102 protein-coding genes, 1 tRNA gene and 1 pseudogene (2 of these 104 cut by a window edge) are annotated in these 115,343 nt (G+C 64.1%); 82 read left to right on the forward strand and 22 right to left on the reverse strand.

The features are described from left to right. The 11 genes from QME84_04920 to QME84_04970 all read left to right on the forward strand — a co-directional run. Positions 1-25: the 3' end of a cofactor-independent phosphoglycerate mutase gene (locus tag QME84_04920; protein ID MDI6873607.1), read on the forward strand. Its footprint begins 1,169 nt before the window's first position; only the last 25 of its 1,194 coding nucleotides appear in the window; its start codon lies off the left edge, out of view; its stop codon occupies positions 23-25. Between the two features lie 83 nt (positions 26-108). Beyond that, positions 109-930 carry a metallophosphoesterase gene (locus QME84_04925; GenBank protein ID MDI6873608.1) on the forward strand — a complete coding sequence of 274 codons (822 nt, stop codon included), beginning with the start codon at positions 109-111 and terminating at the stop codon, positions 928-930. 388 nt (positions 931-1,318) lie between these two features. Continuing rightward, positions 1,319-2,656: a cyclic 2,3-diphosphoglycerate synthetase gene (locus QME84_04930; protein MDI6873609.1), complete on the forward strand. Its 1,338-nt coding sequence runs from the start codon at positions 1,319-1,321 to the stop codon at positions 2,654-2,656. Then, entirely contained in the window at positions 2,653-3,612 is a 960-nt protein-coding gene (locus tag QME84_04935; protein MDI6873610.1) for a zeta toxin family protein, read from the forward strand. The genes QME84_04930 and QME84_04935 overlap by 4 nt, the downstream gene beginning before the upstream one ends. A 146-nt stretch (positions 3,613-3,758) precedes the next feature. Next, on the forward strand, positions 3,759-4,406 hold the full coding sequence (gene fsa / locus QME84_04940; GenBank protein ID MDI6873611.1) for a fructose-6-phosphate aldolase: 648 nt from the start codon (positions 3,759-3,761) through the stop codon (positions 4,404-4,406). 61 nt (positions 4,407-4,467) lie between these two features. After that, entirely contained in the window at positions 4,468-5,721 is a 1,254-nt protein-coding gene (gene rho, locus QME84_04945; GenBank protein MDI6873612.1) for a transcription termination factor Rho, read from the forward strand. Positions 5,722-5,991: 270 nt separating this feature from the next. Next, on the forward strand, positions 5,992-6,234 hold the full coding sequence (gene rpmE / locus QME84_04950; GenBank protein ID MDI6873613.1) for a 50S ribosomal protein L31: 243 nt from the start codon (positions 5,992-5,994) through the stop codon (positions 6,232-6,234). 129 nt (positions 6,235-6,363) lie between these two features. Then, entirely contained in the window at positions 6,364-7,230 is an 867-nt protein-coding gene (locus QME84_04955) for a DUF1385 domain-containing protein (GenBank protein MDI6873614.1), read from the forward strand. Further along, positions 7,208-8,290 (forward strand): peptide chain release factor 1, encoded by a 1,083-nt coding sequence (prfA, locus tag QME84_04960; protein MDI6873615.1) that lies wholly within the window; start codon positions 7,208-7,210, stop codon positions 8,288-8,290. Before QME84_04955 ends, prfA begins: the two co-directional genes overlap by 23 nt. After that, positions 8,283-9,203 carry a peptide chain release factor N(5)-glutamine methyltransferase gene (prmC, locus tag QME84_04965; protein ID MDI6873616.1) on the forward strand — a complete coding sequence of 307 codons (921 nt, stop codon included), beginning with the start codon at positions 8,283-8,285 and terminating at the stop codon, positions 9,201-9,203. Before prfA ends, prmC begins: the two co-directional genes overlap by 8 nt. 63 nt (positions 9,204-9,266) lie before the next feature. Beyond that, on the forward strand, positions 9,267-10,328 hold the full coding sequence (locus tag QME84_04970; GenBank protein MDI6873617.1) for a peptidoglycan DD-metalloendopeptidase family protein: 1,062 nt from the start codon (positions 9,267-9,269) through the stop codon (positions 10,326-10,328). Positions 10,329-10,466: 138 nt separating this feature from the next. Here the strand turns inward: QME84_04970 and QME84_04975 are convergent, their stop codons facing one another. Both QME84_04975 and QME84_04980 read right to left on the reverse strand, forming a co-directional pair. Next, on the reverse strand, positions 10,467-11,549 hold the full coding sequence (locus QME84_04975; GenBank protein ID MDI6873618.1) for a phosphotransacetylase family protein: 1,083 nt from the start codon (positions 11,547-11,549) through the stop codon (positions 10,467-10,469). Positions 11,550-11,554: 5 nt separating this feature from the next. Then, a complete protein-coding gene (locus tag QME84_04980) occupies positions 11,555-13,645 on the reverse strand; it encodes an acetate--CoA ligase family protein (GenBank protein ID MDI6873619.1) in 2,091 nt (696 codons plus the stop codon). Positions 13,646-13,961: 316 nt separating this feature from the next. Here QME84_04980 and greA point away from each other — a divergent pair, with 316 nt between their 5' ends. The 3 genes from greA (at position 13,962) to QME84_04995 (ending at position 18,784) form a co-directional block, all read left to right on the forward strand. After that, positions 13,962-14,483, forward strand: coding sequence for a transcription elongation factor GreA (gene greA / locus QME84_04985; GenBank protein MDI6873620.1), 522 nt, complete (start codon positions 13,962-13,964; stop codon positions 14,481-14,483). 14 nt (positions 14,484-14,497) lie between these two features. Then, positions 14,498-16,006, forward strand: a complete 1,509-nt coding sequence (gene lysS, locus QME84_04990; GenBank protein ID MDI6873621.1) for a lysine--tRNA ligase — start codon at positions 14,498-14,500, stop codon at positions 16,004-16,006. Positions 16,007-16,309: 303 nt separating this feature from the next. After that, positions 16,310-18,784, forward strand: a complete 2,475-nt coding sequence (locus tag QME84_04995; GenBank protein MDI6873622.1) for an ATP-dependent Clp protease ATP-binding subunit — start codon at positions 16,310-16,312, stop codon at positions 18,782-18,784. A gap of 169 nt (positions 18,785-18,953) precedes the next feature. Here the strand turns inward: QME84_04995 and QME84_05000 are convergent, their stop codons facing one another. Then, positions 18,954-19,319 (reverse strand): hypothetical protein, encoded by a 366-nt coding sequence (locus tag QME84_05000; GenBank protein ID MDI6873623.1) that lies wholly within the window; start codon positions 19,317-19,319, stop codon positions 18,954-18,956. 128 nt (positions 19,320-19,447) lie between these two features. On the opposite strand from QME84_05000, the gene radA reads away from it, so the two are divergent. From radA to ispF, 7 genes are all read left to right on the forward strand, one after another. After that, complete coding sequence (radA, locus tag QME84_05005; protein MDI6873624.1) at positions 19,448-20,809, forward strand: DNA repair protein RadA; 1,362 nt, start codon at positions 19,448-19,450, stop codon at positions 20,807-20,809. Positions 20,810-20,931: 122 nt separating this feature from the next. Further along, complete coding sequence (disA, locus tag QME84_05010) at positions 20,932-22,005, forward strand: DNA integrity scanning diadenylate cyclase DisA (GenBank protein ID MDI6873625.1); 1,074 nt, start codon at positions 20,932-20,934, stop codon at positions 22,003-22,005. Between the two features lie 131 nt (positions 22,006-22,136). Next, entirely contained in the window at positions 22,137-22,532 is a 396-nt protein-coding gene (locus QME84_05015) for a DUF1573 domain-containing protein (GenBank protein MDI6873626.1), read from the forward strand. Positions 22,533-22,709: 177 nt separating this feature from the next. Beyond that, positions 22,710-23,195 carry a CarD family transcriptional regulator gene (locus QME84_05020; protein ID MDI6873627.1) on the forward strand — a complete coding sequence of 162 codons (486 nt, stop codon included), beginning with the start codon at positions 22,710-22,712 and terminating at the stop codon, positions 23,193-23,195. A 143-nt stretch (positions 23,196-23,338) separates the two neighbouring features. Further along, complete coding sequence (locus tag QME84_05025) at positions 23,339-24,406, forward strand: TRAM domain-containing protein (GenBank protein ID MDI6873628.1); 1,068 nt, start codon at positions 23,339-23,341, stop codon at positions 24,404-24,406. A 130-nt stretch (positions 24,407-24,536) separates the two neighbouring features. Then, complete coding sequence (gene ispD, locus QME84_05030) at positions 24,537-25,262, forward strand: 2-C-methyl-D-erythritol 4-phosphate cytidylyltransferase (GenBank protein MDI6873629.1); 726 nt, start codon at positions 24,537-24,539, stop codon at positions 25,260-25,262. Continuing rightward, entirely contained in the window at positions 25,246-25,722 is a 477-nt protein-coding gene (gene ispF, locus QME84_05035) for a 2-C-methyl-D-erythritol 2,4-cyclodiphosphate synthase (protein ID MDI6873630.1), read from the forward strand. Before ispD ends, ispF begins: the two co-directional genes overlap by 17 nt. A gap of 250 nt (positions 25,723-25,972) precedes the next feature. On the opposite strand, the gene QME84_05040 is transcribed toward ispF, so the two are convergent. Continuing rightward, positions 25,973-26,530, reverse strand: a complete 558-nt coding sequence (locus tag QME84_05040; protein ID MDI6873631.1) for an HDIG domain-containing protein — start codon at positions 26,528-26,530, stop codon at positions 25,973-25,975. Positions 26,531-27,377: 847 nt separating this feature from the next. Between QME84_05040 and QME84_05045 the strand changes: the two genes are divergently transcribed. From QME84_05045 to QME84_05095, 11 genes are all read left to right on the forward strand, one after another. Beyond that, positions 27,378-28,010, forward strand: a complete 633-nt coding sequence (locus QME84_05045; protein MDI6873632.1) for a TetR/AcrR family transcriptional regulator — start codon at positions 27,378-27,380, stop codon at positions 28,008-28,010. Positions 28,011-28,058: 48 nt separating this feature from the next. After that, a complete protein-coding gene (locus QME84_05050; protein MDI6873633.1) occupies positions 28,059-29,780 on the forward strand; it encodes an AMP-binding protein in 1,722 nt (573 codons plus the stop codon). Positions 29,781-30,024: 244 nt separating this feature from the next. Beyond that, positions 30,025-31,272: a thiolase family protein gene (locus QME84_05055; protein MDI6873634.1), complete on the forward strand. Its 1,248-nt coding sequence runs from the start codon at positions 30,025-30,027 to the stop codon at positions 31,270-31,272. 337 nt (positions 31,273-31,609) lie between these two features. Next, positions 31,610-32,755, forward strand: coding sequence for an acyl-CoA dehydrogenase family protein (locus QME84_05060; GenBank protein ID MDI6873635.1), 1,146 nt, complete (start codon positions 31,610-31,612; stop codon positions 32,753-32,755). Positions 32,756-32,768: 13 nt separating this feature from the next. Beyond that, a complete protein-coding gene (locus tag QME84_05065) occupies positions 32,769-34,301 on the forward strand; it encodes an acyl-CoA dehydrogenase family protein (GenBank protein MDI6873636.1) in 1,533 nt (510 codons plus the stop codon). Positions 34,302-34,528: 227 nt separating this feature from the next. Further along, on the forward strand, positions 34,529-35,284 hold the full coding sequence (locus QME84_05070; protein MDI6873637.1) for a nitroreductase: 756 nt from the start codon (positions 34,529-34,531) through the stop codon (positions 35,282-35,284). 14 nt (positions 35,285-35,298) lie between these two features. After that, positions 35,299-35,631: a 4Fe-4S dicluster domain-containing protein gene (locus QME84_05075; GenBank protein MDI6873638.1), complete on the forward strand. Its 333-nt coding sequence runs from the start codon at positions 35,299-35,301 to the stop codon at positions 35,629-35,631. 457 nt (positions 35,632-36,088) lie between these two features. Next, positions 36,089-36,940 carry an SDR family NAD(P)-dependent oxidoreductase gene (locus QME84_05080; protein MDI6873639.1) on the forward strand — a complete coding sequence of 284 codons (852 nt, stop codon included), beginning with the start codon at positions 36,089-36,091 and terminating at the stop codon, positions 36,938-36,940. A 93-nt stretch (positions 36,941-37,033) separates the two neighbouring features. Then, entirely contained in the window at positions 37,034-37,891 is an 858-nt protein-coding gene (locus tag QME84_05085) for an SDR family NAD(P)-dependent oxidoreductase (protein ID MDI6873640.1), read from the forward strand. A 499-nt stretch (positions 37,892-38,390) separates the two neighbouring features. Beyond that, positions 38,391-40,319: an acetate--CoA ligase gene (gene acs / locus QME84_05090; GenBank protein MDI6873641.1), complete on the forward strand. Its 1,929-nt coding sequence runs from the start codon at positions 38,391-38,393 to the stop codon at positions 40,317-40,319. A 559-nt stretch (positions 40,320-40,878) separates the two neighbouring features. Further along, complete coding sequence (locus QME84_05095; GenBank protein ID MDI6873642.1) at positions 40,879-42,327, forward strand: flippase; 1,449 nt, start codon at positions 40,879-40,881, stop codon at positions 42,325-42,327. 69 nt (positions 42,328-42,396) lie between these two features. On the opposite strand, the gene QME84_05100 is transcribed toward QME84_05095, so the two are convergent. Then, positions 42,397-43,467 carry a hypothetical protein gene (locus QME84_05100; protein ID MDI6873643.1) on the reverse strand — a complete coding sequence of 357 codons (1,071 nt, stop codon included), beginning with the start codon at positions 43,465-43,467 and terminating at the stop codon, positions 42,397-42,399. Between the two features lie 774 nt (positions 43,468-44,241). Between QME84_05100 and QME84_05105 the strand changes: the two genes are divergently transcribed. After that, positions 44,242-45,426, forward strand: coding sequence for a thiolase family protein (locus QME84_05105; protein ID MDI6873644.1), 1,185 nt, complete (start codon positions 44,242-44,244; stop codon positions 45,424-45,426). Positions 45,427-45,982: 556 nt separating this feature from the next. After that, positions 45,983-46,549: a hypothetical protein gene (locus QME84_05110; protein ID MDI6873645.1), complete on the forward strand. Its 567-nt coding sequence runs from the start codon at positions 45,983-45,985 to the stop codon at positions 46,547-46,549. 94 nt (positions 46,550-46,643) lie between these two features. Here the strand turns inward: QME84_05110 and QME84_05115 are convergent, their stop codons facing one another. The 3 genes from QME84_05115 to QME84_05125 all read right to left on the reverse strand — a co-directional run bounded on the left by QME84_05115 (position 46,644) and on the right by QME84_05125 (position 48,202). Next, positions 46,644-47,132, reverse strand: coding sequence for an inorganic diphosphatase (locus tag QME84_05115; GenBank protein MDI6873646.1), 489 nt, complete (start codon positions 47,130-47,132; stop codon positions 46,644-46,646). 160 nt (positions 47,133-47,292) lie between these two features. Then, positions 47,293-47,799 (reverse strand): cation transporting ATPase C-terminal domain-containing protein, encoded by a 507-nt coding sequence (locus tag QME84_05120; protein ID MDI6873647.1) that lies wholly within the window; start codon positions 47,797-47,799, stop codon positions 47,293-47,295. A 109-nt stretch (positions 47,800-47,908) separates the two neighbouring features. Next, entirely contained in the window at positions 47,909-48,202 is a 294-nt protein-coding gene (locus tag QME84_05125; GenBank protein MDI6873648.1) for a hypothetical protein, read from the reverse strand. Between the two features lie 200 nt (positions 48,203-48,402). On the opposite strand from QME84_05125, the gene QME84_05130 reads away from it, so the two are divergent. From QME84_05130 to QME84_05200, 15 genes and pseudogenes are all read left to right on the forward strand, one after another. Next, the gene (locus QME84_05130; protein MDI6873649.1) at positions 48,403-49,101 is read left to right on the forward strand and encodes a response regulator transcription factor; all 699 of its coding nucleotides are present in this window, start codon (positions 48,403-48,405) and stop codon (positions 49,099-49,101) included. Continuing rightward, a complete protein-coding gene (locus QME84_05135) occupies positions 49,098-50,897 on the forward strand; it encodes an ATP-binding protein (GenBank protein MDI6873650.1) in 1,800 nt (599 codons plus the stop codon). Before QME84_05130 ends, QME84_05135 begins: the two co-directional genes overlap by 4 nt. 237 nt (positions 50,898-51,134) lie before the next feature. Continuing rightward, entirely contained in the window at positions 51,135-51,992 is an 858-nt protein-coding gene (locus QME84_05140; protein MDI6873651.1) for a phosphate ABC transporter substrate-binding protein, read from the forward strand. A gap of 94 nt (positions 51,993-52,086) precedes the next feature. After that, complete coding sequence (pstC, locus tag QME84_05145) at positions 52,087-52,953, forward strand: phosphate ABC transporter permease subunit PstC (GenBank protein ID MDI6873652.1); 867 nt, start codon at positions 52,087-52,089, stop codon at positions 52,951-52,953. Positions 52,954-53,039: 86 nt separating this feature from the next. Beyond that, on the forward strand, positions 53,040-53,924 hold the full coding sequence (gene pstA / locus QME84_05150) for a phosphate ABC transporter permease PstA (GenBank protein ID MDI6873653.1): 885 nt from the start codon (positions 53,040-53,042) through the stop codon (positions 53,922-53,924). Positions 53,925-53,934: 10 nt separating this feature from the next. Continuing rightward, entirely contained in the window at positions 53,935-54,834 is a 900-nt protein-coding gene (gene pstB, locus QME84_05155; GenBank protein ID MDI6873654.1) for a phosphate ABC transporter ATP-binding protein PstB, read from the forward strand. Between the two features lie 302 nt (positions 54,835-55,136). Further along, on the forward strand, positions 55,137-55,772 hold the full coding sequence (gene phoU / locus QME84_05160) for a phosphate signaling complex protein PhoU (protein ID MDI6873655.1): 636 nt from the start codon (positions 55,137-55,139) through the stop codon (positions 55,770-55,772). 187 nt (positions 55,773-55,959) lie between these two features. Next, the gene (locus QME84_05165; GenBank protein MDI6873656.1) at positions 55,960-56,088 is read left to right on the forward strand and encodes a hypothetical protein; all 129 of its coding nucleotides are present in this window, start codon (positions 55,960-55,962) and stop codon (positions 56,086-56,088) included. A 286-nt stretch (positions 56,089-56,374) separates the two neighbouring features. After that, positions 56,375-56,806 (forward strand): hypothetical protein, encoded by a 432-nt coding sequence (locus tag QME84_05170; protein ID MDI6873657.1) that lies wholly within the window; start codon positions 56,375-56,377, stop codon positions 56,804-56,806. After that, complete coding sequence (locus QME84_05175; GenBank protein MDI6873658.1) at positions 56,749-57,033, forward strand: hypothetical protein; 285 nt, start codon at positions 56,749-56,751, stop codon at positions 57,031-57,033. Before QME84_05170 ends, QME84_05175 begins: the two co-directional genes overlap by 58 nt. 240 nt (positions 57,034-57,273) lie before the next feature. Further along, positions 57,274-58,692 (forward strand): glutamate--tRNA ligase, encoded by a 1,419-nt coding sequence (gene gltX / locus QME84_05180; GenBank protein ID MDI6873659.1) that lies wholly within the window; start codon positions 57,274-57,276, stop codon positions 58,690-58,692. A 368-nt stretch (positions 58,693-59,060) separates the two neighbouring features. Beyond that, a pseudogene (gene cysE, locus QME84_05185) lies at positions 59,061-59,681 on the forward strand (serine O-acetyltransferase). A gap of 245 nt (positions 59,682-59,926) precedes the next feature. Then, complete coding sequence (gene cysS / locus QME84_05190; GenBank protein ID MDI6873660.1) at positions 59,927-61,429, forward strand: cysteine--tRNA ligase; 1,503 nt, start codon at positions 59,927-59,929, stop codon at positions 61,427-61,429. A gap of 60 nt (positions 61,430-61,489) precedes the next feature. Next, positions 61,490-62,230 (forward strand): 23S rRNA (guanosine(2251)-2'-O)-methyltransferase RlmB, encoded by a 741-nt coding sequence (gene rlmB, locus QME84_05195; protein MDI6873661.1) that lies wholly within the window; start codon positions 61,490-61,492, stop codon positions 62,228-62,230. Positions 62,231-62,316: 86 nt separating this feature from the next. Then, complete coding sequence (locus QME84_05200; GenBank protein MDI6873662.1) at positions 62,317-62,826, forward strand: NYN domain-containing protein; 510 nt, start codon at positions 62,317-62,319, stop codon at positions 62,824-62,826. A gap of 206 nt (positions 62,827-63,032) precedes the next feature. On the opposite strand, the gene QME84_05205 is transcribed toward QME84_05200, so the two are convergent. After that, positions 63,033-63,107 (reverse strand) — tRNA-Thr (locus QME84_05205). Between the two features lie 180 nt (positions 63,108-63,287). On the opposite strand from QME84_05205, the gene QME84_05210 reads away from it, so the two are divergent. Further along, positions 63,288-64,217, forward strand: a complete 930-nt coding sequence (locus QME84_05210; GenBank protein ID MDI6873663.1) for a hypothetical protein — start codon at positions 63,288-63,290, stop codon at positions 64,215-64,217. Positions 64,218-64,367: 150 nt separating this feature from the next. Here the strand turns inward: QME84_05210 and QME84_05215 are convergent, their stop codons facing one another. Beyond that, complete coding sequence (locus QME84_05215) at positions 64,368-66,767, reverse strand: MMPL family transporter (protein ID MDI6873664.1); 2,400 nt, start codon at positions 66,765-66,767, stop codon at positions 64,368-64,370. Positions 66,768-66,918: 151 nt separating this feature from the next. Beyond that, entirely contained in the window at positions 66,919-67,362 is a 444-nt protein-coding gene (locus QME84_05220; GenBank protein MDI6873665.1) for a MarR family transcriptional regulator, read from the reverse strand. Between the two features lie 329 nt (positions 67,363-67,691). Between QME84_05220 and mnmA the strand changes: the two genes are divergently transcribed. After that, positions 67,692-68,780: a tRNA 2-thiouridine(34) synthase MnmA gene (mnmA, locus tag QME84_05225; GenBank protein ID MDI6873666.1), complete on the forward strand. Its 1,089-nt coding sequence runs from the start codon at positions 67,692-67,694 to the stop codon at positions 68,778-68,780. A gap of 300 nt (positions 68,781-69,080) precedes the next feature. On the opposite strand, the gene QME84_05230 is transcribed toward mnmA, so the two are convergent. The 4 genes from QME84_05230 to QME84_05245 all read right to left on the reverse strand — a co-directional run bounded on the left by QME84_05230 (position 69,081) and on the right by QME84_05245 (position 73,388). After that, positions 69,081-69,500, reverse strand: a complete 420-nt coding sequence (locus QME84_05230) for a DUF169 domain-containing protein (GenBank protein MDI6873667.1) — start codon at positions 69,498-69,500, stop codon at positions 69,081-69,083. 67 nt (positions 69,501-69,567) lie between these two features. Further along, on the reverse strand, positions 69,568-70,350 hold the full coding sequence (thiM, locus tag QME84_05235; protein MDI6873668.1) for a hydroxyethylthiazole kinase: 783 nt from the start codon (positions 70,348-70,350) through the stop codon (positions 69,568-69,570). Positions 70,351-70,669: 319 nt separating this feature from the next. Next, on the reverse strand, positions 70,670-71,380 hold the full coding sequence (locus QME84_05240; protein MDI6873669.1) for a methyltransferase domain-containing protein: 711 nt from the start codon (positions 71,378-71,380) through the stop codon (positions 70,670-70,672). A 355-nt stretch (positions 71,381-71,735) separates the two neighbouring features. Then, positions 71,736-73,388 carry a glycerol-3-phosphate dehydrogenase/oxidase gene (locus tag QME84_05245; GenBank protein ID MDI6873670.1) on the reverse strand — a complete coding sequence of 551 codons (1,653 nt, stop codon included), beginning with the start codon at positions 73,386-73,388 and terminating at the stop codon, positions 71,736-71,738. A gap of 376 nt (positions 73,389-73,764) precedes the next feature. Between QME84_05245 and QME84_05250 the strand changes: the two genes are divergently transcribed. After that, the gene (locus QME84_05250; GenBank protein ID MDI6873671.1) at positions 73,765-75,075 is read left to right on the forward strand and encodes a HAMP domain-containing sensor histidine kinase; all 1,311 of its coding nucleotides are present in this window, start codon (positions 73,765-73,767) and stop codon (positions 75,073-75,075) included. A 327-nt stretch (positions 75,076-75,402) separates the two neighbouring features. Beyond that, on the forward strand, positions 75,403-75,792 hold the full coding sequence (locus tag QME84_05255; protein MDI6873672.1) for a response regulator: 390 nt from the start codon (positions 75,403-75,405) through the stop codon (positions 75,790-75,792). A 431-nt stretch (positions 75,793-76,223) separates the two neighbouring features. Here the strand turns inward: QME84_05255 and QME84_05260 are convergent, their stop codons facing one another. Next, on the reverse strand, positions 76,224-77,633 hold the full coding sequence (locus tag QME84_05260; GenBank protein ID MDI6873673.1) for an FAD-dependent oxidoreductase: 1,410 nt from the start codon (positions 77,631-77,633) through the stop codon (positions 76,224-76,226). A 767-nt stretch (positions 77,634-78,400) separates the two neighbouring features. Between QME84_05260 and QME84_05265 the strand changes: the two genes are divergently transcribed. Both QME84_05265 and QME84_05270 read left to right on the forward strand, forming a co-directional pair. Further along, on the forward strand, positions 78,401-79,585 hold the full coding sequence (locus QME84_05265; protein MDI6873674.1) for a thiolase family protein: 1,185 nt from the start codon (positions 78,401-78,403) through the stop codon (positions 79,583-79,585). 116 nt (positions 79,586-79,701) lie between these two features. Further along, a complete protein-coding gene (locus QME84_05270; protein ID MDI6873675.1) occupies positions 79,702-80,094 on the forward strand; it encodes an OB-fold domain-containing protein in 393 nt (130 codons plus the stop codon). A 78-nt stretch (positions 80,095-80,172) separates the two neighbouring features. Here the strand turns inward: QME84_05270 and QME84_05275 are convergent, their stop codons facing one another. Genes QME84_05275 through yedE form a run of 3 tightly spaced genes read right to left on the reverse strand, consistent with a single transcriptional unit; the run spans position 80,173 to position 81,850 of the window. After that, on the reverse strand, positions 80,173-80,445 hold the full coding sequence (locus tag QME84_05275) for a DUF3343 domain-containing protein (GenBank protein ID MDI6873676.1): 273 nt from the start codon (positions 80,443-80,445) through the stop codon (positions 80,173-80,175). A 44-nt stretch (positions 80,446-80,489) separates the two neighbouring features. Continuing rightward, positions 80,490-80,708 carry a sulfurtransferase TusA family protein gene (locus QME84_05280; protein ID MDI6873677.1) on the reverse strand — a complete coding sequence of 73 codons (219 nt, stop codon included), beginning with the start codon at positions 80,706-80,708 and terminating at the stop codon, positions 80,490-80,492. A 47-nt stretch (positions 80,709-80,755) separates the two neighbouring features. Further along, entirely contained in the window at positions 80,756-81,850 is a 1,095-nt protein-coding gene (gene yedE, locus QME84_05285; GenBank protein ID MDI6873678.1) for a YedE family putative selenium transporter, read from the reverse strand. An 857-nt stretch (positions 81,851-82,707) separates the two neighbouring features. On the opposite strand from yedE, the gene QME84_05290 reads away from it, so the two are divergent. The 10 genes from QME84_05290 to hypE all read left to right on the forward strand — a co-directional run bounded on the left by QME84_05290 (position 82,708) and on the right by hypE (position 94,395). Next, a complete protein-coding gene (locus QME84_05290; protein ID MDI6873679.1) occupies positions 82,708-83,820 on the forward strand; it encodes a hydrogenase small subunit in 1,113 nt (370 codons plus the stop codon). Beyond that, entirely contained in the window at positions 83,820-85,415 is a 1,596-nt protein-coding gene (locus QME84_05295) for a nickel-dependent hydrogenase large subunit (GenBank protein MDI6873680.1), read from the forward strand. Before QME84_05290 ends, QME84_05295 begins: the two co-directional genes overlap by 1 nt. 16 nt (positions 85,416-85,431) lie before the next feature. Then, entirely contained in the window at positions 85,432-85,932 is a 501-nt protein-coding gene (locus QME84_05300; GenBank protein MDI6873681.1) for a hypothetical protein, read from the forward strand. Continuing rightward, positions 85,932-87,257: an electron transport complex subunit RsxC gene (gene rsxC, locus QME84_05305; GenBank protein ID MDI6873682.1), complete on the forward strand. Its 1,326-nt coding sequence runs from the start codon at positions 85,932-85,934 to the stop codon at positions 87,255-87,257. Before QME84_05300 ends, rsxC begins: the two co-directional genes overlap by 1 nt. 6 nt (positions 87,258-87,263) lie before the next feature. Further along, positions 87,264-88,415: an RnfABCDGE type electron transport complex subunit D gene (locus QME84_05310; GenBank protein ID MDI6873683.1), complete on the forward strand. Its 1,152-nt coding sequence runs from the start codon at positions 87,264-87,266 to the stop codon at positions 88,413-88,415. Between the two features lie 197 nt (positions 88,416-88,612). Beyond that, a complete protein-coding gene (locus tag QME84_05315; protein MDI6873684.1) occupies positions 88,613-89,068 on the forward strand; it encodes a HyaD/HybD family hydrogenase maturation endopeptidase in 456 nt (151 codons plus the stop codon). Between the two features lie 6 nt (positions 89,069-89,074). Further along, positions 89,075-91,615: a carbamoyltransferase HypF gene (gene hypF, locus QME84_05320; protein MDI6873685.1), complete on the forward strand. Its 2,541-nt coding sequence runs from the start codon at positions 89,075-89,077 to the stop codon at positions 91,613-91,615. A 341-nt stretch (positions 91,616-91,956) separates the two neighbouring features. Next, complete coding sequence (locus QME84_05325; GenBank protein MDI6873686.1) at positions 91,957-92,190, forward strand: HypC/HybG/HupF family hydrogenase formation chaperone; 234 nt, start codon at positions 91,957-91,959, stop codon at positions 92,188-92,190. Between the two features lie 88 nt (positions 92,191-92,278). Continuing rightward, positions 92,279-93,364, forward strand: a complete 1,086-nt coding sequence (gene hypD, locus QME84_05330; protein ID MDI6873687.1) for a hydrogenase formation protein HypD — start codon at positions 92,279-92,281, stop codon at positions 93,362-93,364. Between the two features lie 2 nt (positions 93,365-93,366). Beyond that, a complete protein-coding gene (gene hypE, locus QME84_05335; GenBank protein MDI6873688.1) occupies positions 93,367-94,395 on the forward strand; it encodes a hydrogenase expression/formation protein HypE in 1,029 nt (342 codons plus the stop codon). Positions 94,396-94,403: 8 nt separating this feature from the next. On the opposite strand, the gene QME84_05340 is transcribed toward hypE, so the two are convergent. Then, positions 94,404-94,850, reverse strand: coding sequence for a VOC family protein (locus QME84_05340; GenBank protein ID MDI6873689.1), 447 nt, complete (start codon positions 94,848-94,850; stop codon positions 94,404-94,406). 208 nt (positions 94,851-95,058) lie between these two features. Between QME84_05340 and QME84_05345 the strand changes: the two genes are divergently transcribed. The 17 genes from QME84_05345 to QME84_05425 all read left to right on the forward strand — a co-directional run bounded on the left by QME84_05345 (position 95,059) and on the right by QME84_05425 (position 114,078). After that, the gene (locus QME84_05345; protein MDI6873690.1) at positions 95,059-95,961 is read left to right on the forward strand and encodes a Clp1/GlmU family protein; all 903 of its coding nucleotides are present in this window, start codon (positions 95,059-95,061) and stop codon (positions 95,959-95,961) included. A gap of 329 nt (positions 95,962-96,290) precedes the next feature. Continuing rightward, positions 96,291-97,739, forward strand: coding sequence for a 4-hydroxyphenylacetate 3-hydroxylase family protein (locus QME84_05350; GenBank protein ID MDI6873691.1), 1,449 nt, complete (start codon positions 96,291-96,293; stop codon positions 97,737-97,739). A gap of 42 nt (positions 97,740-97,781) precedes the next feature. Further along, positions 97,782-98,441 (forward strand): hypothetical protein, encoded by a 660-nt coding sequence (locus tag QME84_05355; protein MDI6873692.1) that lies wholly within the window; start codon positions 97,782-97,784, stop codon positions 98,439-98,441. A gap of 544 nt (positions 98,442-98,985) precedes the next feature. Beyond that, on the forward strand, positions 98,986-100,182 hold the full coding sequence (locus QME84_05360) for an ABC transporter substrate-binding protein (GenBank protein MDI6873693.1): 1,197 nt from the start codon (positions 98,986-98,988) through the stop codon (positions 100,180-100,182). 425 nt (positions 100,183-100,607) lie between these two features. Then, positions 100,608-101,465, forward strand: a complete 858-nt coding sequence (locus tag QME84_05365; GenBank protein MDI6873694.1) for a branched-chain amino acid ABC transporter permease — start codon at positions 100,608-100,610, stop codon at positions 101,463-101,465. An 11-nt stretch (positions 101,466-101,476) separates the two neighbouring features. Beyond that, positions 101,477-102,457: a branched-chain amino acid ABC transporter permease gene (locus tag QME84_05370; protein MDI6873695.1), complete on the forward strand. Its 981-nt coding sequence runs from the start codon at positions 101,477-101,479 to the stop codon at positions 102,455-102,457. 2 nt (positions 102,458-102,459) lie between these two features. Continuing rightward, positions 102,460-103,218, forward strand: a complete 759-nt coding sequence (locus QME84_05375) for an ABC transporter ATP-binding protein (protein MDI6873696.1) — start codon at positions 102,460-102,462, stop codon at positions 103,216-103,218. Next, positions 103,211-103,918 (forward strand): ABC transporter ATP-binding protein, encoded by a 708-nt coding sequence (locus QME84_05380; protein ID MDI6873697.1) that lies wholly within the window; start codon positions 103,211-103,213, stop codon positions 103,916-103,918. The genes QME84_05375 and QME84_05380 overlap by 8 nt, the downstream gene beginning before the upstream one ends. Positions 103,919-103,944: 26 nt before the next feature. Continuing rightward, complete coding sequence (locus tag QME84_05385) at positions 103,945-105,021, forward strand: hypothetical protein (GenBank protein ID MDI6873698.1); 1,077 nt, start codon at positions 103,945-103,947, stop codon at positions 105,019-105,021. A gap of 354 nt (positions 105,022-105,375) precedes the next feature. Beyond that, positions 105,376-105,795: a response regulator transcription factor gene (locus QME84_05390; GenBank protein MDI6873699.1), complete on the forward strand. Its 420-nt coding sequence runs from the start codon at positions 105,376-105,378 to the stop codon at positions 105,793-105,795. Between the two features lie 409 nt (positions 105,796-106,204). Further along, positions 106,205-106,984 (forward strand): cyclase family protein, encoded by a 780-nt coding sequence (locus tag QME84_05395; protein ID MDI6873700.1) that lies wholly within the window; start codon positions 106,205-106,207, stop codon positions 106,982-106,984. A 577-nt stretch (positions 106,985-107,561) separates the two neighbouring features. Further along, positions 107,562-108,023: a dUTP diphosphatase gene (dut, locus tag QME84_05400; GenBank protein ID MDI6873701.1), complete on the forward strand. Its 462-nt coding sequence runs from the start codon at positions 107,562-107,564 to the stop codon at positions 108,021-108,023. A 367-nt stretch (positions 108,024-108,390) separates the two neighbouring features. Further along, the gene (locus tag QME84_05405; protein MDI6873702.1) at positions 108,391-110,031 is read left to right on the forward strand and encodes an ABC transporter substrate-binding protein; all 1,641 of its coding nucleotides are present in this window, start codon (positions 108,391-108,393) and stop codon (positions 110,029-110,031) included. Between the two features lie 107 nt (positions 110,032-110,138). Then, a complete protein-coding gene (locus QME84_05410) occupies positions 110,139-111,101 on the forward strand; it encodes an ABC transporter permease (protein MDI6873703.1) in 963 nt (320 codons plus the stop codon). Between the two features lies 1 nt (position 111,102). Beyond that, positions 111,103-112,077: an ABC transporter permease gene (locus tag QME84_05415; protein MDI6873704.1), complete on the forward strand. Its 975-nt coding sequence runs from the start codon at positions 111,103-111,105 to the stop codon at positions 112,075-112,077. 1 nt (position 112,078) lies between these two features. Beyond that, positions 112,079-113,092, forward strand: a complete 1,014-nt coding sequence (locus tag QME84_05420) for an ABC transporter ATP-binding protein (protein MDI6873705.1) — start codon at positions 112,079-112,081, stop codon at positions 113,090-113,092. Next, a complete protein-coding gene (locus QME84_05425; GenBank protein MDI6873706.1) occupies positions 113,089-114,078 on the forward strand; it encodes a dipeptide ABC transporter ATP-binding protein in 990 nt (329 codons plus the stop codon). Before QME84_05420 ends, QME84_05425 begins: the two co-directional genes overlap by 4 nt. A gap of 4 nt (positions 114,079-114,082) precedes the next feature. On the opposite strand, the gene QME84_05430 is transcribed toward QME84_05425, so the two are convergent. Continuing rightward, positions 114,083-115,312 (reverse strand): MFS transporter, encoded by a 1,230-nt coding sequence (locus tag QME84_05430; GenBank protein ID MDI6873707.1) that lies wholly within the window; start codon positions 115,310-115,312, stop codon positions 114,083-114,085. Then, positions 115,312-115,343: the end of an AmmeMemoRadiSam system protein B gene (gene amrB / locus QME84_05435; protein ID MDI6873708.1), read on the reverse strand. It continues 1,201 nt past the right edge of the window; 32 of the gene's 1,233 nt are visible here — the last part of the coding sequence; its start codon lies beyond the right edge, outside the window — the gene reads right to left on this strand; it ends in the stop codon at positions 115,312-115,314. The genes QME84_05430 and amrB overlap by 1 nt, the downstream gene beginning before the upstream one ends.

The following is a 115,343-nucleotide window of genomic DNA, read 5'->3' on the forward strand; positions in this document are numbered from 1 at the left end:
GGATATGCTGGTAAAGGGACTATAATGGAAGTGAGGTGACGGAGAGGGCGCCCGGCGGCGGTGGAGCCGGAACCGGGCGGCCGGGAACGCGAACGGGAAGTGTCGAGTTTGTCGTCCAAGACCTATCCGGTCAGAAAATCGCCGGTGGTGGTTGCCCACATCTCCGATTTCCACATCGGGTCCTACCACTTCGTGGCCAACCTCATGAACCGCACCATCCACGAGCTCAACGAACTGCATCCGGATATCGTGGTGGTGACCGGGGATCTGACCAACGAGGGCTTCAGGCAGGAATACCTGACCGCCAAGTCCTACCTGGACAACCTGGAGTGCGAGAACATCGTCATCGTCCCCGGGAACCACGATTCCCGCAACGTGGGGTACCTCCATTTCCAGGAGCTCTTCGGTCCTCTCTTCCGCTGCCTGGAGTACGAGGGGGTCTTCATCATGGGCGTGGACTCCAGCGAGCCCGACCTGGACGACGGGAAAATAGGGCGCGAGAAGTACGGGTGGATTGTAAATAACTTCCAGTCCACGGAGGCCTTCAAGATCTTCGCCCTTCACCACCACCTCCTGCCCGTACCGGGAACCGGCAGGGAGCGCAACATCGTCTACGATGCCGGGGACATCCTCGAGCTACTCATCTACGCCGGGGTGGACCTGGTGCTCACCGGCCACAAGCATGTCCCTTACGTGTGGAAGCTGGAGGACATGTACCTGGTGAACGCGGGGACCATCTCCTCGCTGCGCTTGCGGGGTCATACCAAGCCCTGCTATAACCTTATCGAAATCCGCGAGGACAACGTGCGGGTGCTGCGCAAGTACCCCTTCGGGGGCAGCGACGTCATAGCCAGGTTCGGGGCCGGGGTGGGAGAAACCCAGCGGGAACTGTCCGGAGTGGTGCGGGAGATAATCGGAACGGACATCTGAGGCCCCGGGGCTCCGGCGCGCGGCAGGAGAAGTCGGATGGGCTATCCCCTTGAGAACGGACGTCCGGCGGATATAATTCGTGAGGCGGGAGGTATCCGACAGCTCTCCGATTCGCGTGCTGGGTGTGGCCGGCGAAAGGTCCCCGCGGACCGCTCCGACCTGGTCGAGGCGTGATGCGGCGCAGGGTACCGGGTGGGGAAAAACCAACCGTAGCCGGTTTATCCGCACGGACCGTGCTTTCCTCACCGCCTCCGGGACGTGGCGCAAGAGGGGTCACGGTTCCTGGGCGGCGGGTCCCTTTTGCCGGACCTACGTGAACGGCGCGTCCTTTCCGCGGCCCGGCCGGGAAAGCGGTGGGCCACCCGGGGTTGATGGCGGGGTATGAGCAGTGAAAGGTAAGAGCAGGACCCTTTTCCTGGTGGATGGGGAACACCATCCCTCCGCGATCCTGGATGCCGTGCGGGAGCTGGAGGAGGGGGAAGGCCTGGTCCCGGTGGGCCTCTTTTTCCTGGGAGGGACGGAGAAGGTGACCGACCTCACCGCCCTGTCCTCGCCGCGGTGGGAACTGGTGGTCGCCGGCGACCTCCTCGGGGAACTGGCCACGAGCATCGACAGGCTGCGCCCGGAGTTGGTGGTGGACCTCAGCGACCTTCCGGTGCTGGATTCGGAGACCAGGTTGGCCCTGGCCTCCGTGGCCCTGGCCCACGGGACGACGTACCGCGGGGCGGATTTCGAGTTCCGCCCTCCCCGCCGGGAGAAGATACTCACCGGACCTTCCTGCGCCGTCATCGGCACCGGCAAGCGTTGCGGCAAGACGGCGGTATCCGCGGAGCTGGCCCGCTACCTGAGCGGATGGGGTTACCGACCGGTGGTGGTGGCCATGGGTCGAGGGGGGCCACCGGAACCCTACCTGGTGGAGGGGAAGGAGGTCGACGGGGCCTATCTGCTGGGGGAACTTTCCAGGGGCCTCCACGCCGCCTCGGACCATTACGAGGATGCCCTGGTTACCGGGGTGACCACCGTGGGCTCGCGCCGCTGCGGGGGCGGGATGGCCGGGCAGCCCTACGTCACCAACTGCGCGGAGGCGGCCCGGCTGGCGGAGGGCCTGGGGATGGATGCAGTGATCATGGAGGGCAGCGGCTCGAGCATCCCTCCCGTGGAGACGCGGGGCGCCATCTGCGTGATCAGCGCCGCCCAGGACCCGAGGGATTCCCTGGAGTACCTCGGCCCGTACCGCATCTTGATTTCGGACGGGGTTGTAATTACAATGGCGGAAGAGCCTTTCGCCGATTCCCACCGCGTGTCATCGCTGCGCGAAAGGATAAAGCGTATAAAGGACGATATATTTATCATAGAGACGGTTTTCAGGCCTCATCCCTTGAAACCCATTGTTGGAAGAAAGGTGTTCCTTGCCGCGACCGCTCCTCCCGAGGCCGGGACGGTGCTGCGGAATTACCTGGAGAAGGAGACGGGTTGCAAGGTGAGGGGGATGAGCTTCAGCCTGGCCGACCGGCGGACGCTGAGGCGGGAGCTGGAAGAGGCGGGGGAAGCCGAACTCTTCCTGACCGAGCTTAAGGCCGCAGCCGTGGACACGGTGGCAACATACGCCGTGGAAACGGGGAGGGAAGTGGTCTACTTCCACAATCGCCCGGTCCCGGTGAACCCCGGGGAGAGCCTGGAGGGTTTCTTCCGCGCCGTGTGGGAAAGGGTGTTGGAGAGGACATGAGGGAAAAAGAGGAAAGGAACGCCAAGAGGATAACCATCCTCGACGAGGAATACCACCGGGTGCCCTTTTCCAAGGGGCTGACCGCCAACGCCATCATGGCCTCCGGCCTGGCCCCCGGCGCGGCTTACTTGGTGGCCGCGGAGATCGAGGAGCTCCTCATCCGGGAGGGAAGGCTGGAGGTCAAGACCCGGGAACTGCGCAGCCTCATCTACGAGACCCTCCTCCGGAAAGCGGGAAAGAAGTACGCGGAGAACTATTTGCGGTATATCAGCTTCAGCAGCTTGAACAAGCCCCTGGTGGTGCTCATAGGCGGTTCCACGGGGGTGGGAAAATCCACCATCGCCACCATGATCGCCAACCGCCTGAGCATCGTGCGCATCGTGTCCACGGACGCCATCCGGGAAGTGATGCGAGCCTTCTTCTCGCGTGAGCTCATGCCCACCATCCACACTTCCTCCTTCGACGCGGACACCGCCCTCATCCATCCCCTGCCGCCGCACGTGGACCCGGTGGTGGCCGGTTTCCGGGAGCAGAGCCTCTCCGTGCTTGTAGGGGTGAGGGCCATTATAAAGCGGGCCCTGAACGAGGGGACGCATATCATAATCGAGGGAGCGCACATCGTCCCCGGGTTCATTGCGCCGGAGCAGTTCCCCGAGGCCTTCATCGTGCCCCTGGTGATCAAGGTGTCCGACGAGAAAATGCACCGGGGCCACCTGTACGTCAGGGGGGTGGAAACCCAGGGTACCCGCCCGTTCATGCGCTACATCAAGCATTTCGACAACATCAGGAAAATCCAGGATTACATACTTTACATGTCCGAGGTCACCGGGGTGAAGGCGGTGGAATGCGTGGACCTCGATACCACCGTCTCCGAGGTGGTGGACTACATTATCAACTCTGCCTACGAGATGGCCCGCAGGGAGAAGCTGCTGGTGGAGGCGGGGAACTTGCCCTGAGCCCACCCGGCTCCGTCGGCACCCGCCCACGTGAACGGTGCGGCCGCGGAGGGCGGGAATACCGGAAGCAGGGCGGGAGGTCGCGGGAAGATCCGAGGACGGAAAGGGAGGTACGAGCGTGTGTCGCGGGTAAGCGGAGGTAGGAGATGAAGCTGTTCCTGGACACGGCCAACGTGGAGCATATCCGGGAGATAAACGAGTGGGGGGTGCTCTCCGGGGTGACCACGAATCCCTCCCTGGTCTCCAGGGAGGGGCGCGGTATGCGCGAATGCCTGGAAGAGATTACCAAGATAGTCTCCGGGCCGGTCAGCGCGGAAGCCGTCAGCCTGGACACGGAGGGCATGATCCGGGAGGCCCGCGAGCTGGCCTCCATCGCCGAGAACATCAACGTCAAGATACCCATGACCCCTCAAGGGCTGGCGGCGGTCAGTCGATTATCCAGGGAGGGAATCAAGACCAACGTGACCCTGGTCTTTTCCGCCAACCAGGCCCTCCTGGCCGCCGCCGCGGGCGCCACTTTCGTGAGCCCCTTCGTGGGGCGCCTGGACGACGTAGGCAACAACGGCATGGCCGTAGTGGAGGAGATAGTGGACATCTTCGACACCTACTCCATCCCCACGCAGGTCATCGCGGCCAGCCTGCGGCATCCCATGCACGTGGTCCAGGCGGCGCGGGCCGGGGCGCACATAGCTACCATCCCCTACGAGGTGATGGTCAAGATGGTGCAGCACCCGCTCACGGACATCGGCATCAAGAAATTTCTGGAGGATTATGAAAAGATCAGGAACCTTTGAGAGCCGGCGCCTCCGGGCGCCGCAATCCCAGTGAAAAGGAGGTGAGAAAGTGGAACAGACTCTGGACAGGGCCAAGCTGGAGTCCATGCTCCTGGTGGACCTGCAGAGCATGGCCCGGGAGATGGGCATGACCGGCATCACCGGCATGCGCAAGCAGGAGCTCATCGAGAGCATCCTGAGCCGCCGGGTGGAGGAGGAAGGCCTTTTCATCCGCACCGGGATCCTGGATATCCTTCCCGAGGGATACGGGTTCCTGCGCACCAGGGGCTACCTGCCCAGCGAGGATGACATTTACGTGTCCCTCTCACAGATCAGGCGCTTCCATCTCAAGAGGGGCGACGAGATCCAGGGGCAGGTGAGACCGCCCAAGGACAGCGAGAAATACAATGCCCTCCTGCGCATTGAGAAGGTCAACGGGGACAACCCGGAGGTCTGCCGGGAGCGCAAGCAATTCGAGCAATTGACGCCGCTCTTCCCCCTGGAGAGGCTCCGCCTGGAGACCCCCAACGGGGAGGTGGCGCCGCGCATCATCGACCTCATCGCGCCCATCGGCAAGGGCCAGAGAGGGCTCATCGTGTCACCTCCCAAGGCGGGCAAGACCACCATACTCAAGCAGATCGCCAACAGCATCACCCACAACAATCCCGAGGTGAAGCTGATCGTGCTCCTGGTGGACGAGCGCCCCGAGGAGGTCACGGACATGGAGCGCTCGGTGAAGGGGGAGGTCATAAGCTCCACCTTCGACCAGCCCTCCGACAACCATATCCAGGTGGCGGAGCTGGTGCTGGAGAGGGCCAAGCGCCTGGTGGAACACAACCACGACGTGGTCATCCTCCTGGACAGCATCACCCGCCTGGCCAGGGCTTACAACCTGGCCACGCCCACCAGCGGAAGAATACTCTCCGGAGGCGTGGACTCCACGGCCCTCTACCCGCCCAAGCGGTTCTTTGGGGCGGCGCGCAACATCGAGGACGGAGGCAGCCTGACCATCATCGCCACCGCCCTGGTGGAGACCGGTTCCCGCATGGACGAGGTCATCTTCGAGGAATTCAAGGGCACCGGCAACATGGAGCTGCACCTGGACCGCAAGCTGGCCGACAAGCGCATCTTCCCGGCCATCGAGATCGACAAATCAGGGACCCGCAAGGAAGAGCTGATCATGGAGCCGGAAGAAGCCCAGGTGGTCTGGAAACTCCGCCGCGTCCTGCATGCCCTGGACCCCAGCGCGGCCATAGAGCTGCTCATCGACAAGATACGCAGCACCAGGAACAACCAGGAGTTCCTGAACGAGATAGCCAGGTCGCCCATCTCCTGAGGCCCGGAAGAAGAGGAGGCAGGGTCCCCTCCGGCCCTTCCCCGTCCGGGCCGACCCCGGATCTTCCCCGAGGGGAAGACAGGCGCAGACCGCGAAGAGATGGTGAAGGGGCGTTTTTACGTCCCTTTCCGGGGAGGGAGGGGCGGCGCAATCCCGCACGGCGGAACCGGCCGCCGGGGCGAACTTGGGCGGACCCGCCCCCGCTGTTCAAGGACGGCGGGCGTTGCTATACTTTATGGGTCGTGGAATAAAAGAGGGAGGACGCGTAGGATGAAGAAGGGAATACATCCCGATTACGTGGAGGCCACGGTCACCTGTTCCTGCGGGAACACTTTCAAGACCCGCTCCACCAAGCCCGTTCTGCGGGTGGAGATATGTTCCCAGTGCCATCCCTTCTATTCCGGCAGGCAGAAGCTGGTAGACACCGGGGGGCGCGTGGAACGCTTCGAGCGGCGCTACGGGAAGGCGAGGCCGCAGCGGAAGAAGAAGGGAGCGGATAAGGCGGAGGGATGACCCTTTCCCCCTCCGCCTCCCTACCCCGTTGAGATGAAGGAAAACCCCGCCGTACCTCCCCGTGCCGCGCGGCGGTCCAGGGAGGTCGAGACCGCACGCATCGGGGGCCAGGCCCTTATCGAGGGCGTGATGTTCCGGGGAAGCCGCCATTGGTCGCTCGCCGTGCGCCGGCCGGACGGGTCCATCCATTCCCAGGTGGAACCGCTGCGTTCCTTTCTGGTGCGCCACCCCTCCTGGGACCGGCCCTTCCTGAGGGGTTTCTTCATCCTCGGCGAGAGCCTGGTCCTGGGGTGGAAAGCCCTCTCCCTCTCCGCGGAGCTGGCCCTGGAGGGAGACGGGGAGGGCGACGGGGGCCTGGGCGCGCTGCAGAAGGCGGCCTCCTTCCTCCTGGCCCTGGCCCTGGCGGTGGGGATATTCATCGCCCTTCCCACCTGGCTGGCGCCCCGCATCCTGGGCCCGGGCACCCCGGTTTGGGCCTGGAACCTCCTGGAAGGCGGGATGCGCGTGGCCTTCTTCGTGCTCTACCTCCTCCTGGTATCTCTTTCCAGGGACATGCGCCGCGTCTTCCAGTACCACGGCGCCGAGCACCAGTCCATCCACCTCCTGGAGCACGGTTATCCCCTGAAACCAGAGTTCGCCCTCCACGAGGGCACCGACCACCTGCGCTGCGGGACCTCCTTTGTGTTGCTGGTGCTGGTGCTCACCGTGGTGGTCTATTCCCTCCTGGGCCGGCCCGCCCTGTGGATACGCGTGCTGGAGAGGGTGGCGGTCATCCCGCTGGTGGCCGGGATCTCCTATGAGATAATGAGATATGCGGGGGAAAACCGCTCGCCGTGGCTCGCCCCCCTGGTGGCTCCCGGCCTGGCCCTGCAGAGGCTGACCACCCGGCGCCCGGGGCGGGACCAGGCGGAGGTGGCCCTCGCCGCACTGAGGGCGCTCCTGGAGAGGGAGAGGGATTCGGAAGGGGAGATCCATGACCTTCCTGGAGAGGCTTGAGGACCTGGAGAGGACCTACCAAGAACTGGAAGAACAGCTCACGCGGCCCGAGGTCTACCGCGACCGGCGGCGGTACGCGGAGCTGGCGCGCAGCCACGCCGAGCTCTCCGAGGTGGTCTCCCTCCTGCGGGAGTACCGCCGCTGCTTGCAGGAAGCCGCGGAGGCCCGCGAGCTTCTGAGGGAGGAAAAGGAACCCGAGATGCAGGAGTTCCTGCGCGATTCCCTGAGGGAGGCGGAAGGGCGCGCCGGGGAGCTGGAGGAAAGGATAAAGCTCCTGCTCCTCCCCGGGGACCCGCGGGACCGCAAGGACGTCATCATGGAGATCCGCGCCGGGGCGGGAGGCGAGGAGGCCGGCCTGTTCGCCGGCGATCTCTACCGCATGTACACCCGCTATGCCGAACGCCGTGGCTGGAAGACGGAACCACTTTCCTCCAGCCCCTCGGAACTGGGGGGCTTCAAGGAGGTCATCTTCTCGGTGCGCGGGGAGGGGGCCTACAGCCGGCTGAAGTTCGAGTCCGGCGTGCACCGCGTGCAGCGCATCCCGGTCACCGAGTCCGGGGGGCGCATCCACACCTCCACGGCCACCGTGGCCGTGCTCCCGGAGGCGGAGGAGGTGGAGGTGGAGATAGACCCCGCCGATCTGCGCATCGACGTCTTCCGCTCCACCGGCCCCGGGGGGCAGTCGGTTAACACCACCGATTCCGCGGTGCGCATCACCCACCTGCCCACTGGCGTGGTGGTCACCTGCCAGGACGAGAAGAGCCAGCTGCAGAACCGCGAGAAGGCCATGCGCATCCTTCGCGCCCGCCTGCTGCGCATGGAGCAGGAGAGGCAGCGGCGGGAGCAGGCTGAGGAGCGCCGTTCCCAGGTGGGCACCGGGGACCGCTCGGAGCGCATCCGCACTTACAATTTTCCCCAGGGCAGGGTTACCGACCATCGCATCGGGATGACCCTCTACCGCCTGGAGGAGGTGCTGGACGGGGACCTGGACGAGCTGATCGAGGCCCTGGCCGCCGCCGACCGGGCGGAGAAGCTGGCGGAGATGGGGAGCGGTGAATGAGGAGTCGAGGGACGGAAGGGCGGAAACCCGCCCGGTGACGGAGATCCCCGCGCTGCTATCCTGGGCCGCGCGCTTCCTGGAGCGCCGCGGTGTGTCCAAGCCCCGCCTGAACGCGGAGAGGCTCCTTTCCTACTGCACGGGCCGTACGCGCGTGGAGCTCTACGCCTACCCGGAGAGGCCGCTGCAACGGGAGGAGATGCGGGCCTTCATGCGCGCCGTGGTGCGCAGGTCCCGGCGCGAGCCCCTGCAGTACATCACCGGGACGGCGGTCTTCCGCTACCTGGAGCTGGCCGTGGACGCGAGGGTCCTCATCCCCCGCCCGGAGACGGAGATGGTGGTGGAGAGGGCCTTGGTCCTCCTTCGGGAGAGAGGCGGGCATCCCGTGGTGGTGGACGTAGGGACGGGAAGCGGGTGCATCGCCCTTTCCCTGGCCCGGGAGTGTCCGGCCGCCGTGGTCCATGCCACCGACGTCGACCCTCGGGCCCTTTCCGTGGCCCGCGAAAACGCCTGCCGCCTGGGGATGGATGGAGTGGTGCGGTTTCACCTGGGGGACTGCCTCTCAGCCCTCCCCGATACCCTGAGGGGGGCACTGGACCTCGTGGTGAGCAACCCGCCCTACGTCCGGGAGGAGGATCTGGAGGCCCTGCCCCCGGAGGTCAGGGAGCACGAACCGCGTTCCGCCCTGGTGGCCGGGCCCCGGGGGACGGAGGTGCACGAAAAGCTCCTCGGCGAGGCGACCTATTGGCTGGCCCCCGGGGGGTGGCTCCTCATGGAGGGCGGCGAGGACCAGGTGGGAGACCTGGCCGGACTGGCCAGAGATATGGGCTATGTGGCGGTGAGGGTGCACGAGGATCTCAACGGACGCCCGCGCATGGTGGAGGCTCGTTTGACCCCGCGGAAGACCTTTACCTAAAATATTAAGGTCCCGGGAGGAAAAACCCCGGAAGTGGAAGAAAAGGATAATGGAGGTGAGGCCTTGAGTGCAGGAAGGCGTGTTGGAAGAATGATCCAGCGCCTGTCCATGACCTTACTTCTCCCCTGCCTCCTCGCCTGCTGGTCGCTTAATACCGCCGCCGCCGATACCATCAGCGAGAAGAAAGAGCAGGCCAAGGCGGTGGAAAGGCAGCTCAACGCCCTGCAGGCGGAGTTGAACCGGCTGACCTCGGAGCTCAGCCAGACGCAGTCCAAGATAGCCTCCCTGGAATCCAAGATCCAGGCCAACCAGGCGCAGCTTTCGGCGGCCGAGGCCGAGCTGAAGCGCTGGAAGGAAATCCTTTCCAACCGCATGGTGGCCATGTACAAGGAGGGAAACGCCACCGCCCTCGACGTTCTACTGGAATGCGAGGATTTCGATACCTTCGTCCACTCCTACGATTTCATGTCCCGAATCGGCAGCCACGATGCTGGGGCCATCGCCGCCACCCGGTCCCTGTTGGCCGAGATCCGGGCGCGGCGGGCGGAACTGGAGGACGCCAAGGCGCAGTACCAGGTCTATTACCGTAACCTGCAGAACCAGCGCGCCTCCATCCAGAGTAAGCTCAACGAGCAGAAGGCCATCCTGGCCGGGCTGGACCGGGAGGTGGCCGCCCTGCTCAGCTCCCGGTACCGCGGAACGGGGGGAGGGGGCACGTACTGGAACGTAGGTCCGGTGAACGGCCTGTACTTCCCGGTGGCCGGCCCGCACAGCTACGTCAACGACTGGGGAGCTCCCCGCTCCGTGGGGCGCACCCACAAGGGGTGCGACATCATGGCCGCCTACGGAACGCCCTGCGTAGCCATAACCAGCGGGGTGGTGGAGCAGCGCCGGGGAGGCAACGCCGGCCTGTACATCGCCCTGCACGGCGACAACGGGCACCTATACTACTACATGCACCTGCAGGGCTTCGCCGCTTCCGGGCGAGTGGCCGCCGGCCAGGTCATCGGTTACGTGGGGGACACGGGCAACGCACGCGGGTGCCCCCACCTGCACTTCGAGTGGCATCCCAACCACGGGGGTCCGGTCAACCCCTACCCCCTGCTGGTGGCCATCGACCGCTGAGCCGCCCCTTGCCGCGGAGGATGCGCCCACGGCACGTTTTTCCATGTACTCGCGGTAACGAGGGCGGGAAAAGGTCATCACGCCGCGGGTCGCCTCAATCACCGAAAAGCGTAAAACTTGCGCGGCAGAGTCGTGCCCTCAGGTAGTCGCTCCGCCCGGCCTCAGCCCGGCCAGCGCGTAAAGGCGCTCCAGGTCCACGTGTTCCCGGATGAGCTCGCGCAGCCTCTGCAGCTTGCTCTCCTCGTGGGTGCGGGCGCTGCGGATGATCATCTCCGCCCGCTCCGCGGTAGTGAAGGTGTCCGTCCCCACCAGGATGACCGGTATGCCCATCTCCTCGGCCTTGCCCAGGATGATGCTGGAGGGATACAGGTTCCCGGTGAGGATGAGGCAGCTGGCCCCCGCCTCCATGGCCGCGAGCTGGATGTCGCTTCGGTCGCCCCCGGTGACCACGCAGAAGTTGCGCCGCTTGCGGAACACAGAGAGGGCGTGTTCCTGGCTCATGGCGCCCACCACCAGGTCCTCCACCATCACCCCGCCGCATTCCTCGCCGCAGAGCATCTTCCCGTCAAGGAGCCTGGCCAGGTCGACCACGTTTATGGAGGCCAGCCGCCTCTCGTAGGGCAGCACGCCCAGGACCGGTATCCCGTGCCTTTCCAGGTAGGGCACCAGGAGCTCGTGTACGAAGCTGTCCCGGTTGGGGGGGACCATGTTGTAGACCACCCCGAGCAGGGCTTCCCCGAAGCGGTCACGCGCGAAGAGGACGTTGTCGGCCAGGTACGCGTCGTTGAAGCGCTCCACCAGGACCACTGGAGCCCGCAGGGCCGGCGCCAGTTCGAAAGCGGAGATTCCCAGCATCCTGCCCTGCAGGGAGGTGTAGGCGCCCTGCAGGAGCACCAGGTCCTTCCCCCTTTCCACGCGGGAAAGAGCCTCCCGTACCCGGGCCAGGAGGTCGCCGGCTCCGTCCTTGAGGGCCTTGTTGACCAGCTTGGGAGTGAGTACCACGGGGCAGATGTCGGAAAGGTCCTCCTCCAGCTCTAGGGTGCGCCGCATGAAGGCGGCGTCCTCGTCGGTAACCGTTCCCTCCTCCTGGTGGTAGCGATGTCCCAGGGGCTTGATGTATCCCACCCGGAGACCGTCCTCCCTGAAGCGCATCCCCAGCCCGATGCAGAGGGTGTGCAGGCCGGCGAGGCCCTGCTGCGAGGTCAGGTAGAGGTAAACCATCTCGCTCACTCCTTGAGTACTATCCTGGCGTCCGCGGCCAGGCAGCCCTTGCCTTCTTCCAGCACCCGCAGGGGGTTTATGTCCATCTCGGCGATCTCCGGGAAATCGAGGACCAGCTGGCTGATGCGCAGGATGCTCTCGACGACCGCGTCGATGTCCGCCGCCTTCTCTCCCCGGGCGCCCTTGAGCAGGCCATAGCTCTTGAGCTCGCGGAGCATCTCCGCCGCTTCCTCCTCGCTCACCGGCGCAAGGCGGAAGCTCACGTCCCCCAGGACCTCCACGTAGATACCCCCCAGGCCGATCATGAGAAGCGGCCCGAACTGGGCGTCCCGGCTCATGCCGACGATCAGCTCGCGGGAGGGAGGGAGCATCTCCTGGACCAGGACCCCCCAGATGGAGGCGGCGGGGACGAACTTGCGGGCCGCAGAGGTCACCGCCTCGTAGGCGTTGACCAGCTCGTCGGTGTCGCGGATTCCCACCACCACGCCTCCCACGTCGGTCTTGTGGAGGATGAGGGGGGAGGCTATCTTGACCACCACCGGGTAGCCGATTTCCCTGGCCGCGCGGATGCACTCCTCCAGGTTGGTGGCCAGGCGGGTTCGGGCTACCGGCAGCCCGTAGGCGTTCAGCACCTCCCTGGCTTCCACCTCCACCAGTTCCTTGCGGCCCTGGGCCAGGACGGAATCGAAGGTCTCGCGGACCTTCCCCCGGTCCACGTCGAAGCGCACCAGGGTCCGGCGGGGCCGGGCTAGGTAGTCGGTATATTCCCTCATGGCCCGGAGGGTCCTCACCGCCTCTTCCGGGAACCGGAAGTTGGGAATACCGGCCTCCCTGAGTATCTCCTCGGCCCGGGCGGACTCCTCTCCCCCCATGAACACGGCGAACACCGTTTTCTCCGCGCCGCGCGCCTCCTCCGCCACCACCCGCGCCGTCTCCTCCACCTCGGTCATGGCCTGGGGGGTGAGGATGACCAGGAGCGCGTCCACGCCGGGATCGGGAAGGACCCTGCTCACCGCCAGGCGGTAGCGTTCCGGTCCCGCGTCGCCGAGTACGTCCACGGGGTTGTAGACGCTGGCCGCCTCGGGAAGCCCCTCGCGCAGCGCCGTGGCCGTCTCCTCGGAGAGGGAGGCCAGCGCGAGGCCGCTGCGCTCCAGGGCGTCGGAGGCGATGATGCCCGGCCCGCCGGCGTTGGTGATCACCCCCACCCGGGGCCCCCGCGGGGGCGGCTGGGAGGAAAAGCCCCGACAGAGCATGAAGAGGTCCTCCACCGTTTCCGCGCGCAGGGCCCCGCACCTGCGGAAGGCGGCGTTGTAGGCCTTCTCCGAGCCGGCAAGGGTACCGGTGTGGGAGGACACGGCCCGCGCGCCCGCCTGGGTGACGCCGGCCTTGAGGACGATGACCGGCTTGCTCCGCCCCACGCGGGCGGCCACCTCTAGGAAGCGCTCCCCGTCCTTGACCCCCTCGAGGTAGGCGGCGATCACCGCCGTGTTGGTATCCCTTTCCAGTTCCTCGAGGACGTCGCTCTCGTCGACGTCCATCTTGTTCCCCAGGCTGATGAACCGCGAAAATCCCAGGTGGTTCTCCTCCGACCAGCCCAGGACGGCGGTGCACAGCGCGCCGGACTGGGACATGAAGGCCACGTTTCCCGGGAGGGGGGCGCGGGTGGCGAAGGTAGCGTTCAGGGGCGTGAAGGTGTCCGCCAGCCCCAGGCAGTTGGGTCCCAGCACGCGTATGCCGTGCCGGCGGGCCGTCTCGCGCAGCTCGATCTCCCGCCGGTAGCCCTCGCGCCCCGATTCCTTGAACCCCGCGGTGATGATCACCGCCGCCGCTACGCCGCGGGTCCCGCACTCCTCCACCACCTCGCGGACGGCAGGGGCGGGAACGATGATCACCGCCAGGTCCGGGGTCTCCGGCAGGTCGGAGACGCTCGCGTAGCAGGGAAGGCCGAGCACGGCTTCGTGGTTGGGGTTCACGGGGTATACCTTCCCGGTAAAGCCGGAGCGCAGGATGTTCTCCAGGACCACCCGTCCCACCTTGCCCGGCTTCTCCGAGGCCCCGACGACCGCCACCGCCCGGGGCCGGAAAAAGGCCTCCACTTGTCCCTCCCCCTCATCGCTGCTGACGGCTTCCCGGCTTCTTTTCCCCACCGCGAGGGAATGCCCGCTGCCTCGCCTCCGACGCGGTGGACCTTCATTATTATATCCGTGCCCGCCCGTTTTTCTCCGCTCGGCGACTGGATGGTAATAAATGGTATTTGATGCCCCTCCTGCCCGGAGGGCTCTTGCAGTGACCGTGGACGATCTCCAGGCTCGATCCGGGAATCACGACCTCTCTTTTGACTGCCATCCGGGGCTGTCCTATAATAACATTCCGTTATCCCAGTCGAACCGCCGCGATTGGAGATGAACAGCCATGCAGGACGATTTCCGGCCCAGCGTGCCGGGCGATTACCGTGAGGAGAAGGAGGGCGACATAGTCCTCACCGAGGAAGGCCTGAAGAGGCTGCAGGAGGAGCTGGACTACCTGAAGAACGTCAAGCGCTGGGAAGTCGCCAAGCGCCTCGAGCAGGCCAGGTCCTTCGGGGACATCATGGAGAATTCAGAGTACGAGGACGCCAAGCACGAACAGGCCTTCGTCCAGGGCCGCATAGTGGAGATCGAGCGCATCCTGGACAACGCGCGCATCATAAGGGAGGAGGAGATAGACCTCAGCGAGGTGGCCCTGGGCTCCACGGTGTACCTGGAGGACGTGGGAAGGGGCGAGGAATTGAAGTTCCGCCTGGTGAGCGCCGCCGAGGCCCGAGGCGGGCGGGACTGCCTCTCCGACCAGTCGCCGGTGGGCAGGGCCATCCTGGGACGCAAGGCGGGGGAGGTGGTGGATGTACAGGTCCCCTCGGGAGTCATCCAGTACCGCATCCTGCGCATCGAGAGATGACCGGGTCTAACGAGATGAATCCTCCAGATGACCTCTCGATTCCAACCGCATTCCTCCACGAGAGCGAACAGGTCATAAGGCGCCTGCAGAAGCTGGAGGTATGGAGAGCCAGGGGCATAGAACCCTATGCCTGGAGGTACCCCCGCCGGGACACCACCGCCGCGCTCCGCGATAAGTTCCAGCACCTGGAAAACGGCCAGGATAGCGGATACCGGGCTTCCCTGGCCGGTAGGCTGATGGCCGTACGCCGCCACGGCAAGGCGTCCTTCGCGGACCTGGAGGACGGGTGGGGCAGGCTCCAGCTCATGGCCGCCGTGGATTCCCTAGGCGGAAAAGGTTACGATCTTTTCCAGGAACTGGATATCGGTGACTGGATCGGGGTGGAAGGTACGGTCTTCCGCTCGCGCCGCGGCGAGCTCACGGTGAGGGTGGAGGAGTTCCGGCTACTTTCCAAGAGCCTCCGGCCCCTGCCGGAGAAGTGGCACGGCCTGAAGGACGTGGAGCTGCGTTACCGGCAGAGGTACCTGGATCTCCTGGTGAACCCGGAGGTGAAGCGCAAACTGCTGGTCCGAGTCAGGACCATCAGGGAGATACGCCGTTTCCTGGACGACAGGGATTTCCTGGAAGTCGAAACCCCCATGCTGCACCTGATACCCGGCGGGGCCGCCGCCCGTCCCTTCGTGACCTATCACCACGCCCTCGGGGAGGAGCTTTACCTGCGCATAGCCCCGGAGCTTTACCTGAAGCGGTGCCTGGTGGGAGGCCTGGAGAAGGTCTACGAGATCAACCGCAACTTCCGCAACGAGGGCATCTCCTACAAGCATAACCCGGAATTCACCATGCTCGAGTTCTACTGGGCCTTCGTGGACTACCTGGACCTGGCCGCCTTCCTGGAGGAGATGCTCTCCGAGGTGGTGGGCAGTGTCATGGGCACCCTGAAGTTCTCCTACCAGGGGCGGGAGGTCGACTTTACCCCGCCCTGGAGGAGGGTGACCCTCCTGGAGGCGGTCTCCGAGGCCCTGGGGGAGAGGGTGGACTCCTCCACCCCGGTGGAGAGATGGAAGGAGTTGGCAGGGCGCCACTCCGTTCCCCTCGAGGAGGGGTGGGGTCCAGGCAAGGTGGCCACCGAGCTCTTCGAGAAGCTGGTAGAGCCCGACCTCTGGGAGCCGACCCTGGTCATGGATTACCCCCGCGAGGTCTCCCCGCTGGCCCGCGCCCACCGCTCCGACCCCTTCCTTACCGAGAGGTTCGAGCTCATCGCCGCCGGGAGGGAGATCGCCAACGCCTTCTCGGAACTCATCGACCCCCTCGATCAGAGGGAGCGCTTCGAGGAGCAGGCCAGGCAGCGGGAGCGCGGCGACGAGGAGGCCCACCTGGTGGACTATGATTACCTGCGGGCCATGGAATACGGCATGCCGCCCGCCGGCGGCCTGGGATTGGGCATAGACAGGCTGGTCATGCTCCTCACCGATTCCCACTCCATCCGGGAGGTCATCCTCTTCCCCCACCTCCGCCCCGTGTGACCTCCATCATTACGATTGCGGCAGTCCCTACGGCCTGGTTCACATCCGCCGTTTACGCCGCCTCCGGCCCTCGGCCGCTTCGCTACTCTCCGGCGAAAAACCGTCCATCCGACCCTCCGGGCTTCCGCCTTCCGGGGGTCAAGGCGGCGGGATAAAGGGTCGATTCTTGAAGCGGAGAACGGTCTGTCGGCCGGTGCCCGGGGGAGGAAAGGACATGACGGATGCCATGGCGAACCGTCTTTGAAAAGGATATAAAAGGTGTGATAATTAAGTTGAACATGACCTGATTTGGAGGGATAAGAGGTGTTCCAGAGATTCTCGGACCGAGCAAGGCGGGTGGTGGTCCTGGCCCAGGAGGAAGCCCGCATGCTCAACCATAATTATATCGGCACGGAGCACCTGCTCCTGGGCCTGATACAGGAGGGCGAAGGGGTGGCCGCCAAGGCCCTGGAGTCCATGGGTATAAGCCTTGAGGCGGTCCGCAACCAGGTGGAGGAGATCATCGGGCGCGGCAGCACGGCGCCCACGGGACACATCCCCTTCACTCCCCGCGCCAAGAAGGTCCTCGAGCTTTCCCTGCGGGAGGCCCTGCAGCTGGGACACAACTACATCGGCACGGAACACATCCTGCTGGGCCTCATCCGGGAGGGCGAAGGGGTGGCCGCCCAGGTGCTCACCAAGCTGGGGGCCGATCTCGACCGGGTGCGCAACCAGGTGGTCCAGCTCCTGACCGGCGCTTCCGCCGCCTCGCGGGAGACCTCCCAGGTGGGAGAGCCCCCTCCCCAGGGCAACCTCCTGCTGGACCAGTTCGGCCGCAACCTCACCCAGCTGGCCATGCAGAACAAGCTGGATCCGGTCATCGGCCGGGAGAAGGAGATAGAGAGGGTCATGCAGGTCCTCTCCCGCCGCACCAAGAACAACCCCGTGCTCATCGGCGAGCCGGGAGTGGGCAAGACGGCGGTGGTGGAGGGGTTTGCCCAGAAGATAGTGAACAACGAAGTTCCACAGATCCTGGCGGGGAAGCAGCTATACACCCTGGACCTGGGGGCCCTGGTGGCCGGATCCCGCTACCGGGGCGATTTCGAGGAACGCCTCAAGAAGGTGGTCAAGGAGATACGCAGCCGCGGGGACATCATCCTCTTCATCGACGAGCTGCATAACCTGGTGGGCGCGGGCGCGGCGGAGGGGGCCATTGACGCCGCCTCCATCCTCAAGCCGGCCCTGGCCCGGGGCGAGCTCCAAACCATCGGGGCCACTACCCTGGACGAGTACCGCAAGCACCTGGAGAAGGACGCCGCCCTGGAGCGGCGCTTCCAGCCCATCCTGGTGGAGGAGCCCACCGTGGAGCAGACCATCGAGATCCTCAAGGGGCTCCGCGACCGCTACGAGGCCCACCACCGGGTGGCCATCACCGACGGCGCCCTGGTGGCGGCGGCCAGGCTGGCCAGCCGCTACATCACCGACCGCTTCCTACCGGACAAGGCCATAGACCTCATCGACGAGGCGGCCTCCCGGCTGCGCATCAAGGCCATGACCGCTCCCCCCGACTTCCGGGAGCTGGAGGAGAAGTTGCAGAAGGTGCGCCAGGAGAAACAGGCGGCTATAGCCGCCCAGGAGTTCGAGAAGGCGGCCAGCCTGCGGGACCGGGAGAAGGAAATCCTCAAGGAGATGGAGCAGCTGGAGGAGGACTGGAAGCTCCCCCTCGGCTCGCATCAGCTCCAGGTGACCGAGGACGATATCGCCGACATCCTCTCCTCCTGGACAGGGATACCGGTCAGCCAGCTCACCGAGGAGGAGAGCAGCAAGCTCCTGCGCATGGAGGAGGAGCTGCACAAGCGTATCGTGGGCCAGGACGAGGCGGTGAAGGCGGTCTCGCGCTCCATACGGAGGGCCAGGTCCGGCCTCAAGGACCCTAAGAGGCCCAGCGGTTCCTTCATCTTCCTGGGCCCCTCCGGGGTGGGGAAGACGGAGCTGGCGCGCGCCCTGGCCGAGTTCCTCTTCGGAGACGAGTCGGCCCTCATCCAGATCGACATGTCCGAGTACATGGAGAAGCACGCCGTGTCCCGCCTGGTGGGTTCGCCGCCGGGCTACGTGGGCTACGAGGAGGGCGGGCAGCTTACGGAGGCGGTGCGGCGCAAGCCCTTCAGCGTGGTGCTCCTGGACGAGATCGAGAAGGCCCACCCGGATGCCTTTAACATGCTCCTCCAGATACTGGAGGACGGGCGCCTGACCGATTCCCAGGGGCACAAGGTGGACTTCCGCAACACCATCGTCATCATGACCTCCAACCTGGGGGCCAGGGATATCAGCAAGGGCACCTCCCTTGGCTTCACGGCCAGGAAGGACGAGGGGCTGGACTACGAGAAGATGAAGGAGCGTGTGCTCTCGGAGCTCAAGAGGACCTTCCGTCCCGAGCTGCTCAACCGCATCGACGACGTGATCGTCTTCCACGAGCTCACCCACGAGCAGATCAAGCAGATCGTTGACCTGCTCATGAAGCGGGTCAAGGACCAGCTGGCGGAGCAGGAGATGGAGCTCATCCTCTCGGAGGATGCCAAGGAGGTCCTGGTCAAGGAGGGTTATGACCCCGTGTACGGGGCCAGGCCCCTGCGCCGGGCCATCCAGAAACTCATCGAGGACCCGCTCTCGGAGAAGATACTGGCCAAGGAGTTCCAGCCCGGCTCCACCATCCTGGTGGCGGCGGACGAGGAGGGCCGGATAACCTTCGAGAAGGTGCAGGCGCCGGAGAGCGGAGCGGATATCGTCCAGTTAACATGAGCAGAGGACACCGGGGCCGGATCCCGCGTATGTCATATACCTGTGCGGGGTCCGGCCCTTTCCCTTGCCGCGTTGCCGGCGGGGCGCATGACGGCGTCCTGCGGGGGGATTCGAAGGCCGACGCTACGTCCCGTTCCCTTCCGCTTTTCCGGTTACCGCAAGGGCGGGCTTAACCCAGTGCCAGGCACAGGAGGAGGAGCAGGAGGAAGGCCGCCAGCTCCACCGTGCCGGAGCGGGTTCCACTGTGGGTGAAGTGATAGAGGCTCAGGGCCAGGTAGACGAGGGAGACGAGAGCCAGCCAGCCCCTCGCTGCCAGGTGCGTCCGGCGCCATGAAGGCGAGGATTGCCGGCGGTGCGCCTCCCAGGCCAGGTAGGACAGGAGCATTACCCACAGGGAGAGCGCCATCTCCACCAGGCCCGACTTCCATCCCTCCGTGGCCAGGTGGTATGTCGCCACCCGCAGGTTGAAGAGGACGAAAACGGCCAGCAGGACGATGACCGCGGTTGTTTTTGCCTTCTTCCCTCTACCGCTCATGTCACCAATCCCATATCCGGGAGCACCAAGGAAAATTAAAGCAGAAAGCTTAGGCCCGTCTCCCGTTTTCTGACACTGGCGGCGTCTATAATCCGGTTGACGGCGGACGATGGAACGAGAAGCGGGACATGAAGGCGGGGAAAACGTTTTACGTTTGCTCGGAATGCGGGGAGAGCTCGGCACAGTGGCTGGGGCGCTGTCCCGCCTGCGGCAGCTTCGGGACCATGTTGAAGGAGAGCCCGGAACCTCGCGGACAACGTTCCACGCTTTCCGCGGCCAGGCCCCTGCGCATGGTGGAGCTGGGCGACGAGGCTCCCCGGCTGCGGGTGGGGATCCCGGAACTGGACCGGGTGCTCGGCGGAGGCGCGGTCCCAGGTTCCCTGGTGCTGCTGGGAGGCGAGCCCGGCATAGGCAAGTCCACCCTGCTGCTCCAGGCGGCGCATGCTTTGAGCGTGGGCGGCGCGAGGGTGCTTCTGGTCAGCGGCGAGGAGTCCGCCGCCCAGATCGCTTCCCGCGCCCGGCGCATCGGCTGCCTCCATCCGGACCTCTACCTCCTGTGCGAGACGGACCTGGGAAGGGTGGAGGAAGCCGTCTGGGAGCTGGAGCCCCGGGTGGTGGTCATGGATTCCCTCCAGACGGTGCGCTGCCCGGAGGTGGATTCCGCTCCGGGAGGCGTGAACCAGATGCGGGAGAGCGTCCTGCGCCTCCAGGTCCTGGCCAAGGAGAGCGGGGCCGCGGTTTTCCTGGTGGGACACGTGACCAAGGAAGGTCTTCTCGCCGGACCCCGCCTGGTGGAGCACATGGTGGACTGCGTCCTCTACTTCGAGGGGGAGCGTTTCGACTCCCTGCGAGTTCTGCGGGCGGTGAAGAACCGCTTCGGTTCCGTGAGCGAGGTGGGCATCTTCGAGATGACCGACGGCGGGCTCCGGGAAGTGGAGGACCCCTCCCGCCATTTCCTGGACCGGCGCTCCGAGCCGGTGTCCGGGACGGCGGCGGCGGTGGTCATGGAAGGCCGACGTCCCCTGGTGGTGGAGGTGCAGGCCCTGGTGGTGCCCTCCAGGCTTCCCACCCCCAAGAGGATCTCCACGGGTATCGACCACCGGCGGCTGGCCATCGACGTGGCGGTGCTGGAGAGAAAGGGCAGGATAAAACTGGAAGACCGTGACGTTTACGTTGGCATCTCGGGCGGCCTGCGCATCGTGGAACCGGCCCTGGACCTGGCGGTATGCGCTGCGGTAGCCTCCTCGCGCCGGGACAGGGCCCTGCCTCCGGGGACTGTGCTGGTGGGGGAGGTGAGCCTGACGGGCGAGGTACGGCCCGTATCCAGGATGGAGGAGAGGCTGCGGGAGGCCTCGCGCCTGGGTTTCTCCACCGCCATCCTTTCCGCCAGGTCGCAGCAGGGCGCCCGCCACCTCGATCTGGATATCGTGGAGGTGGACGACGTGAGGGAGGCCCTGACGCGCCTGGGGGTCTATGCAGCGGACCGTTGAACCGACATCGCGCGCTCCCTTTCCCCGTCACCCGGAACGAGCCTCGATTTTCAGGTATCTTCCGGTATGATATAAAGATTTTGGTAACCCAGCTTCGCGAAGCCTTATCCGAAAAGGGGACCATGGAAGGATATAGGAAGGACCGGGATTTCCTCCACCTGCTGCGCCTGATCGCCCCGGGCACCGAGCTCCGGGAGGGATTGGGACGTATTATCTCCTCTCACCTCGGGGCCCTCATCGTGGTGGGTGATGACGAGAAGGTCCTGGAGGTGGTCAATGGCGGGGTGAACATCGACTGCGAGTTTAGCGCTGCCAGTTTATACCAGGTGGCCAAGATGGACGGGGCGGTCATCCTGGACGAGGATTTGAGCCGCATCCGTTTCGCCAACGTGCACCTGGTTCCCGACCCCTCCATACCCACCTCGGAGAGCGGAACCCGCCACCGCACCGCGGAAAGGGTGGCCCGCCAGACGGACAAGCTGGTCATCGCGGTTTCCGAGCGCATGGAAAGAGTTACCATGTACAAGGGTGACTGGAGCCACGTTGTCCTTCCCGTACGCGTCCTCATCAGCAAGGCCAACCAAGCCCTGCAGACCCTGGAGAAATACAAGTCGCGCCTGGACCAGGTTTCGGCGACCCTGAGCGCCCTGGAGTTCGAGGACCTGGTAAGCCTGCAGGACGTGGTGAGCGTGCTGCAGAGGGCGGAGATGATGCAGAGGATCGCCGAGGAAATAAGGGTGTACCTGGCCGAGCTGGGCGTGGAGGGCAGGCTGATAGAGCTCCAGCTCGAGGAGCTCATGACTGGGGTGGAGAGGGAGAAGAAAAACGTCATCCGCGATTACCGTCCGGAGGGAGGGAAAACGGCGGAAGCCGTGGAGCGCAGCCTGGGCCTGTTGAGCGAGGAGGAGCTCCTGCACCTCACCAGCGTGGCCCAGGCGCTGGGCTATTCCGGTGTGCATGACGAGCTGGACCTGCCGCTTAGACCGCGCGGTTACCGGCTCCTGGAGAGGATTCCGCGCCTCCCTAGCTCGGTGGTGGAGAGGCTGGTGAAGAACTTCGGGGACCTCCAGAGCATAATGCAAGCCTCGGAGAAGATGCTGGAGGGAGTGGAGGGGGTCGGCAAAGCCCGCGCGCGGGCCGTAAAAGACGGCCTGCGGCGCATCGCCGAGGCCTCGCTGGTGGAGAGGTACGCCTGACGCGCGGCAGGCGAAAAATGCCTCCGGAAGCTGCAATTACTAGGTTTGGCAATTTATTCCATATAGCTCCGTTTGACACACGCAAAAACGCCCTCCTATAATTACTTATAAGGAAAAGCGGAGGTCTTCAGATGCGGGAAGCCGATTGCGCCGAGTTTCAGAAGACGGTATCCGAACACCTGGTTCGCAATCGCAGCATTCTGGACGTCATGACCAAGCTTCAGGACGCCGCCACCAGGGTGAACCGGGCGTTGGCCAAGACGGTCACTTCCTGTGGTTGCCTGCGCATCGAGGCCAGCAAGCAGGAACTGCCCCCCGATGTAAGTTTTTCCCATGTGGCCAATTACGTGAAGAGCCACATCGAGGGAAAACTCTGCCCCAACTGCGCGGATGTCATCGAGACCGAGCTGGGGAACGCGCTGTTCTACCTGGCGGCCATCTGTTGTCTGCTGGATCTGGATTTCAAGAGCGTTCTGGAAAGGGAAAACGATCGGATAAAGACCCTGGGAGTTTACAGCCTTACCTGAAGGCGGCGGGAAGGCCGTGGCGGCTGATTTCCGGGTTCAACGGCAGAAGATGCAGTAGATGAGGTACCTGGCCGTAACGTTGTGAGTCCAGACCCCAAGATAGCCACCCCGTTTCCACGAGGTCACCGAGGCATGGAAGGGGCTGGGCCATTCGGTATGTCTGGAGAGGTGATAGGCATGTTCAAGGTAGGAGACGTAGTCGTTTATCCCCAGCACGGAGCGGGCGTCATCGAGGAGGTGACCGAGACCCTGGTGGAGGGGGAAAAGAGGACCTATTTCGTCCTCCGCATGTGCCAGGGAAACCTCAAGGTTATGGTGCCCGCGGACAACACGGAGGAAGTGGGCCTCCGGAAGGTGATAAGCAAGGAAGAAGTGAACAAGGTCTTCGAGGTCCTTAGCGCGGAATGCACTCCCATGCCCAGCAACTGGAATCACCGCTACAAGAAGAACCGGGACAAGCTGCGCAGCGGGGATATCTTCCAGGTGGCCGAGGTGGTCCGCAACCTCACGGTGAGGGACATGGAGAAGGGACTTTCCTCCGGCGAAAAGCGCATGCTAAACCAGGCGCGCGAGATACTGGCCAGCGAGCTCATGTACGCGGTGGAGGTGGAAGTCGACGAAGCCCTGCGCATGATCGAGGAGGTCTTCACCTCGCCTTCCTGATTCCGGAGCGGGGGTGTTATTATTTCCTTGTCAACCCTTCGCCGGTTTTTCATCATCGGTTTCATTCGACGGTGGGGGAAAGTGGGGCGATGTAATGGGAAGGAAAGGAGGGTTGCCTCACCCCGGAAGGGAGAACTGGGTTCATGGTAGTCCTGATCGTCCGGCTGATATTCATGATCGTCGGAGGGATCGGGGGCTACGAGCTCGGGGAGCTGATGGAGCGGTCCTACCTCCAGAAGCTGGATCCCACCTATTCCATCATCGGCTTCATAGTATCCATCATCGTCTGCGTGGGATTGGGCTTCGTCATCGGGGGGGCCGCCGGAAGGTACACCGCCAAGCTGCTTAACCGCTTCGAGGTGGCCATCCAGGACATACCGGGCACCGACCTGCTCATGGGCGCGGTGGGCATCATCGCCGGCTTCCTGATCGCCTTTCTGCCCTCGATGATCCTCTTCCGCTCCTACCCGGGGTGGCTTTTCGCCCTCGTCCTCTACGCGGTATGCGGGATCATAGGCTACATCGTGGCCGTCCAGAAGAAGGACGACCTTCTCGCGCTGTTCCGCCCCTCCCGCTTTTCCACCGCCGCGGAGGGGGAGAGGAGGGCAGTGGCCGCCCGCATCCTGGACACCAGCGCCATCGTGGATGGGCGCATCGCGGACATCTGCCTCACCGGTTTCCTGGAGGGCCAGCTGGTGGTCCCCCGCTTCGTCCTCAACGAGCTCCAGGCGGTGGCCGATTCGGAGGACCCCCTGAAGAGGAACCGGGGGCGAAGGGGCCTGGAGGTGCTCAACGCCCTGCAGCGGCAGGAACGCGTGGAGGTGCGCATAGAGGAGAGGGATTTCCCCGAGCTCTCCGGCGTGGACACCAAGCTGGTGGCCCTGGCCAAGGCGCTGAACCTCCCCATCATGACCACCGACTTCAACCTCAACAAGATCGCGGAGCTCCAGGGGGTAAGGGTTCTCAACGTCAATGAGCTGGCCAATTCCCTGAAACCCGTGGTCCTTCCCGGGGAGACCCTCACCCTGACCGTCATACGGGAGGGGAAGGAGCCCGGGCAGGGAGTGGGCTACCTGGACGATGGGACCATGGTGGTGGTGGAAGGGGGAAAGAAATACATCGGCAAGGAGGTCCGGACCGTGGTCACCAGCACCCTGCAGACCGCGGCGGGAAGGATGATCTTCGCCTCCCTCGGGGACCGTCAGGGATGAGGATCGGGCGATTCCACCGGCGCTTGGCTTGAAGTGGATTATGCCGGGAATGTGGAAAGCGGACGCAGGCGGCGGAGGGAGGCGGGGGTCGGGAGAGGATTGAGGCGCGGGGAAGGAGGTTTGACCGGAAGTGAAGGCCGGAGCCGTGGTGGCCGGAGCGGGAAGGGGAGAGAGGGTCGGCCTGCCGGAGGGAAAGCAGTTTCACAGGCTGGCCGGCATTCCCATCCTGGCGCGTTCCCTCCTCAACCTGGAGGCGGTGGAGGAGATCGAGGAGATCGTCCTGGTGGTCAACGCCGACGAGATACGGCGCGCCGAGGAGGAGATCGTTTCCGCTTACGGCCTGCGCAAGGTGAGCATGGTGGTGGCGGGCGGGGAATACCGCCAGGAGTCGGTGTTCAACGCCCTGCGTTCCATCTCCGGCCCCGTGGATTACATGGTGATCCACGACGGAGCCCGCCCCCTAGCCACCCCGGAGCTTTTCCGCAGGACCTTGAAGGCGTTGCGCGACGCGGAATGCGAGGGGGTCATAACCGCCGTGCCGGTGGTAGACACGGTCAAGGAGGTGGAGGGAGGCTGGGTGTTGAGGACTCCCGACCGGCGGCGCCTCTGGGCGGTGCAGACCCCGCAGTGTTTCCGGGCCCAGGCCCTGCTGGACGCCCACGAACGGGCCTTCCGGGAGGGGGTTTGGGCCACCGATGACGCCGCCCTGCTGGAGAGGTACCGCTACCGGGTGCGCGTGGTGGAGGGGGAAGTGACCAACATAAAGATCACCTATCCCTCGGACATCCTCGTCGCCGAGGCGCTGCTGGAGAAGGGAGGCCTGCAGGTTGTCGTGCCGGGTGGGTCTGGGGTTTGACGCTCACTCCTTCGCGGAGGGGAGGAGGCTGGTCCTGGGAGGGGTGGAGATTCCCCACCACCGGGGCCTGGCCGGCCATTCCGATGCCGATGTGCTGGTGCACGCCCTCATGGACGCCCTGCTTGGAGCCTGCGGTGAGAGGGACATAGGCGTGAGGTTCCCGGACACCGATCCCACCTTCCGGGATATTTCCAGCCTCGTCCTCCTGGAGGAGGTCATGGGCGTGGTCTCGGAGCGCGGCTGCCGCGTGGTGAACGTGGACTGCGTGGTTGTGGCCCAGGAGCCCCGCCTGTCACCCCATATAGAGGAGATGAGGAAGCGCCTGGCCCTCATCCTTCGCGTTCCGGAGAGCAGAGTGGGGATAAAGGCCACCACCACCGAGGGCATGGGCTTCACCGGCCGCGGGGAGGGAATCGCCGCCGTGGCCGTCGCCCTGGTGGAGGAGAGGACCGAGCCGTGACCCGGGGCCGCGGGGCAGGGAGCCCTCGCGGAGAAACACGGCGTTAAGCCGGCGAAAGATTTTTCTATATTGGCACCGGCATGGGCCGGCGACGCTCCCATCCTCGACGTGGGTGGACCGGGGAGGCCGTCGGGAAGCGGGGAAACGAACGCGCCGGCGTTCCACACCCGGAGCACTTACCTTTTGGTAAATAATGGTATTATAATATCCATCCGGCGACGATGGGTGTTGTCGGACGTGCGTTGCGAGCTCAGAGACCGAGCCGGTCTGATATCTCCTGCATGGCCTCCAGGGCTAGGGACAGGAACCTCTCCAGCTCGAATCCCGCCCGCTCGCACTCCATGATCACCTCGCGGCGGGCTCCCCGGGCGAAGGCCTTTTCCTTCATCCGCCTGCGCAGGGACTGGACCTTTACCCCGGCGAGCTTCTTGTCCGGCAGGACCAGGGCGGCGGCCACGATGAGCCCGGTCACCGTCTCCGCGGCGGCCAGGGCATGCTGGAAGACCGTTTTCCGCTCGCCCAGCCCCAGCCCTTCGGCGTTGTGCATCCGTACCGCCTCCACCATCTCAGGGGAAGCACCTCTCTCGCTCAGCAGCCTCGCTGCCGTCTCGCCGTGCACACTCATGTCGTTGCCACAGATTTCCAGGTCCAGGTCGTGCAGGAGGCCAGCCAGTCCCCAGAGGTCCTCGTCCTCCCCCAGTTCGCGCGCCAGGCGCCGCATCACCGCCTCGGTGGCGTAACAGTGCTTGCGCAGGTTCTCCGCCTTCAGGTTCTCGTGCAGCAGGCCCAGTGCCTCTTCCCTTCGCATCGCCCCTCCAGCTTCCGTCGCTGGACCCCTTTTGTCTTCCGCCCCTTTTGCCTCCTCCCCCATATCATATAGTTGCGAAGCGGTAAAGGGCTTGATTCGATCCCCGGGATGAGCGGGCCCTTATTACCTTCCCACACCTTTCCGCTCCGCCTTGGCTGCGAAACGGTACAGGACGTGATTCGATCCCCGGGATAAAAATAACAGGATACCGGGTAAAAATATCAAGATAACGGATAATCATGAACTTTCGGGGCGACGGACTCCACCAGGAAACGCCTCCCCTTCTGGGTCATGTGCCCGGAACGCAGCTGCGAATTGTGGAGGACGTACTAGCAGGAAGGCCCCAAGCCACACAACAGATAAATCCTTCAGGATGTAAAATCGCGAAAGTCCTCTCCCCTGCGTTGAAGACAAGAGCCGGTATGGGTCAGGGTATACTTTATGCCCTCCAAGGATTCCGAGGTTCGGAAAAGTCTATCTCGATGAAAATTTAAGCGACATCTTCCCTACATGATCTCCCCGAGGCTTCCGAGGGCCGGAGATAGTGGAAGCGGTTGAGAGCGTGGACGACTCGAGTTATAAAATTATATAACCAATATTGAGTGAGTACTCACTCGCTATTTCGGGTTTAACGGAAAGTCGGCGAACGGGGGCTCAAGCGATCTTCTCCTCCGAAGGCATGGTCGAGAGAACGCGTGTTGATGGAAGTATCCCCGGGAAACGGCTCCGGGAACGGAGGCGGATTCCGAAAGGCGGCCCGGTTCTCCTCCGCGGACAGCATCGTTGGATTTGAGGTGCCATGGCGGGAAGGAGAAGGAAACCGGTTCCGGAAAGCGGCGGTGATGGAATGAAGCGCCGAAGGACGCGGGCGGCGGAGGATGAGAACCGGGAGAAGGCCCGGAGTTCTTCCGGGAAGGATGACCGCCGCACACGGATAATCCTGTCCTGCATAGACGTTTTCTCGCGCACCAATTACGAGAAGGCCACCACGGCCATGCTGGCCCGGGAGGCGGGGGTGGCGGAGGGCACCATCTACAAGTATTTCCCCAGCAAGAAGGAGCTCTTCCTGGCTTGCTGCCGCTACATAGAGGACCAGCTTCTGCAGCGTTACCGGGCCATTTACCGGGAGTACCGGGACCGGCCGCTGGAGTCCCTCAAGCGGGTGGGGCAGAGCTACCTGGATTTCATACGGGAGAACCCAGCCATGCGCAAGTTCCTGGCCTTCATTCTCAACAACAGCTACGACGAGGATTTTTTGAGGGAGCTGGAGGGATTCTTCACCGTCAACCGCATGGCGGTGGAGGAGGTGATCAGGGAGGCGCAAAGAAAGGGGGAGCTCAAGGAAAGCATCGATCCCAGGATAGGGGCTTGGTTCTTCGTGGGCGGTTATTTCACCCTCATCCTCATGGCCGAGATGGACGAGGAGGCGGTGAACGACCCCCATTTCATGGACAAGTACATGGCGCCCATGTTTTCCTGATTATTCTACCTAGGACGGGAAGGAGACGAGGGGGAAAAGGGTGACGGCATGACTTCCGAGGAGAAGCGTATGTACCTGCGCCGGGCCTGGCTGGCCTGGCGCCTGGCGCGCTCCCTGGCGCTGTTCCTGGTGGACGAGTACCGGCGGGGGACCCTCAAGGAAAACCTGCGCAGCATCCTGGAAGCACGGAGTCTTTCCCTGAGCCGAGACATGTCCCATGCCGAGCTTCTGGAGGAGAAGGCCGAAAGGCACGGGGACCGTCCCTTCCTCCGCTTCCAGGACCGGGTGTTCACCTACCGGGAGATGAATCTCAACGCCAACCGGGTTGCCATTTTTCTCCAGGACCTGGGCGGCGGTCCGGGGGTGGGCCTGGCCATCGTCATGAGGAACTCGCCCCGCTGGCTGGACGTCTTCTTCGGGCTGGAGAAACTGGGCATGTACGCCGTCCCGGTCAACGTGGCCCTGCGCGGGGACCAGCTGGCCTACGTGCTGGATAATTCCGACGCCTCCATGGTGGTCATCGACCACGACCTGCTTCCCTATTACCAGGTGGTGGCGGACCGCCTGGACAAGGTGAAGAAGGTCATCGTCAACCGGGAGGGAGCGGCGGAGGATTTCCGGCTGCCCGAGGGGATGGAAGATCTCGACGCCGCTTACGGACCTGACTCCGACCCCTCCCAGCCGGCGGTGACCTACAACCCCGAGGACCTCTGCGTGATCATGTACACCTCGGGGACCACTGGGCTCCCTAAGGGGGTGGTCTACCGCTACAACAGCACCAACGTCAAGGCCATCTCCGTTATCGGCCGCCTGCTGACGGGAAGGAAGGACGTGGCCTACACCTGTTATCCCCTCTTCCACGCCAACGCCCTCTTTCTCACCGTGACCCCGGCCATGCACTGCGGAGCGCAGGTGGCCCTGGGGGTGAGGTTCAGCGCCAGCCGCTTCTGGGAGGAGATACGGAAGCACGGCGCCACCACCTTCAACGGGCTGGGAGCGGTCATGCCCATTCTCATGAAACAGCCCCCCAGGCCCTCGGACCGGGACCACCGGGTGCGCTTCGTACTCTCCGCCGGCTGCCCGGCGGATATGTGGGAAGATTTCGAGAAGCGCTTCGGGGTGAAGATCTTCGAGGGATACGGGGCGGTGGACGGCGGAGGGGTGGTGATCACCAATTTCGGGACCGCCCCTGTGGGGTCCATGGGCAAGCCCCTCAACGCCAGGTGCCGCATCATCGACGACCAGGGCAACGACGTGCCCCCCGGTACCCCGGGCGAGCTCATCTGCTACGTGGGGGAGCGGAAGGGCTCGGTGGAATATTACAAGAACCCGGAGGCTACCAGCGACAAGGTGAGGGACGGGTGGCTGTACACCGGGGACCTGGTCTACGCGGACGACAAGGGCTACATCTACTTCCTGGGGCGCAACACGGAATCCATGCGCGTCAAGGGGGAGAACGTCTCCGCCTACGAGGTGGAGCAGGCCATCCTCAAGCATCCCGACGTACTGGAATGCGCCGTCTACGCCGTTCCCTCCGAACTGGCCGAGGACGAGATCATGGCCACCGTGGTGCCCGTGGAGGGGAAGACCCTGGACCCCGCCTCCATGCCTGCCTTCCTCTCCGACAAGCTGGCAAAATTCGCCATCCCGCGCTACTGGCGGGTGGTGGAAGAACTTCCCAAGACGGAGACCCACCGGGTGATCAAGAAGGAGCTGGAGAAGCTGGGGGTGACCCCGGACACCTACGATGCCAAGGCGGCAGCGAAGTGAGGAAAGCGGGATCCCGGAAGGGTTTCCTTGGGGGAGGCGACTGTTCAAGGTTGAGGCCGGGAAGGGTGAAAAACATGCACCGTCGTTGTTTGCATGGCATGCGTTGGCAATTTTCCGAGGCAGGCAAACGGGTGACCCCCGCGGGCGCACGGACGGCCCCGCCGAGTTATCCGCCGCGGCTTTTATGGAACGAAAGACATGGCTTTAAACGGCCCGTAAAGACCAGAGATTAAGGGGAGGCGAGATGGGCAACGACGTGTATATCCTGGGCGTGGGCATGATCCGCTTCGGCAAGTACGCGGAAAGGAGCGTCAAGCAGCTGGTGGCCGAGGCCATGCAGGCCCTTTTCGAGGATTGCCCGGTGGAGAGAAAGGACATCCAAGCGGCCTGGTTCTCCAACTCCGGCTGGGGAATGAACACCGGCCAGCACTGCATCCGCGGCCAGGTGGCCCTGGCTCCTCTGGGCATCCAGGGTATCCCCATCGTCAACGTGGAGAACGCCTGCGCCGGGGGTTCCACGGCCTTGCGCGAGGCCTGGTTGAGCATCAAGGCGGAGCAGTTCGACCTGGTGCTGGCCGTGGGAGCGGAGAAAGTGTGGTTCCCGGAGGATAAGGCCAGGATGTTCGAGGGCTTTATTTCCGGCACCGATGTTGAAGTCATCCGGCCCATCATCGAGGCCTTCAAGGCCGACGCCCGGAAGAAGGCCGAGGAAGCCGCATCCGCGGGCAAGGAAAAGAAGGGAGGACACTCCCCCTTCATGGACATTTACGCCATGGGGGCCCGGGCCCACATGAAGGCCTACGGAACCACCCAGAGGCAGCTGGCGGTGATCGCCGCCAAGAACCATTACCATGGGTCACTCAACCCCCTGGCCCAGTACCGGAAGAACATGAGCGTGGAGGAGGTGCTGGAGGACGTCCTGGTGGCCTACCCCCTCACCCGTTCCATGTGCGCCCCCGTCGGGGACGGAGCGGCAGCCGCCCTGCTTTGCTCGGAGAGAGCCCTGAAGAGGTACCCGGAGGCACGCCCGGTGCGCATCCTGGCCTCCGCCCTGGCCTCGGGTTCCCTGCCCGATTCCGGGCTGGAGCCCATCGGGAAGCGGCTGAGTAAGACGGCCTACGAGATGGCCGGGCTGGGCCCGGGGGACGTCGACGTGGCCGAGGTGCACGACGCCACGGCCTTCGGGGAACTGCTGCAATACGAGGAGCTGGGTTTCTGTCCCGAGGGGGAAGGCGGTCCCTTCGCCGAATCCGGGGCCACCCGGCTGGGGGGGAAATTGCCGGTGAACACCAGCGGGGGACTGGAATGCCGGGGGCATCCCATCGGGGCCTCGGGGATCGCCCAGGTATACGAGCTGGTCACCCAGCTGCGGGGGGAGGCGGGTCCCCGCCAGGTGGAGGGGGCGCGCATCGCGCTGGCGGAGAACGGCGGGGGTTTCATCGGCATGGGCGAAGCGGCCATGTGCATCCATATCCTGGAAAGAGTTTCCTGACCAAGAAAGGGGCGCGGCGGAAAGTAGCTTGGAGCGCAAAGGCGATCCGGGTATACGGGAGGTTCGTGGAGTTCGCGCCGCGGGCCGATCGTGAAGGCCGGGAGCGGGGGTACGGGTATCCCGCCGGTCTTGGGAGGAAAAGTCCTAGACCCGGTAGGTTTTGGGCGTCGTCGGTGCGCTTGAAGATCGTTCCTGACGCGTGGATCCGGCCAGTCGCCGGGCAAGTGTTGGGATAAAGCGGGCTGTAGTTTCCAGTAAGGATCGCGGATGCCGTACCGCAGGTTATGCGAGCCGCCACGCGGCGCGTGAAGGGACGGCAAGAGCTGGTGAAGGGGTGATGGCTAAGATGGTAGGCTTGAGCGAGGAACTGAGGCTCCTGGACGGGATGGCCAGGGATTTCGCCCTCAACGAGCTGGTGCAGGGAAGGGAGGAACGGGACCACTATCCCTTCGCGCCTCCCTGCGAGGACGTGCTGGCGCGTGCCCACCAGGTGGGATTCTTTTCCCTCCTCCTGCCGGAGGAACTGGGGGGAGCGGCGGAACCGGTGCAGGCCCTGTGTTTGGTGCTGGAGGAGGTGTGTCGGGAGGACGCCAGCCTGGGAGGCGCCGTCTTCACCGTGGCTTTGGCACAGGAATTGTTGGCCAGGGCGGGGGCGGTGGAAAAACTGGAGCAGATCTACTCCCGGACGGTGTCCGTCCGCGATGCCCTGTTGGCCTTTCCCTCCTTCCACAACCCGGGGGATACCCAGCCGAACCTGGCGGCCGAAAGGCACAAGGATGGTTACCGCCTTTCCGGCGGCGTGGATTACGTGGTGTTGGGGAACATCGCCGGCAAGGCCGTTTTGCCGGCCAAATCAGGGGACCGACCGGGATATTCCCTCTTCCTGGTGGATCTCCAGGCCGAGGGCTTGGAAGGGAGCGAGCCCGTCCTCAGCCTGGGCCTGCATGCCTGCCCGGCGGTGGACCTACGACTGTCCGGCGTGGAGGGCGAGCTGGTAGGGGAGGAAGGAAAAGGTCCGGATTATTTCGAGGCCGCGGTGGACCGCCTGAGCGTGGCCGCGGCGGCGGCTTCCTGTGGAGTGATGAAGGGATCCTTCAGTACCGCCCTGGATTACGCGAGACAGAGGATCCAGGGAGGGAGGAAGATCGTCAACTGGTCGGAGGTGCGCATGATCCTCTCCTCCATGGCGGTGAAGGCCAAGGTGGCGGAGATGCTGGTCCGGGAGGCCGCCCGGGCCGTGGACGGAAAGGAGCCGGGGTGGCGGCTGGCCTCCCGCGCCGCCGCCCTGCAGGTCCAGGAGGAAGCCACGGAGCTCACCTGCGACGGCATCCAGATTCTGGGCGGGAACGGGTACATGCAGGATTACGGGCAGGAAAAACGCTTCCGGGACGCCAAGCAGTTGCAGTCCCTGATGGGAATGGTGCCGCTGCGCCGGTTACGGTATATCCGGCGGATCGTGGATGGGGAATCCCCGTGGGCCTAAGGGGGTGAAGGGCATGTTGAGAAAGAGCGATTCCTCGCTGCTCCTCCGGGAGTTCCCGGACTTCACGGATACCATGCACAGTTTGGTGGCCATGGAGAAGATGCCCAGGGGAGTGGTGGACGAGTGTCGTGAGGCCGTAGCCCTGGCCCGGCGTTTCAACCGCACCGTGGCCCGCAATTACGCCCTGGAGCTGGACCGCCGCACGCAGGAAGATCCTACCTATCTCCCCTGGGAACTGGTGGAGGAGGCCAACCGCTGGGGATTCTTCACCATGTGGATTCCCAAGCTCTTTGGGGGAAAGGGATGGAGTCTCACCAGCATCGCCCCCTTCGTGGAGGAGCTGGCCTCGGAGTGCCTGGCCATCACCAACCTCATCGGGGTGCACTATTTCGGGTTCTCCATCCTGGTGGCCACCTGGAACATACGGCTCATAGACCAGATCAGCCGCGAGGTGGTGGAGGGGGAGAAAACCGGCAAGCCGTGCCTGGTTTCCGGGGCGGTGACCGAGCCGGAAGCCGGGACCGACGCCGAGGAGGTGGAACTTCTGGCCCGGGCTAAAGTACGCTGTCACGCCCGCAGGGTGGAGGGGGGTTACGTGGTCAACGGGCGCAAGATCTTCATCTCCAACGGGCACCTCTCCACCTGGCACATCCTCATTGCCTACGAGGACCTGGAAAGGCCGGACGAGAGCATGATCGCCTTCGCGGTGAAGAACGGTACGCCTGGGTTCTCGTTCGGGCGGATGGAAAAGAAAATGGGCCAGAAGGGATGCCCGGCCAGCGAGCTGGTCTTCGAGGATTGTTTCATACCCGAGGAGAACATGCTGGTGGCCGCTTCCCGCCTGGAGGAGATGAAATTACTTTCCCGGGCGGCCCGGAGGATGAAGAGGGGCCCGCGGGAGCTGAGCATGCAGCTCATAGACTTCGTGGTATCGGCCACGCGACCGGGAGTGGGAGCCATGGGCGCGGGCGTGGCCCGGGGAGCCTTGGAGCTCGCCCTCCAGTTTGCAAGGGAGACGGTGGTGGACGGGCGCCCGCTGGTCAACCACGAATGGGTACAGTGCCTGCTGGCGGAGATGTACATGAACGCCGCCCTGGCCCGCCTCTCCTACATGGAGGCGAATTATGCCAACAGCATGTACGGAATGGCCCGCCTGCTCGGCTTCAAGCCACTCTACTATTATCACCGGGCCATGCCCACCTCCGTTTTCGATCGCCTCATGCCCGCGGCCAACAGATTGGACGCTGTCACCTCCGCTTACCGCCTTCTGGTCATGGGGGGGCAGAGCGAGGAAGAGGAACGCCTGGCCTCGGGGTGGGCCTCCCTGGCCAAGGTGGCGGGGACCGACCTGGGGGTGAAGAACTGCCAGTTGGCCTTGGAGCTTATGGGGCAAGCTGGGTTGCGACACGACCGCCGGGCGGAGAAATGCCTGCGCGACGCCAAGCTCCTGCAGATATACGAGGGGACCAACCAGCTCAACAGGCTGAACGTCTTCAAATGCCTCGTAGCCCCGGCTGCCCCGGAGGCCAGGGCCTTCGAGGACTGAAGGCGATGAGGGGCGTCTTTCCCGGGGAGGACCTGCGACCTCCACGGGGCGGCGTGGATATGGAAATGCGGAAAACAGGCTGAAAGCGGAGAAGTCGCATCTTCACAAATCCCGCGGAAGTCGAAGGGAGGATAGGGGACCACGCAAGGTGCGTCGGCGGGCCGCATGGTAAGGAACGCCACGGTCACCTGTCGGTGGATCTCGGATCCAGGGTTCAAGGAGGGCACATGGTGGAGACGGTCATGGAGAAAAGGCACCGCAGGGAAGCGGAGTTCGGGGAGATGTACACCTGGTACGAGGGGATGGAATGGAACCCGGTGGAGAGGGTCATCCTGGAGCGGCGCAGCGTGCGGAAGTACAAGGACCGGCAGGTACCGGAAAAGCTGGTGCGCCGCATCCTGGAGGCGGGGCGGTTCGCTCCGTCGGCCGGCAACGCCCAGCCCTGGAGGTTCGTGGTGGTCCGAGACTGGAACATGCTGGAGGAGATGGAAAAATATGTAAGATTTCGCTGCCGGGTCCTGAAGTTCATGCTGGACTGGGAGAGCAGCCCCCTGGGGAGGCTCTCCTGGCTCCTGGCCCAGACCTACATCCGGCTGATGCCCAACAAGCTCCACCCCATCCCCTTCGGCGCCATCCGCCTCATCGCCGATGGCAAGCTCAAGCTCTTCCACGGCGCGCCCACGGTGATCTTCATCCTGGAGGATATGCGCGGGGTGTCCAAGCCCCAGGTGGACATCGGCATCTGCGGACAGAACATGGTGCTGGCCGCCCATTCCCTGGGCCTGGGGACCTGCTGGGTGGGGTTCGTTGAAATCCTCAAGTTCGGGAGCAAGTGGAAGAAGAAACTGGGCGCCCGGTGGCCCTACCGGTTCGCGGAGGCCATATGCCTCGGTTACCCGGTGGGCGAGCCCGATGGGATGGTGGCCCGGGAGCTCCACGAGATCGACTGGTGGGAAAACGGGAAAAAACGGACCGTGTTTTGAAAGGGGAATCGACCATGGCCTACCTTACCCTGAAGGAAATCCTTACCATCCCCACCTACAACGACCCGGAAACCTGCCGGGCAGGCAGGGTAGTCATCGATCATGGGAAATGCAACGGCTGTGGCAACTGCGCGTTGATCTGCCCCGGCGCCTGCCTCTACGTGGCCGGCCTGGGCAAGGAACGCAAGGCCTACATGATCGACAAGGCGGTGGCGGACTGCATGTCCTGCAACGATTGCGCGGCCATCTGTAAGCAGGGAGCCATCCGGGCCGTTCACGGCTACGATTTCGGCTTTTTCTACAAGGTGCTCCACCGGGCGGAGATGGTCCCCCCAAGGAATTTTTAGGGGTTAGGTCTTGAATTTTGATACCCCTGGGGGTATTAGTACCGCGGGGTGCCAGCGGGGTGACCTCCTCCCGCCCTCGACAAGGGGATAAATGGGGGCGGTAAATACGGAGGAAAGCCCTGGCCGGAACATGGCCTGGGAGGCGCCGGAGCGCCCCATCCCCCAAGCCCCGGCCCTTCGGGAGGTTCCACGGACATAGATGAGGGGATTGCGGATGTGATGTCCGGTTATTTCAGGCGGATGCAGGGAATAGTTCAAGATGGGATAGCGGTGAGTTCGCTAACCACATGGGAGACATCATGCTGTCGAGGAGGTTGAGAATGGCGTGAGCTGAAGGACGGGTGGCGAGGCCGGATACCTGAGGGAACGCAAGACAAGTGACCCGGGATGCGTTGCTTGAAGCCCGATCGAGTCAGGTTCAGGACCTTGCGCGGAAAGGAACGGAGGGGAATTGGGGATGTACAGGCTGGATGGTAAGAGGGTAGTCATCACCGGTGCCGGTTCAGGGTTGGGAAGGGCCCTTTCGCTGGCCCTGGCCTCCAGGGGGTGCCGGATAGGCGTGGTGGATATAGACGAGTCCAGGGCAGGAGAGACCCTGGAAATGGTAAGGCAGAAGGGCGGGGACGGTGAGGCCTACCGCCTGGACGTGAGCCGGCCGGAGGAAGTGGAGGCCATGGCCGAGCACTTCTTCCGATCCTGGGGTGGAGTGGACGTCCTGGTCAATAACGCCGGCGTGGTTTCCACCGGTTTCGTGGGGGACATCCCCCTGGAGGACTGGGAATGGGTTTTCGGGGTCAACTTCTGGGGGATGCTCTACGGGTGCCATTTCTTCATTCCCCGCATGAAGACGCAAGGAGGCGGGTACATCGTCAACGTGGCCTCGGCGGCTGGTCTTTTGACCCTCCTGGAGATGGGTCCCTACAACGCCACCAAGGCGGCGGTCATCGCTCTCACCGAGACCCTGCGGAGCGAGCTGGCTCCCTTCAACATAGGGGTCACCGCCGTATGCCCCATGTTCTTCAACACCCGCCTCCTGGAGAGCATGCGCTACACCGACGATTTCGAGAGGGAGTTCGCCGAGACCACCTTCCGTTACGCGCGCATGAGCGCGGAGCAGGTGGCGGAGGCGGTGATCCAGGCGGTGGAGAAAAGGAGGCTGTACGTTGTCCCCCAGCTTTCCGGGAGGCTGTTCTGGCTGATCAAGCGGATGAAACCAGGTCTCTATCACCGCACCCTGGCCTTTTTCAACCGCGACGACCTGGGGAGGCGACTCCTGCTTTGGATGGCGCGCAAGGGACTCATCCAGTAGGACGAACGCAGGTTGCCCCCTTAGGCTCGCGCATGTTTTGTGGGTCGAGGTCATGGATGAACGGCGTCGCGAAGGAAGAGGTAGGTAAAAACGATGGCCAGAGTCAGATTGCCGGGAAAGAAAGGAATGGAGTGGTTCCGGGGAAGGACGGCGGTGGTCACCGGCGCCGCCTCCGGCCTGGGGAGGGGCATCGCCCTGGCCCTGGCCGACGCGGGATGTCACCTGGTGGTGGCGGACATCGATGACCGGCGCCTGGACGCGGTGCGGGCGGAGGTCGAGGGAAAGGGCCGGGACTGCCTGGCGCGGAGGGTGGACGTTTCCGTTCGCCGGGAGATGGAGGACCTCGCCGAGGTCGCCCTGGGGTGGAAGGGGCAGGTCGATATCCTGGTCAACAACGCGGGGGTGGGCGGGAGCGGGGAGCTGGACGTCATTCCCGTGGAGGATATCGAGTGGATCGTGGGCGTCAACCTCATGGGGGAGATCTACGGGTGCCGCTTCTTCCTCCCCCACATGGTGCGGCGAGGGGAGGGGCATATCGTGAACATCGCTTCCCTCTCGGGCCTGGTGGCGCTCCCCCTCCACGTGGCCTACACGGTGACCAAGTTCGGGGTGGTAGGCCTCTCGGAGATGCTCTGGGCGGAGGCGCGTAACCACGGGGTGGGCGTCACCGTGGTCTGCCCGGGAGCCATCAGCACGGACATAGGTTTTCACACCCGCAATCACTACCGCACGGAAAAGCAGCGAGAGAACGAGGAACGCTACGCGGCCATGCTCCGGGAAAGAGGCATGGATCCCTTGGACGCGGGTAGGAAAATTGTGGAATCCATATCCCGGGGCAAGTTCATGGTCCTCCTGGGCAAGGAGGCCTACCTGCTCTACTACCTCAAGCGCCTGGCCCCCATGCTCTGCCTCCGGATCGCCTCCTTCGTCTCCCGTAGGCTCCTACGTTAAAGGGGTCAGGTCAAGTCTTGAAATTTGATATCCCCGGGGGTATAGGACCCGTAGAAGCCAGGTATTTTCCCTTGTCCCTCCTCCCCCTCGTGGAAGGCATCCATGTCCTCGATGGGATCTTGGCCCGGTATCGACGCGAGGAGGATGGAGGCCGGGTTGGCCGTGCCTTGCTGCCGGGGGATCAGGATCGCCGGGTCTGCATTGAAGATTAGAATCCCCCGCCCCGTTCCCACGATCGGTCCTTAAAACCATGGAAGGCGGGGTGAGGCGAACCTGGCGGCAAGATCAGCCCCAGCCGACGTTTGGTTCCCCTCCCTAGCGCCAATAATGAGTAAGCGATGGGGATGTGGCCATACGCCTGGCCTGTACCGCGTTCCCGCCGTGGAAGCGAAAAACGAGGGCCGGGCGCGAGGCTGGTTTCTTAGGGGGCCGTCCACGGTATCGAGGCAAGGGAGGCGCCCCGGTTTCGAAAGGAATGGGGAGAAGGAGGCGAACGCACATGTCCGAGCGCGACCTGGAGACTACGGACCGGATACTTAAGGAGGAGAGAATCTTCATGCCCTCCCCGGAAATGGTGTCGGCATCCAACGTGATGGCCTATGCCCGGGAAAGGGGATTTTCCGACCTGGAGCAACTGTATGTCTGGGCGGCCGACAACTACGAGGAGTTCTGGGAGGACATGGCCTCCCGACTGCACTGGTTCCGGCCGTGGGACGGGGTGCTCAGATGGGAATGTCCGGATGCGCGTTGGTTTGAGGGAGGGAGCTGCAACATAGTCTACAACTGCCTCGACCGTTACATGGAGATGACGGTTCGCAACAAGGTGGCCTTCTACTGGGAGGGAGAGAACGGGGCGCGGAAAATCTACTCCTATTCGCGCCTTTACGACGAGGTCAACCGCCTCTCGAGCGCGCTGGTCCGCATGGGTATAGGGAAGGGAGATCGCGTGGCCATCTACCTCCCGCGCATTCCGGAGCAGGTAGTGGCCATGCTGGCCACGGCGCGCATCGGCGCGGTCCACACCCTCATCTATTCCGGGCTGAGTGAGAAAGCGCTGGCGGAAAGGATGCAGGATGCGGAGGCCAGGCTGGTCATAACCGCGGACGGGTATTATTACCGGGGGAACGTGGTGGAGCTCAAGGCGGTGGTGGACCGGGCCATCCGCTACTGCCCCAGCGTGGAGAGGATAATGGTGGTGCGCCGGACGAAGAACCGGGTGATGATGGTCACCGGGAGGGACGTGTACCTCGATGAGGCCGTGGCCCTGGCCGACCGCTACCAACCCTGCGCGGAGATGGACGCCGAGGATCCGCTGTTTATCCTCTACACTTCGGGCACCACCGGGAAACCCAAGGGAGTGGTGCACGTGCACGGCGGGTACATGGTGGGGGCCTTCGCGACCACCCGGCTGGTCCTGGACCTCAGGCCCGAGGACGTGTACTGGTGTACGGCGGACCCGGGCTGGATCACCGGCCATACCTATATCGTCTATGGGCCGCTCCTGAACGGGGCCACCCAACTTATATACGAGGGCGCCGTGGACTATCCCGACCCGGCGCGCCTCTACTATAACGTGGATGCCTACGGGGTCTCCGTGCTCTACACCGCTCCCACCGCGGTGAGGGCGCTCATGCATTTCGGAGAGGCCTGGCCGTCCAAGTTCTCCATGGAGCGGGTGCGTCTCCTGGGCTCGGTGGGAGAGCCAATCAACCCGGAAGCGTGGGTGTGGTACCGAAGGGCCTTCGGAGACCGTTGCCCGATTATGGATACCTGGTGGCAGACGGAGACCGGCATGCACATGATAACTCCCCTGGTCCCCCTGCCCCTAAAGCCGGGATCCGCGGGACGCCCCTTCCTGGGACAGAAGGCCGAGGTGGTGGACGCGGAGGGAAATCCCGTACCGCCGGGGAAGGGAGGGTACCTGGTGTTGCTCAATCCCTGGCCGTCCATGATGCGTGCCATACACGGGGACCGGGAGAAATACGAGAGCTACTGGAACCGTTTCCCCGGCAAGTATTTCGCCGGGGACGCGGCCACCGTGGACGAGGATGGCTATTTCTGGATACAGGGAAGGGTTGACGATGTCATTAAAAAGGCCGGCTACCGCCTGGGTTCCATGGAGATAGAGAGCGCCCTGGTCTCCCACGAGGCGGTGGCGGAGGCGGCGGCCATAGGCCTTCCCGACGAGGTGAAGGGCGAACGAATCAAGGCCTTCGTGGTCCTCACCCAGGGAACGCGGGGGAGCGATTACCTGGCCGATCGTTTGCGAGACCACGTTCGCTCCACCATGGGAGTCATAGCCGTTCCCGACGAGATAGCCTTCGTGGACAGCCTCCCCAAGACGCGGAGCGGCAAGATCATGCGCCGCCTGCTCAAGGCCAGGGAGCTGGGACAGGAGGTGGGTGACCTCTCCACCCTCGAGGAATGATCGCCGGAAGCGGGAGAACCTGGACTGAGCCTCGGTGGTGGCGGCGATGACGTGACCTTTCTGCGTCCGAATACCGGGTCAGGCTCTCCATGTTCTGAGCGCAGACTCCTTGCCGCGACGAAACCGAACAGTCCAGGCATGGAATGCCGATGGGTTTTCATGGCTTCACCTGATGTCAGCTTCGCGTCTTGAGTTGTATCCGGGGGCGACATTCTGTGGTACCGGATGGCGTGGGTCAGAAAAAAAGATTTCCCCATCAAAAAAACAGATTTCCCATAAAAAAAAAATTCCCCTTCCTTTGTCTCTCGTATCAGTCCTGTATCAGTCACACACCTCGTTCAGGGATTAACCCTCAGGTTTCCCTGGAATGGCTCGAAAGTTTTTCCCTGACCGAACCGATTGACATATCGTGAAGGGGGCTCCATAATCACCCAATGGTCCCGGCGAGCGGGGACCGCGGGCGGGGGTGAAGCCCCGCCTTGCTTTGGAGAAGGGTGGATTCCCGGCGGAGCGGGAGGTTCTCCCTGGAACGAGCGCACCAGGAGCTAAGAGGGGCGAGTTGGAGGACGCAAGAAGGGTAGCCAGGAACATACTCATGATCATGGGAGGGGGGACCTTCCGGGCGGTGCTCATGCCCCTCTTCACCGTGCTCATCGCCCGCAAGCTGGGCACGGAGGGCTTCGGTGCCTATTCCTTCGCCCTGTCCCTGGCCTACATCCTGCTCATCGTGGGGGAGATGGGCCTTCCCAAGCTGGTGGTGAGGGAGCTGGCCGCCAACCGGGACCAGGTGGCCCGCTACGTGGGGGACCTCACGGTGCTGAGGCTGATAACCGGGCTGGCCAGCGCGGGGATCATCTATGCCATCATAGCCTTTACCTCCCGGTCCTCCGATACCAGGCTTCCCCTCTTCCTCATCGGGCTCAGTTACGTGGTCTTCACCGGGCTGAGGCGCTTCTTCGACGCCGTCTTCCAGGCTTTCGAGGTCATGAAATACCAGGCCATCTCCGATATCGTGGACATACTCCTGACCTTTGGGGTGGGCTCCGTCCTCCTCCTGCGGGGTTACGGCCTGGTAGGGATCTCCTACGCCCTGATGGTGGGAGCGGTGATATCCATGGGGGTGGATTTCATGATCCTCACCCGCAAGATGGGGCAGCCGGTTTTCACGCTGGACTTGGCTTTCTGGAAGAAGATGGTAGTAGGCGCCCTTCCCTTCGGCATCATCGGGCTGGTCACCTTCGTCTTCGGGTATACCAGCACCGTCCTGGTCTCCGCCTTCAAGGGGGATTACCAGGCCGGCCTTTTCAGCTCCGCCTACCGCATCATCTGGGCCATGGCCGTGGTGCCCGCCACCTGCATGACGGCCGTGTTCCCCTTCCTGGCGCGGGCGAGGAACGATCCCGCCCAGCGCCACCTGGAGGCGGTGCGCAGGGTGGTCAAGTACCTGGCCTGCGTGAGCCTTCCTTTCTGCGGCCTCCTGGTCCTGTTCTCCTCTCCCATCATCACCACCGTCTATGGGGAGTCCTACCTCTCGGCCCGTACCGCCCTGTGGATCCTGGCCGCCGTCCCCCTGTTCAGTTTCACCTACATTCCCCTCATCGAGCTCATGAATGCACATTACAAGCAGAGGTTCAGCGTGCTGGCCATCCTCGCCTGTGCGGGCGTGAACGTCGTCCTTTGCGTGGCCTTGACTCCCTGGCTGGGTTTCCTGGGGGCGGCGTTGAGCACCCTGCTCTCCGAGTCGGCCATGCTGGGGATAACCGTCTACTTCGCCTGGCGGCACATGAGCGTCCACCCGAGCCTGCTGGGAAACTGGAAGCCCGCCCTAGCCGCCCTGGCAGCTGCGCTGCCGTGCCTGCCCCTGCGCTCTGCCCTTCCCTTCTCCGGGCTGGTGTCGATATACGTGGCCTCTTACCTGGGAGCCCTCTTCGCCCTGCGCACCTTCGATGCCGACGACTGGAGGATATTCCTCTCCGTGCTTCCCCGTCGCGCCAGTTCCCGGGCATGAGGTGAGGGGGGCAGGCCGGCCGGGATTTTACGAGAGGAAAATTCGGCGGTTTACCACCTTGCGGCGCCTCTACCGGGCGGTGATTTCCAGTTCGAGGACTCCTTCCGAGGTGAGTTCCCATTCTGCCGTGGATTCCCGCCCGGTGGAGGTCTCCAGGTAGCCCTGCAGGAGACCCACGATCATGAGGTGGAGAGCCGCGTTTTCAAGGCGCATACGGAGCCGGTCGCCCTCCAGGGACAGGGTGCGCAGGTTGCCCAGGCCGCGCAGGGCCAGCAGCTTCCGGAACTGCTCCTCGCTCTCGATCTCCTGCAGACGGTAGAAACCGGACTTCACGAATCTCCGCTGGGCTTCCACGATGGCGCGGGGTATCTCCTCCCCGAGCTCCTTCTCCAGCTCCTCGAACACCGCTTCCTGGTAGGCGGGGCCCAGCATGGCCAGGCGCCTCCCGGTGGTGGTATCGGTGATGGTGCCCGCTTCCAGGTCCCAGCGCAACGCGGAGAGGCCCTGGGGTCCCCCGCAGGTCCCGCACCTCTCCAGCTCCACGTCGCCCTCGAGGAGGTGGTATTCCCTGAGCTCCAGCCTCCCTTGGAACTGGGGAGGATGCTCGGCGGGAAAGGCGTTTATCTCCACCTCCTCGGAGGAGACCAGGCGGTACTCCACGTCGTTGTCGCGGCGGGTGACAGCCTCCACTGCCCCCGCCAGGTCGCCGCACCAGAGGGGGATGGAGTAGGGATTCCTCACCCGCTGCCTCAGGTAATCGTCGTCGTCCTTCTCCCAGCGGTAACCCACCAGGTTAACGTCTCCGTAACCCATGATGCGGGCGAGGTTGTTGTTGGCCTGGATGAGGAGGTTCATGTCTAATTCCTTCCTGGCCACCATGTCCTTGACTTCCTCGGGCACCAGGCGGTCGATGTATTCCCGGGTGGCCCTGCGCTTGGTCTCGATGACGATGCGCTCGATGGGCAGGCCGATGATCTCCTCTATGCCGCGGAAGAGGTGGTCCAGGTTGGCGCTCTCCACCAGGACCATGCGGTGGCTGCGGTCTCCGCTCTGAACTATCACCCCGTTCTCCAGCCAGACGTGGTTGTCGACGAACTGGCAGGGGACCCCGCATTCCGGGCAGAACTTCGTGCCCTCCATGATTCCTCCCTTCGTCCTCGGCTACGCAGGACGGTTACCGGATGCATCGGAAACCCCCGGCTACCGGGAATTCCTCCTCTTCTTTCCCGCTAACCGGCGACCGTTTCCGCGTGTGGCATCATTCTACATCAGGATGTTTAAGGCCCGCATGATTGGCCACGGGAATCATCAACTTTCTCAGCGGGGGGATTCCATGAGCGGCTTGAACAGGGGGAGCAGGGGCATCAGGGGACGGAAGAGGGAGGTATTGCGGGTCATGCGGTAATTGTCCGGCTCGCCGGGTGGAAAGGGGGCAAGAAAGGATCGGACTCGGCAAGTCCGGGACCGGGAGGTTGCGCCGAAACACGGCTTACCGGGGATGAAACGAGAGCCCGGTTCTTGAACCAGCTTTCGGGCTCGCCGTCCAGTCCGGCAAAAACCTCATCTTCGCCGGGCGACAGCGACGGGAGCCCGGTTCCCCGGCCCGCCTTCGGGAACGGTTTGCGTGATGACGGGCGGCCCGTAAAAATCGCCGAAAAAGAGAAGCCTTCCGGATGCCCGAGTTCGAGTACTCGGATGTCATGAATCTGGTATAATAACCCCTGCCTTATTTGCTTCCTCGGTAACTTGTCCGGGATGCGGGGCGGGAGGAGGCGACATCTCGGTGGTCCGAGGCCGGCGAGAGTAACGGCGGCTTGCAGTTTACGCAGGAGAGATAGCATCTCCGCCGAGAGGTGTTTCGGGGTAAGCATCAGAGAAGAGGAAAGCAGAGAAGAGGAAAGCGAGGGAAGGGACATGGCAGAGATCAAGGAAGCGGTCCTGGTGGACGGAGTGAGAACCCCCAACTTCCGGGCTCACAAGGAGAAAGGATGGGCCCGGCACCTGCGTCCGGACGAACTCCTCACCTACGTGTACAACGCGCTTTTCGAGCGCAACCCACAGGTGAAGCCGGAGGACGTGGACGCGGTGTTCTGCGGCACTGCCAACCAGACCGGCATGCAGAACGACATCGCCCGGCTGGGCTGGCTGGCCTCCGGGCTCCCGGAGAGCGTGCCCACCAACGGGATCAACCAGCAGTGCCCCTCGGGGATGTCGGCCATTGAGCACGCCTGCCGGGCCATCATGGCCGGGGAGGGAGAGATCTTCATCGCCTCCGGGGTGGAGGACATGATGAACGTGCCCATGGCCGCGGGCATGGACATCCCGCCCCGCATCGCCCAGTACTACAACCCGCTGGAGCTCCCCATGGGAGCCACGGCCGAGAAGATCGCCGAGATATACAACGTCTCCCGCGCCGATGCCGAGCTGATGGCCTACTGGAGCCACATCAAGGCCCGCGAGGCCCGCGACGCCGGGAAGTTCAAGGACGAGATCGTTCCCATTCCCGCCCTGGACGAGAACGGCAACGAGTTCCTGTGCGACCGCGACCAGTGGATACGTGACAATCCCAGCCTGGAGCAGATGGCCCAGATGCAGCCGGCCTTCAAGCCCGACGGCATCGTCACCGCGGCCATCAGCTCCCCCCTGACGGTGGGAGCCTGCGCTGCCCTGTTCATGAGCCGGGAAAAGGCTGACGAGCTGGGGCTCTCCTACCACCTGCGTTACGGCGGCGGGTGCATGGCCGGGTGCGACCCCACGGTCATGGGCATCGGGCCGGTGTACGCGGTGCAGAAGCTCCTGGCCCGGAAGGGCCTCACCATTGAGGACATCGACCTCTGGGAGCTCAACGAGGCCTTCGGTACCCAGGCCCTGGCGGTCATCCGCGAGCTGGGTATCGGTTACAACGCCCCCTTCGACAACATCAACGTGTGGGGCGGCGCGCTGGCCCTGGGCCATCCGCTGGGGGAGTCCGGGTGCCGCATCGTAATCACCCTAAACAACATCATGAAGAAGGACTTCCCGGAGGCCAAGAGGGCCATCGCCACCCTGTGCGGCGGCTTCGGGAACGCCAACGCCACCCTCTGGGAGAAGGTGGAATGAGCTGAGCCTTGAGAAAAGGAAGCGGGGGCGCGGATCACCGCGCCCCCTTTCATTTCCACGGAGGATTCCGTGGCTGGAGAGCGCGGGCTGCCGTCTCGACGGGTGAAACGGAACGGAGCACGCAGGGGGTTCGGCGGGTCGACCAAGGGTTTTCCGCTGGAAATAACGCGATCCAAGGGCGCGAAAGGGACCGAATGGGTGGAACGAATCGCTGTGTGCCAGCATGGAATGGAAGACCCGTCGTTCCAGCCGGGGAATGGCTCAGGGAAAAACACGCTTCGTGTCGAAGGATTGGAAGAGAGGTTCGCCCGGCGGATGACATGCTCATGAGCGGGAAGGGGCCGTTCGAGGTCCTTGCCCGGAGGCCCGGTGAACAATGAAAAACACTGCCGGGCGGAGAGATCGAGGAACTTCCAGATTTTATCGGTAAGGATTCGAGGGCATTTTCAGGCTGAAGGGTTGATAGAGGGTTGATGTTCTTTCTGGAAAGACGCAGAAGCGGACGATGTGGGCGTCCCGGGCGGCGTTGCGTTCCAGGTCAAAGGGGTGGCGATCCGTGATACCGGTTATAGTGGTTGCCGTGGTCCTTGTCGACCTGGTCGTTGACATGGTCCTGGTCCGGTGGTGGATACGCAAACTCCGAAATGAAGCGGTCAACGCCCTGCGCGAAGCGGTGGGCGGGGAGAAGGTCTTCCACGTGGAGGACTGCAATTTCTTCGGCCGGCAGTCCCGGGGTTACGCCCAGGTGAGGGGGAACGGCCTGCTGGCGCTGACCGACCGGGGGATCCACTTCCGCATGTTCCTGCCCCGCAGATACTTGTTCATCCCCCTGGAGGACGTGGGCTCCGTGTCCGTGGCTGGTTCCTTCCTGGGGAAGTCCCGGGGGAGGAAGATCCTGCGCGTGGATTTCCGAACCTCCGGTGGAGGGGATGACGCCTGCGGGTGGCTGGTACCCTCCCCGGGGTGGTGGGTCGAGGCCCTACGATCCCTCTCGGCGGGAAAAGAGCCCCCTCCAACCCCGTGGAAAGAAAAGATGGGTGATGTAACGACGAATAACCCTGCATCCCATGGCTCGCTTTGGCTGCTGGAAAGTCGCGCGTCATGTAAGGTAAAAATTTTCTAACTCCCATCCCATCAGGAGAGGTCGAGCTTCAGGGAGGCTCGCAGAAATAGCATCATCACTGGAAAGTACAATCCTTCCCCTTGAACAATCCCCCTCAGGCCGTCCTGCACCGGAGAAGATATTCCTTAGCTTGGCTGGAATCCCTCCACCCCCTGCTTTGCACTTCCTTTGCTTCAAGTTTCTTATAGGTGAGGAAGAAATTCTCGATCTCCACCAGCAGGTGGGGTGGAAGCTGGCCGATGTCCGCGAACGGGGACCAGCGGGGGTCGTTGACCGGCACTGCCAGTACCTTGTTGTCCACTCCCTTTTCGTCCTCCATGAGCAGGATCCCGATGGGCTTGGCCTCTATGAGGCATCCCGAGAAGGTGGGCTCGTCGAGCAGAACCAGTACATCCACCTCGTCGCCGTCCTCGGCCAGGGTGTCCTCGATGTATCCGTAATCCGCCGGGTAGTGAACGGCGCTGAAGAGCACGCGGTCGAGCTTTATCCTGCCCTTCCGGCGGTCGTATTCGTACTTGTTCTTCGAGCCCTTGGGCACCTCGACAACCACCGAAACGATGTCCGGAAAACCTGTAGAAGACATTTCTTTTCCACCTCCATGTTCAATAACCTCGTCATCATGTATAAAGGTCGTGCCTGAACGGCACAGGTTCTCGTTTCTTCAGGGAACCTTTCCTCAAATATTAAGGGTTCCTGCCGCCGACCTTTTCAAGGACCGTCATCCTTAAATTCCGCATTATTCATCAGGATGGAATATGCCGGTAAAATATGCGCTTGGTCAACTCTGCCCCCAGCGCATAAAGGAAGACGATGAGGGCCAGCACGGGAAAGAAGGTAAAAGGAACCTTCTGGAAGCCCAGCACCTCTGCAACCGGCAAGAAGGGAAGTGCCAAGGCGGTCGCGATCACCAGGAAGGAGGCCACGGCCAGGAATCTCCCGGCCCGACTGCGGAAAAAAGGCTTACGGGTACGGATGATCAAGACGATGAGGGAGGCGGAAATCACGGACTCCATGAACCACCCGGTGCGGAATTGGCGGGCGTCGGCGTGGAGCAGCAGAAGGAGCGCGCCGAAGGTCAGGAAGTCGAAAAGGAAGCTCAGGGGACCGAAGACCAGCATGAACCTCCTTATGAAACCCACGTCCCACCGGCGTGACCGTTCCACCAGTTCCGGGTCCACGTTATCGGTGGCGATGCCCATTTCCGGGAAATCGGTCAGGAGGTTGGTCAGGAGTATCTGGCCGGGGAGCATGGGCAGGAAAGGAAGAAAAGTGCCCGTGAGCAGGCGGGGCGAGGAATGCCTATCATCTCCCCCAGCCGTCGGGCCGTCAGGGGGTTATCGCCGGTGATGATCTTGAGTCCTACCCCCAGGTTATGCAGTCGCCGCACCGTCTCCTCGACCCCCGGCTTGGGGGGTCATGGAAGACAAGCAGGCCGGCGAAGGTCATCTCCCTCTCGTCGTCCGTGGAAATGGTCGTCTCATCACCCATCCTGCGGTAAGCCACGCCCAGCACCCGTAATCCCTGCCGGCTCTGCTCCTCGTACAGGCGCTGTATGTCGGCGTAGACATCCTGCAGGTCCTTTAATTCATCCTCCGACAACTCCGCGGGGGCGCAGATCTCCGGCACCTTCTCCAGGGCTCCCTTGGTGACCATCAGTTAGCCCTTCCTGTCCATGCCGGCCCGGCTTCTTTTGCGGCATCCTCTCCCATTCTAAGCCCTCCGACAGCCCGTGTCTCCTTTTCGTCTTGCTTACACGGAGGTAGCCTGTCGCCATGTTCGGTTTAAAGGGTTGGAGGTGTATATTACTCACCGGGACCGTTTTTATCGGTTTCCCGGTGAATGGCGAGAAGGTCATGAAGAAGATACTCATCATCGAGGACGAGAGGCCGCTGGCGGAAGCGGTGGCCTTCAGCCTGGAGAGGGAGGGCTACCGGGTGGACATCGCGCTGGACGGGGAGAGCGGCTGGAAGAAGTGCCGGGAGGGAAGCTACGACCTGATCATCCTGGACCTCATGCTCCCAGGTATGGACGGCATGGAGATATGCCGGAGGCTGCGCGGGGAAAGCGACGTCCCGGTGATCATACTCACGGCCAAGGATTCCGACGTGGACAAGATACTGGGACTGGAGATGGGCGCCGATGACTACGTGACCAAGCCCTTCAACATGCGGGAGCTGATGGCGAGGGTGAAGGCTGTCCTGCGGCGCTGGACGGCGGAGAAGGAGCAAAGGGAGGAGGGACTTCTGCGGGCGGGGGACATCGTGCTGGACCGGGAGCGGCACGAGGTAAGGGTGGGTGGAAGGGTAGTGGAGATGCCCCTCATGGAATACCGCCTGCTCGAGATCTTCCTGTGCCACCCCGGGAAGGCCCTGCCACGTGAATACCTGGTCAGCCAGGTATGGGAGGGAGACTATTACGGGCAGAGCAAGACCCTGGAGGTCCACATCAGGCGCCTCCGGGAGAAGATAGAGGAAGACCCCTCCCACCCCAGCCGCATAATCACCGTCCGCGGGGTGGGTTACAGGTTCGAAGTGAGCGGGGACGGGGATTGAAGAGCCTGAAACGCATCCTCATCACCCGGTATACCGCGCTGGTGACCGCGGTTCTGGTCCTCCTCTCCTTGCTGGTAATAATTCCCATCAGGAGCTATACCCTGGCCCGCGAGAGGAGGGACCTCGAGGTGCAGGCGCGGCTCTTCGCCGGTCACGCTGAATCCTACTTCCGGGAGCAGGTGTCCGCACCCGAGATCGATGACCGGCTCGAAGAGCTGGCGGCCCACCTTCCCCTCAGGCTTACCCTCATCGATGTGGAGGGCAAGGTACTCGGGGATTCAGAGTTTCCGGCAGAACTGATGGAAAACCATGCCGGAAGGCCGGAGGTCGCCGCCGCCCTGCGCGGGGAGGTCTCCTCCGCCAGCCGCGAGTCGCGCACCTTGGGGGAAAAGTTCATTTACGCCGCGGCGCCCGTTGAGGTGGACGGGGAGATCGTCGGGGTGGCGCGCGTCTCCGTACAGGAAAAGGACGTCATGCCGGTCATCCTGAGCGTATGGTGGATATTTCTGGTCGCCTTCGGATTGCTACTGGCAGTCATCGTGGTAACCAGCATCTGGACGGAAAGAACGGTGGTGGGAGCCCTGGGAGAACTCCGGGAGGCGGTGGCCTCCGTGGCCAAAGGGGAGCTGGTGAGGAGGGTCGCCGCGCCCCGCGTGGCGGATTTCTCCGAGCTGGCGAAGGGCTTCAACGTCATGGCCCGGGAAGTGCGCCTACGCGTCGAGGAACTGGACTCCGAGAGAAAAAAGCTGGAAGCCATACTGGAGAACGTGTCCACGGGAATACTGGTGGTGGACGGAGAGAACCGCGTGCTGCTCCTCAATCCCGCCGCGGAGGCCATCCTGGGCGTGAGGGCCGAGAGGGCGAAGGGGCGACGGCTCATCGAGGTTTTTCCGGGCACCGAGGTGGAGGAGGCCGTAAGGCTTGCGGTGGAGGGGGAAAAGGTGGAGAGGGAGCTGGAGCTCGTCTATCCGCGCCACATGACCCTGCACTTGAAGTCGCAACCGGTGAGGGCGACTGACGGCAGGGTGTCGGCCACCGTCAGCACCCTCGAGGACGTCACCATGTTAAGGAGGGTGGACCGCATCCGGCAGGACTTCGTGGCCAACGTGTCCCATGAGCTCCGCACACCGGTGGCCACCGTGCGTGCCCTCGTAGAGTCCCTCCTGGGCGGAGCGCTGGAGAGCAGGGAGACGGGGGAAAGATTCCTGCGCGACCTGGACCGCGAGACGGCCAGGCTGGCCCAGCTGGTCGAGGACCTGCTCGCCCTGAGCCGGCTGGAGGCTGGCGAGACGGTCCTGCAGGTGGAGGAGTTCCCCCTGCAGGACCTGGTCGGTGAACGCCTGGAAAGCAAAGCCAAGCTGGCGGCGAAGTACGGGGTGGAGATGGCAGCCGATCTGAGCGGTGACGTAAGGGTGACGGCGGACCGCCGGCTCTTGGCCACCCTGCTGGACAACCTCCTGGACAACGCCGTCAAGTACAACCGCCCTGGCGGACGGGTGTCGGTGGATTACCGGATAGAAGGGGACGTGGTGGTCCTGGAGGTCAGGGATACGGGCGTGGGCATGCCCCGCGAGGAGCTACCCCGCATCTTCGAGAGGTTCTACCGGGTCGACCGGGCGCGTTCCCGGGAGACGGGAGGCACGGGCCTGGGCCTTTCCATCGTGAAGCATATAGCGGAGCTCCACGGAGGCTCGGTGAGCGTGGAAAGCGAGCCCGGCGAGGGCTCCGTCTTTTACGTCCACCTGCCGCAGCCCCACCAAGGCAACAAGGAAGGCGCCGGCACGGGTGACACATAATGTAAGGGATCATTTTATACCGGGTCGATAAACGCCCCAAGTTTTAAACGGCGCTTAAACTAAATTTTCAAAAGAATTTAACCAACCTGAATCCGCATTTAAACGCCCGTCCCTGTAATTGGTTCTGGAAGTAACAGGTATGCCGGAATTGCGGGTTCTCCTGCGTTTCGAGCGCACGCAAGGGAAAAGGATGTGCCGAGGGAGATTCTCCCGCAGGAAAGAACGAGGAGGTAGGCAATGACCAGAAAGAAGGCCTTTTCGGTCGCCGCCGCCGCGATGGTGACGCTGGTGCTGGTCCTGGCGGCGGGATGCGGCGGAGAAAATGGGGGCGCAGCGGGCGGAGAGGAGAAGCCGGCGCTTTCGGGCACCCTGAACCTCTCCGGTTCCACCACCGTGCTGCCCCTGGCCCAGGAAGCGGCGGAGATGTTCATGGACGAGAACCCGAGGGTCACGGTCAACGTGCAGGGTGGGGGCTCCAGCGTGGGCATTTCCAACGTCGCCGAGGGCGTGGTGGACATCGGGAACGCCTCCCGCGATCTCCAGGACGAGGAGAAAAACCTTGGGCTCGTGGACCACAAGATCGCCCTCGACGTCATAGCGGTAATAGTCCACAAGGATGTTCCCGTGGACGACCTTACCGCCGCTCAGGTCAAGGACATCTTCACCGGGAAGATAACCAACTGGAAGGACCTGGGAGGTCCGAACCAGGCCATCAAGGTGGTCGTCCGCGACGAGGCCTCCGGGACCCGCGAGATGTTCGACGAGAAGGCCCTGGAGAAGGAGAAACCGGTTGCCGGCGCCATCGAGTGCAACAGCAACGGCATCGTGCGCCAGACGGTTTCCTCCACCCCTTTCTCCATCGGCTACATCTCCTTGGGATACCTGGACAACTCGGTAAAGGCCCTGAAGTACGAGGGGGTGACGGCCAACAAGGAGAACGCGGTGAAGGGCTCCTACCCGCTCTCCAGGTACCTTCACATGTTCACCAAGGGAGAGGCCTCGGGGCTGGCCAGGGCCTTCCTGGATTTCGTCCTCTCCGAGCGCTTCCAGAACGAGGTGGTGGCCAGGGAATACATCCCCGTGAACCAGATCTAAGGGGGCTGCATGGGCGCTGCACGCAGGGTTTCCCCCTCGTGCGACGCGTGACCCTCCGGAGGATATCGAGGCGACTTGAGGAGATGGATGCAGGATGCCGGCGATAAGCAGGGAATGGCTGACGAGGAAGGTCCTCCTGGTAGCAGCCATGATGGTCGTGGTGGGCCTGGTCACGGTCGTCTTCTTCGTGGCTAAAGAGGCCCTACCCAGCCTGAGCCAGGCCGGACCGGCCAACCTCTTTTCCTCCGTCTGGGACCCCCGGGAAGGGCGCTACGGGATGCTGGTCTTTCTCGTGGGAACGCTGGCCACAACCGCCGGGGGGCTCCTCCTGGGCACCCCCCTGGCACTGGGCTTGGCCCTCTTCCTCACCCAGGTTGCCCCCCGGCGTCCCCGGGAATTGTTCTCCCGCCTGGTGGAACTTCTGGCGGGTATTCCCTCCATCGTCCTGGGATGGCTGGGATTCACCGTCCTCGTGCCCCATATCCGGAGTATCACGGGGTCCTCGGGAAGCGGGATACTCGCCGCCTCCATCATCCTGGCAGTTATGATCGTGCCCACTGTCGCAGCCATTTCCAGGGACGCGCTGGAGGCAGTACCCGCCTCCTACACGCAGGCGGCCCTGGCCCTCGGGGCCACCCGCTGGCAAACCATCAGCGGGGTGCTCCTTCCCGCGGCAAAGCACGGCATCCTGGCCGCGGTCATTTTGGGGATGGGCAGGGCCATGGGGGAGACCATGGCCGTGGCCATGGTCATCGGGCCCGCCTCGGTCTTTCCCACCTCCCTCACCTCCCCCACCCACACCCTGACCACCAAGATCCTCATGGAGATGGGGGAATCCACCGGCCTACAGCGGTCAGCCCTTTTCGCCATGGGCTTGGTGCTCCTCCTTCTGGCCATGGCCCTGGTGATCCTGGTGCGGCTGGTTTCCAGGGCGCGTGAAAGCTACGCGGTGATCGAATGATGATAGACGAGGAAAACACCGTCACGCTTCCGGAAGGGACCGGCGTTTCGAGCCGGGTCGGCCCGGAACAGAGGGAAGATTTCGCGTTGGCCCGGCGTTACCGCGGCAGGCGTTCCGCGCAGGCGCTGGTGGATCGCCTGGCCACGGTGGTCATATGGTCGTTCGCCCTGCTGGCCCTGTTGGTGGTGGTCACGGTCATCGGAATCATACTCTGGAACGGCCTGGGCGCGGCGCTGTCCCCCTCCTTCGTGTTCGGGAAGCCGCAGGCCATGTGGGAGGGAGGCGGCATCTGGCCCATGGTGGTCTCCTCGTTTTACCTGGCCGCCCTCACCCTGGCGCTGGTCATCCCCCTCGGGGTGGGGGCGGCCGTCTACATGTCCGAGTTCGCGAGGGAGGGGCGCCTGGTGCGCCTGGTGCGCTTCGGGGCGGATTCCCTGTCCGCGGTCCCCTCCGTCGTCTTCGGCATCTTCGGGATGGTGGTCTTCGTCATCTACCTCGGCCTGGGGTATTCGTTGCTGGCCGGCGCCCTGACCCTGACCCTGCTGAACCTGCCCACGGTGATGCGCTCCGCCGAGGAAGCCATAAGGGCGGTGCCGCGGTCCTACCGCGAGGCCGCCCTGGCCATGGGCTGCACGCGATGGGAAACGGTGAGGAAGGCCGTCCTTCCGGTAGCCGTGCCCGGCATCACCACCGGAGCCATCCTTTCCGCGGGGCGCATAGTGGGCGAGAGCGCCGCCGTAATTTACACCGTGGGGCTGTTCGTGCGCAAGGTCCCCTGGTCACCGTTCCGGCCGGCCGCTCCCATGGCCGCCAACATCTGGCACATGTATACCGAGGGCGCACTGGTGCCGGACTGGTTCCGGGTGGCCAGCGGGGAAGCGGCCTTTCTCCTCCTCACCGTGCTAGCCCTCAACCTCGCGGCTCGAATGACGGCGAGAACGGTGAGGAAGCGGATGGGCTACCGCGACTGAGGGGAAGAACATGGCGAGGATCTTCGCGGTTCTGGAATCGCTGCGCGGGAACCGGGGTGGGAGGGGCGTGAAGGAAGGCGACGACGTGCCCCGCCTCCGCGACTCGAAGCGGGCCGACGGGTTCGCGGCTCCCAAGGACGGCGCCAAGTTCCGCCTCCGCGACATGGACCTCTTTTACGGCGAAAGGAAGATACTGGAAGGAATCACCCTGGATGTTCCGGAGAGGAGGATCACCGCGGTTATCGGTCCCTCCGGCTGCGGCAAGTCGTCCTTTCTCCGATGCCTCAACCGCATGAACGACCTGGTGGAAGGGTGCCGCGTGGAGGGGGAGGTCCTCCTGGACGGCGAGGACATCTACCGGAGGGAATGCGACGTGACCTCCCTGAGGCGGAGGGTGGGGATGGTCTTCCAGAAGCCCAACCCCTTTCCCAAGACCGTCTACGACAACGTGGCCTTCGGGCCGCGGGTGCTGGGGATCAAGGACCGCGGGGTGCTCGACGGCATAGTGGAGTCCAGCCTGCGCAGGGCGGCGCTGTGGGAGGAGGTAAAGGACAAGCTGGGGGAACCGGCCCTGGCCCTCTCGGGAGGGCAGCAGCAGCGCCTGTGCATAGCCCGCGTTCTGGCCGTGGAGCCGGAGGTGATACTGCTGGACGAGCCCTGCTCCGCCCTGGACCCCATAGCCACCCAGCGCATCGAGGACCTCCTCGCCGAGTTGAAGGAAGAATATACCATCGTCATCGTGACCCACAACATGCAGCAGGCGGCCAGGGTCAGCGACTACACGGCCTTTTTCCTCATCGAGAGCCAGGGTGAGCCCGGGCGGCTGGTGGAGTTCGGGGAGACGAGCGCCATTTTCACCGCCCCGGCGGACGAGAGGACGGAGAGGTACATAACCGGGAGGTTCGGTTGAGCCAAGTGGTAAACGTTACCACATCATCACCCGGTGCGGGCATGGGGGAGCCGGGGATCTGGGCCGAAACCGGCGCCATTCCTTCTTCCTCGTCTATGGGGTAGGGTATCGCCGGCTCCGTCCGGCGCGGGATACTTGCACCTCCGGGTCGAAGTCCTTTTGAGGCGAGAGGCGTGGATATGGGAGGTTCGGGTGGGGGTGTGAACGGGAGGAAGGGGGACGGCCGCGCGTGGGAGTGACAGGAATGTTCCGTGAAGCGGGTTCGGAGCAAGGTGGACGGTGACATCGGAAGGAGAGGGATCTTGGAGGCCAGAAAGGATTTCCACCAGAGGCTCGACGAGCTGTATCGGGAGGTTCTGCGCATGGGCGGCGAACTCCTGGTCACCCTGGAGAAGACCCGCCTGTGTTTCCTGGAACTGGACCACGCGGCGGCCGACGAGATCATCGCCGGGGATGACCGCTTCGACGATCACCGCTGCCGGCTGGAGGAAGAGGGCCTGCAGCTCCTGGCGCTGCAGGCCCCGGTGGCCGTGGACCTGCGCCTGATCATCGTCATCATGCGCCTGGCCCACAAGTTCGAGCGCATGGCCGACCTGTGCGAGGACATAGCGGTGGCAGTCAAGAACATCCATGCCGGGGGCATACACGCCTGGATAAGGGAGGCCCTGGATGAGATGGCCCGCCGTTCCCTTCGGCTGGTGGAACGGGCCCTGCAGAGTTTCAAGGAGCGCGACGCCGGGATGGCCCGGGAGCTGGAGGCCATGGACGATCCTGTGGACCGGCTTTACCGCGGCTTCTTCCGGGAATTCGACCGGGGGAGGGAGGAGGAGCTCGACGTAGCCGTGAGGGTGGTCATGATCGCCCGCTTCTTCGAGCGCATAGCCGACCATGCCGTGGACATCGGGGAAAACGTGCTCTTCCTGGTCGAAGGATCGTGAGGCACACTTCCCTACCTATGCTTGCGCCGTTCATCTCCGGTAAATATAATTACCCCACTGCCAGTTTGAGCGATGGGAGAGGAACCGCGGATATCGGCTAGCTGGGGATCTGTCTATCAGGTCGATGAACTTCCGGTTCCCTTCCCCTTCAGGCGAGGGGACCGGACGGGCGAGGAAGGGTGGGAAGATGCCGAAGATAGAGACCTGTCCCCAGTGCGGGCTCTCCCTGTACATCAGCAGCCAGCACGCCTGGATGCCCAACGGCGTCATCCAGGCCCGGCGGGATAGCCGACAGCGCCTGGTGCTCTTCGAGTGAGGCAACTTCGACCCCCTATTAATGGGATCTCCGAACTGATCGGGATCCCCATAGAAAGGCTGGTCATCGACGCCTCGAGAAGGTCCACGTGCGATTACATGAGGCACGTGGTCCCGGATGACGTCAAGGAGATGATCAGGAACCGGGAGCTGGAACTCAAGCCGGTTTTCGACTCCACCTTCCTCATCTGGAGGGCCATGGGTTACGACAAACTGTCCCTGGAGGCGGTGAAGTTCGAGGGAAAAGCGACGATTTCATCACCGTCCTGGCGGAGAGGCCCTACTCGGTGCCCCTGGCCGTGGGCAACTTCGCCGGTTTCCTGGAGGCCATCCTGGAGAGGGAGCCGGGCGTGGAGTACGAGGAGACCAGGCCCGGGGTTTACCGCATCACCGTTTACGAGGCGGAAAATCCTGCCGAGCTCAAATCCCGCCTGCGATGGAGAGGCTACGGCATGGAATACAAGGAGGGGGATTTCGAGTTCGAGCGGTGCGCTTCCTGCGGGGCTCCGCTGGCCCTCCGTGAGTTCAGGTGGGACCTGGCCCACGGCTCCATCCGCAGCACGGTGACCGGGCGCAGGATGGTCATGACCGGGCCCTCCATGATCGACCCATCTTCGACGAGCTGGAGGAGGAGCTGGGCGAGGCTATCCCCCGCGTGGTGGTGGAGGCCCAGAAACAGTTCGTCAAGTCCGGCTTCTTCTCCGTGGACGAGGTGGTAAGCGAGGAGAACGTGCGGGAGAAGCTGGCCGTGCGGGGACTGGGGTACCTCCGCTACCTGAGGATGGGGAGGAAGGGCGTCCAGGTGAAGATGGAGAACGTGGCCCTCCCCCTGCTGGGGGTGGGGCTGGCCCAGGGCCTCTTCGAGAGGGCCTTCCAGGTGGAGAGCGACGTGGAATGGGAGCTCACCGGGGACGAGGACCTGCTGATCGAGGTGATGCCCCGGTGACCTGGCACGACGGAGCGCCGCCCTGCAAGGCCGGGTGCCGCGAGGAGGGGGGCCGCAGGGAGGCGCCGCGCAAACGGATGGACGATGCCCCACGCGACCGCCGGCCATGGTGAGGACTGGCCCCTTCCCGCCCCGGCCCGCTCGGTAAGTCACCGCATGTCGGTTGATGCGTTGGGATGCGATGGGCACAATTAGGATATCCGGTTCGAAAACTATTGAGGAAGAGGACTTGACTTGGCCATGGTCAGGGTGAGATTCGCTCCCTCGCCGACGGGCCGCCTGCACCTGGGGTCGGCGAGGACGGCGCTTTTCAACTGGCTTTTCGCCCGGGGACAGGGCGGCGCCTTCATCCTGCGCATCGAGGACACCGATGCCGAGAGGTCCAGCCGGGAGATGGAGGAGTCCATCCTGCAGGACCTCAAGTGGCTGGGCTTGGACTGGGACGAGGGCCCCGATGTCGGCGGACCCCACGCCCCTTACCGGCAGAGCGAACGGGGGGAGATCTACCGTGAGCATGCGCGCTTGCTGGTGGAGAAGGGGTTGGCCTATCCCTGTTTCTGTACCCCGGAAAAGCTGGAGGAGAAAAGGGAGCGGGCCCTGGCTGAGGGACGGGCTCCCCGTTATGACGGCGCCTGCCGCGACCTCGAGCCGCGGGAGGTAAAAAGCCGGGAATCGCGGGGCGAGAGGCCGGCCCTCCGTTTCCGGGTGCCGGAGAAGGAGATCGTCTTCCAGGACCTCCTGCACGGGCTGGTCCGCTTCCCCCCCGGGTCCTTCGGGGATTTCATCATCCTGCGTTCCGACGGGCGGGCCGGTTTTCACTTCTCCGTGGTGGTGGACGACGCGGTCATGGGGATAACCCACGTCATAAGGGGCGAGGACCACCTCGCCAACACCGCCCGCCACCTGCTGCTCTTCGAGGCGCTGGGGTACCCGGCGCCCATGTACCTGCACCACTCGCTGCTGCTGGGCCCCGACGGGGGCAAGATGAGCAAGCGCCACGGGGCCACCGCGGTGCGGGAGTACCGGGAGATGGGCTACCTCCCCCAGGCCCTGACCAATTACCTGGCCCTGCTGTCCTGGTCGCCGCCGGAGGGGAAGGAGGTGCTGGACCTCGAGGAGCTGGTGGAGCTCTTCGACATCGGCGACCTCTCGCGGAGCCCCGCGGTCTTCGACCGGGAGAGGCTGGACTGGCTGAACGGAAAGCACCTGCGCCGCATGCCCCTCGATGAACTGGTGAAGGTGGCCGGGGCTTACGCTCCCCGCTGGTCGAGGCATCCCCTCTTTCCGGTCATGGTGGAATCCGTTCTGGATAATATTACCAACTTGGGCGAGCTGCCCCGTTACCTGGAGGCCTACGGCGACCCAGCGGAGCCGGAGGAGCGCGCCGCGGAGTGGCTGCGGGGAGAGGTCGCCGGAAGGGTGCTGGAAAAGGCGGCGGAGATCGTGGGGGAGGAAGAGATCCAGGATCTGGAGCACGCCCACCGGGTGGTGTCCCGGCTCCGCCACGCCTTCGACGAACATGACCTGAAGCCCAGGGAAATCCTCATGCCCCTGCGGGTGGCCCTCACCGGAAGGGATCGCGGCCCCGCCCTTCCCTACCTCCTTTACGTGCTGGGGCGGGAGGAGTGCCTCCACCGCCTTCAAGGGGTCAGGTCTTGAATTTTGATACCCCCGGGGGTATATGGGGAAGAAGGGCCGCCGGGTAGCGGTCTCGCTCGCCTCCGCGCAGGACCTCACGAAAGAAGAAACCGGGTTGAGGAGGGCTCGCTGCGACCGACCCGGTCGGCCCCGGGGGTAGGTTATAGAAGGAAGGTTTTTGGGAAGTTCCCTTAACGGCACACCTGGAGCTTGTCAGGTTACTGTACCAGGAGCCTGAAAGGGAAAGGGAATGACCCCTGAATCTTGCTGGGGAAATCGAAAAGGAATGACTATGAAGTGTGGCTGGATTGCGCCAACCTTTTCCCGCTTGCCAACCCTTATAATATTCTTTACGTCGGAAGAAAGGAGGAGAAGTTATGCTGCGGGCAATTCTGGAGACCCTGAAGGCCGATATCCAGGCGGCCAAGGACCGGGACCCGGCAGCCCGGAGCACCCTGGAGATAATCCTGGCCTACCCCGGCGTCCACGCCCTGTGGATACACCGGGTAGCCCACTGGCTGTGGAACCGCAAGATCCCCCTGGTTCCCCGGCTCATCTCCCACTTCAACCGCTGGTTGACGGGGATCGAGATACATCCCGGGGCCCGCATAGGGAAGGGCGTTTTCATAGACCACGGCATGGGGGTGGTCATCGGGGAGACCGCGGAGATCGGGGACAACGTGACCCTCTACCAGGGGGTGACCCTGGGAGGAACTGGAAAGGAGAAGGGAAAGCGCCATCCCACGGTGGGGAAGAACGTGGTCATCGCCGCCGGGGCCAAGGTGCTGGGGCCTATAACCATCGGCGACGATTCCAAGGTGGGGGCGGGCGCCGTGGTCATCCGGGACGTCCCTCCGCGCTGCACGGTGGTGGGGGTGCCGGGGAAAGTAGTGGTGAGAGAGGGCGAACCGGTGATAGACCTGCATCACGAGGCCATCCCCGACCCGGTGATGGACAGGATAGAGGCCCTGGACGGCATGATACGCAGCCTGGAGGAGAGGCTGGAGAAGACCCACCGCGAGCTGGAGAGCGCGGAGAGGAAGCTACGCCGCGCCGAGGAGGAGCTCAAGACGGTGGAACGGAAGATCGGGCTGTCCGGGGAAGCGGCGGAGGGTGGCGCGAAAGCCGCCGCGTCCGGGAAGGCCTCCCGCGGAAAGTCCGGGGAGGCCGCCGCGAAAAAGGGGGAAGGGTCCAGCACGCAGCGGAAGAAGGACGGAAGCGTCCCGGAGGACGAGACGGAGGTCCGGGAGGAGCCATGAGCCTCAGGGTATACAACACCATGACCCGGAGAAAGGAGGACTTCGTCCCCCGCGAGGAGGGGAAGGTGTCCATGTACGTCTGCGGGCCCACGGTGTACAACTACATCCACGTGGGCAACGGGCGGGCCTACCTGGTCTTCGACGTCATCCGGCGTTACCTCCGGTACAAGGGATACCAGGTCTTCTGCGTCCAGAACTTCACCGACGTGGATGACAAGATCATCGCCCGGGCCCGGGAGGAGGGAAAGGCCCCGGAGGAGGTGGCCCGCTTCTACGAACGGGCCTTCCTGGAGGACATGCGGGCGCTGCGCGTGCTGCCGCCGGATGTCACCCCCCGTGCCACCGAGACCATTCCCCGTATGCTGGAGATGATCCAGGGACTGGTGGAAAAGGGATACGCCTACGTGGTGGAAGGGGACGTCTTCTTCAGCGTGGAGAGGTTTCCCGGCTACGGCAAGCTTTCCGGGAGGACCCTGGAGGAGATGCGGGCGGGGGAGCGGGTGGAGGTGGACGAGCGCAAGCGCCACCCCATGGACTTCGCCCTCTGGAAGGCCGCCAAGCCGGGTGAGCCGGCCTGGGATTCACCTTGGGGGAAGGGTCGCCCGGGGTGGCATATCGAATGTTCGGCCATGTCCCTCCACTACCTGGGCATGGGCTTCGACATCCACGGCGGCGGGCAGGACCTCATCTTCCCGCACCACGAGAACGAGATAGCCCAGAGCGAGGCCTATACCGGCCAGGAGCCCTTCGTCCGTTACTGGATTCACAACGGGTTCGTCAACATCCGAGAGGAGAAGATGTCCAAGTCTCTGGGGAACATCATCCTGGTGCGGGAGATCCTGAAGAAGTACCCCGCGGACGTGGTGCGCATGCTCACCCTGCAGACCCATTACCGCAGCCCCATCGATTTCGGTCCGGAGGCCCTGGAGGACGCGCGGCGGGCCTACGAGAGGCTGGAGAACTGCCTGTTCGCCCTGGACAGCTTCCTCGCCAGGCCGCCCTCCCGGGTGGCTCCCGTGCGCACCCAGAGGGAGACGGAGCTCTCCGATTCCTACTTCGATTTCGAGCGGCGGTTCGAGGAGGCTATGGACGATGATTTCAACACCGCCCGGGCCATGGGGGTGATCTTCGAACTGGTCAAGGAACTCAACGCTTACCTGGCGGAGCAGGAAAAATATCCCACCCCCGCCGCTCCTATCATCGCCGGGCTGGGCAGGGATCTCCTGCTCAAGCTGTGCCGGGTGCTGGGCCTCTTCCAGCCTCCCGAGGAAACGGGAGAGGAGTGCCTCCCGGAGGAGAAGGGGGGGGAGGAGAGGGCTCCGGGCCTGCCCGCACCGGAGGAACTCATCGACCTGCTCCTCGAAGTCCGTGCCCTGGCCCGCAGGAAGAAGGAGTACGAGACCGCGGACTTCATCCGCTCCCGCCTGGGGGAAATGGGCATACGCGTGGACGACTTGCGCGAGGGCCAGCGCTGGAAGTTCGTGGGAAAGCGGGAGTAGTCCGTGTGTCTGCTCCCGCTCCGCGGGGACAATCGGCCTCATCGGTTGGGAGGGAACCCCTTGAGATATGAACAGGTAGAGGGGAGAAGGGCGGTCCTGGAAGCCCTGCGTGGGAACCGGGCCGTTTTCGAGCTGATGGTGGCGCAGGGGCTGCGGCCCGCGGAGGTCCTGGAGGAGATCTTCTCCCTGGCCCGCCGTAGGAAGGTCCCAGTCACCGTGCTGCCCCGGCGCGAGGTGGACCGGCTGGCGGTGTCCGAGAATCACCAGGGCGTCATCTTGCGCGTGGAACCCTATCGCTATGCCACCTTCAAGCAGGTCCAACGCGTGCTGGAGGGCAAGGACGACCCCCTGGTGGTGCTCCTGGACGGGGTGACCGACCCCCGCAACCTGGGAAGCATAGCGCGAACCTGCGAGGCCGTCGGGGTCGACGCCCTGCTCCTGCCCCGCAGTCGTTCCGCGCCCGTCACCCCCGCCGTTTTCCATGCCTCGGCGGGCGCGGTGGAGAACCTGGCCGTGGCCACGGTACCCAACCTGGTCAGCGTGATGCGCGAGCTGAAGAAGCTGGGGATATGGGTGGTGGGAGCGGATTCCCGCGCCGAGGAGTCCTGTTTCCGGGCCGACCTGACCGGCCCGCTTGCGGTAGTCATGGGCTCCGAGGGCGAGGGGCTTCACCGCCTGGTGAGGGAGAACTGCGACCTGCTGGTGAAGATACCCATGTTCGGGAAGGTGGGTTCGCTCAACGTCTCCGTGGCCGCGGGCATCATCCTCTACGAGGTACTCCGCCAGCGTGGGGTGGTGTGAGCCCTGTGAAGGACCTGCGCGCCGGATATATGATGACCGCCCTGCTTTTCAAGGGCTCTTGACCGGAAGGGAGGGGGTGATTAAACGTGAGCACCCTGCTGGTGGACGGTTACAACCTTATCCATACCCACCCCGTCCTTTCCCGCCTGGCCAGGAGTGATCTGGAATCGGCGCGGGAAGGGTTGCTGCGGGAACTGCTGCCCCTGACCTCGCCCGGTTACTTCCGTATCATCCTGGTGGTCTTCGACGCCGCCGCGTGGGGCGGCCCGGAACCGTCCTTGGAGGACCGAAAGGGTATGTTGGTTATATATACCAAACGCAGGCAGACGGCGGACTCCTTCATAGAGGCCGCGGTGAGAAGCATGGTCCGCGAGGAGAAGGTCCTGGTGGCCACCTCGGACCGAGTGCTGCGGAGGGTGGTGGAGGGATACGGTGCGGGCGGAATGGAGGGGGAGACGTTGCTGAGGATGGCCGGTGAGGCCCGCAGGAACATCCGTGAGGAAGCGGAAAGGATTTCCGGTAGCGGAAAGGTTCCCCTGGAGGAACGTGTCAGCCCGGAAGTGCGCAAGCTCCTCGACCGCATGCGTTACACGTGACGCCTGTCCCTGGCCCGAAACCAGCCTGGTATCGATGCATGTGCGATGAAATTGAGGTTTAGGAGCACTTGGAATGGGGCGTGGCGGGTTAGTTTCGTGGGCCCTTGCGTATAAGGATGGAAGGCGGTAGCAAGGAGGGAGTCGGTAGTCCGGACGCAACTTTTATATAGAGGGCAGCTTTTATATAGAGGATGGGATACAAAGATTGGAGCCGGTGAGAGGAATCGAACCTCCAACCAACCGCTTACAAGGCGGACGCTCTACCATTGAGCTACACCGGCCCTCAAGAGGATTATACCAATTGGATCCGGAACCCGTTCCCGCGAGCGGTGAGCCCGGTTCGACAGGGAGGTATCCGGACCGCCGCTTCCTGCGTAAGATACCCCCATGGGTATCACGACTCAAGATCTGACCCCATATATAATTATTGGAAAACGAGGGGAGGTGGGAGCATCCTCGTCTTGGCGATTATCCTGGCCATGGTGGCCACCACCATGATCAACTACAGCGGCTACATGCAAAAGCGGGAGCTGGACAAGCTCCCACTCATAGGCTCGCAGAAGCCGCTGCAGACGGCAAAAGCCTTCCTCTCCTGCCGGCCCTGGCTGGAAGCCCAGGGACTGCAGTTCGCGGGCACCTTCATCAAGGGCATCGCCGTGGGCCTGGCCCCCCTTTCCGTGGTCCAGCCCATCAACACTGCCGGAATAGCCGTGCTGGCCGTGCTGGCCATCACCAAGCTCGGGGAGAGGCCCTCCATCTCCGACTGGCTGGGCATCGGGACCATCGTGGTGGGCCTCTTCATGCTGGGGAGGAGCCTCATCGGGGTGCCCTCCAGGGCCTTCAGCTACAACCCGGTGGTCCTCTGGTTTTTCGTGATCTTTTTCTTCCTGGTGGCCGGGTTAAGCCTGTTCAACGGCATCACCAAGAAGGGGGAGCAGGCTCCCAACCTCATCGCCGTGGCCTCGGGAGTCCTGGTGGGGATCACCGCCGTGCTCATCAAGCTGGCCTGGAACGATTTCGGCAGCCGCTTCTGGCTGCACGGCTTCCGTCACGCCCTGGCCTCTCCCTTCATCTGGATGGTCTTCTTCCTGCCCTTCGTCACCCTGGTGCTGGACCAGATGGCCATGCAGCGGGGCAAGGCCATCGTGGTGGTGCCCATCACCACCGGGATGTCCAACCTCATCCCCATCATCGTGGGCATCGTGGCCATGCATGAGCCCATGCCCTCTTCCGCGGGCATGTTCCTCCTGCGGCTGGGCTCCTTCGTCTTCATCATCGGGGGCGCGGTCATACTCTCACTGCGCAAGGGGGAGGAGACAGGTGTGGAGCCCGGAGGGCGGAAGGGCCGGCGTCTCCCCCGCCCCGCCGGCGAGGAGTACCCGGCATCCTGAAGACATCCCCCGCCGGTTTGCGCTTCAACCGCTCCGGACGACCATCCCCCAGGAGCCCATCTACCGGGAACGGCGCCATAGCGGAGGAGCCGGTGGCGCCGCAGTACCCCCAAGGAGATGGATCGTCCGTCCCGGGGATCCCGCGCCCACTCAGGCGGCCGCGCAGCGCCTGTTCTTCCTTTCCATCCGGTTGGCGTACCAGGCCAGGATGGAGGGAAGGACCAGGAGCGAGGCCAACAGGGCGAAGGTCAGGGAGAGGGCAGTGATGCCCCCGAAGCGCCGCAGCGGGGTTATGTCGCTCACGGCGATGATGGCGAAGGCCCCCGCTGTGGTGAACGCCGCGGCCACCAGGGCCTTCCCCACGTGACCCACGGTCCTCCGGATGGCTTCGTCCACGTCCACCCCTCCGTGCCACTCCTCCCGGAAGCGGTGGGTGACGTGGATGCCGAAATCGATCCCCGCCCCGATGACCAGGGAGGAGATCATCACGGTCATGAAGTCCAGGGACCAGCCCAGGATGACCAGGGCTCCGATTTCCAGGGCGATGCCTAAAAAGACCACGCTGGTGGCCGCCAGGCCCAGGAAGACGGACTTGAAGACCAGGATGACGATGAGGGCGCAGAGGAGAAGAGCCAGCCCGGAGGTCTTGAGCTGGGTGGGGACGATGGAGGCCAAGAGATCGCTCATGAGTATGGGGAGACCGCTGTAGGTCATCTCCAGGGAGGGATTTTCCTCCAAGATCTCCCGGCCCGCCTCCCGCATTATCTTGGCGATATTTTCCATGTCAGTCTGGGAACCCCTGGCCACGCGCACGCTGATCATGGCCGTCCGGCCGTCCTGGCTTATGAGGTGCATGCCGGACCCGCCTCCGTTGCCGCTCATCTTCATGAGCAGAGAGACGGCTTCCTGTTTGCTGCCGGGGATGGTTCCCCGGTTGGCCTTGAGCACGATGTCGGCGATGCTGGTCACTCGGTTGCGGTCGATGAGCAGGTCGCCGTGCTCGTCCAGCAGTCCGGTGGAGGATATCTCCTCCTCATAGCGGAGCATGGCCTCGAGGTTCCCCGGCTCCAGGATGTCCCCCTTCACCAGGGCGAAGGCCACGTTCTGCCCGCCGAAATAGTTGTTGATGACCTCCATGGCCTTCATGGAAGGAGTGTCGGCCTTCATCATCTTGGAGAGATCCGCCTCGGTGGAGATGTTGAAGGCCAGCACCCCGCAGATGGCTAGGATGAGAAGGGTCACGATACCCACCGCCAGGCGGTGATGCTCGGAGAGCACGGCTATCCCGGCCAGGGTACGATCAAGCCACGTCTCACCGGAACGCTCCACGCGCCTGCGGTTCCTGCGCTCCCATTTCTCCTGGGCTTTGGGGCTGCGGTCGCGGAGCACGATGGCGGCCGGGAGAAGGGTGACCGAGAGCAGGAAGCTGAAGATCACCCCGGCCACGCAGAGGATGCCGAACTGCACGATGGTGGGCATGTTGGAGATGGAGAAGGAGGCGAAACCGAAGGCGGTGGTGGCCGCGGTGAGGAAGACGGCCACCCCGGTGGTCACCACGGCCTTGGTGGAAGAGACGTAGGGGTCGCTCCCTCCGCGCCGTTCCTCGTAGTAGCGGGAGAGGACGTGGATGGCGTAGGCGATGTCGATGCCCAGGAGCAGGGGCATGATGGCCGTGCTCTGGTAGGAGAAGGGGAAGCCCAGCCAGCCGGACAGCCCCATGACCCAGATGATGGTCACCAGGATGACCATGATGGTGAGCAGCACGTCGGTTACCCTACGGAAGGTCAGGAAGAGGACCAGGAGGATGAAGACCAGGGCAATGCCGAAGAGGAGGCGGGTCTCCTTCATAGTCTGCCGGTTGGCGTCCCGGTTAAGGGAGGCGTTGCCGCTCTCGTAAACGGTGATGCCCGGCAGGCCCTGGAAGTACTCCCGGGTGTATTTTTCGAAGGAATCAACCAGCTTGCTCTGTTCCATGGTGTCCTTCTTCGGGTTGACGCGCGCCGTTATAAGCAGTGCCCTTCCGTCCTGGGAGATCCCCTGAACGCCGGCGCCGGGCATGCCCAGGACCTTGGCCCTCTCCGAGGCGGCGATGAGGTTCAGGTTAACCTGGGCCGCCAGCTCCTCGTCGCTCAGGGTATCCGTTTTTTCCAGGAGGAGCTGATCGGTGGGTTGGGGACCGGCCGCGGTTTGGATATAGAAGGTCATCTCGTCCAGGGGAGTGATGACGTCGGTGATAAAAGTCTCCCAGACATCGGGTTTTCCCTGCAGGAAGGACTTGTAGCCGGCCACCTTGCGCAGGACCGCGGGTTCCAGCGCCTCTCCTTCCAGCATCACCTGTTCCTCGTTGGTACCTCCGAAGATCTCCTCCACCTCGTTGTAGGCCTTGACCGACTCCAGCTTTTTGGGGAGCATGGCCTTGTAGCTGTACTCGGACTTGATGAAGCCCATGCCCACGATGGCCAGTGCCGTAATCGCCAGGATGACCAGAATCACCATGACGGGCCTTTTTTCGCTCTGTTCGGCCAACCCACGGAAGAGCTTCTCTACCATTCCTTCCCTCTCTCCTTTCGAACCTTTAACCGTCTCCTGTTCAAACTCGTAGTGTTCCCGGTAACCCGTGCTCTCTCCGCGCTTCCCCGGGTGGGGGTACTTTGAAGCCGACGCGCAGGTACGCTTTTCCTGCCGCGGGTTTCCATCACCTTCATGCCCTGCTTTCCAAGTAGTTTCTGATCCTTCCAAAGAGCTCGAGGAGGTCCTCCTTCTCCCGCGGCGGAAGGCTGGCAAGAAAGGCCTTGATGTCCTCCAACCTTTCCCTCTCCAGCCTGGCCACCATCCTCTTGCCCCGGGTGGTCAGGGAGAGGAGCACGGCGCGGCGGTCCTCCGGGTCCCGGTACCTGGACACCAATCCCTTTTCCACAAGGCGGTCGACCATGCGGGTGATGACCCCCTGGGACACGCGGAGTCCCCTGGCCACCTGCCCCGCCCGGGCCGGTCCGTGGCGGTGAAGATGCTTCAGGAGGAAGAACTGAGGAAGGGAGAGGTCCTCCGTCCTCCTCCACACGCGTTCCTCGCGAAAGCGAGAATTCACCCGGATCATGGTCTCCAGGAATTCCCGCGCCACGTCTTCAAGTTCCCCGTTCTCCATTTTTGCTTTTGTTAAATATTGTTTTTAACAAAATTTAGTTTAGATAATAAAAGTTGGGGATGCCCGATGTCAACCCTGGATTTCGCCCGGGGAGACGAATTCTTCCTGCCTCCTTCCCTTCCCTCTCGGAGTGGCCGATGAGATGGTCATTTTAGACTTTCGGCCCCTGTAGGGTCCGCCTTGACCATGCGGCGCACCGGGTCGGTCATGGCGCGTGGGGTTGCCCGGAAAGGCCCGGAGGGAGCCAGGCCACGACCTTTCGCCGCCAGGGCCTTTTCTCCAGGGGTTGCGTTTCGCACTCCTTCCCCGGCGTGGATTATCATTAGTTCATGACTGGCGGGAAGGGAACCAAAAGGGCGGTCGTGGCCATGAGCGGGGGCGTGGATTCCACCGCGGCGGCCATCGCCCTGCTGGAAGAGGGGTACGAGGTCACGGGGGTGACCTTCGTCTTCGGACGCGGTGGCGACGAGCCCGGCGGCCCCCTCGAGGGGCAGGAGGACCGACAGGTGGAGCTGGCCCGCCGGGCGGCGGCCGCTATGGGCCTGGAGCACCGGGTGCTTGACCTGCGGGAGGAGTTTCGCGCGCAGGTGATCGAGCCCTTCGCGGCGGAGTACCTGAGGGGAAGAACCCCCAACCCTTGCGTGGAGTGCAACCGGCGGGTGAAATTCCCCGCCCTGTTCCGGGCGGCCGAGGAGTATGGGACGGAGTGGGTGGCCACCGGCCACTACGCCCGCATAAGGGAGAACCAGGACGGCACCCTCTCCCTGCTCCGGGGAAGGGATGAGAGGAAGGACCAGTCCTACGTGCTCTACCGCCTGGGGCAGGCGGAACTGCGGCGCTGCCTCTTCCCTAACGGGACGGTCACCAAGGAGGAAGCCAGGTCACGGGTGGCCTCGGGGGGAATTCCCGTGGAGGAGATGCCGGAGAGCCAGGACATATGCTTTCTCGCCGGGTGGAATTACCGGGACTTCCTCGCCCTGAGCTGCCCGGAGTGCCTGGATCCTGGGCCCATCCTGGACACGCGCGGCAACCAGCTCGGGGAGCACGAGGGACTGGCCTTCTACACCGTGGGCCAGCGGAGGGGCCTGGGCGTTTCTGCGGCCCGCCCCCTTTACGTGGTGAGGTTGGACCCGGAGAGAAAAGCGGTGATCTTGGGGGAGAAGGAGGAGGTGCCAGGGACCTGGCTGGAGGCGGAGTCCGCCTCCTGGGTGCGCAGCGGGCCTCCTGGTAAAGATTTCCATGCCCGGGCCGTGGTGCGCTACAACGCGCCTCCCGTCCCCTGCCGGGTGCGGGTGAGCGGGGAGGGGTTCTCCCTCGAGTTCTCCGAGCGGGTGTGGGCCATAACCCCTGGGCAGCACGCGGTGATCTACCGGGATGAGGAGGTGCTGGGGGGAGGGGTGATCTCCAGGGGAGGATAACGCGCCTCGTTGCCCGGGAACCTGGGCGTTTCCGCGGCTTGGGTCCTTGCGGCGTCGAGGGACCGTAAAGGCACGGGAGCGTAAACCCCTTGCCTTAACCGGGCAGGCGGCGAGCTGCCGAGCGCCCGGGGTTCCCCGGCCCAGCCACGGTTTCGAGATAGCCCCGCTTGTCCCGTTCCGTCGCGCGCGGGATGAAAGCGCGGCGAGGGACCATGTGCCCGGGTGGCAATCGAGGCACGGCCTTGCGAGCATGCCCTGCTTCCAGGCACCCGGGTAGGAGCCGGAGACCGGCTCGCCTCTTCATCCCTTCCGACCCGCGTCCCCGTACCGGGCCATGAGGTCCACGAAGGGGAGGCGGTAATTGATGAAGGTCGGTATGGGATAACGGATTCCCCGTTGGCTGGTGGCCTCCAGCCCTTCCTCCACCCGGTCGGCCCAGGAGGCGGGGAAGGAGAAGAGGAGCTCGTCGTCCTGGGTGGCGGCGAAAACCCGGTCCCCGTTGCCCTGCAGGGCCACGCGCGGCCTGTCCTCCAGGAATACCCGCACCAGTCCCTCGTTACAGGAACCGCCGATGCCGCCGCAATCCTCCGCCACCCGCTCACCGGTCCACCTGCTCACCGCCTGGACGAGGCGCATTATCTGGGCGGGGTTTCCGAAGACCATTATCAGGTGGGGCTCCACCCGGGTGCGGGCGAGCGGGGAGAGGTGTTCCCAATTTATGCCATCTTTCCATTTTCTCCCTCCCAGCGCGTGATCCGGTTCCGCCCACGGGCGGAGACGGCCGTTCTTAGGAAACGCGCAGGCCTTCCAGGTCCAGGCGGGTGCTCAGCTCGTAGAGGGCGTTGTAGAGCTCCACGTGGAAGGAGCCGGGCCTCTCGCCGGAGGCCTCCGCCGCTCTCTCCCCCGCCAGGCCGAAGAGGGCCAGGGCGGCGGCCGCGGCTTCCAGGAAAGGCTCGCCCGCCGCCGCGAGGACGGCGACGGCCGTGGTGGCCATGCACCCCGTTCCGGTGACCCTGCCCAGCATGGGATGGCCGTTGTTGACGCGCAGGACGCGCGAGCCGTCGCTTATCACGTCCACCTCCCCGGTGACGGCGGCCACGCATCCCAGCCGGGAGGCGGCGCTCCGGGCCACCGCCTCGGCCTCGCCCCCGGCGGTGATGGACTCCACTCCCCGTATCTCCGCTTCCATGCCCGCCAGGACGGCCATCTCCGCCGCGTTGCCCCTCACCACGGCGAAGCGGATCTCCTCCACCAGTTTCCGGGCCAGGCGCGTGCGGTAGGAGGTGGCCCCCACCCCCACGGGGTCGAAGACCACCGGGACGCCGGCGCGGTTGGCGGCCCTGCCCGCCGCCAGCATGGCCCTCTCCAGTTCCGGGTAGGGGGTTCCCATGTTGATGAGCAGGGCTCCCGCTTGGGAAGCCATCTCCTCCACCTCCTCCACGGCGTGGGCCATCACCGGAAGGGCTCCCAGGCACAGGGTGGCATTGGCCGTTTCGTTCTTAACCACGTAATTGGTGATGTGGTGCACCAGCGGTTTATGCGCGGCCACCCACCGTAACCTTTCCTCCAGAAAACCGCGACAGTCGAAACTCCCCACTTTTCCCTCCTTTAAAGGGCCTGATCTTGCTTATTTGCTACCCCGGGAGCATTTTACCAGTTCAAAACCCTCCAGGTTTTCACTTCCCGGTCTGGATACGGTCTCTCCCATTCTGGATACGGTCTCTCCATTATAGTCCTGCGGCTTGCATCCGGAATCCATCCCGGCGACCAGTGCTCCATCCTGGACGGGTATCATTTCTTACCTACCACGACAAGGTCAAATCCGCATGGTTTCTAGATGCGGTTTCTCCGTTTCCCCTGCATTGCATGCCCCGGGATGGCCTGGATGCTTATCCTTTCTTCACCCCGGTTATTATCCGGTATCCGAATTCGGCGGGGGGCACGGGTAGAACCTCCAGGCCGTGCAGGCCGGCCTCGAGGAAGGCCTGTCGCCAGATCCGGTCGGTGGTGAAGTATTCGCCCTCTTCCCTGAGAACGGCGGGCAAGTCGCCGAGGTGAAGAAGCATAGTCCGGTACGCCCCATGGTCCAGGTCGTAGAGGGATTTTCCCACCATCTTGCGGATGATGTCCCGGCAACGGTCCGGGTCCTCGGGAGGACCCTCCACGTCGCAGAACATGTCTGCGTAGACCAGCCTTCCGCCCGTTTGAAGTACGCGAACTATCTCCCGGGCGCAGAACGGCCTTTCGGACGGCAGCACGTGGTGCAGGGCCAGGTTGGAGAGTACGACGTGGACATGCTCGGCGGGAAGGGGGATGCGCATGGCGCTTCCCTGGAGGATGTGCACCCGCCCGTTGTCCCGGAAACGGCGCTCGCAACGCTGAACCATCTTCTCCGAGGGGTCCACGCCGTAGAGCTCGGCGGCGGGGAAGGCCTCCGCCAGGCGGGAGAGGAAGACACCCGCCCCGCAGCCCAGGTCCAGCACCCGCTTTCCGGAGAGGTCGCCGGCGAGCTTCAGCATCGTGTCCAGGGCCTCCTGGTACATGGGATCCTTGTCAAACAGGCCCTCGTAATCCCCTTCGAACTCGTCCCAGAATCCCAACCGGCCTCCTTCACCGCTTCCTGCTTCTTATGGCCATTATTCCCAGCCCTGACCTGGGCCATTCATTCCGTGAAGTTGACGCAGGCGTACACCGCTTTCCATGGGGTGGACGGGTCGCTTTTCAACCCTCGTCCGGGCCGGGAGGACGACGGACACGACCGCTTCCCTGCGTGCCGGTTCCCTGATGATCCTTCCGTTGGGTGGAAGGGGGAACGGCTGATCGGCGAGGCCGGTACCCAGGTCTCTCCCTCCAGCAGAGGCGCCGGGCATCATGTCCCCATCCTTTCACCGTTTTCTTGAAACCCGTTGTCCTCGACTCCTCCCGGCTTGTCCCGGTCGCTGGATGAAGGAGGGTTCACTCCTCCCGGTAGGCGCGGGAGAGTTCCACCACCCGTCGGTAACTTTCCACCTGGCGCCTTTTCTCATCTTCACTCCATCCCAGCTCCCGCCCCAGAAGCTCGGCTACCCTTTCCGCGCACCCCAGGCCCTGCTCCCGGTCCTCGTAAAAGATGAGGCTGCGGCGTACCATGAAGTCCTCCAGGTTGATCACCATTTCCTCCCGGGCGGAGTAGACCACCTGGGCCTCGATATAAGGTAAGCCCTCGCCCAACCTGCGGGACAGAGAGGGGTCCTCGGCCATAATGCCCAGTACCCTCAGGGCACCCGTTCCCAGGAGCTGGAGCCTGTGAATGACGTTGTCTTCCAGCCGTACCTCCCTGGCAAGTCTTTCCAGTCGCCTGGAGAAGTCCCTACCGTCTTTTCCGAAGACGGGAGCGTTCCTGGTGGTGCACCTCGGGATGCCCCGTATGCCGTGCCTTTCCTCCAGCCGGCGCACGGCAAGGTCCACCAGCTCCTCGGCCATGGAGCGGGCGGTGGTCAGCTTTCCGCCGGCAATGGAGAGGAGCCCGGAATGGCTCTCGTAGATGGAATGTTCCCTGGAGACCTGGGATTCCTTGACGTCCTTGCCCCCTCCCTCCAGAACCAGGGGGCGCAGGCCGGCGTAGGTGCTGAGCACGTCGTCGTAGTCCAGCCGAGCGCGGGGTAGGGCGCGGTTGGCGGCTTCCAGGATGTAGTCCACGTCATCCCGCGAGGCGCGGACGTGGTCGTAGTCCCCCTCGTAGTCCGTGTCCGTGGTCCCGATGATGGTGAAGTTCCGCCAGGGGACCACGAAGAGCATGCGCTGGTCCCGGGGTGAGAGGATGGGCATGGCGTTGTAGGCCTTGACCCGTTCCCAGGGCACCACCACGTGGGAACCCTTGGTGGGACGGAGCTTGGGGGCGGCGCCGGGTTCGTCCAGGCGGCAGACGAAGTCCGTCCAGGGCCCGGTGCAGTTCAGGACCAGCCGGGCCTCGATGTCCAGCTCCCGCCCCCCTATCTCGTCCCGGGCGCGGACACCGCAGACCGCCCCGTTGCGGCGCAGGAAATCGGTCACCCGCACGTAACTCAGGCAGCAGGCCCCCTCCAGGTGGGCGGACTGGACGTGGGAGAGGGTGAGGCGGGCATCATCGGTGGCGCAGTCGTAGAACTGGCCTCCACCCTTGAGGCGCTCCCGGTCCAGCTCCGGCTCCACCTCCAGTATGCGCCGGGAGCCGTGCAGCTGGTGATTCTGCACGTTGCGGAAGAGGGCCAGGATGTCGTAGAGCCACAGGCCCATGGCGATCATAAAAAGGGGGTTCTTGTCCCCTTTGTACACGGGGAAGATGAAGGATTGCGGCCACACCACGTGGGGGGCGTTGACCAGCAGGCGCCTCCTTTCCCGGCAGGCCTCGAAGACGAGCTTGAAATCGAATAGCTCCAGGTAGCGCAGTCCCCCGTGGACCAGCTTGGAGGAACGGGAACTGGTGCCGAAGGCCCAGTCGTTCTTCTCCACCAGCACGGTGGACAGACCCCGGCGGGCCGCGTCGCGGGCCACGCAGGCGCCGGTGATGCCTCCCCCGATGACCAGGACGTCGAATGTCTCCGCCGTCGCTCTTTTCAGATTCTCTTCCCTGCGCTGCTTCGAGAACATCTTCAACTCCTTCTCTCCTGCTCCGTCCTATGAAACATGATAGCCCATGCGGTCCCTTGATGCCTCGGGACCGGACGGGCGGAGCCGCGGACCGGGGGAAAAGGGTTGCCGCGGTTGCGAGTGCGAAATCGCGAGGACAGCGGGAAATATAGGTTATAATTAATCTACAACTGCCAAGGAAAAGATGGAGGCACCTTCGCAACACCGCTCAGCAGATCAAGTCGCGCCGTGAGTTTCCAACCCTTTCCAGGGCCTTTAACGGGCGGTTCGGGCGGAGGGCGGTGGGCGGTTTCCGCGGCCCGGGCGTGGCGGTGAGTCCAACCAGGCGGGCATCCGCCCGGGGTCCCGGGCCCGGCAGGAGAACGGGGGCAGCGGGTTGCGCCAGCAGATCATCCAGGAGATAGCCCGCTCCGTGGTCTCGGCGGGCGGGGTGGAGAACATCATCCGCTCCCTGGTGGAGGCCACCGCGCGGGGAACGGGGGCCAGGGGTTGCACGCTCTTCACCCTGCGCGAGCGGGACGGCGAGCTCGTCCCGCGGGTGAGCTGTGGGATCCGGGAGGCTTACCTGCAGAAGGGCCAGGTGATCGCCGACCATGCCCTGCGCCAGGTACTGAAGGGCAATCCCCTCTTCGTCTGGGATGCGACCGGGGACCCGCGCATCGTCCGCCGGGAGGAGTTGAGGCGGGAGGGAATCTCCTCCATCGTCTTCCTGCCCTTCCGCGAGCGTCGGGGAGTGCGGGGATTGATGCGCCTGTACTTCGGGGAGCCCCGGAAGTTCGACCGCGAGGACCTTGACTTCCTCAATTCCGTGGCCGAGCTCTGCGGGGCCATCCTGGAGATGGCCGAGGAACGGGAGACGGTGGCCCGGGACGCCGAGGAGGCACGCCGGACCCTGGTGCGCATGCGGGACGAAAGGCGCCACTTCCTGAGCTTCCTCTCCATGGTCACCCACGACCTCAAGTCGCCCCTGGTGGCGGTCCAGGGTTACCTGAAGATGCTGCTGCGCAAGGCCTCGGACCGCCTGGACGAGCGCATGCTGCAGGGGATAAGGCGCAGCATCCAGCGCATCGACGGGATGATGGAACTCATAAGCGACCTCCTGGAGCTCTCCCGCCTGGAGAGTGGCCAGGTGCTGGCGGAGCTCAAGGAGGTCTCCTGGGAGGAGGTGCTGTCCGCGGCGGTGGAGATGGCCCACGAGCTGGCCGACCCGAGGGGCATACACGTGGTCTCCGAGATACAACACCCCCTGCCGGAGGTTTTCGCCTCGGACATCCGCCTCCAGCAGCTCATCCTCAACCTGGTCTCCAATTCCGTGCGCTTCACCCCGCGGGGAGGCCGCATCACCATAAGGGCTCGCCGGGAGAACGACCAGGTGGTGGTCAGCGTGGAGGACGAGGGGAAGGGCATCGAACCCGAGAAACTGCCCCACATCTTCGAGGAGTTCTTCAAGGGGGATCCCGAGTCCCCGGAGGGGACCGGGCTCGGGCTCAGCATATGCAAGCGCATCGTGGAGATGCACCACGGTGAGATATGGGCGGAGAGCCCGGTGCCCGAGACCGGCAGGGGGACCAGGGTCACCTTCACCATCCCCGTAGGCGTGACCTGCGACCTGGAGGACCGCTGGAAGATGGGCGAGGCGGGTGAGGGGGCCCCGTTCAAGGGCAGTGCGGGGGCGCGGGGCTCATGAGGAGGGACAAGGCATTGGTCGTCAAGGTGGTGGGCCCGGAAACCGTTGCGGACGATGGGGATGCGAGGCCTTCCCTGCCGGTTCCCCTCCCGGGGCGATGGAGGGGCCGGGAAACGACGGTGGTGATGGGGACTGGATGATTGTCTTTCTGGTTCCCACCCGCCGAGTTCATTTGGCCGTGGAGATCACGGTGGTATAAGTTTAAGAACACGCTCGTGCGGCTGTGGGAAGAACGATCAAATTCCCGTGAGCGCCGAAATCGAGCCCGCACGTCGGGCTTGAGGTGGAGCCCAGGCGTACAGGACGCGGCATAGACGGAGGTGCGCGATGCAGAAAAAGATCCTTCTGGCCGACGACGACCCCGATGTGGTGGAAGTGGTCTCCATGCTCCTCGAGGACGAGGGGTATGAGGTGGTGACCGCCAAGGACGGTGCCGAGGCCCTGGAGAAGATCAAGCTGGAAAACCCGGACCTCATCATCCTGGACCTACTCATGCCCCACGTGGACGGCTTCGCCGTCTTCGACATGCTGCGCGATCCCCGCTACGAGCGCTGGTCCAAGATCCCCGTGGTCATCCTGACCTCGGTGCGGGAGGAAGTGAGCAACCGGCGCTACGAGCTGGAGACGGGGCGCAAGATGGACTACGCCGCCTACCTGGAGAAGCCAGCGGACCCCGATGAGCTCCTGGAAACGGTTTCCAGGCTGCTCTCCGGGTAATGAGCCTCCATGGGGTCAGGTCTTGAATTTTGATACCCCCGGGGGTATATGAGGTAAGGGGCCGCTGGGTAATGGTCTGGCTCTTTTACTTCTTCCGGAAAAGGCCGGGATTAATTGTCTCGCTCGCCTCCACGAAACGTCCCCGGAAAGAGGAAACGGTGCCAGGAGGGCTCGCTGCGACCGACCCGGTCGGCCCCGGAGTGGGAAGTTGCAGGAAGGGGATTGCCCGTGCGGGCATTTCTTGCCGGCATAGCCGGAGAACTCTGCCGTTAACCACGCAGGGAGCCGGAAGGAAAAGGGGCTGAACCCCGCAATCTCTCGCGGGAAAGAAAAAGGGCTGATTTAGAAATATACCGAATGTGGTTGGGAAATGAAAAGGGACTGACCCCAAGGTATTGATGGGGAAAGGGAAAGGGGCGGGCCATCGAAGTTTATTCGAGGCCCTCGGCGTCGCAGGTGCATTCCCGTCCCAGGACCCGTGCCTCGGCCAGGTTGCCGGCCACGATGGGGATGTCCACCGGCCGGCTGAAGGGTGGGGCGTAGGCCAGGTCCAAGGAAGAGAGGTCGCTCGCCTTAAGTCCCGCCGCCAGGCACAGGGAGAACACGTCCAGCCGCTTATCCACCTGGGCTGCATGGTCGCCCACCACCTGCGCCCCGAGCACCCGCCCCGTCCCTTTGTCCACCGTCACCCGGGCGGTGAGGCGGGGAAGCTCCCGGGCGTAATAACCGGGGAGGACGGAGTCCTCCACGGTGACGGCGTCGGCCTGGAAACCGGCGTCCGCGGCCTCTGATACGCTGAGCCCGGTCTTCCCGGCGGCCATGTCGAAGGCCTTGAGGACGAAGGTCCCCAGCACCCCGGGGAAGGAAGCCTCGTTCCCGGCGGCCGTCTCCCCGGCCACCCGCCCCTGTTTGCGCGCCGTGGAGCCCAGGGGTATCCAGCTCTCCTTTCCCGACACCCGGTGGAGGGTGGTGGCGCAGTCTCCGCAGGCCAGCACGTCAGGAACGTTGGTGCGCATGGAAGCGTCCACCTTTATCGCCCCCCGGGCGCCGAGCTCTATCCCCGCCTGGCGGGCCAGGTCGCTCACGGGACGTATGCCGATGGAGATGAGCACCAGCTCGGCCTCCACCGCTCCCCTGGAGGTGACCACCCGCCGCACCTTGCCCCCGCCGTCTCCCTCCAGGCCCTCCACCTTCTCCCCCAGGTGGAGTCGCACCCCGTTGCCCTCCAGGTGCTCACCGAGCTTCCCCGCCAGGTCGGCGTCCATCGGTGGAAGGACGTGGTCCAGGAGCTCCACCAGGTGGACCTCCATTCCCAGGCGGCGCAGGGCTTCGCACATCTCCAGGCCCACGGCCCCGCCCCCCACGATGACCGCGCGGTGCGGCGCCTGGAGGTCGATGAAGGATTTCATCTCCAGGGCTTGGGTGAGGGTGCGGAGGACGAAGACCCCCTCCAGGTCACGCCCAGGCAGGGGCGGGACCACGGGGGCGGCACCGGTGGCCAGGACGAGCACGTCGTACTCGATGGAGAGCTCGCTCACTCCCTCCAGGTCCACCACGCGGAGGGTCTTATTCGCGGTGTCGATTGAGCTCACGCGGTGGCGGAGGAAGACGCGGATGTCCTGCCTTTTCAGGAACTCGTCCGGGGTGCGGGCCAGGAGCCTCCGCCAGTTGGGGGAATGTCCCCCGATGAAGTAGGGTAACCCGCACCCGGCATAGGAGATGAACTCGTCTTGGTCGTAGATCTCTATCTCCGCGTCCGGGCAGCAGCGCCGGGCCTTGGAGGCCGCGGTGGCTCCACCTGCCACCCCGCCGACTACCACTATCCTGCGCGAACGGGCCATGGATCATCACTCCTTTCGAGCGATATTTTCATCGGCGTTCATCGGCGGCGCATGCGCCGCCGGGCCGGATCCCTCTCCCCCGCGGGGTCGTTTACTTTCCGCCTCGCCGCGCGTGGCAGGTGTGACCGTCCCTCTCCCGCGTGGGCACTCTTATCATTCCCACCCCGAGCCTCCCTTAACCGCGCGGCCACCCGCTTAACCGCGCGGCCACCCGCCCGGCCTCCCGCCGATGATGGTAGGCGAGGAAGACCGGGTGACCGCGCCCTCTCGCTGATGGCCCATCAAGTGGGCTGTCCGGGCGGAAACGGAATGCGTGGCAGGGATGGGAGCGTGGCCGGTGAGGCACGACCGGAACGACCCCGGATCCCGCGCCCTTACGAAGCCCGCTTTTTACGGCGGGTACGGGTGAGGTCGCGAAGCCGTGCCCGTCCGCCCTTTCCCCTTGCTCGGGTATAATTGTATCGAAGGTCGCCAAGGGGGCGCGGCATTCCGGAAAACGAGGGAAAAGCTCTATCCTGATGAAAAATCCCGGATCGGAGGCGAGGTCTCTTCCCCGGGGGAAGACCCGGGGGAAGTAGTGCTTTAAGAATCCAGGCGTTCAACGGGCGGAACGGTTCCGCGGGAAGTCAAATACTCCGGCCGAGAAAAGGAGCGCCGGATGGTAAAAGTCCTCCGAGGCGAATGGGGGCTGGGGATGGGAACCGCGCGGGCCGCGTCTTCGCCTGGCCCAGGATGTATCGTGTCCTTGCGGGAAAGGGGGTACCGCCTTGAGGGAAGTTTATATCGCCGGCGTGGCCATGGCCGACGTGGGAAGGCATTTCCTGGACCCCCACGAACTGGGGGCGCGGGTGTGCGCCGAGGCCCTGCGGGATGCCGGGCTCCTCCCCCGCGAGGTGGAGGGCATCGCCACCACTCCCCACGGCTACATGGCCGACTTCCGCCGTTTTCCCAGCCAGAGGATGGCCGATTACCTGGGCATCACCGCCGGTTTCATGATGGACGTGGACAGCGGGGGCAACTCCAGCACCGCCGCCGTGCTGGCCGCCTGCGACCGCATCCGCCTGGGAAGGATACGCTCCTGCCTGGTCTACGCCGCCCAGAGGGAGATCCCCAAGAAGGAGGTTCAGAAGGACGTGGTGGGCCACTTCCACCTCATCAGGGCCGCTAATTCCCTCTACGACTCTTACCAGGCGGCTTACGGGGTGATAAGCCCCCTCCCCTTCTACGCCATGGCCGTACAGAGGTACATGCACCGGTACGGCGTGTCGCCCGAGGACGTGGCCCGGGTGGCCGTCCTACTGCGGGAACACGCCCTCCGCCATCCCCAGGCCGCCTACCGGGAGCCACTGACTCTGGAGGAAGTCCTCTCCAGCCCCCTGGTATCCCCTCCCATCCACCGCCTGGAGAGCTCGGAGATGCACGACGGGGCGGCGGCCGTGGTGCTGGTCTCGGAAGAACTGCTCCGGGACCGGGAGCGAGCCGTGCGGGTGGCCGCCGTGGCCGAGGCCCACGACCCCACCAATTTCGTACCCTACCGGGGGGAGATAGACGAGTTCCCCTGCGTGGAGCGCGCCGCCCGTGCCGCCCTGGCGGAAAGCGGCTACCGGGTGGGGGACGTCGACGTGGCCGAGGTCTACGGGGCCTTCGCCGGCCTGGAACTCATCATGTACGAGAGGCTGGGTTTCTTCCCCCGGGGGGAAGCGCCGGCCGCGGTCAGGGAGGGCAGGACCACCCACGGCGGTGAGGTGCTCCTCAATCCCAGCGGGGGGCGGCTGTCCCTGGGTCACCCGGCCTACGTGACCCCTCTCCTGGAGATCGTAGAGGTGGTGCGCCAGCTCCGGGGCGAGGCCGGGGAGCGGCAGCGTCCGGGGGCCGCGGTGGGGCTGGTCCACACGGAGCAAGGGTTCATCAACGGGTCGATAGTGATGGTACTGGACCGCGGGACGGCCTGAGGGTGAGGGATACAGGACGCCGAACCTCGTATGCCGAATGGTTTGGCGTTAAGCCCTTTCCCGCGGGCATCCGAAGGTGTTTGGGAATGGAAAAAACTTGAGTGGAGGGAAGCGCCGTGGACACCAGGCCTTACATGCAGGACCGCGCCGCGGAGGAATTTTTTTCCAAGCTGGCGGAGGGAAGGTTCCAGAGCACCCGCTGTTCAGGCTGCGGGACCCTCCATTATCCGCCCCGCGTGGTATGCCCGGAATGCCTGGGGGAGGAGCTGGAATGGGTGGACCTGCCCCGCGAGGGCACCCTCCTGGCCTTCACCTGGCAGGAGGCGGCCATGCGCTGCCGCAAGCCGGACGTCCTGGGGCTGGTGGAGCTGGAGGGGGTGGGTCACGTCTTCACCCGCATCGACGCCCCCTACGAGGATCTGCACATCGGGCAGCGGGTGACCTTCGACACTTGGACCTCCCCGGACGGACTCGTCCTCCACCATTTCCGCCCCGTCGAGGATGGCTGAACGGGGCCGCCGTTCAGGCGGATTAACGTACCGCCTTGGCGAGCAGGCGATTCCCGCGCTGAAAACCCGCTTTGAGATTCAGTAATTCTCGAAGCGGTCGTAATCCACGCCCCCCGATTCGAGCACTTCCCGCAGGCGCTCGCTCTCCGAGGCCAGGTGCCGGAGGCATACTCCGCAGTCCGAGCTCAGGTGGCGGGGTATGGGAATGAGTTTCACGGTGAGCCCGTCCCCGGCGGCCAGCTTCTCCGCCCTGATGGCGTGGTGCATGGAATGGAAGAGGGCCACGCGGGTGGGCTCCCCTCCGAAGAGGTCCCTGGATTTCCTCCCCCTCAATCCCCTGCCGCCAGCCATCGTGGAACCCCTGCAGACGTTCGGACTACGTGCGGCGGGGACCGCTATTTCCTGGTGATGGTCAAGATGAACTCCTCGTTTTCCGTCTCCCTTACCTCCACCTGGCAGCCCTCCCTGGCGGCCAGCCGGGAGACGTTATCCCGGGCGGTTCCGGTATCCACGAGGACCTCCAGCTTCCCGCCGCTGGACAGCTTTTCCAGATACTTGCGGGTCTCCACCACCGGCAGGGGGCAGGAAAGCCCCCGGCAGTCCAGGCGCTCCATCCGGTTCACCTCCGCTCGAAGAATGAATACGCTTTCCTTGCCTTCCCTCAGGCCTTGGCAGGCGCCTCCCCGCGCATGGTCAGCCCGACGACCACGCAGAAGACAAGGCCCACAAGCACGGCCGCCGGTCCCCAGCCCCAGTTGGCGGGGTTGTTGGGATAGGGCGTCCCGGCCGTCCCGAAGTTGTGGGCGAATCCGGCGCCCACGATCATGCCCAGCACGAAGATGGCGGCATCTCCATCCCCCTCCCCGGAGAGGAAGAGCTGGCGGCCGGGACATCCTCCGGCCAGGGCGAAGGCCAGCCCGGCCAGGAGCATGCCGCCGAAGTTGAGGAGCTGATTGGTGTGGGCCACCGGCTGTCCGGCGAAACCCCAGTGCGCCTGTCCGTAGATGAGGTTCATGACGAAGGCCCCGGCGAGGAGGGCCACCACGCCGCTCATGAGGTGGAAATCCCGCATGAGTATCACGTCGCGGATGGCGCCCATGGTGCAGAACCTGGTCCTCTGGGCGATGAACCCGATGACCACGGCGATGCCCAGGGCCACCAGGTAGTTGGCGTGCTGGGAGCCCGGACCCTCGGTGCTGAAGAAGGGAGCGCCCGTGGAGAGCACCGGCTTGATGATCAGGAGCAGGAGGAGTCCGAGCATAATGAGAGGCATGACCGCTCCTACCATGGGGCTGGACTTCCGGCTCCGCCCCAGGTTGTAGCCGCGCTTGATGAAGATGACGCCTATGCCCACCCCGCAGGCCAGTCCCGCCAGGGCAAGGATGGCGTTTCCGTCGCCTCCCGCCAGGCGTAGCAATGCCCTCCAGGGGCATCCCAGGAAGACCAGTGCCCCCACCATGGCGAAGAAACCGAGCATGAAGCGGATGACGGGAGCGGAACCCGCCCTGGCCCGGTATTCGCGGAAGAGCAGGGCGGCGATCATGGCCCCGAAGACGAAGCCCATGATCTCCGGCCGTAAGTACTGGACCGCTGAGGCTCGGTGGAGGCCGAGGGAACCCGCTATGTCCCTTTCGAAGCAGGCCACGCATATCCCCATGTTCTTTGGATTGCCCAGTTTCTGCAGGGTGGAAGCCAGGATGCCTATGGCCAGCCCCACGGAGACGATACCCCAGCGCGACTGGAAGAACCTGTTGATCCTTTCCACTTGAACCCCCTTCCGGAACGTTCGATTCCTATGCGGAACGGGTTACCGATACGCGAGTTTTTACGGGCGTCTCTCCCTTCCCGCGGGCTGCGCACGGGCCGAATGGAGATTTCACGGGCATCACCACCTTTCGAAAGACGATCCTTAATTAATAAATTTTATAATATTTATAAATAAAAAATTAAAATTTCGCTACCGGTTCGAGAGTATTTTTGGGCAACAACCATCCTTTCCGCTTAACTTGACAGGCATGATTTTTTCTGTTAGCAAATTTAAAGGACCTGAGGAAAGTGGGTTTCCGCTGACAGAAACCCTCAAAGACGAGGTCGGGTAAGAAGCGAAATCCTAACTGCATTATTTTCATTCAGGCCGAGGCGCCCGGCGGATCTCGGGTGTGGGCTGAGTGGGCGCGAAATTTGGAAAAGGGAAGGGAATTAGAATTTGAACGATATATGGAAAAATATGGTAATTACCTTCATGCGGAACGGGAAACGACGAACATCGCCGTATATGTTAATCGGGCCCTCCAGATGAGCCCGTGCGGGCTTCGGAGAGCGTCGCACTGACCGTTGAAGAGGACGTGATCTCCGGCGGGCGAACCGCTGGAAGTGCGGAAAGGTTCGAGGCCTGAGACGTGGAAGCGCACATGGAAGGCGTGGAAACACGCGGGAAGCGTGTACTCCTCTCGTTTATCATGCCCGGAGGAAGGCGGGAGCGGTATCCTTCCGCACGATCCCAGGAAACCCCCACTTTCCTAGGTCGATCCCGTCCCTCCGGGCATTTCTTATAGGTCCAAACCGGCGACCCCTTTGGTTGCGGAAATGAGTCGTACAGGAGGTGAAAGGTTGGTGGAGAAGAAGGGTGTGACCAGGCGCCAGTTCCTCAAGTACGCCGGCGCCACCGCGGCCCTGCTGGGGTTGAGCGAATCCCTGATCCCGCAGATCGCCCAGGCCCTGGAGGAACTCTCCTCCGGGAAGCCCCCCGTTCTGTGGATACAGGGGCAGAACTGCACGGGATGTTCCGTCTCGTTCCTAAACACCAACTACCCCATGGCCGCGGAGATCGTGCTGGACAAGCTCTCCGTGCGCTACCATCCCACGGTGATGGCCGCGGCGGGGGACAAGGCCTTCGGCGTGCTGGAGGAGACGGCCAAGGAGCTAGCCGGCAAGTACGTGCTGGTGGTGGAGGGCCCGGTGCCCACCGCCGAGGGCGGCGAGTACTGCACCTTCGGCCTGGAGAAGGAGACGGTTTCATTCAACGGTTATCAGCGCCGCAAGGACAAGCCCATGACCGCCTGGATGGAGGAGCTGGTCCCCGGCGCGGCCGCGGTGGTGGCCCTGGGCAACTGCGCTTCCTTCGGCGGCATACCGGCGGCCAACGCCTCGGTGACCGGTACCAAGGCGGTGCAGGAGATCGTCAAGGAGATCGCCAAGGACAAGCCGGTCATCAACATCGGCGGCTGCCCCGCTCACCCGGACTGGTTCGTGGGAACGGTGCTGGATTACCTCATCAACAAGAGGGTCCCCGAGCTGGACCGGCACAATCGGCCCAAGATGTTCTTCGGCAAGCTCATCCACGAGAACTGCGAGCGGCGGGCGGCCTTCGATGCCGGGCTGTTCCTCGAGGACTGGAACGACGACAACCCGGATATGAAGCTCTGCCTCTTCAAGCTGGGCTGCAAGGGCCCGGTGACCTACGCCGATTGTCCCACCCGCCGCTGGAACTCCGGGGTCAACTGGTGCGTGGGGGCCAACGCTCCCTGCCACGGGTGCGCCGAGCCTTCCTTCTACAAGGATCTCTCGCCCCTCTACGAGCCCCTGCCGGAGGTCCACTTCGCCGGTCTCACCCCCATGGTGGACACCCTGGGGTGGATCGGCGCGGCGGCCACGGCGGTGGGCATCGGCGCCCATTACCTGTACAAGCAACTCGGCAAGAAGGAGCCCGAGGGAGGTGAGTCCTGATGGCCCAGCTCATCAGCATAGACCCGGTAACCCGCATCGAGGGACACCTCCGCATCGACGTGGAGGTGGAGAACGGCGTGGTCAAGGACGCCTGGTCCTCGGGGACCATGTTCCGGGGCATCGAGATGCTCCTCAAGGGGAAGCATCCCTTCGACGCCCAGCAGGTCACGGAGCGCATCTGCGGCGTGTGTCCCCTGGTGCACGGGACCGCCGCCTCCTACAACCTGGATGACGCCCTGGGCGTGGAGCTCCCGGACAACGCGCGCATCATCCGCAACCTGTGCCTGGGGGCCAACTTCATCCAGTCCCACATCCTGCACTTCTACCACCTGGCCGCCCTGGACTACGTAGACGTCACCGCGGTAGCCAAGTACACCGGGAACGACCCCGCCCTAGCGGCCCTCCGGGACAAGATAGCCGCCCTGGCCAAGGCGGGGGACGTCTATCCCTTCCTTCCCCGCTACGAGTCCGACGACTACGTCAGCGACCCCGAGCTGGCGGCCATCCTGGTCAACCACTACGTGCAGGCCCTGGAGATGCGCAAGAAGGCCCAGGAGATGCTCTCCATCTTCTACGGCCGCATGCCCAGCTTCGTGGGGACGGTTCCCGGCGGCGTGACCGTGCATCCCACGGTGTCCAACATCGCCGCCTTCCGGGCCCGCCTCAACGAGCTGCGGGTGTGGATCGACAACGTTTATATCCAGGACATACTCACCGTGGCCGGCGTCTCCGCCTACGCCCCCTTCCTCACCGCGGGCGACTCCGGCGGCAACTACCTGGCCTACGGGGGCTTTGACCAGGACTCCAAGGGCGCGGAGAAGTTCCTGCCCCGCGGGTTCATCACCGGGAACAACGTGGCCGCGGTGGGCGAGCTCGACGAGGACAAGATCACCGAGTCGGTGAAATACTCCTGGTACAAGGACGAGGGGGACTGGCTGCATCCCAGGGAGGGCATGACCGAGCCCGATGTGCACAAAGAGGGCGCCTACTCCTTCCTCAAGGCCCCGCGCTACGACGGCAAGCCCATGGAGGTGGGCCCCATGGCCCGCATGCTGGTGCTGGCTGGGCTGGAGCTTTCCGGCAAGAGGAAGGAAAAGAAGCTCATGCCCTTGATTGAAAAACTGGGGCTGGCTTCGGCGGTGGACGCCTGCGTGCAGGCCGGGAAGTTCGGCATCCTGCCGCGCCACGCCATGCGCGCCCTGGAGTGCAAGCTCCTGGCCGACGAGATGGACAAGTGGCTGGACGAGCTCAAGCCGGGCGAGAAGATCTGGGACAAGAAGGACATCCCGGGCGAGGCCTACGGCCGGGGGATGGTCGAGGGTCCGCGCGGCGCCCTGGGGCACTGGATCCACATTAAAAACAAGGTCATCGACAACTACCAGTGCATCGTGCCCACCACCTGGAACGCGGCTCCGCGGGACAAGAACGGCAACCGGGGACCTATCGAGACCGCCCTCATCGGCCTTCCGGTTCCCGACCCGGAAAATCCCATCAACGTGGTGCGCTGCGTAAGGTCCTTCGATCCCTGCCTGGCCTGCGCCATCCATGTCATCCACCCCGAGCACAATGGCGTCAAGGAATTCCGCGTGGTCTGAGGAAGGGGGGGTACCCATGAAGGAGAAGATCAAGGTACCCGGCCCGGCGAAGGTCATTTACGCCGCCTACCTCAGCGCGCTGGCGGTGTCCATCTACACCGGGTTCAATAACTTCCACCCCTTCCTATCCGGGTGGAGGTATCCCTGGCAGATGAGCATCGCCAAGAACCTGGGCCTGGCCTCCATCTGGGTGGTGGCCCTCACCGCCGGGGTGTACCTCTACTACTCCACCCTGGGCCGGCCCAAGGGGTGGAAAGAACCGCTGGGGATCTTCCGGGCCGTCCTGGCTCTTTTGGCCATCTGGTACTTCCTGGTCAGCTTCGCGGTTTATGACCCCAACGGGTGGCTGCGGGGCCTGGTGGACGGGCTGGGCGGAATCGCCGGCACCTGGAAGGTGTACTCCGTGTTCCTGTGGATAGTGCTCCTGCTGAACGTGATCTACCTGTACGCCCGCTGGGCCAAGTCGGAGCGCTTCCCCCGCCTGCGGGCGGCGAGCGGCGAAGAGGGGGTGAAGTGATGTCTGGAAAGGCGACCTACAAGACCTTCAAGGGAGGCATCCATCCCCCCTACAACAAGGAGCTGGCCTCGGGGAAGGCTATCCGCCCGGCGCCGGTGCCCTCGGAGGTGTTCATCCCCCTCCAGCAGCACATCGGGGCCCCCAACGAGCCCCTGGTCAAGCCCGGGGACCGGGTGGAGCTGGGGGAGAAGATAGGCGCGAGCGAGGCCTTCGTCTCCGCACCGGTGCACGCCTCGGTGGCCGGCATGGTGAAGGACATCACCGAGGTCACCGGTTTCACCGGAGCCAAGGTGAAGTGCGTGGTGATCACCCCGGACGCGGAACAGCCGGAGTTCACCAAGCAGGACCGGGACATCACCGCCCTCTCCGACCAGGAGATAAGGGATATCGCCCGGGAGGCGGGGCTGGTAGGCATGGGAGGAGCCGCCTTCCCCACCCACGTCAAGCTCACCCCGCCCAAGGACAAGCCGGTGGACACGGTGATCATCAACGCCTGCGAGTGCGAGCCCTTCCTCACCTGCGACCACCGGGTCATGCTGGAGCGGCCCCATGACCTGGTGCAGGGGTTGAAGCTGCTCATGCGGGCGGTGAACGCCAAGCGGGGTATCATCGGCATCGAGGCCAACAAGATGGACGCCGTGGACGCCGTTCGCGGGGCGGCCAAGGGCGAAGCGGGCGTCGAGGTGGACATCCTGGAGGTCAAATATCCCGAGGGGGCGGAGAAGATGCTCATCTTCGCCCTGACCGGGAGGAAGGTTCCCCCGGGCAAGCTCCCCTCCGAGGTGGGCTGCCTGGTGCAGAACGTGGGCACCGCGGTGGCCCTCTACGAGGCCTGCGCCTGGGGGAAGCCCCTTTACGAGCGGGTGCTTACCGTCACCGGACAGGGGATTAAGGACCCGGCCAACCTCCTGGCCCGGGTGGGGACCCCCATCTCCACCCTCATCGAGGCCTGCGGGGGCTTCGCTGGCCAGCCGGGGAAGGTGATCATGGGAGGACCCATGACCGGGTGGGCCCAGCCGGATACCTCCGCCCCGGTGGTCAAGGGGACCTCGGGCATAGTGGTCCTCACCTCCGAGCTGGTGGACGTGGGGACGGAAGAGGAATGCGTGCGCTGCGGCAAGTGTGTGGACGTGTGCCCCATGTTCCTCCTACCCAACTTCGTCGTCCAGGCGGTGAAGAAGGAGCAGTGGGACCGGGCGGAGATGTGGGGAGCCCTGGACTGCTTCGAGTGCGGGTGCTGTTCCTTCACCTGTCCCGCCTACATCCCGCACGTGCAGTACGTGCGCAAGGCAAAGGCCGAGATCGCGGCCCTGAAGAGGAGATAGGGGGTGATGAAAGTGGCGGACAAGATGCTGGTCACCGTCTCTCCTCACCTGCACAAGAAGGACGAGACCATTCAGCGCGCCATGAAGGACGTGCTCATCGCGCTGACCCCGGCCGCGGTCTGGGCTCTGGTGGTCTTCGGGTTCAACGTGGTGTACATCCTGGCCGTGAGCTGCATCACCGCGGCCCTCTCCGAGGTGGTCATGCGCAAGATAATGCGGCGCAAGCCCACCCTCTCGGACTACAGCGCCATGGTGACCGCGGTGCTCTTCGCCTTCCTGCTCCCGCCGACCACCCCCCTGTGGGTGGTGGCCATCGGCGCCTTCCTGGCGGTGGGCATCGGCAAGGAGCTCTTCGGCGGCCTGGGCAAGAACATTTTCAACCCGGCCATCTTCGCCCGGGTGCTGCTGTGGTTCTCGCCCCTGGCCGTGTACACCACCAAGTTCGTTAAGCCCTTCTTCTGGAAGACCTCCGGGTTCTTCACCCCCATCGCCACCAGCATCAACGAGGGCGCGGTGGGCAGGGTGGTCTACAAGACCCTGGCCGGCAACCCGGTGGACATCCCCACCGCGGCTACTCCTCTGGCGCTGCTCAAGTCGGGTAAGTGGCTGCCGGACATGGTCGCCGGGCCCACACCGGTGGGCGCCACCTGGTTGAACTCGGGAGGAAAGCCCTCCTTCTGGTCCCTGTTCCTGGGGGCCAAGAGCGGGTGCATCGGCGAGGTGTGCATCCTGGCCCTGCTCATCGGGGCGGCTTACCTCCTGTGGCGGCGCACCATCGACTGGAGGATCCCGGTGGGCATCATCGGTACCTTCTTCCTGCTCACCCTGGTCACCTGGCATCATCCCATATACAACCTCTTCTCCGGGGGGTTGTTCCTGGGAGCCTTCTTCATGGCCACCGACTGGGTGACCAGCCCGGTGACCAGGAGAGGGAAGTGGATATTCGCCGTGGGAATAGGCGCCACCGTGTTCATCATGAGGTTCTGGAGCCTGCGACCGGAGGGCGTGGCCATCGCCATCTTCCTCTGGAACATCGGCACCCTGGTCATCGACCGCTACATCGCGGTGCCCAAGTTCGGCGAGGTGGGAGCGAAGGTTTTCAACCAGCTTCCCGTCCTGCCCGAACCGGCTCCGGAGCCTGCGAAAAAACAGGCCTGAAAAGGAAAGAGGGACCCCCGGGATTTCCCGGGGGTCCTTTTTTATGGGGTCAGGTCTTGAATTTTGCATTCCAGGTAGCCGACCATGTAAGATTCCTTGAGTAAGCGCAAAATCCAGGACTTTATTCCTTATCAACAGGTTCCATTCGATACCCCCGGGGGTATCAAAATTCAAGACCTGACCCCTTGGGAGGGATAATGTCTCATTTCGTGGTCATAGGAATAGGGAATCTCCTCCATGGGGATGACGGCCTGGGCATCTACGCCGTCCGCCGCCTGAGGGAGAGGCTCTCCGGGGAGGTGGAGCTGGTGGAGGGAGGCGTACTGGGCCTGGACCTCCTCCCTTACCTGGAGGGCAAGGAAAAGGCGATCTTCATAGATGCCGTGGACGCCGGCGATGAGCCGGGGGCGGTCTTCCGCTTCTCTCCCGGACAGGTGCCGCGTGCCGGAACCTCGCCACCCGTGTCCCTTCACGACCTCGGGCTCTACGAGCTGGTAGGCGCCGCGCAACTGCTGGAGCAGTGCCCGCGGGAGATAATAATCATCGCCGTCCAAGTGAAGAGCCTGGACCTGGGCAGTGGCCTCTCCCCGGAGGTGGAGGCGGCGCTTCCTGTGGTGTGCCGCCTGGTGGAGGAGGAAGTGAAGGAGGGGTAAGTCCGCGTGGCGTCGAGGAAGTGCCTGGACATCCGGGTGAGGGGCATCGTGCAGGGCGTGGGCTTCCGGCCCTTTATCTACCGCTTGGCCCGCGAGTACCGACTGGCGGGCTGGGTGGAGAACACCCCCGAGGGAGCCCGCATCCTCGCCTGCGGCGGGAGGCGGGACCTGGAGAATTTTCTGGAAGACATTTCCAGAAAGGCGCCTCCCGCGGCGGTGATCGAGGAGATCCGCGCCGAGGAGATCCCCGGAACGGGTGACCTTCCCGCGGCCGCCGAGGCCGTACCGGCCACCGGGGAGTTTCGCATCCGCGAGAGCTCCCATGCCGGGGAGAAGGTAGCCCTGGTCTCCCCCGACCTGGCCACCTGTCCCGACTGCCGGCGGGAACTGTTCGACCCGCATGACCGCCGCTACCGCTACCCCTTCATCAACTGCACCAACTGCGGGCCCCGCTTCACCATCATCGGCGGCATCCCCTACGATCGTCCCCTGACCACCATGGCCGGGTTCACCATGTGCTCGGAATGCGAGAGGGAATACAACGACCCCGCCGACCGGCGCTACCACGCCCAGCCCAACGCCTGTTCCCGCTGCGGACCTCGGTTGTGGCTGGAGGACGAGAGGGGGGAAACGGTGGACGGGGACCCGGTCGTCCTGGCGGCCCGGGCCCTGCGGGAGGGGAAGATCGTGGCCGTGAAGGGGCTGGGAGGTTTCCAGCTGGCCTGCGACGCCGGAAGCGACGAGGCCGTTTCCCGCCTGCGGGAGCGCAAGCGCCGTTACGCCAAGCCCTTGGCGGTCATGGTGGGGAGCCTGGAGGAGGCGGAGAGGTACTGCGAGGTGAGCGAGGAGGAAAGGAAGCTCCTCTCCTCCCCCCGCGCCCCCATCGTGCTGCTTACGGAGAAAGAGGGTTCGCGTCTCTCGCGGGAGGTGGCGCCGGGCCTGCGGAACCAGGGCCTCTTTCTCCCCTACACCCCCCTGCACCACCTACTCATGGCGGAGGCGGGGATCCCCCTGGTGATGACCAGCGGGAACGTGAGCGAGGAGCCCATCGCCAAGGACAACGGTGAGGCGCGCCGCCGCCTGGCAGGCATCGCCGATTACTTCCTCATGCACGACCGCGACATACTGGTGAGGTACGACGACTCGGTGACTTCCGTCCTCCTGGGGAAGGAATACCCCCTGCGCCGGGCTCGGGGTTACGCGCCCTACCCGGTAGTCCTGAGCGAGGGGAGCCCGGTGGAGGTCCTGGCCCTGGGGGCGGAGCTCAAGAACACCTTCTGTTTCCTGCGCGGGAAGCACGCCTTCCTGAGCCAGCACATTGGGGACCTGGACAACGCGGAGACCCTCCGACACTTCGAGGAGGCTATGGAGGCCATGCGGCGCCTATTCTCCCTCCGGCCGGAACTGGTGGCCCACGACCTCCACCCGGACTACCTCTCCACCCAGCTGGCCGCGGAGTTCGGGCTCCCCCGCGTGGCCGTGCAACACCACCACGCACATATAGTGAGCTGCCTGGCGGACGGAGGGGAGAGCGGCCGGGTCATCGGTGTCTCCTGGGACGGCACCGGCTACGGCACGGACGGCACGGTCTGGGGTGGGGAATTCCTCCTCGGCGACGAGGTGGAGTTCGAGCGCGCCGGACACCTGTACGCCTTTCCCATGCCGGGCGGGGAGGCCTGCGTGAAGGAGCTGGACCGCATGGCCTTCGGAGTCCTGTGGGAGGTCTGCGGGGGAGACGAGGGGCGGGTGCTGGGAAGGTATCTCGCCTTCATGGGGAGAGGGAGGGAAGGAGGGAAGAGCGGGGAGGCCTGTCCGGCGAAGACCGCCACGGCTAAGCCGTCTTTCCACGTCCCCGAAGGCGACCCTCGCCCGGGAAGGTCGGCTTGGAAAGGATTCCGGGAAGGGGGAACCTGTCCAGCAGGGGAAGCCGCGCGGGGAGCGGATGGGGACGCTGCGGCCGGCGGTGAGGTGTTGTGGGATCCCGGGCGACGGGCGGAGGCCCTCGCCGCCCAGTTGAGGAGCGGTTTCAACACCCCTCTCACCTCCAGCGCCGGGCGGCTCTTCGACGCTGTGGCCGCCCTCATCGGCCTTAAGACGCGCGCCTACTACGAGGGGCAGGCGGCCTGCGAGCTGGAAGCCCTGGCCTCGCGCGCCCCCTCCTCCCTGCGGGAAAATACCTACCCCGTCGACATCTCCGAGGATGGACGTCCCATGGTGTGGGACACCCGGACCATGGTCCTGGCGGTGCTCGAGGACCTTTCCCGGGGCACCGATCCGGCCACGGTCGCCGCCCGTTTCCACGCCGCCCTGGCCCGGGGGGTGGCGAGGATGTGCCGGGCCCTGCGGGAGGAGACCGGCCTGGAGAGGGTGGCCCTGAGCGGGGGCGTATTCCAGAACCGCTTGCTCACCCCCCTAGTGGTGGAACTCCTGGAAGAGAAAGGATTCCGGTGCCTTCTGCACCGCAGGGTGCCCTGCAACGATGGGGGTATCTCCCTGGGCCAGGCGGTGGCCGCGGCGAGGCGGTGGCAGGAGGGTCGCAAGGCATGATCTGTCCGGGTTGGGGATCGGAGGCGCCCACCCTCGTGCCCGGGGCTGGAAAGGTCATCCTCCGAGGGGTAACCGCACAAGGTGTAGGGTAAAGGTGGGCAGGGCAGAGTTGAAGGAGGTTGGAAGCTTGTCGTACGGTAGTCGGGGTTTCGGCCGGTGCCCTGGGAGGGGAGGAATTCCAGGGTTGGTAATATATGGTATTCAGGTCGGGATGCATCCAGAGCGGTTGGAGGTGGGTGGATGATAATATAATGTCTCTGTCTACCGTATGTCTACCGGAATGACCGCGGAGGAACCATGACCAACCGCGAGGTCTCCCGTGAAGAGAACGGAGGAAAGCGATGTGCTTGGCCATACCCGCTGAGGTCGTGGAACTGCAGGAGAACGAGACCGCGCTGGTGGAGATCGGAGGGGTGCGCAAGGTGGTGAGCCTCATGCTCCTGGACGGCGTGAAGGTGGGAGATTACGTCCTGGTCCATGCCGGCTTCGCCATGGAGAAGGTGGACCGCGAAGAGGCGGAGAGGACCCTGGCCATCCTGGAGGAGGCCGCCGAGTACGGGCCCCTTTACGAGTAGAGGGGAGGAGCACGTTGACGTTCCCACACCGGAACATCGAAAGCCCGCAACGCTCTTCATGCCGGTCCGAGGAAAGGGATGGGGCGATTTGAAATATCTTGATGAATACCGCTCCCCCGCTATCCTGCAGGGGCAGCTCCGGGCCATAAGGGAGCTCGACACGAGCGCGGTGCTCATGGAGGTATGCGGCACCCATACCATGGTCATCTCCCGCTCCGGGCTGCGTCCCCTGCTGACCCCGGAGGTGGACCTGGTCTCCGGGCCGGGTTGCCCTGTGTGCGTGACCTCGGAAAGAGACATGGGCCGGGCCCTGGCCCTGGCCTCCATCGAGGACGTGATCCTGGCCACCTTCGGGGACATGGTGCGGGTCCCAGGCCCACAGGGGACCCTTCTGGAGGCCTCCTCCCGGGGGGCGGCGGTTAAGGTGGTGTACTCTCCCCTGGACGCCGTGGCCCTGGCCAGGGAGAACCCGGATCGCCGGGTGGTCTTCCTGGGGGTGGGCTTCGAGACCACCGCCCCCACGGTGGCCGCCGCGGTGCTGCGGGCCAGGGAGGAGGGGCTGGGAAACTTCTTCGTCCTTAGCCTGCACAAGCTCATCCCCCCGGCGCTGAAGGCGCTGGTTCATATGGAAGACTTTTCCATAGATGGTTTTCTGCTCCCCGGCCACGTGAGCGTGGTCCTGGGCACGGAGGCCTATCGCTTCCTGCCCCGCGAGCACGGTATTCCCTGCGTGATCTCCGGGTTCGAGCCGGCGGACATCCTGCGCGCCGTGTATCTCCTGCTGCGCATGAAGGCGGAGGGGAAGCCGGAGGTGGCCAACGAGTACTCGAGGGCCGTCCGCCCGGAGGGGAACCGCAGGGCCAGAGAGACCATGTGCCGCGTCTTCCGGGAGGCGGACGCGGAATGGCGGGGCCTGGGCCTCATCCCGGGGAGCGGGCTGGCGCTGCGCGAGGAGTTCGCGGACCTGGACGCCGGTAGCTGGGAGGTGGAGGTCCCGGAGGTGAGGGAGAGGAGCGGCTGCCGCTGCGGCGACGTCCTGTGCGGGAGGATAAGGCCCACGGAGTGCCCGCTGTTCGCCCGCTCCTGCACCCCCGACTCGCCCTTCGGGCCCTGCATGGTCTCCAGCGAGGGGACCTGCGCCTCCTACTACCTTTACGAGGAGGAGGGCCGCTGAGGATGGCCGAGGGAAGGGGCGGGACCATCACTATGGCCCACGGCGCCGGGGGTTCCCGGATGCTGGACCTCCTGGAGGAGGTGGTCTACCCCGCCCTGGGTAAGAGCGCTCTACCCGACGGGGAGGACGCCGCCGCCCTCCTCCTGGACGGCGCGGAGCCCGGTTTCCGCCTCGCCTGCACCACCGATTCCTTCGTGGTCAAGCCCCTCTTCTTCCCCGGGGGGGACATCGGGAAACTGGCGGTGTGCGGGACGGTGAACGACCTCTCCATGCGCGGGGCCAGGCCCCTTTACCTGACCCTGGGACTCATCCTGGAGGAGGGGCTTCCCCGCGAGGTGCTGGGGCGGGTGCTCTCCTCGGCGGGCCACTGGGCGGAGAGGGCCGGGGTGCGGATCGTGGCCGGGGATACCAAGGTGGTGGAGAAGGGCGCCGCGGACGGGATGTACATCAACACTGCGGGGGTGGGTATCATCCCCCCGGGAAGGGAGGTCTCCATCCGGGGGGCGCGGCCCGGCGATCTCCTGCTGGTCAGCGGGTGCGTGGGGGATCACGAGACCGCGGTGCTCAGCCGCCGGGAGGGCTTTGACTTCCAGGTGGAGGTGGAGTCGGACTGCGCCCCCTTGAACGCGCTGGTGGAGACTATGCTGGAGGTGGGCGAGGTGCACGCCCTGCGGGACCCCACCCGGGGAGGACTGGCGGCCTCCCTGAAGGAGATGGCCTCCGCCTCCGGCGTTTCCCTGGAGGTGAGGGAAGCGGACATCCCGGTGCGGGAAGGGGTGCGGGCCTTCTGTGAGATGCTGGGCCTGGATCCCCTCCTCCTGGCCAACGAGGGGAAGCTCCTGGCCGCCGTGCACCCGGAGTCGGCCCCCGCGGTTCTGGAGGCCATGCGCGCTCACCCCCTGGGGAGGGAGGCTGCGGTCATCGGAAGCGTGCTGGAAGGACCCCGTGGCCGGGTCTCCATCCTCACCCCGCTAGGGTCCTCGCGCCTCTTGCGCATGCCCTCCGGCGAGCACTTTCCCCGCATCTGCTGAAGTTCGCCTCAGGGCGCCTTCTTCAACGATTGCTGCCAGATCCTCATCCACTCCTCCTCGGGGAATTCGGCGAACTGGATGAGGGTTCCCAGGGCCTCGCGGGGATGCAGGTAACATTCCTTCCACAGTGGGTTGGAGGTGTTGATGTCGAAGGGGTTGAGGCCCTGGCCGCGCAGGTATTCTACCGTCCCCTCCAGGTCGCTGACCTTGAAGGTCAGGTGGTGCAGGCCCTCTCCGCGCCGGGCGATGAAGCGGTTCACGAAGTTGTCGGGATCGGAGGAGTAGACCAGCTCCAGCATGCTCCCCGAGCCCAGGAGGAAGGAGGCGAAGCGGAAACCGCCCCACTCCATGTCCATGACCTCCCTGGCTCCCAGCACCCGGGTGAGGAACGCCGCGGCCAGCTCCTTGTCCTTGACCGCGAAGGCCACGTGATCCAGCTTTTCCACGTTGTGCATGCTCGACCTCCCTTCCCTTCGTTCCCATGAGCGTCCACTCCGCTCACGGAAGAGACGAAAACGATCCATTGCAGTCCAACCAGCCCCCGGTCGTGGCGCGGCGCGGCCCACGCTGGCTTTGCCTATAATCATATTATGCCTATGCCTTTCGGTTACGGCGTCCTGAGGGACCGCAGGAAAACGCGCTTGAAACCGACATGGGAGGACCATGAAGGGGGATGATGCCCAAGAATTGCTCGCCGCCCCGGCAATCGTCGCGGAGTACCGCAAGGTAATGTTCATCGGGGGAACGGACAGCGGGAAAACCTTCCTGGCACGGCATTGGGCGGGAGCGCTCGCCGAGGCCGGGAGGCGGGTGGGGGTGCTGGATTTCGACCTGGGGCAATCCACGGTGGGTCCGCCGGGCTGCATTGGCCTCCAGCTTCCCTGGGAGGCGGGAGGCGATCCGCTGTTCCCCACGGCCATGGTCTTCCTCGGATTCCTCTCGCCGGCCTTCGACGTTGGTTCGGTGATCGAGGCCGGGCTGCGCCTGGAGAGGCGCGCCGTGGAGGAGGGCTACGACGTCCTTCTCGTGGACACCTCGGGCATGGTGGAGGGTGGGCTGGCCGCCCTCCTCAAGCGTTGCAAGATACGCGCCCTGCGGCCCGACCTCCTGGTGGTCCTGGACCGGGAGGGGGAGACGGAGCACATCTTCCGGAGCCTGGAAGAAAATACCTATGGGGAGCTGATGAGGATCAGCCCTTCCCCCGAGGCCAAGTGCCGGAGCCGCGAGGAAAGGGCCGCCTACCGGCGGGAGCTCTTTCGACGTTATTTCGCCGCGGGACGCGAGGTGACCCTCGAACTGGGGAAGGTGGAGTTGATGCCCACTTCCAACCGCATCGCGGCCTCCGCGGAGACATTGCGTGAGGGACAGCTCCTGGGACTGAACGACGGGAGGGGTATCACCAGGGACCTTGCCCGGGTGCTCCAGGTGGGGGAGGATAGGGTGCGGGTGCTGACCCCCTTCCGGGGAGCGATGGAGGAGATAAAGGCGCTTTCCGCGGGACCCGCGGTTCTCGAGGGGGACGATTCTTTCCGTTTCCTCGGGTATGGAAGCAGTACCGTCCGGTGACCGGGGCCTTCATGGCGGGGCCAAGTTCCGCAATACTCGCTTCCCGCCGCAGGTAGGGGATGATTCCCGTGCTTCGTGAAGCGGCGCGCAAGGGTTGTGGGAAAACGGGGGACGGCTTTCACGAAACAGGGATCGAAGCGCCTGACGTCCGTTGTGCGAGAGAAAAGGACGATGATGTAAAATTTACTCGCGGGTATACGAAAAATCATGCGGTCGATGGACCCGTGCGGCGGAGTCTTGCCGTTCTCCCGGAGGGGCAGCGATCAGGCCGATAGTAGGAAGCGGAAGGGAGGCCGGGAGGCGGGACGGCGGTAAAAGGAGGGTTCCCGATGAAAATCGACAGTCCGGAAGCCTACGTGGAAAGCCTGCGGGCGCTGCAGAGGCGCATCTATCTACTGGGCGAGCGGGTGGAAAACCCGGTGGATCACCCCATGATCCGGCCCTCCATGAACGCCATGGCCGAGACCTACAACCGGGGCGACGAGCCGGAGGCGGAGGAACTGCTCTTCGCCGTGTCCCACCTCACAGGTAAGCGCATCAGCCGCTTCACCCATATCCACCAGGATACCGACGACCTGGTGAAGAAGGTGCTCATGCAGCGCCTGCTCGGGCGCCGCACGGCCACCTGCTTCCAGCGCTGCGTGGGCATGGACGGCTTCAACGCCCTCTACTCGGTGACCTACGAGTGCGACCAGGAGCACGGGACGGAATACCACGAGCGCTTCAAGGAATATCTCCGCTTCATCCAGGAGGAGAACCTGGTGGTGGACGGGGCCATGACCGACGTCAAAGGCGACCGCGGCCTGCGCCCCGCGGAGCAGCAGGATCCGGATCTATTCGTGCGCGTGGTGGAACGCCGACCCGAGGGCATCGTGGTCCGGGGGGCCAAGGCCCACCAGACGGGGGCCCTCAACTCCCACCACATCCTGGTCATGCCCACCACGGCCATGCGCAAAGAAGAGGCGGATTACGCCGTCTCTTTCGCCGTCCCCGCCGACGCGGAGGGGATAACCTTCGTCCTGGGGCGCCAGCCCTCGGACACCCGCAAGCTGGAGGGAAGTCCGCTGGACGTAGGAAACCCAAGATATGGAAGCCAGGAGGCCCTCATCATCTTCGACGACGTCTTCGTCCCCTGGGAGCGGGTCTTCATGTGCGGCGAGTACGACCAGAGCGGGAAGGTGGTGGAGCGCTTCGCCGCCTACCACCGCCAGAGCTACGGGGGCTGCAAGGTGGGAGTGGGCGACGTCCTGGTGGGGGCGGCCCAGTTGGCCGCCGTCTACCAGGGCGTGGAGGGGGCCAGCCACGTGCGGGACAAGATAACGGAGATGATCCACCTCAACGAGACCCTGTTCTCCTGCGGCATCGCCTGCAGTGCCCGCGGCGTGCCCACCCCCTCCGGGTGCTACTTGGTGGACGTGCTCCTGGCCAACGTGTGCAAGCAGAACGTGACCCGCTTCCCCTTCGAGATTGCCCGCCTCCTGCAGGACATCGCCGGCGGCCTGGTGGTGACCATGCCCTCCCAGAAGGACTTCGAGAACCCGGAGATAGCGCCTTACCTGGAGAAATACCTCCGGGGCTCGGCGGACATACCCACCATGGACCGCATCAAGGTCCTCAAGTTCATCGAGAACATGACCGTGGGTTGCGGGGCTGCCGCTTACCTCACGGAGAGCATCCACGGGGCGGGTTCTCCCCAGGCCCAGCGCATCATGATCCGGCGCCTGGCCGACCTGGAGGACAAGGTCAAGCTGGTCAAGCGCCTGGTGGACCTGGACTGATCGCGGGGCCCTCATGCCGGTTCAGGAGAAGGGGGGAATCTTTTGATTTCCAGAAAATGCCTGCTCCTCGTCCTCGGCGCGCTGGCCTCCGCCGCGGTCGTCGCCCTGTTGCTGGTGCGCGGGCCGGGAGGAACGGGCGGGGATTCCCGGAATGACGCGGCACACCGGGAGGCACAGGAGGAACCTCCGGCCTCGGAGGGGGAGGTGGAAAGCTCCGGGCCGGAGCAGGGAGCCCGAGAAGGAGGCGGCTTCAGCGTGGTCCCCGAGGGGGAAGGGGAAAGCCAGGCGGTGGTTATCAGTTTCCCGGACCCGTTGAGCTGGGAGGAAGCGGCGCCCGTGGAGGAGCTGTCGGGCATCTGCGGCCGCTGGGTCCTGGAGATGGAGGGTGAACCCTTCACCTTGAAGAACTGTCACCTCCTACTGGGCGAGGACGGCGGCATCGCCCTGCCTCCCGATTACATCGGCGTCATCAAGTTGATGGACGGTCGTTACGCCTGGGATGCGGGCAGCGGGAGCTTTCGAGCCCAGGCGGACCTGGTTCTCAAGACCGGCCCCGGGACCGGACAGGTCCCGTTGCGATTGAACCTTGAGGGAACGGTATCCGTTTCCCGGCGGGAGATCACCGGGAGCTACCAGGCGATCCCCGGCGGGGAGGCCTACGCTCCCTACGCACAACAGGGAGGCTTCCTCTTGCGGCGGTGAGATCTTCCTTTTCGGTCGAGGAACCAGACACCGGCGAGGGGGACGAAGGCTGTCGGTGGCGGGGCTATCCTTGAACATGGGGAAGGATTTTCGTCTGGCCGGCTGAATTAATAAGCGAAACATGCTATACTTTTTACACCAGCGAGGGGAATGCACGCGGCGCGGCCTTCCCACGAAGGGGAGGCGAGGGGGAGGTGATGTGGAATTTGCAAACTGCCAGGCTGCATTTTTATTAAATGGTCCGGAAACGGGTTGGGGCAGGGATTCCAGTAAGATCGCAGTATCTTTCTCGTTGGATCACAGCATCTTCCACGCCGAGTCATGCTTCCGCGGTAGCCGACGGTCCCGGTACGGGAAAGGAAAAATCAAGGCGTTCAAACCCTGGAGATATCGCGACAACCGTTTCCGGGAAGGGCAGGAAGCAGCAGGACCGGGGCTGAACCCGGTAACCGGATTTCCGAATGTAAGAACGTACTCCCGGTGCGGGCCGGGGCAGGGCAGGAAAGGAAGAGAGGTTAATTCGGATGGACAAGGAGGGGGGTTGATGGGAATGCGGTGGAAAGCGGCGGTAGGTCTTGTGGCGGCCGTGCTCCTGGTGGTCATGGGAATTGCCGGTTGCGGCGGCGAGGCGGAAGGGGAGAAGGTGGTGGTCAAGATCGGCCTCACCGCTCCCCTGAGCGGTATCGGGGCCGGATACGGCCAGGACATCAAGGCCGGCCTGGACATGGCCATAGCGGAGATCAACGCCAAGGGAGGGATAAAGATCGGGGATACCACTTACGTCTTCGAGCTGGTGTCGGCCGACGACGAGATGGTTCCCGAGAAATCGCTGAGCAACGCCCAGCGCTTCGTGCTCGAGGAAGATATCAAGGTAATATGGGACCCCACCGCCAACACCATCCAGTCCCTCATGGGGATAAACGAGATGGCGGGCGAGGAATTCCTGATCATGGCCTATACTAGCGTGCCCCTCTACGCGCAGAAGCCCAACAAGTACATGGTCACCCTTCCCCCGCCCTTCTCGGTGTATGTGAAGGACTGGATAACCAGGGCCTTGACCAAGGGATGGAAGAAAGTGGGAATGCTCCAGACCACCGGGGCCTATGGTGAGCTGTGGGGCAAGACCTTCAAGGACGCCTGGACCAAGGCGGGCGGAACGGTGGTGGCCGAGGCGCCGGCCAGCTACTACACGGAGACCGACTTCACCCCCTACCTGACCACGGTGCTGGCAGCCAACCCGGACGTCATCTTCTGCGGCGGACCCTCCGAGCCCACGGCCCTGGTCATCGACCAGGCGCGCAGCCTGGGCTTCAAGGGAGGGTTCATCGTCATCGACCAGGCCAAGCTGGACATCATCGAGGAGACCACCGGCATGGAGAAGCTGGAGGGCTGCATCGGGGTGCTCCCGGTGAACCAGTCCATCTGGCCGGCCACCCTCGAGATCATGGAGAAGTTCGAGAAGGAATACAACCGGCGTTTCACCTGGGAGGCGGCCATCTGCTACACCGGCTTCCACATCCTGGTCAAGGCCATGGAGGAGGCGGGGAGCGTGGATGACGTGGCCGCCATCCGCGCCGCCTTCGCCAAGGGGGACGTCTCGGTGACCTCGGGCGAGGAGTTGCCGGTGGAGTACGCAGGCATCAACGACCAGACGGGCGCCCTGTTCATGCCGGGCACCTCGGTGATCGTGGAGAACGGAGAATTCGTCGCGGGAGAGCCCATCGAGTGGTGGAAGCAGTAAGGCCCACTGGGTCTTGGGATGAGGAGAGGAGGAGGGAAGCCGTCCTGGCTTCCCTCCCTGCCTTTGTGGGGCTGGGATACGGAGATGGAAACCGGGAACCATGCCGCGGAATTCTGGGCCGGAAAATAACTGGAATACGGGTAAAGTGGCGGGCACCTTTACCGAATAAAAAAACAATTCGAGTCGCCGGCTGGACGGCTGTCATGCGGGATATCTTTCCCGGAGAGGCCTTAAAGAAACCCGAAATATCTTTACGGCACGGTACGTGAAGGGACGGGATCGTCGTTTCACAAAGCGCTTATTAAGCGAAAAAGGCAGCGGCCGCGCGAAGGTTCCGGGAAGCGGCGGAGCTCCTTGCCGGGGATGAGGTTTAAAGGGTGAACGGGGATTGGAAGGCCGGAGGCTGACGCCAAGGAGAGGTTGAGTTGTCCTTCTTCCTCAACCAGTTGATCATCGGCATCCAGCTGGGGAGCCAGTACGTGATGGTGGCCCTGGGGCTGACCCTCATCTTCGGCATCCTGGACATCTCCCACTTCGCCCACGGTCACCTGTACATGGTGGGAGCTTACCTCCTGTACATCCTCATGGTCCTGGTCAAGGTCAACTACTGGCTGGCCCTCCCCCTGTGCATGATCGCCCTGGCCCTCGGGGGGATCATCGTGGAGCGGCTGGTCTACCGTCCCCTTCGAGAACAGCCACACATCAACACCTTCATCGCTGCCATCGGGTTGATCCTCTTCCTGGAAACCATGGTCCGGGCCATCCAGCCCAAGTCCCTTAGCGTACCCAAGCCCATCGACAGGGTGTTCTCCGTCGGCGGGGTGAGCATGGAGGCCCAGAGGCTCATTGTCATTGTCGGCGCCGCCCTGCTGGTGGTCCTCCTTCACCTGTTCATCAAGAGAACCCGCCTGGGTACGGCCATCGAGGCCGTGGCCCAGGACCGCGAGGGAGCGGCCCTGGTGGGGATAAACGTCAACCGCATCTCCCTCCTGACCTTTGCCATCGCCACCGCCCTAGCCGCCGCTGCCGCGGTGCTCATGGCCCCCCTGGCCTTCATCGCCCCGGAGATGGGGAGCGTGCTCATCCTCAAGGCCTTCGTCATCGTGGTCCTGGGAGGCCTGGGGAGCATGCAGGGAGCCATCGTGGGAGGTTACCTCCTGGGGGTTTTAGAGGCCATGGCCATCGCCTACGTCTCCTCCGCGTACAAGGACGTCTTCGCCTTCGCGGTGCTGATCATCATCCTGGCCGTGCGCCCCACGGGGCTTTTCCGGGGAAGGGAGTGAGGGGGGTGGAGATGCCGGAGAAGTGGAAGAAGGCCACCAAGCCCGCTCTCCTCCTCGCCGTGCTGGGGCTGGCTGTCCTCCTGCCCTGGGTGGGACTGGAGAAGTACCAGCTGCGGGTACTCACCCTGGCCCTGGCCTGGGCCATCGCCGCGGTGAGCCTCAACCTCATCTTGGGCTACACCGGCCAGGCCTCCCTGGCTCACGGGGCCTTCCTGGGCATCGGCGCCTACGCCTTCGGCATCTTCGCCGAGAGGCTGGGCTGGAACTTCTGGCCGGCCCTCCTGGTGGCCGGCCTGATCCCCGCCGCGCTGGGCTTCCTGGTAGGCTTGCCCTCCCTACGTACCAAAGGACCTTATTTCGCCATCGTGACCCTGTGTTTCAACGTCATCATCTTCAAGGTCTTCGAGAACTGGACCTGGTTGTCGGGAGGTTACCAGGGACAGCGGGTTCCCAAGCCCGCCTTCCTGGAGCAACGCTGGGCCCGGTACTACTTCATACTCGCCGCACTGGTGGTGGTGCTGGTGGTGGTGCGCATGATCGTCAAGTCCCTGCTCGGGGTGACCTTCATGTCCATCCGGAGCAACGAGAACCTGGCCGAAGCGGTGGGCATCGACACCTTCCGCTACAAGCTGCTCTCCTTCACCGTCAGCTGCTTCATCGTGGGGTTGGCCGGGGCCCTCCTGGCCTTGGAGAACGGGCACCTGGACTACACCATCACCAGCTATACATATTCCTTCAACCTCCTGGTCTACGTGCTCATCGGCGGTGCGGCCACCCTCTCCGGGCCGGTGGTGGGCGCAGTGGGCCTCTATTACCTCCTCGAGTACATAGAGAAGGTGGTGGGGGAATACCGCTACGCCATCTTCGGACTCCTCCTCATCGTGGTCATCATTTATTTCCCCCGCGGCGTAGCGGGCGGGGTGCAGCAGCTGTGGGACAGGCTTAAACGGTGGTGGGCCGGACGCGGGGCGGGGGAGGTGGTCGAGGGATGAGCATCCTGCGCGTGGAGGGCCTCACCAAGATGTTCGGGGGCCTGGTGGCGGTTAACAAGGTGGATTTCGAGGTCCAGGAGGGATCCATCCTGGGCATCATCGGCCCCAACGGGGCGGGCAAGTCCACCCTTTTCAACCTTATTAGCGGCATACTCACCCCCGACGGGGGACGCATCCTTTTCGATGGGAAGAACATCACCGGGTGGAAACCCTACCGGGTGGCCCAGGCGGGCATCGCCCGCACCTTCCAGACCACCGCTCTCTTCGAGGAGCTGCCGGTTTACGTCAACCTGATTATCGGCCGGCGCATGCGCACCCGCTCCGGCCTGTGGGACGTGGTCCTGCAGACGCCGCGCGCCAGGAGGGAGAAGAGGGAGGTGGTGGAGAAGATCGGGGAGGTGCTGGCCTTCACCGGCCTGGGGGAGTACGCGAACATGCCGGCGGGCTCCATCCCCCAAGAAGCCCAGAAGAGGCTGGCCATCGGGGTGGCCCTCATGGGGGACCCCAGGCTGCTCCTCCTGGACGAGCCCACCGGCGGGGTGGGCATGGGCGAGACGGACACCATCATCGACCTCATAGCGCGCATCCGCGACCTGGGGATCACGGTGTGCGTGATCGAGCACAAGATGCGCATGATGATGAGCCTGGCGGACCGCATCGTGGTCCTCAATTTCGGGGTGAAGATAGCCGACGGGCTGCCGCAGGAGGTCTGCGAGAACCCGGAGGTCATCGAGGCATACCTGGGTGAGTGCTATGCTTGAGATGCGGGATGTCTTCTGCAGTATCGGGAAGCACGAGGTCATCAGCGGGGTGTCCCTGAAGGTGGAGGAGGGCGAGCTGGTCACCCTGCTAGGGGCCAACGGGGCCGGGAAATCCACCCTTTTCAAGACCATCAGCGGCCTCATCAAGCCCGTGCGTGGAACCATAAGCTTCCAGGGAGAGGACATCACCCGCAGCCGGCCGGACCAGATCGTGAGGATGGGGGTGTCCCTGTGTCCCGAGGGGCGAAAGCTCTTTCCCCGCCTCTCGGTGAGGAAGAACCTGATGATGGGAGCCTACTCCCATCACCGGGACCGGGAGCACGTGGCCTCCGCCCTGCGCGAGGTATACGAGCTCTTCCCCATACTGGAGGAGCGCAGCGAGCAGGATGCCGGGACCCTGAGCGGCGGGGAGCAGCAGATGCTGGCCATAGCCCGGGCCCTCATGGCCCGGCCCCGGCTCCTCCTGCTCGACGAGCCTTCCCTGGGGCTGGCCCCCCTGGTAGTGACCCGGATCATGGAGACCATAAAGGACATCAACCGGCGCGGGGTGACCATATTCCTCTCCGAGCAAAACGCCGGGATGGCCCTCTCCATATCCGACCGGGGTTACGTGCTGGAGAACGGGCGCATCGTTTTGGAGGGCAGCGCCGAGGAGCTGGCCGGCAACGAGGAAGTGAAGAGGGCCTACATCGGGGCCTGAGCGGCCCCATGGAACGGGGGGTGAAGATGAAAGCCACCAGGACCTGCCGGGAGTGCGGGATACCCCTGGGCATATCCCGCACCATGCGCTGGAACCCCGACGGCACCATCACCCAGGTCAAGGACCCCGCGCACCGCATGATCTTCTTCGAGTGCGGCAACCTGGACCGCATGTGGTCCTCCATCTCCGAGTCCCTGGGAGTCACCGAGGAACACCTATGGGAGCTGGTCATCGCCTCCAAGAGCCGGGCCACCCGTGCATTCCTGAAGCGTACCCTGCCCTGGTACGTGAACCTGGCCGCGCGCCTTGTCGGCTACCGGGCCTTCATGTACGCCATCGAGGCCCAGGGCCTGGTGATGGGCTACGGCAAGATAACCGTGGGAGGGCAGTTTCCCCGGCGGGGGAGGCCGGAGAGGGTCACCGTGTTCATCGAGGACCCCTATTCCCTGCCCCTCTTCTGCGGGGACTTCAAGGGGGCCGCGGAAGTCCTGGAAAGGCGCTGGGCCTCCCTCACTCACCAGGCGCTGGATGAGAGGCGCCACCAAGTGGACGTAACCATCAGCGGGGAGCGCCTGAACGAGGAATACTTCCGGGTGGAGAACGGGGTGGCACGCAAGCCGGGAGACATGTCCTACACCCCCTGCCCTTCCTGCGGCGCGCCGCGGGAGCTGGTCCGCTTCTCCTGGGACCTCTCGCGGGGCATCATACGGGACACGGAGAGTGACAGGAGGCTGGCCTTCTTCGGCACCGCGGCCATGCGTGCCGTCTTCGATGAGCTGAGGCACGAGCTCGGGGAACGGGTCACCCCCACTATCATCGATGCGGAGCGCAGGAACACCCTGGAGGCCATGGGGGTGGAGGAGGCGCGCAGCGGCTTCGAGGGCCTGCGCTTGCGGGCGGCCCTTCGTGGCCTGGGGCTCCTGACGACGCTGGCGCTTTCCCCGGAAAGGCTGGAGGCGGTGGTGGTCAACCCCGCTATCCCCGAATATCTGGTGGGGCTGACCCTGGGAATATTCGAGCTGGCCGTCGGCAAGAGGGGCGACTGCCGGTGGGAGCTGGCGGAGGACGGTGACCTAAGGGTGGAGGTGATCCCCGCCCGATAAATCTCACCTCGCCGACCATGTGGATGCTCGAATAGTCGCTGCGGATCGGTCCTCCCGGAAAAGGTTCCATCATGAGAGAATATACCGCGGATTTGTTTGAGGGCTACACGCAGGCCAACCCATGATGGTAGTTGCCACCCGATTTTTTTAACGGTCCGCCGAATGATTTCAACCACGCCTGCGGCATCCCCAAGGGATTCTTGATCCGCCGGAACAACACGGGGACTTGCCCGGCTCGCCCATAAGGGAGGCGTAAGACCTCCGGAGTCACTTAATCACCCCGTGGAGGGATGCGCTCGGCTCCCCTTTCCTACGATTAACCCGATACCGGTTGAAGTAGAAAGGGGGCTCGAGGTGGAGCAGCGGAAGAAAATACTCATCGTGGACGACGACGAGGAACTGGTGCGCATCCTGAGCGTCAATTTCATGGCGGAGGGCTACGATGTGTGCGCGGCCTTCGACGGCATGTCCGCGGTTATGCAGGCGCACAGGGAGCATCCCGACCTGGTCATCCTGGACGTTCGTATGCCCGCCGGAAACGGCCTGAACGTGGTGGAAAAGTTGCGCGCCTCCACCAAGACCTTCAACATACCCGTGCTTTTCCTGAGCGCTCTGCCGTACGACGAGCTGAAGGAAAAGGCCGCCCAAGCGGGCGTTATCCACTACCTCACCAAGCCCTTCGACTTGGACGTCCTGCTGGGAACGGTGAGGAAAATACTGGGAGTCGGAGAAGACAAACCGGTCCTGAAAGTGATGGGAGCAAACCATTCTTAGATTTTTCGGAACTGCCTTCTAGGCGGAGCCCCCCTTACCGGTTGAAGGCTCGAGGGAACACAGGACGCCGGCAAAAGCCCTCGAGCTTTCAACTTTGTGATTTCCCCTTCCCGCGTTAAAGTCCGGCCAGACGGAATTCACGTCCTGGTTAGAGCGTCGGGCGGCACGGGGAGGAGCTCCAGCGCGTTTATCAACGCCTACGATCGGAAGCAGGATTAAAGCATTGCCGGGAGGAGAATGGGAATGGAAGTGCCACCACGTTTATCAATGTCTCCGGCAGGCGTTATATTAGTCGCATCGGACGATCCCGGCGGCCCGCGCGAGGGAAGGGCGCCGGCAAGGAAGGCGGACGGCGCTGTGGCTCCGGCGACGGGAGAGACCTCTGGGATAGAGGGAAGGAGGAACGGAGATGGGCAGGAGGCTCGTGGACCTGAGCATAACCATCGAGGACGGGCTCCCCTCGGACCCGCCGGCTATGATCCCCAGGATAATGTACATGGACCACCAGGCGGGGGCAGCTTCCATGGCCGAATTCTTCCCGGGCATAGACCCGGAGAAGGACCTTCCCGGCGGGCTGGGTTGGGCGGTGGAGATGGTCACCTTATCCACCCATTCGGGGACCCACCTGGACGCTCCCTGGCATTACCACCCCACCATGGACCGCGGCAAGCCTGCGCTCACCATCGACGAGGTGCCCCTCGAATGGTGCATGGGGCCGGGGGTGGTCCTGGATTTCCGCCACCTACCCGACGGTTACCGGGTGACGGCCTCGGATGTGGAGGAGGCCCTGGCAAGGATGGATTACAGGCTGAAGGAGGGGGATATAGTCTTGGTCATGACCGGCGCGGACAAGTACTGGGGCAAGCCGGAATACCTGGTCAAGGGCTGCGGCATGAGCCGGGAGGCCACCCTCTGGATACTGGAGCACGGGGTCAGGGTCACGGGAACCGATGCCTGGTCCTGGGACCGCCCCCTCCCCCTCATCGCCAGGGATTTCCAGGAGACCGGGGATTCCTCCCTCATCTGGGAAGGACACTTCGCCTCCATCGAGAAGGGCTACTGCCACATCGAGAAGCTGGCCAACCTGGACCAGCTCCCGCCCTACGGCTTCACCTTCTTCTGCTTCCCGGTGAAGGTGAAGAAGGCCAGCGCGGGGTGGATACGGGCGGTGGCCTTGATAGAGGATTGAGCGGCGGTACGGAAGGTCGGGATTTCGGATCGAGCGGAGGAGAAGATCATGACCGGACGAGGAGGCGGTTGTAGGTTGCGATAAGGCGTTCTTGGCCGGGGAACGGCGGGAAGTCGATGGCGGCAAAAATGTGAGAAGGTCAGGGGCAAAAAGGTTGAGCACGAGGAAGGAGGGCGGCCGCTTGGTAAAAAGTATGCAACTCGACGACCAGCTGGCAGGGATGGTAATGAAACTACGGGAGATATGGAAAAAGCATCCAGCGGCTGTGTACCTGCCCTGCTTCTACCGCTCCAGCCCTCCGCGCGTTTTCGTCTATCCGGACGGGATCCGGGTGGTGCTCAAGGGCGAGCCGGTCCTCAACTACGAGCTCGTTCCCTACGATCTCGCGTCCGCCGGGTACCGGGAGATGGAACGCGGCGTCTACAAGGTGGTATACGAATTCCTTCCAGGCAAGAACTTCCAGGTGGAGCTGGAGGGAAGCCTCCTCGTGAAGGAGCTCGAGGGGGAGGAGCTGGTGGAGGAGATAAGGGCGCTGCGCGAACGCCTCGGGATCTACGACCTCGTCCCCCTGGTTGACCTGGAAAGGATCGGGGGCCGGGGCTCGGGCGCCGTCCCCCTGCGCATCAAGCGGCTCCGCCCGGACGTGGAGCTCCCCTCCTATGCCCATCCCGGCGACGCCGGACTGGACATCCGCAGCGCCGAGGACGTGGTCCTGCGGCCCGGCGAGAGGGCGCTTGTAAGCACCGGTTTCACCATGGCCCTGCCCGAGGGGTACGCCGCCTTCGTGCAGCCCCGGAGCGGGCTTGCTGCCCGGCACGGCATCAGCATCGTCAATACCCCCGGCCTCATCGACTGCCACTACCGGGGGGAGGTCAAGGTCATCCTGGTCAACCTGGGAGAGGAGCCCTTCCAGGTCAGGAAGGGAGACCGCATCGCCCAGATGGTCATCCAGAAGGTGGAAAGGGTCGAGGTCTTGGAGGTCGAGGAGCTGGAGGACACCGTCCGTGGAGAAGGTGGGTTCGGCTCCACCGGCCTGTGAGGGCGACCACTCCGCAATCCGGCGCAGAGGCCGGTTTAGACGGCGTGAACTCCGATGTTTTGCGCCGTAAAAGGGGAGAAATTATAATTACGTCAAGTGTCGAAACGGGGTCAGGCCATATGCTGCCCGGAGGCAGCTATGCAGAATTATATTTTTGTGGCCGCAAGCATTGGAGCCCGGAAGCGAGGAGGGGGGTGAGCGGAGAAACGTGTAAATCCACGACTCGAATCCGCCTGCCGCAATTCGCGTTGCGGCCGGATGCCGCGAAGGTGATCCGGAAAAGGGGGTGAGAGAAGGGATTAAGCGAGTGATGTGCCACCTTTTTATCTCCCGTGGGACGGGAGCGGACTGACCAAGGAGGTCGGGTATGAAAAAGAGCCGTTTTATCCTGATCGCTGTGCTGATAATGGCCCTCCTCGTAGGGCTGGCCATGACCCTGGGGGGCTGCGGCAAGGAAGAGGAAAAGAAGGAGGCGGAGGAGATCCAGGAAGGGGGGACTTTCAACTACTGCCTGGTATCCGATCCCGTGTCCCTTGACCCGGCCCAGCTGCAGGAATCCCAGGGTATCGAGGTGGGCAAGCAGATCTTCGACGGCCTCATGGACAACGACCCCAAGACCATGGAGCTGGTGCCGGCCATGGCCGAGTCCTACGAGGTGAACGAGGACGCCACCGTCTTCACCTTCCACCTAAAGAAGGGGGTCAAGTTCCACAACGGCCGGGAGTGCACGGCCCAGGACTTCGTCTATTCTTGGAACCGCGTCTGTGACCCGGCCACAGCCAGCGAGGTCGCCTACCATATGTCCGCCATCAAGGGCTTCAAGGAGTTCAACGAGGACAAGACGGCCACCTCGCTCGCGGGGGTGAAGGCCCTCGACGACTACACCCTGGAGGTCACCCTCGAGTATCCCTACGCGGACTTCGTCTACCACACCGCCCACCCGGTCTTCTCCCCCATCCCCAAGGAAGTGGTGGAGCAGTACGGGAGCGAGAACTTCAGCGAGCATCCGGTGGGCACCGGCCCCTTCAAGTTCTTGAGTTGGACCCACGAGCAGCAGATCGTGGTGGAGAGGTTCGAGGATTACTACGGGGAGAACAAGCCTCACCTGGACCGGGTGGTTTTCAAAATCTACCAGGACGAGGAGACCGCCTACCAGGACTTCAAGGCGGGAGCCCTGCACGACGCCCAGATTCCTCAGGGCCAGTTCGAGGCCGCGGCGGCGGAGTACGGAGAGAGGGCCATCTTCAAGCCCATGCTAGGCATTTACTACTACGGGTTCAACATGAACACAGCCCCGTGGAAGGACAACAAGGCCCTGCGCCAGGCTTTCAACTACGCCGTGGACCGCGAGACCCTGTGCAACGTGGTCATGGAGGGCCAGCGCGTGCCGGCCACGGGTATCGTGCCCCCGGGCATTCCCGGCTACCAGGCCGATGCCATGGAATATACCTATGACCCCGAGAAGGCCAAGGAGCTCCTGGAGGAGGCCGGGTATCCCAACGGCCAGGGCCTGCCCGAGCTGACCTTGGGCTACAACACTGGCGTGGGGCACGACGTGATCGCCCAGTTCATCCAGTCCAACCTCAAGGACGTGGGGGTCAGCTTCAAGATCGAGGGTTACGAGTGGGGAACCTACCTGGACCTCATCCAGGGGGAGCAGATAACCTTCTTCCGCCTCGGCTGGCTGGCAGATTATCCCATCATGGACAACTTCCTCTACCCGCTCTTCTACTCGGAGAACGCGGGAGTGGACAACATGACCCAGTACAAGAACCCCGAGGTGGACGAGCTGCTGCTCAAGGCGCGCAGCACCCCTGACGAGGACGAGAGGCTGGAGCTCTACCGCCAGGCGGAGAGGCTCATCCTGGAGGACGCGCCCATCATACCCTTGATGTTCTACAAGACCTCCCGCGTGTACTCCGACAAGGTCGGGGGATACATGAGGACACCCGACGACCTCACCCCACTGGAGCTGGTGTACTTCAAGAAGACGGCTACCACCGAGTAGTCCTTTCGCTCTTAGAGGGGGGCCTGCGGGATTTCCTTGCGGCCCCCCTTCTCATATGCTAAATTTTAGCGGAGCCCGGGAGGGCGGGAAAGAGAGACGTAAAAAAAATGCTTCTTTTCATTCTGCGCCGTTTCTACCAGACGGTGATCGTGGTCATCGGGGTGGTCCTGGTCATTTCCCTGCTCATGGCCTCTCTCCCCGGCGACGTCGCCCGCATGCGGGCCCCCAAGGGTGCCTCGGAGGAGACCCTGGAAAACATCCGCAAGAGGTTCAACCTGGACAAGCCCTGGCTTTCTCGGCTCTGGATATACCTCAGTGGCCTTCCCCGCCTGGACCTTGGAGAGTCCTTCACCTACAAGAGGCCGGTCATGGACATCATCGGGGAGAGCCTGCCCTGGTCAGTGAAGCTGGCCATCGCCGCGGAGATAATCATTATCATCTTCGGCATCCTGGCCGGGGTGATCTCCGCCGTGTCCCGCTATTCCTTCCTGGACATCCTGGTGACCATCAGCACCTCGGTGCTGGTAGCCATGCCCATTTACTGGATCGGGCGGCTCATGCAGCTCTTCTTTTCCCAGTGGTTGCACTGGTTCCCGCCCTCGGGAGCCCCGCCGCCGGGAACCGGCTTCTGGGGTTCCGTTCCCTATTACGTGATGCCCGCCACGGCCCTGGCCGCCGTGTCCACGGCCTACGTGGCGCGCCTGGCACGTTCTTCCATGCTGGAGGTGCTGCGCCAGGACTATATCGTCACCGCCCGGGCCAAGGGGCTCTCGGAGCGCAAAGTGATCTACAAGCACGCCCTGAAGAACGGCCTCATCCCCGTGGTCACCTACCTGGGCATTGACTTCGGGGTCCTCATTGGGGCCGCGGTCCTCACGGAAATGATCTTCAATTGGCCGGGGGTGGGTCACAAGCTGTATTACGCCGTCATTCAGCGCGACCACACCATGGTCATCGGGTTGGTCTTCATCCTGGTGCTCATCTTCGTGGCCATCAACCTCTTGGTGGACATCTCCTACGCCTTCCTCGATCCCCGCATCCGCCTGGGTGAATCCCCGGAGGTGACCTGAGATGGCGGACCGCAAGAGGCCCGAGGATTACCTCCCCGGCAAGGAACACCCGGAGTTCCTGGGTCCGGAGATCGAGGAGTTCGAGGCGGAGCTGGAAAAGGAGAGGGTGCACGGGCGAACCGCCCTATGGAGGGACGTGTGGCACCGCCTGCGACACAACAAGATGGCCATGGTGGGGTTGGCCGTCATTATCCTCCTCATCCTGGTGGCCGTCTTCGCGCCCTTCCTTGCCCCCTACGATCCCATCGAACAGGTGGAGATCAGGACCCCGGGCGGGGTGAAACAACCACCTTCCGGCAAGCACTGGCTGGGAACGGACGGGCTGGGAAGGGACATCCTGTCGCGCCTGATATACGGGAGCCGCATCTCGGTGGAGGTGGGCATCGTGGCCGTGGCCATCTCCCTGCTCCTCGGCCTTTTCTTCGGGGCCCTGGCCGGTTATTTCGGAGGTTGGGCGGACTCGGTCATCATGCGCTCCGCGGACGTCTTCTTCGCCTTCCCCACCGTGCTGGGAGCCATTGCCATCATGACCGTGCTGGGCCCGGGGCTGATAAACGTCTTCATCGCCATCGGGGTGCTGGGCTGGGCCACGATTGCCAGGATCTTCCGGGGCTCCATCCTCTCGGTAAAGGAGAACGAATACGTGGAGGCGGCCAGAGCCCTGGGGGCCAGCCACTCCCGCATCATCTGGAGGCACATCATGCCCAACGCCATCCAGCCCATAATCGTCTACGCAACCATGAGCGTGGGCGGCGCCATCCTGGCCGAGGCCTGGCTGGCCTTCCTGGGCCTGGGGCAGCAGCCTCCCACGCCCAGTTGGGGGAACATGCTCACCGAGTACCTGCCATTCTACAATACCCACCCGTGGATGATGTTCATCCCGGGGACGGCCATCGTCATCAGCGTGCTGGCCTTCATCCTGCTGGGTGACGGACTGCGCGACGCACTGGACCCGCGCCTGAGGGGGAGCATCTGAGATGGACGGCGGACGCGATATCCTGCTCGATGTGCGCAACCTGCGCACCTACTTCCATACTCCCGCGGGCGTGGTCAAGGCCGTGGACGATGTCTCCTTCCGGATACGCCGGGGAGAGGCCCTCGCGGTGGTGGGCGAATCGGGATGCGGCAAGACGGTCACCGCCCTCTCCATCATGCGGTTGGTGCCCGACCCGCCGGGGAAGATAGAGGGCGGGGAGGTGATCTTCGAGGGGCGCGACCTTCTCCGGTTGAGCGACGCCGAGATGCGCCGGGTGCGGGGCAACCATATTGGAATGATCTTCCAGGACCCCATGACCTCCCTGAACCCCGTCTTCCGGGTGGGGGACCAGATACGGGAGGCGGTGCAGCTCCACCTGGGACTATCCCGCAAGGAAGCCAGGGAAAGGGCCGTCGAGCTTATGGAGATGGTGGAGATACCCCAGGCCAGGGAGCGTTACCGCATGTACCCTCACGAGTTCTCCGGCGGCATGCGCCAGCGGGCCATGATCGCCATGGCCCTCTCCTGCGAGCCCAAGCTGCTCATCGCCGACGAGCCCTCCACCGCCCTTGACGTGACCATCCAAGCCCAGATCATGGAGCTTTTGGGGCGCCTTAGGGAGGAGATAGGTCTCTCGGTGATGCTCATCACCCACGACCTGGGAGTGGTGGCCGGAGTGGCAGAGACGGTGCTGGTCATGTACGCGGGAAAGGTAGTGGAGTACGCGGGCGTGGAAGAGGTCTATTACCGCTCCAGGCATCCCTACGCCTGGAGCCTGATGCGCTCCGTTCCCCGCCTGGACGAGAAGAGGGAGCGCCTGATGACCATCGGGGGGTCTCCCCCCAGCCTGATAAACCTGCCGCCGGGTTGCAGTTTCTCACCGCGCTGCCCCTTCGAGCAGGACGTCTGCCGCGAACAGGAGCCGCTGCTTTCGGAGGTAGAGGAAGGTCACTTGTCCGCCTGCCACTTCGCCACCGAATTCGAGGACCGGGCCGCGGAGGTGCTGGGGGCATGACCGGAGGAAACGGCATCCTGCTGGAAGCCCGGGGCCTGGTGAAGCATTTTCCGCTGGGCAAGGGCCTGATTCTCTCCCGGCTGGGGGGCTCCGTGAAAGCCGTGGACGATGTCTCCCTGGAGGTACGGGAAGGTCAGACCCTGGGCCTGGTGGGCGAGTCGGGGTGCGGGAAATCCACCCTGGCCCGCCTCATCCTGCGGTTGATAAAGGCGGACAGGGGCGAGGTTCTATTCGAGGGGCGGGACATCCTCAAGCTTTCCCACCGGGAAATGAAGGTCGTGCGCCGTTCCATGCAGATCATCTTCCAGGACCCCTACGCCTCCCTCAACCCGCGCATGAGCGTGGGGGCCATCATCATGGAACCCATGGTCATCCACGGCGAGGGGACCAGGGAGGAGCGCCGCCGCCGGGCCATGGAGCTGCTCTCCCTGGTGGGACTCCAGCCGGAACATTTCGCCCGCTATCCCCACGAGTTCAGCGGCGGCCAACGCCAGCGCATCGGCGTGGCCCGGGCCCTGGCCTTGCGACCGCGCCTGATAATCTGCGACGAGCCTGTTTCAGCCTTGGACGTCTCCATCCAGGCCCAGGTCCTGAACCTGCTCAAGGAGCTGCAGGAGCAGTTCCACCTCACCTACATATTCATCGCCCACGACCTCTCCGTGGTCCGTTATGTCAGCGACGAGGTGGCGGTGATGTACCTGGGGAAGATTGTGGAGCGGGCCGCCCACGATGAGCTTTACGGCCACCCCATGCATCCCTACACCCTGGCCCTGCTCTCCGCGGTCCCCGTTCCCGACCCACGCAGGGAGCGGGAGCGCCGGCGCATCATCCTGGAGGGAGACGTGCCCAGCCCCATAAACCCGCCCCCCGGATGCCGCTTCCATACCCGCTGTTGGAAAAAGCAGGAAATATGCAGCCAGGTGGAGCCGCCCCTGGAGGAGAAGGTCCCCGGCCACCGCGTGGCCTGCCACTTCCCGGAAACCTGACCCGCTAGCAGCCCCTCTTTTCGAGGGAGGGGAGGCCCCGGGTGAAGGGGAAGGAAAGGAGGGCCAGGCCCATCCCTGCCAGGCTCAGCCATAGGGCGGCGGAGACGACCTCCACCCTTCCCGCCAGGTAGCCCATTCCCAGGTACCCCAGGGGCAGCGGCAGGAGCACCAGGGCGTCCATGATGGCGAACACCCTTCCCCGGAACTCGGAGGGTACCAGGCGCTGTCGGAGGAACTCGTAGGTGGTGAAGCCCAGGGCGTCCACAACTCCCATGCCCAGGCAGATAAGCAGGGAGGCCCACAGGGAGGCGGAGCGGCTAAGCAGGAAGACCCCGGCGGCGTAACCACAGAAGCTGGCCAGTACCAGGCTCAGGGGACGGACCCTCTCCAGCAGCCGGTAGGTGAGCAGGCTCCCCAGGGCCAAGCCGGCTCCCACCGCCGCGCTGAGGAGGGTGTAGTAGTTCACCTCCCCCAGCCGCCGGTCGCTGAAGAGAGGGAGCAGCACCTCGAAGGCCCCGAAGACGGGCATGAAGAGGAGGTGCATGACGGTGAGCCCACGCACGTGGCGGTCTCCCCGGATGATGCCCATCGCCCGGGCGATACCCTGAATGGCAGGGGGGTGCCCGCGCTCACGGCCTTCCGGCCTCCGCAGCCCCGCGTCCTTCTCGATGAGCAGGCCGGCCGCCGAGCAGGCCGCCTGGAAGGCGAAGCAGACGAAGAAGAGGCGGGCCTTCCCCAGGGCCTTCACCAGGAAGTAGGCGGACCCGGTGCTCAAAAGGAAGGTGGCGGAGCGCAGGAACATGTACATCGAATTGGCCCTGGCCAACTGGGCAAGGTCCACCAGCTCCGGCAGGAGGGCCACGATGCTGTTGGCCACCACCACGCCGCAGACAGAGGCGGTGAAGGCCACGGCGAAGATGGGAAGGGGGGCATGGAGGAAGGGCAGGATCAGGAGGAACAACCCGTAAAGGAGGTTGGCGCCCACCAGCAGGTCGCGGCGGGAAAAGCGGTCCACCACGGGGCCCACGAAGGGAGCGGCCAAGGTGAAGGGGGCGAAGCTCAGGAATAGGGAGACGCTCATGGAGAAGGGAGAATCCGTGCGCTCCAGCACGAAGAGGGGCAGGCCCACGAAGTAGATCCCCCGGGCGGCCATTCCCAGAAACTGGGAAAAGAAGAGGGCAATCAACCGGCGGTTGGACCGCAGTGGAACGGCGGCGGCTCCGGCTTCCGGCATCAGCGGGGGAATACCAGGCCGGCGAAGGTCA

This window comes from Actinomycetota bacterium, from assembly GCA_030019255.1.
Taxonomy (GTDB): domain Bacteria; phylum Actinomycetota; class Geothermincolia; order Geothermincolales; family RBG-13-55-18; genus Solincola_A.

Excerpts from the sequence above, each read along its gene's own strand:
- QME84_05065 (MDI6873636.1), top strand. The coding sequence starts at position 32,769 with ATGTTGAGAAAGAGCGATTCCTCGCTGCTCCTCCGGGAGTTCCCGGAC.
- QME84_05415 (MDI6873704.1), top strand. The coding sequence starts at position 111,103 with ATGGCGGACCGCAAGAGGCCCGAGGATTACCTCCCCGGCAAGGAACAC.
- QME84_05055 (MDI6873634.1), top strand. The coding sequence starts at position 30,025 with ATGGGCAACGACGTGTATATCCTGGGCGTGGGCATGATCCGCTTCGGC.
- QME84_05060 (MDI6873635.1), top strand. The coding sequence starts at position 31,610 with ATGGCTAAGATGGTAGGCTTGAGCGAGGAACTGAGGCTCCTGGACGGG.
- QME84_05050 (MDI6873633.1), top strand. The coding sequence starts at position 28,059 with ATGACTTCCGAGGAGAAGCGTATGTACCTGCGCCGGGCCTGGCTGGCC.
- QME84_05425 (MDI6873706.1), top strand. The coding sequence starts at position 113,089 with ATGACCGGAGGAAACGGCATCCTGCTGGAAGCCCGGGGCCTGGTGAAG.
- QME84_05220 (MDI6873665.1), bottom strand. The coding sequence starts at position 67,362 with ATGGAGAACGGGGAACTTGAAGACGTGGCGCGGGAATTCCTGGAGACC.
- QME84_05405 (MDI6873702.1), top strand. The coding sequence starts at position 108,391 with ATGAAAAAGAGCCGTTTTATCCTGATCGCTGTGCTGATAATGGCCCTC.
- QME84_05000 (MDI6873623.1), bottom strand. The coding sequence starts at position 19,319 with ATGAGCGGTAGAGGGAAGAAGGCAAAAACAACCGCGGTCATCGTCCTG.
- QME84_05120 (MDI6873647.1), bottom strand. The coding sequence starts at position 47,799 with ATGCTCCCCGGCCAGATACTCCTGACCAACCTCCTGACCGATTTCCCG.
- greA (MDI6873620.1), top strand. The coding sequence starts at position 13,962 with ATGCAGGACGATTTCCGGCCCAGCGTGCCGGGCGATTACCGTGAGGAG.
- acs (MDI6873641.1), top strand. The coding sequence starts at position 38,391 with ATGTCCGAGCGCGACCTGGAGACTACGGACCGGATACTTAAGGAGGAG.
- hypE (MDI6873688.1), top strand. The coding sequence starts at position 93,367 with ATGGCCGAGGGAAGGGGCGGGACCATCACTATGGCCCACGGCGCCGGG.
- cysS (MDI6873660.1), top strand. The coding sequence starts at position 59,927 with ATGAGCCTCAGGGTATACAACACCATGACCCGGAGAAAGGAGGACTTC.
- QME84_05130 (MDI6873649.1), top strand. The coding sequence starts at position 48,403 with ATGAAGAAGATACTCATCATCGAGGACGAGAGGCCGCTGGCGGAAGCG.
- QME84_05420 (MDI6873705.1), top strand. The coding sequence starts at position 112,079 with ATGGACGGCGGACGCGATATCCTGCTCGATGTGCGCAACCTGCGCACC.
- QME84_05315 (MDI6873684.1), top strand. The coding sequence starts at position 88,613 with ATGTCTCATTTCGTGGTCATAGGAATAGGGAATCTCCTCCATGGGGAT.
- QME84_05045 (MDI6873632.1), top strand. The coding sequence starts at position 27,378 with ATGAAGCGCCGAAGGACGCGGGCGGCGGAGGATGAGAACCGGGAGAAG.
- radA (MDI6873624.1), top strand. The coding sequence starts at position 19,448 with ATGAAGGCGGGGAAAACGTTTTACGTTTGCTCGGAATGCGGGGAGAGC.
- QME84_05325 (MDI6873686.1), top strand. The coding sequence starts at position 91,957 with ATGTGCTTGGCCATACCCGCTGAGGTCGTGGAACTGCAGGAGAACGAG.
- disA (MDI6873625.1), top strand. The coding sequence starts at position 20,932 with ATGGAAGGATATAGGAAGGACCGGGATTTCCTCCACCTGCTGCGCCTG.
- QME84_04935 (MDI6873610.1), top strand. The coding sequence starts at position 2,653 with ATGAGGGAAAAAGAGGAAAGGAACGCCAAGAGGATAACCATCCTCGAC.
- QME84_05410 (MDI6873703.1), top strand. The coding sequence starts at position 110,139 with ATGCTTCTTTTCATTCTGCGCCGTTTCTACCAGACGGTGATCGTGGTC.
- QME84_05395 (MDI6873700.1), top strand. The coding sequence starts at position 106,205 with ATGGGCAGGAGGCTCGTGGACCTGAGCATAACCATCGAGGACGGGCTC.
- QME84_05080 (MDI6873639.1), top strand. The coding sequence starts at position 36,089 with ATGTACAGGCTGGATGGTAAGAGGGTAGTCATCACCGGTGCCGGTTCA.
- QME84_04955 (MDI6873614.1), top strand. The coding sequence starts at position 6,364 with ATGTTCCGGGGAAGCCGCCATTGGTCGCTCGCCGTGCGCCGGCCGGAC.
- rsxC (MDI6873682.1), top strand. The coding sequence starts at position 85,932 with ATGTCTGGAAAGGCGACCTACAAGACCTTCAAGGGAGGCATCCATCCC.
- QME84_05085 (MDI6873640.1), top strand. The coding sequence starts at position 37,034 with ATGGCCAGAGTCAGATTGCCGGGAAAGAAAGGAATGGAGTGGTTCCGG.
- QME84_05020 (MDI6873627.1), top strand. The coding sequence starts at position 22,710 with ATGTTCAAGGTAGGAGACGTAGTCGTTTATCCCCAGCACGGAGCGGGC.
- QME84_05340 (MDI6873689.1), bottom strand. The coding sequence starts at position 94,850 with ATGCACAACGTGGAAAAGCTGGATCACGTGGCCTTCGCGGTCAAGGAC.
- pstC (MDI6873652.1), top strand. The coding sequence starts at position 52,087 with ATGCCGGCGATAAGCAGGGAATGGCTGACGAGGAAGGTCCTCCTGGTA.
- QME84_05215 (MDI6873664.1), bottom strand. The coding sequence starts at position 66,767 with ATGGTAGAGAAGCTCTTCCGTGGGTTGGCCGAACAGAGCGAAAAAAGG.
- QME84_04975 (MDI6873618.1), bottom strand. The coding sequence starts at position 11,549 with ATGGTTTACCTCTACCTGACCTCGCAGCAGGGCCTCGCCGGCCTGCAC.
- QME84_05100 (MDI6873643.1), bottom strand. The coding sequence starts at position 43,467 with ATGGAGGGCACGAAGTTCTGCCCGGAATGCGGGGTCCCCTGCCAGTTC.
- QME84_05040 (MDI6873631.1), bottom strand. The coding sequence starts at position 26,530 with ATGCGAAGGGAAGAGGCACTGGGCCTGCTGCACGAGAACCTGAAGGCG.
- QME84_05025 (MDI6873628.1), top strand. The coding sequence starts at position 23,339 with ATGGTAGTCCTGATCGTCCGGCTGATATTCATGATCGTCGGAGGGATC.
- QME84_05125 (MDI6873648.1), bottom strand. The coding sequence starts at position 48,202 with ATGGTCACCAAGGGAGCCCTGGAGAAGGTGCCGGAGATCTGCGCCCCC.
- QME84_05380 (MDI6873697.1), top strand. The coding sequence starts at position 103,211 with ATGCTTGAGATGCGGGATGTCTTCTGCAGTATCGGGAAGCACGAGGTC.
- mnmA (MDI6873666.1), top strand. The coding sequence starts at position 67,692 with ATGACTGGCGGGAAGGGAACCAAAAGGGCGGTCGTGGCCATGAGCGGG.
- QME84_05140 (MDI6873651.1), top strand. The coding sequence starts at position 51,135 with ATGACCAGAAAGAAGGCCTTTTCGGTCGCCGCCGCCGCGATGGTGACG.
- QME84_05280 (MDI6873677.1), bottom strand. The coding sequence starts at position 80,708 with ATGGAGCGCCTGGACTGCCGGGGGCTTTCCTGCCCCCTGCCGGTGGTG.
- QME84_05165 (MDI6873656.1), top strand. The coding sequence starts at position 55,960 with ATGCCGAAGATAGAGACCTGTCCCCAGTGCGGGCTCTCCCTGTACATC.
- QME84_05075 (MDI6873638.1), top strand. The coding sequence starts at position 35,299 with ATGGCCTACCTTACCCTGAAGGAAATCCTTACCATCCCCACCTACAAC.
- QME84_05360 (MDI6873693.1), top strand. The coding sequence starts at position 98,986 with ATGGGAATGCGGTGGAAAGCGGCGGTAGGTCTTGTGGCGGCCGTGCTC.
- prfA (MDI6873615.1), top strand. The coding sequence starts at position 7,208 with ATGACCTTCCTGGAGAGGCTTGAGGACCTGGAGAGGACCTACCAAGAA.
- rpmE (MDI6873613.1), top strand. The coding sequence starts at position 5,992 with ATGAAGAAGGGAATACATCCCGATTACGTGGAGGCCACGGTCACCTGT.
- QME84_05015 (MDI6873626.1), top strand. The coding sequence starts at position 22,137 with ATGCGGGAAGCCGATTGCGCCGAGTTTCAGAAGACGGTATCCGAACAC.
- QME84_05105 (MDI6873644.1), top strand. The coding sequence starts at position 44,242 with ATGGCAGAGATCAAGGAAGCGGTCCTGGTGGACGGAGTGAGAACCCCC.
- QME84_05275 (MDI6873676.1), bottom strand. The coding sequence starts at position 80,445 with ATGGCTGGCGGCAGGGGATTGAGGGGGAGGAAATCCAGGGACCTCTTC.
- QME84_05300 (MDI6873681.1), top strand. The coding sequence starts at position 85,432 with ATGAAGGAGAAGATCAAGGTACCCGGCCCGGCGAAGGTCATTTACGCC.
- QME84_05245 (MDI6873670.1), bottom strand. The coding sequence starts at position 73,388 with ATGTTCTCGAAGCAGCGCAGGGAAGAGAATCTGAAAAGAGCGACGGCG.
- pstB (MDI6873654.1), top strand. The coding sequence starts at position 53,935 with ATGGCGAGGATCTTCGCGGTTCTGGAATCGCTGCGCGGGAACCGGGGT.
- QME84_05260 (MDI6873673.1), bottom strand. The coding sequence starts at position 77,633 with ATGGCCCGTTCGCGCAGGATAGTGGTAGTCGGCGGGGTGGCAGGTGGA.
- QME84_05370 (MDI6873695.1), top strand. The coding sequence starts at position 101,477 with ATGCCGGAGAAGTGGAAGAAGGCCACCAAGCCCGCTCTCCTCCTCGCC.
- QME84_05430 (MDI6873707.1), bottom strand. The coding sequence starts at position 115,312 with ATGCCGGAAGCCGGAGCCGCCGCCGTTCCACTGCGGTCCAACCGCCGG.
- QME84_05385 (MDI6873698.1), top strand. The coding sequence starts at position 103,945 with ATGAAAGCCACCAGGACCTGCCGGGAGTGCGGGATACCCCTGGGCATA.
- lysS (MDI6873621.1), top strand. The coding sequence starts at position 14,498 with ATGAATCCTCCAGATGACCTCTCGATTCCAACCGCATTCCTCCACGAG.
- QME84_05255 (MDI6873672.1), top strand. The coding sequence starts at position 75,403 with ATGCAGAAAAAGATCCTTCTGGCCGACGACGACCCCGATGTGGTGGAA.
- QME84_05115 (MDI6873646.1), bottom strand. The coding sequence starts at position 47,132 with ATGTCTTCTACAGGTTTTCCGGACATCGTTTCGGTGGTTGTCGAGGTG.
- QME84_05345 (MDI6873690.1), top strand. The coding sequence starts at position 95,059 with ATGAAGGGGGATGATGCCCAAGAATTGCTCGCCGCCCCGGCAATCGTC.
- QME84_05310 (MDI6873683.1), top strand. The coding sequence starts at position 87,264 with ATGAAAGTGGCGGACAAGATGCTGGTCACCGTCTCTCCTCACCTGCAC.
- QME84_05070 (MDI6873637.1), top strand. The coding sequence starts at position 34,529 with ATGGTGGAGACGGTCATGGAGAAAAGGCACCGCAGGGAAGCGGAGTTC.
- fsa (MDI6873611.1), top strand. The coding sequence starts at position 3,759 with ATGAAGCTGTTCCTGGACACGGCCAACGTGGAGCATATCCGGGAGATA.
- QME84_05295 (MDI6873680.1), top strand. The coding sequence starts at position 83,820 with ATGGCCCAGCTCATCAGCATAGACCCGGTAACCCGCATCGAGGGACAC.
- gltX (MDI6873659.1), top strand. The coding sequence starts at position 57,274 with ATGGTCAGGGTGAGATTCGCTCCCTCGCCGACGGGCCGCCTGCACCTG.
- QME84_05350 (MDI6873691.1), top strand. The coding sequence starts at position 96,291 with ATGAAAATCGACAGTCCGGAAGCCTACGTGGAAAGCCTGCGGGCGCTG.